97 protein-coding genes, 1 tRNA gene, 1 other RNA gene, 2 pseudogenes and 1 riboswitch (2 of these 102 cut by a window edge) are annotated in these 115343 nt (G+C 65.6%); of the genes and pseudogenes, 49 read left to right on the top strand and 52 right to left on the bottom strand.

What is annotated here, in order from left to right; all coding sequences use genetic code 11:
- From KHN93_RS15245 to KHN93_RS21800, 6 genes and pseudogenes are all read right to left on the bottom strand, one after another.
- On the bottom strand, positions 1-2417 hold the 5' portion of the coding sequence (locus KHN93_RS15245) for a family 20 glycosylhydrolase (protein ID WP_425600153.1). The gene continues 70 nt to the left of window position 1, outside the view; only the first 2417 of its 2487 coding nucleotides appear in the window; it begins with the start codon at positions 2415-2417; the stop codon falls past the left edge of the window.
- Positions 2418-2664: 247 nt separating this feature from the next.
- Positions 2665-3720: a glycosyl hydrolase family 18 protein gene (locus tag KHN93_RS15240; RefSeq protein WP_016903894.1), complete on the bottom strand. Its 1056-nt coding sequence runs from the start codon at positions 3718-3720 to the stop codon at positions 2665-2667.
- A gap of 14 nt (positions 3721-3734) precedes the next feature.
- Positions 3735-5417, bottom strand: a complete 1683-nt coding sequence (locus KHN93_RS15235; protein WP_211920602.1) for an alpha-L-fucosidase — start codon at positions 5415-5417, stop codon at positions 3735-3737.
- A gap of 207 nt (positions 5418-5624) precedes the next feature.
- Positions 5625-7532: a TonB-dependent receptor gene (locus KHN93_RS15230; protein WP_244812125.1), complete on the bottom strand. Its 1908-nt coding sequence runs from the start codon at positions 7530-7532 to the stop codon at positions 5625-5627.
- A gap of 20 nt (positions 7533-7552) precedes the next feature.
- A tRNA-Val gene (locus KHN93_RS15225) sits at positions 7553-7692 on the bottom strand.
- A 167-nt stretch (positions 7693-7859) separates the two neighbouring features.
- Positions 7860-8252: pseudogene (locus tag KHN93_RS21800) on the bottom strand (TonB-dependent receptor plug domain-containing protein); the annotation flags it as partial.
- Between the two features lie 787 nt (positions 8253-9039).
- On the opposite strand from KHN93_RS21800, the gene KHN93_RS15215 reads away from it, so the two are divergent.
- The gene (locus tag KHN93_RS15215) at positions 9040-10038 is read left to right on the top strand and encodes a glucokinase family protein (protein WP_181098296.1); all 999 of its coding nucleotides are present in this window, start codon (positions 9040-9042) and stop codon (positions 10036-10038) included.
- Positions 10039-10336: 298 nt separating this feature from the next.
- On the opposite strand, the gene KHN93_RS15210 is transcribed toward KHN93_RS15215, so the two are convergent.
- A complete protein-coding gene (locus KHN93_RS15210; protein WP_211920600.1) occupies positions 10337-11071 on the bottom strand; it encodes a 16S rRNA (uracil(1498)-N(3))-methyltransferase in 735 nt (244 codons plus the stop codon).
- Positions 11062-12480 (bottom strand): adenosylmethionine--8-amino-7-oxononanoate transaminase, encoded by a 1419-nt coding sequence (bioA, locus tag KHN93_RS15205; protein WP_211920598.1) that lies wholly within the window; start codon positions 12478-12480, stop codon positions 11062-11064. The genes KHN93_RS15210 and bioA overlap by 10 nt, the downstream gene beginning before the upstream one ends.
- A 41-nt stretch (positions 12481-12521) precedes the next feature.
- Here bioA and nudE point away from each other — a divergent pair, with 41 nt between their 5' ends.
- The 8 genes from nudE (at position 12522) to gcvH (ending at position 18738) form a co-directional block, all read left to right on the top strand.
- Positions 12522-13070: an ADP compounds hydrolase NudE gene (gene nudE / locus KHN93_RS15200; protein WP_016905001.1), complete on the top strand. Its 549-nt coding sequence runs from the start codon at positions 12522-12524 to the stop codon at positions 13068-13070.
- On the top strand, positions 13067-13867 hold the full coding sequence (gene cysQ, locus KHN93_RS15195) for a 3'(2'),5'-bisphosphate nucleotidase CysQ (RefSeq protein ID WP_024939266.1): 801 nt from the start codon (positions 13067-13069) through the stop codon (positions 13865-13867). The genes nudE and cysQ overlap by 4 nt, the downstream gene beginning before the upstream one ends.
- Before the next feature lie 177 nt (positions 13868-14044).
- Positions 14045-15001 (top strand): nucleoside triphosphate pyrophosphohydrolase, encoded by a 957-nt coding sequence (gene mazG / locus KHN93_RS15190; RefSeq protein WP_104569674.1) that lies wholly within the window; start codon positions 14045-14047, stop codon positions 14999-15001.
- The gene (locus tag KHN93_RS15185; protein WP_211920596.1) at positions 14998-15333 is read left to right on the top strand and encodes a YnfA family protein; all 336 of its coding nucleotides are present in this window, start codon (positions 14998-15000) and stop codon (positions 15331-15333) included. Before mazG ends, KHN93_RS15185 begins: the two co-directional genes overlap by 4 nt.
- A gap of 215 nt (positions 15334-15548) precedes the next feature.
- Complete coding sequence (locus KHN93_RS15180) at positions 15549-16514, top strand: SPFH domain-containing protein (RefSeq protein WP_039813436.1); 966 nt, start codon at positions 15549-15551, stop codon at positions 16512-16514.
- Positions 16515-16517: 3 nt separating this feature from the next.
- On the top strand, positions 16518-16952 hold the full coding sequence (locus KHN93_RS15175) for an NfeD family protein (RefSeq protein ID WP_039526063.1): 435 nt from the start codon (positions 16518-16520) through the stop codon (positions 16950-16952).
- A gap of 165 nt (positions 16953-17117) precedes the next feature.
- Entirely contained in the window at positions 17118-18227 is a 1110-nt protein-coding gene (gcvT, locus tag KHN93_RS15170; protein WP_211920594.1) for a glycine cleavage system aminomethyltransferase GcvT, read from the top strand.
- A gap of 115 nt (positions 18228-18342) precedes the next feature.
- Entirely contained in the window at positions 18343-18738 is a 396-nt protein-coding gene (gene gcvH / locus KHN93_RS15165; RefSeq protein WP_016902771.1) for a glycine cleavage system protein GcvH, read from the top strand.
- Between the two features lie 499 nt (positions 18739-19237).
- Here gcvH and KHN93_RS15160 read toward each other — a convergent pair whose 3' ends face one another.
- Positions 19238-19537, bottom strand: a complete 300-nt coding sequence (locus tag KHN93_RS15160; protein ID WP_211920592.1) for a hypothetical protein — start codon at positions 19535-19537, stop codon at positions 19238-19240.
- 214 nt (positions 19538-19751) lie between these two features.
- Here KHN93_RS15160 and KHN93_RS15155 point away from each other — a divergent pair, with 214 nt between their 5' ends.
- Positions 19752-20231: a hypothetical protein gene (locus KHN93_RS15155; RefSeq protein ID WP_039519650.1), complete on the top strand. Its 480-nt coding sequence runs from the start codon at positions 19752-19754 to the stop codon at positions 20229-20231.
- A gap of 590 nt (positions 20232-20821) precedes the next feature.
- Here the strand turns inward: KHN93_RS15155 and KHN93_RS15150 are convergent.
- Positions 20822-22201 (bottom strand): serine hydrolase domain-containing protein, encoded by a 1380-nt coding sequence (locus tag KHN93_RS15150; protein ID WP_486684694.1) that lies wholly within the window; start codon positions 22199-22201, stop codon positions 20822-20824.
- A 333-nt stretch (positions 22202-22534) separates the two neighbouring features.
- Here KHN93_RS15150 and KHN93_RS15145 point away from each other — a divergent pair, with 333 nt between their 5' ends.
- The gene (locus KHN93_RS15145) at positions 22535-23896 is read left to right on the top strand and encodes an NTP/NDP exchange transporter (protein ID WP_211920588.1); all 1362 of its coding nucleotides are present in this window, start codon (positions 22535-22537) and stop codon (positions 23894-23896) included.
- A gap of 941 nt (positions 23897-24837) precedes the next feature.
- Positions 24838-25191: a DUF1304 domain-containing protein gene (locus KHN93_RS15140; protein ID WP_104559818.1), complete on the top strand. Its 354-nt coding sequence runs from the start codon at positions 24838-24840 to the stop codon at positions 25189-25191.
- A gap of 247 nt (positions 25192-25438) precedes the next feature.
- Here the strand turns inward: KHN93_RS15140 and KHN93_RS15135 are convergent, their stop codons facing one another.
- Positions 25439-27913, bottom strand: coding sequence for an acyl-CoA dehydrogenase (locus KHN93_RS15135; protein WP_211920586.1), 2475 nt, complete (start codon positions 27911-27913; stop codon positions 25439-25441).
- Positions 27910-28833, bottom strand: a complete 924-nt coding sequence (locus KHN93_RS15130) for an alpha/beta fold hydrolase (protein ID WP_211920584.1) — start codon at positions 28831-28833, stop codon at positions 27910-27912. Before KHN93_RS15130 ends, KHN93_RS15135 begins: the two co-directional genes overlap by 4 nt.
- A 137-nt stretch (positions 28834-28970) precedes the next feature.
- Between KHN93_RS15130 and KHN93_RS15125 the strand changes: the two genes are divergently transcribed.
- Complete coding sequence (locus tag KHN93_RS15125; RefSeq protein ID WP_016902764.1) at positions 28971-29579, top strand: TetR/AcrR family transcriptional regulator; 609 nt, start codon at positions 28971-28973, stop codon at positions 29577-29579.
- A 106-nt stretch (positions 29580-29685) separates the two neighbouring features.
- On the opposite strand, the gene KHN93_RS15120 is transcribed toward KHN93_RS15125, so the two are convergent.
- The 3 genes from KHN93_RS15120 to hslO all read right to left on the bottom strand — a co-directional run bounded on the left by KHN93_RS15120 (position 29686) and on the right by hslO (position 34657).
- The gene (locus tag KHN93_RS15120) at positions 29686-32535 is read right to left on the bottom strand and encodes a TonB-dependent receptor domain-containing protein (RefSeq protein WP_016902763.1); all 2850 of its coding nucleotides are present in this window, start codon (positions 32533-32535) and stop codon (positions 29686-29688) included.
- 242 nt (positions 32536-32777) lie between these two features.
- Entirely contained in the window at positions 32778-33614 is an 837-nt protein-coding gene (locus tag KHN93_RS15115) for an XOO1806 family protein (protein ID WP_039529771.1), read from the bottom strand.
- A 152-nt stretch (positions 33615-33766) separates the two neighbouring features.
- Positions 33767-34657 (bottom strand): Hsp33 family molecular chaperone HslO, encoded by an 891-nt coding sequence (gene hslO / locus KHN93_RS15110; protein ID WP_104559815.1) that lies wholly within the window; start codon positions 34655-34657, stop codon positions 33767-33769.
- 74 nt (positions 34658-34731) lie between these two features.
- On the opposite strand from hslO, the gene mtgA reads away from it, so the two are divergent.
- From mtgA to KHN93_RS15095, 3 genes are read left to right on the top strand one after another with little or no spacing between them, the layout of a single operon-like run.
- Positions 34732-35472, top strand: a complete 741-nt coding sequence (mtgA, locus tag KHN93_RS15105) for a monofunctional biosynthetic peptidoglycan transglycosylase (protein ID WP_104553724.1) — start codon at positions 34732-34734, stop codon at positions 35470-35472.
- Positions 35415-36521 carry a glycosyltransferase family 2 protein gene (locus tag KHN93_RS15100; protein ID WP_425512702.1) on the top strand — a complete coding sequence of 369 codons (1107 nt, stop codon included), beginning with the start codon at positions 35415-35417 and terminating at the stop codon, positions 36519-36521. The genes mtgA and KHN93_RS15100 overlap by 58 nt, the downstream gene beginning before the upstream one ends.
- On the top strand, positions 36481-36909 hold the full coding sequence (locus KHN93_RS15095; protein WP_104559814.1) for a CBS domain-containing protein: 429 nt from the start codon (positions 36481-36483) through the stop codon (positions 36907-36909). The genes KHN93_RS15100 and KHN93_RS15095 overlap by 41 nt, the downstream gene beginning before the upstream one ends.
- Positions 36910-37348: 439 nt before the next feature.
- Here KHN93_RS15095 and KHN93_RS15090 read toward each other — a convergent pair whose 3' ends face one another.
- The 4 genes from KHN93_RS15090 to KHN93_RS15075 form a co-directional block, all read right to left on the bottom strand.
- Positions 37349-39313: an AsmA family protein gene (locus tag KHN93_RS15090; protein WP_425600152.1), complete on the bottom strand. Its 1965-nt coding sequence runs from the start codon at positions 39311-39313 to the stop codon at positions 37349-37351.
- Positions 39314-39362: 49 nt separating this feature from the next.
- Positions 39363-40007 (bottom strand): PAQR family membrane homeostasis protein TrhA, encoded by a 645-nt coding sequence (gene trhA / locus KHN93_RS15085; protein ID WP_016902756.1) that lies wholly within the window; start codon positions 40005-40007, stop codon positions 39363-39365.
- Positions 40008-40082: 75 nt separating this feature from the next.
- A complete protein-coding gene (locus tag KHN93_RS15080) occupies positions 40083-41687 on the bottom strand; it encodes a peptide chain release factor 3 (RefSeq protein WP_039519673.1) in 1605 nt (534 codons plus the stop codon).
- A 135-nt stretch (positions 41688-41822) separates the two neighbouring features.
- Positions 41823-42743: a M23 family metallopeptidase gene (locus KHN93_RS15075; protein ID WP_211920582.1), complete on the bottom strand. Its 921-nt coding sequence runs from the start codon at positions 42741-42743 to the stop codon at positions 41823-41825.
- A gap of 128 nt (positions 42744-42871) precedes the next feature.
- A riboswitch (SAM riboswitch) is annotated at positions 42872-42992 on the top strand.
- 71 nt (positions 42993-43063) lie between these two features.
- On the opposite strand from KHN93_RS15075, the gene metX reads away from it, so the two are divergent.
- Genes metX through KHN93_RS15060 form a run of 3 tightly spaced genes read left to right on the top strand, consistent with a single transcriptional unit; the run spans position 43064 to position 46394 of the window.
- Positions 43064-44095 (top strand): homoserine O-succinyltransferase MetX, encoded by a 1032-nt coding sequence (gene metX / locus KHN93_RS15070; protein ID WP_104553894.1) that lies wholly within the window; start codon positions 43064-43066, stop codon positions 44093-44095.
- The gene (locus tag KHN93_RS15065; RefSeq protein WP_016902752.1) at positions 44092-45309 is read left to right on the top strand and encodes an O-succinylhomoserine (thiol)-lyase; all 1218 of its coding nucleotides are present in this window, start codon (positions 44092-44094) and stop codon (positions 45307-45309) included. Before metX ends, KHN93_RS15065 begins: the two co-directional genes overlap by 4 nt.
- Positions 45306-46394 carry a homoserine dehydrogenase family protein gene (locus tag KHN93_RS15060; protein WP_211920580.1) on the top strand — a complete coding sequence of 363 codons (1089 nt, stop codon included), beginning with the start codon at positions 45306-45308 and terminating at the stop codon, positions 46392-46394. The genes KHN93_RS15065 and KHN93_RS15060 overlap by 4 nt, the downstream gene beginning before the upstream one ends.
- A gap of 198 nt (positions 46395-46592) precedes the next feature.
- On the opposite strand, the gene KHN93_RS15055 is transcribed toward KHN93_RS15060, so the two are convergent.
- Positions 46593-47588, bottom strand: a complete 996-nt coding sequence (locus tag KHN93_RS15055; RefSeq protein WP_211920578.1) for an alpha/beta fold hydrolase — start codon at positions 47586-47588, stop codon at positions 46593-46595.
- A gap of 171 nt (positions 47589-47759) precedes the next feature.
- Positions 47760-49142 (bottom strand): L-serine ammonia-lyase, encoded by a 1383-nt coding sequence (locus KHN93_RS15050; protein ID WP_024939240.1) that lies wholly within the window; start codon positions 49140-49142, stop codon positions 47760-47762.
- An 85-nt stretch (positions 49143-49227) separates the two neighbouring features.
- Here KHN93_RS15050 and KHN93_RS15045 point away from each other — a divergent pair, with 85 nt between their 5' ends.
- On the top strand, positions 49228-49461 hold the full coding sequence (locus tag KHN93_RS15045; protein ID WP_211920576.1) for a glutaredoxin family protein: 234 nt from the start codon (positions 49228-49230) through the stop codon (positions 49459-49461).
- A 503-nt stretch (positions 49462-49964) separates the two neighbouring features.
- On the opposite strand, the gene KHN93_RS15040 is transcribed toward KHN93_RS15045, so the two are convergent.
- From KHN93_RS15040 to KHN93_RS15025, 4 genes are all read right to left on the bottom strand, one after another.
- Positions 49965-50597, bottom strand: coding sequence for a cold shock domain-containing protein (locus KHN93_RS15040; RefSeq protein ID WP_342344381.1), 633 nt, complete (start codon positions 50595-50597; stop codon positions 49965-49967).
- A gap of 150 nt (positions 50598-50747) precedes the next feature.
- Entirely contained in the window at positions 50748-51317 is a 570-nt protein-coding gene (locus tag KHN93_RS15035; RefSeq protein WP_039526101.1) for a YceI family protein, read from the bottom strand.
- A gap of 11 nt (positions 51318-51328) precedes the next feature.
- Entirely contained in the window at positions 51329-51892 is a 564-nt protein-coding gene (locus KHN93_RS15030; RefSeq protein WP_047126974.1) for a cytochrome b, read from the bottom strand.
- Between the two features lie 2 nt (positions 51893-51894).
- Positions 51895-52551 (bottom strand): YceI family protein, encoded by a 657-nt coding sequence (locus KHN93_RS15025; protein WP_104559810.1) that lies wholly within the window; start codon positions 52549-52551, stop codon positions 51895-51897.
- Positions 52552-52647: 96 nt separating this feature from the next.
- On the opposite strand from KHN93_RS15025, the gene KHN93_RS15020 reads away from it, so the two are divergent.
- Entirely contained in the window at positions 52648-56205 is a 3558-nt protein-coding gene (locus KHN93_RS15020; protein WP_211920572.1) for a hybrid sensor histidine kinase/response regulator, read from the top strand.
- 237 nt (positions 56206-56442) lie between these two features.
- Positions 56443-59985, top strand: coding sequence for a hybrid sensor histidine kinase/response regulator (locus tag KHN93_RS15015; protein ID WP_244812252.1), 3543 nt, complete (start codon positions 56443-56445; stop codon positions 59983-59985).
- Positions 59986-60042: 57 nt separating this feature from the next.
- Here the strand turns inward: KHN93_RS15015 and mdtD are convergent, their stop codons facing one another.
- The 5 genes from mdtD to KHN93_RS14990 form a co-directional block, all read right to left on the bottom strand.
- The gene (gene mdtD / locus KHN93_RS15010; protein ID WP_211920568.1) at positions 60043-61464 is read right to left on the bottom strand and encodes a multidrug transporter subunit MdtD; all 1422 of its coding nucleotides are present in this window, start codon (positions 61462-61464) and stop codon (positions 60043-60045) included.
- 208 nt (positions 61465-61672) lie between these two features.
- A complete protein-coding gene (gene hemE, locus KHN93_RS15005; RefSeq protein WP_039519712.1) occupies positions 61673-62737 on the bottom strand; it encodes a uroporphyrinogen decarboxylase in 1065 nt (354 codons plus the stop codon).
- A gap of 8 nt (positions 62738-62745) precedes the next feature.
- Complete coding sequence (locus KHN93_RS15000; RefSeq protein WP_006449079.1) at positions 62746-62997, bottom strand: WGR domain-containing protein; 252 nt, start codon at positions 62995-62997, stop codon at positions 62746-62748.
- A gap of 196 nt (positions 62998-63193) precedes the next feature.
- Positions 63194-64306 (bottom strand): 3-dehydroquinate synthase, encoded by a 1113-nt coding sequence (gene aroB / locus KHN93_RS14995; RefSeq protein WP_211920566.1) that lies wholly within the window; start codon positions 64304-64306, stop codon positions 63194-63196.
- Positions 64303-64845, bottom strand: a complete 543-nt coding sequence (locus KHN93_RS14990) for a shikimate kinase (RefSeq protein WP_102253688.1) — start codon at positions 64843-64845, stop codon at positions 64303-64305. Before KHN93_RS14990 ends, aroB begins: the two co-directional genes overlap by 4 nt.
- 344 nt (positions 64846-65189) lie before the next feature.
- Here KHN93_RS14990 and pdxH point away from each other — a divergent pair, with 344 nt between their 5' ends.
- From pdxH to KHN93_RS14945, 9 genes are all read left to right on the top strand, one after another.
- Entirely contained in the window at positions 65190-65789 is a 600-nt protein-coding gene (gene pdxH / locus KHN93_RS14985; RefSeq protein ID WP_102253689.1) for a pyridoxamine 5'-phosphate oxidase, read from the top strand.
- The gene (gene aac(6'), locus KHN93_RS14980) at positions 65786-66241 is read left to right on the top strand and encodes an aminoglycoside 6'-N-acetyltransferase (RefSeq protein WP_211920564.1); all 456 of its coding nucleotides are present in this window, start codon (positions 65786-65788) and stop codon (positions 66239-66241) included. Before pdxH ends, aac(6') begins: the two co-directional genes overlap by 4 nt.
- Before the next feature lie 132 nt (positions 66242-66373).
- The gene (locus KHN93_RS14975) at positions 66374-66790 is read left to right on the top strand and encodes a YjfI family protein (RefSeq protein WP_005995044.1); all 417 of its coding nucleotides are present in this window, start codon (positions 66374-66376) and stop codon (positions 66788-66790) included.
- Positions 66791-66802: 12 nt separating this feature from the next.
- Complete coding sequence (locus tag KHN93_RS14970; RefSeq protein ID WP_039515231.1) at positions 66803-67573, top strand: PspA/IM30 family protein; 771 nt, start codon at positions 66803-66805, stop codon at positions 67571-67573.
- A 25-nt stretch (positions 67574-67598) separates the two neighbouring features.
- Complete coding sequence (locus KHN93_RS14965) at positions 67599-68681, top strand: potassium channel family protein (protein ID WP_211920562.1); 1083 nt, start codon at positions 67599-67601, stop codon at positions 68679-68681.
- Entirely contained in the window at positions 68678-69355 is a 678-nt protein-coding gene (locus tag KHN93_RS14960) for a YjfK family protein (protein ID WP_039519725.1), read from the top strand. The genes KHN93_RS14965 and KHN93_RS14960 overlap by 4 nt, the downstream gene beginning before the upstream one ends.
- Before the next feature lie 37 nt (positions 69356-69392).
- Positions 69393-69797, top strand: a complete 405-nt coding sequence (locus tag KHN93_RS14955; RefSeq protein ID WP_047126964.1) for a DUF350 domain-containing protein — start codon at positions 69393-69395, stop codon at positions 69795-69797.
- A 12-nt stretch (positions 69798-69809) separates the two neighbouring features.
- Entirely contained in the window at positions 69810-70385 is a 576-nt protein-coding gene (locus KHN93_RS14950; RefSeq protein WP_211920560.1) for a DUF1190 domain-containing protein, read from the top strand.
- A gap of 1 nt (position 70386) precedes the next feature.
- Positions 70387-71553, top strand: coding sequence for a glutathionylspermidine synthase family protein (locus tag KHN93_RS14945; RefSeq protein WP_211920558.1), 1167 nt, complete (start codon positions 70387-70389; stop codon positions 71551-71553).
- A gap of 551 nt (positions 71554-72104) precedes the next feature.
- Here the strand turns inward: KHN93_RS14945 and KHN93_RS14940 are convergent.
- Positions 72105-73475, bottom strand: a complete 1371-nt coding sequence (locus KHN93_RS14940; protein ID WP_104559801.1) for an MFS transporter — start codon at positions 73473-73475, stop codon at positions 72105-72107.
- A gap of 100 nt (positions 73476-73575) precedes the next feature.
- Here KHN93_RS14940 and soxR point away from each other — a divergent pair, with 100 nt between their 5' ends.
- The 6 genes from soxR (at position 73576) to KHN93_RS14910 (ending at position 84119) form a co-directional block, all read left to right on the top strand.
- Complete coding sequence (gene soxR / locus KHN93_RS14935) at positions 73576-74022, top strand: redox-sensitive transcriptional activator SoxR (protein ID WP_104559968.1); 447 nt, start codon at positions 73576-73578, stop codon at positions 74020-74022.
- Between the two features lie 204 nt (positions 74023-74226).
- Entirely contained in the window at positions 74227-76218 is a 1992-nt protein-coding gene (locus KHN93_RS14930; RefSeq protein ID WP_104559800.1) for a M1 family metallopeptidase, read from the top strand.
- 793 nt (positions 76219-77011) lie between these two features.
- Positions 77012-80167, top strand: a complete 3156-nt coding sequence (locus KHN93_RS14925; RefSeq protein ID WP_181105577.1) for a TonB-dependent receptor — start codon at positions 77012-77014, stop codon at positions 80165-80167.
- A 455-nt stretch (positions 80168-80622) separates the two neighbouring features.
- Positions 80623-81384 carry a SapC family protein gene (locus KHN93_RS14920; protein WP_102253713.1) on the top strand — a complete coding sequence of 254 codons (762 nt, stop codon included), beginning with the start codon at positions 80623-80625 and terminating at the stop codon, positions 81382-81384.
- Between the two features lie 4 nt (positions 81385-81388).
- Complete coding sequence (locus KHN93_RS14915; protein WP_102253695.1) at positions 81389-82426, top strand: cupin-like domain-containing protein; 1038 nt, start codon at positions 81389-81391, stop codon at positions 82424-82426.
- Between the two features lie 175 nt (positions 82427-82601).
- Complete coding sequence (locus KHN93_RS14910; protein WP_211920556.1) at positions 82602-84119, top strand: tryptophan halogenase family protein; 1518 nt, start codon at positions 82602-82604, stop codon at positions 84117-84119.
- Positions 84120-84591: 472 nt separating this feature from the next.
- Here KHN93_RS14910 and KHN93_RS14905 read toward each other — a convergent pair whose 3' ends face one another.
- From KHN93_RS14905 to KHN93_RS14890, 4 genes are all read right to left on the bottom strand, one after another.
- Complete coding sequence (locus KHN93_RS14905) at positions 84592-85599, bottom strand: MBL fold metallo-hydrolase (protein ID WP_166764687.1); 1008 nt, start codon at positions 85597-85599, stop codon at positions 84592-84594.
- Between the two features lie 248 nt (positions 85600-85847).
- On the bottom strand, positions 85848-86252 hold the full coding sequence (locus tag KHN93_RS14900; RefSeq protein ID WP_127159726.1) for a hypothetical protein: 405 nt from the start codon (positions 86250-86252) through the stop codon (positions 85848-85850).
- A gap of 227 nt (positions 86253-86479) precedes the next feature.
- Positions 86480-87877, bottom strand: a complete 1398-nt coding sequence (locus KHN93_RS14895; RefSeq protein ID WP_039526151.1) for a trypsin-like serine peptidase — start codon at positions 87875-87877, stop codon at positions 86480-86482.
- A gap of 465 nt (positions 87878-88342) precedes the next feature.
- Positions 88343-89728, bottom strand: coding sequence for an APC family permease (locus KHN93_RS14890; protein ID WP_211920554.1), 1386 nt, complete (start codon positions 89726-89728; stop codon positions 88343-88345).
- Between the two features lie 195 nt (positions 89729-89923).
- On the opposite strand from KHN93_RS14890, the gene KHN93_RS14885 reads away from it, so the two are divergent.
- The 8 genes from KHN93_RS14885 to cydB all read left to right on the top strand — a co-directional run bounded on the left by KHN93_RS14885 (position 89924) and on the right by cydB (position 99845).
- Positions 89924-90688 (top strand): LuxR family transcriptional regulator, encoded by a 765-nt coding sequence (locus KHN93_RS14885; RefSeq protein WP_039515206.1) that lies wholly within the window; start codon positions 89924-89926, stop codon positions 90686-90688.
- Positions 90689-90947: 259 nt separating this feature from the next.
- Complete coding sequence (locus tag KHN93_RS14880; protein ID WP_211920552.1) at positions 90948-91889, top strand: proline iminopeptidase-family hydrolase; 942 nt, start codon at positions 90948-90950, stop codon at positions 91887-91889.
- A gap of 827 nt (positions 91890-92716) precedes the next feature.
- A complete protein-coding gene (locus KHN93_RS14875; protein ID WP_039526156.1) occupies positions 92717-93778 on the top strand; it encodes a pectate lyase family protein in 1062 nt (353 codons plus the stop codon).
- Positions 93779-94035: 257 nt separating this feature from the next.
- On the top strand, positions 94036-95424 hold the full coding sequence (locus KHN93_RS14870; RefSeq protein WP_211920550.1) for an amino acid permease: 1389 nt from the start codon (positions 94036-94038) through the stop codon (positions 95422-95424).
- 286 nt (positions 95425-95710) lie between these two features.
- Positions 95711-96940 carry a dipeptidase gene (locus KHN93_RS14865; protein WP_211920548.1) on the top strand — a complete coding sequence of 410 codons (1230 nt, stop codon included), beginning with the start codon at positions 95711-95713 and terminating at the stop codon, positions 96938-96940.
- Between the two features lie 229 nt (positions 96941-97169).
- A non-coding RNA gene (locus KHN93_RS14860) (sX9 sRNA) lies at positions 97170-97246 on the top strand.
- 185 nt (positions 97247-97431) lie between these two features.
- Entirely contained in the window at positions 97432-98829 is a 1398-nt protein-coding gene (locus tag KHN93_RS14855; protein WP_039813363.1) for a cytochrome ubiquinol oxidase subunit I, read from the top strand.
- On the top strand, positions 98829-99845 hold the full coding sequence (gene cydB, locus KHN93_RS14850; RefSeq protein ID WP_039515200.1) for a cytochrome d ubiquinol oxidase subunit II: 1017 nt from the start codon (positions 98829-98831) through the stop codon (positions 99843-99845). Before KHN93_RS14855 ends, cydB begins: the two co-directional genes overlap by 1 nt.
- Positions 99846-99882: 37 nt before the next feature.
- Here the strand turns inward: cydB and KHN93_RS14845 are convergent, their stop codons facing one another.
- The 5 genes from KHN93_RS14845 to KHN93_RS14825 form a co-directional block, all read right to left on the bottom strand.
- Positions 99883-100722, bottom strand: coding sequence for a carboxylesterase family protein (locus KHN93_RS14845; RefSeq protein ID WP_051747449.1), 840 nt, complete (start codon positions 100720-100722; stop codon positions 99883-99885).
- Positions 100723-100829: 107 nt separating this feature from the next.
- On the bottom strand, positions 100830-102191 hold the full coding sequence (gene mgtE / locus KHN93_RS14840; protein ID WP_016904202.1) for a magnesium transporter: 1362 nt from the start codon (positions 102189-102191) through the stop codon (positions 100830-100832).
- Between the two features lie 143 nt (positions 102192-102334).
- On the bottom strand, positions 102335-104065 hold the full coding sequence (ptsP, locus tag KHN93_RS14835; RefSeq protein WP_039519774.1) for a phosphoenolpyruvate--protein phosphotransferase: 1731 nt from the start codon (positions 104063-104065) through the stop codon (positions 102335-102337).
- 58 nt (positions 104066-104123) lie between these two features.
- A complete protein-coding gene (locus KHN93_RS14830; RefSeq protein ID WP_016904613.1) occupies positions 104124-104393 on the bottom strand; it encodes an HPr family phosphocarrier protein in 270 nt (89 codons plus the stop codon).
- Positions 104386-104709 (bottom strand): PTS sugar transporter subunit IIA, encoded by a 324-nt coding sequence (locus KHN93_RS14825; RefSeq protein ID WP_369920304.1) that lies wholly within the window; start codon positions 104707-104709, stop codon positions 104386-104388. Before KHN93_RS14825 ends, KHN93_RS14830 begins: the two co-directional genes overlap by 8 nt.
- Between KHN93_RS14825 and KHN93_RS21795 the strand changes: the two are divergent.
- A pseudogene (locus KHN93_RS21795) lies at positions 104599-104850 on the top strand (GNAT family N-acetyltransferase); the annotation flags it as partial. The gene KHN93_RS14825 and the pseudogene KHN93_RS21795 sit on opposite strands and share 111 nt — an antisense overlap.
- Before the next feature lie 149 nt (positions 104851-104999).
- On the opposite strand, the gene KHN93_RS14820 reads toward KHN93_RS21795, so the two are convergent.
- From KHN93_RS14820 to KHN93_RS14770, 11 genes are all read right to left on the bottom strand, one after another.
- A complete protein-coding gene (locus KHN93_RS14820; RefSeq protein WP_211920546.1) occupies positions 105000-105140 on the bottom strand; it encodes a hypothetical protein in 141 nt (46 codons plus the stop codon).
- 162 nt (positions 105141-105302) lie between these two features.
- On the bottom strand, positions 105303-106175 hold the full coding sequence (gene rapZ / locus KHN93_RS14815; RefSeq protein WP_016904611.1) for an RNase adapter RapZ: 873 nt from the start codon (positions 106173-106175) through the stop codon (positions 105303-105305).
- On the bottom strand, positions 106172-107122 hold the full coding sequence (gene hprK / locus KHN93_RS14810) for an HPr(Ser) kinase/phosphatase (RefSeq protein ID WP_016904610.1): 951 nt from the start codon (positions 107120-107122) through the stop codon (positions 106172-106174). Before hprK ends, rapZ begins: the two co-directional genes overlap by 4 nt.
- Positions 107119-107577: a PTS sugar transporter subunit IIA gene (locus KHN93_RS14805; protein ID WP_104559789.1), complete on the bottom strand. Its 459-nt coding sequence runs from the start codon at positions 107575-107577 to the stop codon at positions 107119-107121. Before KHN93_RS14805 ends, hprK begins: the two co-directional genes overlap by 4 nt.
- Positions 107578-107598: 21 nt before the next feature.
- Positions 107599-107916, bottom strand: coding sequence for a ribosome hibernation-promoting factor, HPF/YfiA family (gene hpf, locus KHN93_RS14800; RefSeq protein WP_016904608.1), 318 nt, complete (start codon positions 107914-107916; stop codon positions 107599-107601).
- 87 nt (positions 107917-108003) lie between these two features.
- Complete coding sequence (locus tag KHN93_RS14795) at positions 108004-109443, bottom strand: RNA polymerase factor sigma-54 (RefSeq protein ID WP_211920544.1); 1440 nt, start codon at positions 109441-109443, stop codon at positions 108004-108006.
- A 40-nt stretch (positions 109444-109483) separates the two neighbouring features.
- Complete coding sequence (gene lptB / locus KHN93_RS14790; RefSeq protein ID WP_104559787.1) at positions 109484-110203, bottom strand: LPS export ABC transporter ATP-binding protein; 720 nt, start codon at positions 110201-110203, stop codon at positions 109484-109486.
- On the bottom strand, positions 110203-110763 hold the full coding sequence (lptA, locus tag KHN93_RS14785; protein ID WP_104559786.1) for a lipopolysaccharide transport periplasmic protein LptA: 561 nt from the start codon (positions 110761-110763) through the stop codon (positions 110203-110205). The genes lptB and lptA overlap by 1 nt, the downstream gene beginning before the upstream one ends.
- Entirely contained in the window at positions 110741-111316 is a 576-nt protein-coding gene (lptC, locus tag KHN93_RS14780) for an LPS export ABC transporter periplasmic protein LptC (protein WP_039526175.1), read from the bottom strand. Before lptC ends, lptA begins: the two co-directional genes overlap by 23 nt.
- Positions 111313-111861 carry a KdsC family phosphatase gene (locus KHN93_RS14775; protein ID WP_024938741.1) on the bottom strand — a complete coding sequence of 183 codons (549 nt, stop codon included), beginning with the start codon at positions 111859-111861 and terminating at the stop codon, positions 111313-111315. The genes lptC and KHN93_RS14775 overlap by 4 nt, the downstream gene beginning before the upstream one ends.
- A gap of 49 nt (positions 111862-111910) precedes the next feature.
- Entirely contained in the window at positions 111911-112912 is a 1002-nt protein-coding gene (locus KHN93_RS14770; RefSeq protein ID WP_104559785.1) for a KpsF/GutQ family sugar-phosphate isomerase, read from the bottom strand.
- A gap of 53 nt (positions 112913-112965) precedes the next feature.
- On the opposite strand from KHN93_RS14770, the gene KHN93_RS14765 reads away from it, so the two are divergent.
- From KHN93_RS14765 to KHN93_RS14755, 3 genes are all read left to right on the top strand, one after another.
- Entirely contained in the window at positions 112966-113193 is a 228-nt protein-coding gene (locus KHN93_RS14765; RefSeq protein WP_016905061.1) for a BolA family protein, read from the top strand.
- Between the two features lie 119 nt (positions 113194-113312).
- Positions 113313-114587, top strand: coding sequence for a UDP-N-acetylglucosamine 1-carboxyvinyltransferase (murA, locus tag KHN93_RS14760; protein WP_104559784.1), 1275 nt, complete (start codon positions 113313-113315; stop codon positions 114585-114587).
- Entirely contained in the window at positions 114584-114907 is a 324-nt protein-coding gene (locus KHN93_RS14755) for a hypothetical protein (RefSeq protein ID WP_104559783.1), read from the top strand. Before murA ends, KHN93_RS14755 begins: the two co-directional genes overlap by 4 nt.
- 212 nt (positions 114908-115119) lie before the next feature.
- On the opposite strand, the gene KHN93_RS14750 is transcribed toward KHN93_RS14755, so the two are convergent.
- Positions 115120-115343, bottom strand: the end of a protein-coding gene (locus KHN93_RS14750; RefSeq protein WP_016904621.1) for a DUF3108 domain-containing protein. It continues 460 nt past the right edge of the window; the window shows 224 of its 684 coding nt (coding positions 461-684); its start codon lies beyond the right edge, outside the window; it ends in the stop codon at positions 115120-115122.

Genomic DNA, 115343 nt, shown 5'->3' with positions numbered 1-115343 from the left:
GGGCCGCGAACCGGCGCGGTGAAGCGCAGGCATAGATCGTGGATGCCGGTGCGTGCAGGCAGTGCGGTTTCCAGCGTGAATTGTTCGCCCAGCGTGGCGCTGTTGGGCAATTGCACGCTGGCGATCAGCTCGCCCTCGCAGCCCAGGCGTACTTCCAGCTCACCGCGGCGCGTCTTGGCGGGGTACTGCACCACCTTGGATTGTTCGTGGGCCAGGCCGAAATTGTTCGGCAGTCGTGCGGCCTCGATCCGGATCGCGCCGACGCCATCCAGGCGCGCCTGCGGATAAAGCCGGCAGGCATGGAACAGGTCGACGTTGTAGACCGGCGTGTCGGCAGCGGTCAGTTCCGGCAGCAGCGGCAGGCGCAGGCCGAGCGCCCCGGTGTCCACGCAATCGCGCAGGCCCTGGGTGTCCACGCGCAACAACCCGGCACGATCGAAAGTACGGCTGCGTGTGGCCGCCAGCGCGGTGCCGCCGGCATCGAAGGCGGTGGCCTTGACCGTGGTCGGCAGCTGGATCGTAAACGGCGCCGCATAACGTGGCGATGCCGGCGTGGGATCGCTGCCGTCGACGGTGTAGTGCAGCGTGCCCGCACCGGCCTGGGTGCCGAGTGTCACCTTGGCCGGGCCACCGGCCAGCACCGGGTTGGGGCCGCTTTCCAGTGTGATATCGGCGGCGAAGGCGCCGTCGCTGTAGTCGATGCCCAGCGCTTTGTAGCGCTGCAGCTGCGCCGGCAGGCGCGCCAGGAAATCCTTCCAGTTGCGGGCAGCCACCGGCGACCAGGTCACTTCGGCGATGGCGGATAGACGCGGGAACAGCGCGTGATCCACATGCCAGCGCGAGGGAATGTATTCGGACCACAACGCGCCTTGCGCGCCGAGTACATGCTTGGCCTGCTCGGCGGTCAGTGTGTCGGGCACCGGGTCGAAGGCGTAGACCTTTGACAACGGCAGAACGGTCAGGCGGCCGTTGGGTTCGTCGCTGCGCGTGGTCTGCAGGTTGTCCAGGTACAGCCAGTCACCTGGCGCAAGCACCACATCGTGGCCTTGCCTGGCGGCGGTCACCGCACCGTCGGTGCCACGCCACGACATCACCGAGGCGCTGGCCGGCACGCCGCCTTCGAGGATTTCGTCCCAGCCGATCATGCGCCGGCCGTGCTGGGTGAGATAGGCCGCAAGCTGTTCGTTGAACCAGCCTTGCATCGCGTGCGCATCCTTGACGCCCAGCTTGCGCATCTGCGCGCGCACCGCGGGCGAGGCTTCCCACTGATCCTTGACCGCCTCGTCGCCACCGATATGGATATATGCCGACGGGAACAAGGTCAGCACCTCGTCCAGCACGTTGGTGATGAAGCTCAGGCTGCGTTCGCTGGTGTTGAACAGGTACGGGTTGACGCCCCAGTCCACGCCCACTTGCGTGCGCTGGCCGGGCACGCCGACTTCTTCCGGATACGCGGCCACCGCGGCCTGCGCATGCCCGGGCATGTCCAGCTCGGGCAGCACGGTGATATGCAGGCGCGCGGCGTAAGCGACGATCTCGCTTATCTGCTCCTGCGTGTAAAAGCCGCCATAGCGCTCGGGCGTGCCGTGCTGGCCGGCACCCGGCGGGGTGCGCCAGGCACCGACCTCGGTGAGTTTGGGGTAACGCTTGATCTCGATGCGCCAGCCCTGGTCGTCGGTGAGATGCCAGTGCAGCACATTGAGCTTGTGCGCGGCCATCGCGTCCAGCACATGCTTGACCGTGTCCACGTCGTGGAAGTGGCGGGCCACATCCAGATGCTGGCCGCGCCAGCCAAAGCGCGGCCAGTCGCGGATCGCCACCGCCGGTACGGCGACATCGCCCTTGCGCGCATCCGGCGTCATCAATTGCCAGGCGCTGATCGCGCCATAGAACAGGCCAGCGCCATCGCGCGCGGTGATGCGGATGCCATTGTCGTCCACATCCAGGCTATAGCCTTCCTTGTGTGCCACCGGCGCCTGCGGGGTGCGCTCCAGGCGGATGCTGTGCGGCGAGGCGCTGGTTTCGGTGCGCACTTCCAGGGTCAGGCCACGGGTGCGTTGCAACAGGCTGGCCAGCGACTCGGCGCTGCGGCGCACTTCGGCGTTACCGGTGGGAATGGAGATCACCGTGCCGGTGCCGACGCGGAAACTGCCGGTGCCGCGCCTGGCTTCGGCCGGGGCGGGAATCAGGGGCAGCGGTGCGGTGGTCGCAGGCAGTGTTGCGGTATTGCCGGGGTTGGCTGCGGGTGCGGTCGCTGCATCGCGTTGGCCGCAGCCCGCCAGCACCATCGCCGTCAGCGCCATCGCAAGCAGGCACGAGGAGCGTCGGTGCGATGACAGCAGGCGCGATGACAGGCTGCGCGGCGACGGCGGCCCGGATAACGGTGAGCTCAGGCTCGGTGCGGAGTTCGACATCATGCAATCACATCCCGGTATGGCGGGGGAGATACGGCAGCCACGCACAGTAGCAAAGCCGTGCCGGATGGCGCAGGGACTGGCGCACGCTTCGTCGGGGTGCGCGGTGTGTGGTGTCGCGCAGCGCCCGCGCTCCGCATGGCGTGTTGCAGAACGGGCGCGGGCAGTGCACGCATCGGCTTGCAGTGGATGCATTCCGATGTGAACACCGACCGCGCCCGTCCTGTCGTGCAGCAGTGCGATGACGCGGTCAGCGCTGCGCGGTCGGCAACTCGTCCCACACCTTCGGGTCTTCGGCGCCCAGCACCCAGCAGCTGAAACCTTCCAGGCCGTACTGCTTCACCAGGTCGTAGCGTGCCTTGAAGCTGCGCGCATCCGGGCGGAACACCCACTCGCGCATGTCGTCGCGGTAGAAGTAGAACCACGATTCCTGCTCGACCGGATCCCATTGCACGGTGGCGTTCTGCTCGATCGCCAGCGGGAACGATTCGTCGGCATCGATGTAGGTGGCGGAGATGTTCGACGCCTCGGTGCCGTCTTCCTTGACCGGATTACCGGTGTACCAGCGGTAGCCGTAGGTGGCGATGCCGAGCGAGAGCTTGTCCTTCGGCACCTGGGTGATCGCGTAGTCCAGGTGCTTCTTCATCCACACCATGCCGTCGACCGGGCCCGGCGTGGTCCAGCGGGTGTGCTGGTCGTAGGTCATGATGCTGACCAGATCCACGGCCTGGCCCAGCGCCTTGAGGTCGTACGCGCCGCGCCAGTATTCCCACATCCACTTGGAGAACTGGCCGCCTTCGGCATGGCCCGGGGCATTGGGCACCACCGCCACCGACATTTTGAAGCCGGCCTTGTGCAGCGCATCGGCGGTCTGCTTGACCATCAGCGTGTAGGCGTCGCGGTCGGTCCAGGCGATGTTCTCGAAATCGAACTGGAAGCCGTAGTACTTGTGCTGCTTGCCGTGGATCAGCAGCGATTCGATCATGCGCTTCTTGGCGGCTTCGTCGTGCATCAGCTTGTGGAAGCCGTCGCGCCCGGTGGTCATCGACAGGATCGGCATTACCCGCAGGTTCTTCTGCTTGGCGATGTCGTACAGGTACATGTTGGGTGTGCCGTTGACCAGGCCGTTCTGGTCGACGCCATACCAGGTCGGCACCACCACGTCGATCTTGTCGACATTGGCCAGGAACGAGTTGGTCGATTTCTGCGTGTTCATCAGATAGAACAACGCCGTGGGGGTTTTGGCCAGGGCCGGCGCGCACACCAGCGCCAGCGCCAGCAGGATCCAGGTCAATCGCTTGCTCATGAAAACAGCATCCGTCAGGGAGTGGAGGAAGAAGAAAGCTCGATGCGCAGCACGTAGGCGTGCTCGCCGAGCGGCTTGGCCGGCAGGCGCAGATGCAGGCCGTCGGCCTGCTGCTCGAACGGCACCTTCTTGCCGTTGGCCAGCAGCGTCACGCCGCGCACGCCGTCGGCCGGTGTCAGCGAGCGGATCACCGCCTTGCCGCCGGCCGGCCAGCCGAGTTCGATCGCATACAGCGCGCCATCACGCGTGGTGAAGCGGAAATCCTCGGCGGTGTAGGGCTTGGTCTTGACGTCCTGGAAGGTGCCGCCGACCACCTCGGTCGGGCCTTCGCCATACACGCGCCACGGCTTGCTGTCGTAGATCGCGCCGCCGTTGGTCTTGAGCCACTTGCCGATCGCCAGCAGGATGCCGCGCTCGGTATCCGGGATCGAGCCATCGGCACGCGGGCCGATGTTGAGCATCAGGTTGCCGTTCTTGGCCACCACATCGGCCAGCATGTGGATGATGAATGTCGGCGACTTGTAGGTGTCGTTTTCGATGTAGCCCCACGACGCATTGCTCACCGAAGTGTCGGTCTGCCAATGGGTGGGATGGATGCCGGTGAGCTGGCCGCGCTCGATGTCCAGCGTGCCGGCCCCTTCCGGAAACGCGCCCAGCTTGTAGTTCACCACCACGCCGCGATCGGCTTCGGTGCGCGCCGCGCCCTGGTTGTAGTAGTAGGCCAGCATGGTCGGCAGGCTGCTGCGGAAGGTGGGGTGGGCAATCCACCAGTCGAAATAGATCAGGTCCGGCTGATAGGTGTCGATCAGCTCGGTGGTACGCGCCAGCCAGTCGTCCAGCCAGGCCTGCGACACCGGCGTCCAGTCGTTGGCCACATCGGCATCGTCCTTGCCCGGCAGGCGCACCTGCGCCGGGCCGTACAGCGCGGCATAGCGCGGGTCGTTGACGTCCGAATCGAACTTGCGCCCACCATCGAAGAACCAGTTGTGCTCGGCGCGGTGCGAGGACAGCCCGAAGTGCAACCCCTGCGCGCGGATCGACTTGGACAACTCGCCCAGCAGATCGCGTTTGGGTCCCATCTTCACCGCGGTCCAGTCCGACAACCGGGAGTCGTACAGCGCAAAGCCGTCATGGTGCTCGGCCACCGGCACCACATAGCGCGCGCCGGATTCGCGGAACAGCTTGGCCCAGCCATTCGGATCGAACTTGGGCGCGGTGAACTTGGGAATCAGGTCCTTGTAGCCGGAGCTCGCCTGCGGTCCGTAGGTCGCCACGTGATGGGCGAATTCCTTGGAGTCCTCCAGGTACATGTTGCGCGAATACCACTCGCTGCCGAACGCCGGCACCGAGAACACGCCCCAGTGGATGAAGATGCCGAACTTGGCGTTGTCGTACCACGCCGGCGATTGATAGGCCTTGAGTGCAGCCCAGTCGGGGCGGAACGGACCCTTGCGTGCGCCGGCTTCGGCTTCGCGCACCAGGCGCTCGCGTTCGGGGGCGTACTTGGCGGAGGCGCTGAGCCACTGCTGGTCGATCTGTTCCGGGCTGAGCGTGGTGGCGGTGGGCGCGGTGGGCGATTGCGCGCTGAGCGTGGCAGCAGGCAACGCGAGCAGCAGACCGAGCGCGAGCATTCGCGTTCTGGGTGCAGCTCCGGCGTGGCGGCGGGATGGAGCCGCGGGGCGGCTATCGGTCGTCATGGGAACTGCACTCCTTCAAGCGAGACATGTCGGTTGCAGCGCAGCCGGCACGTGGATGGCAAAAGCGGGCCTGGCCATGCTCCCTCAACCGCGAAGGGGCGTGGCCAGTACCACTCCTTGGTACAACATCGAGCGGTGCGCTGCATGCAACGCACAGCTCAAAAAAAACGCGCCACCGTGGAGGGTCGGTGGCGCGCCGGTGCTACATCAGAACTTGAAGTTCAACTGGGCCTGATAACCGCGGCCGTTCTTGTAGAACGCCGTTGGCGTATCGCGCGTGTTGCTGAAGAGACGGTAGGTCGAATCCAGCAGGTTGGTCGCGCCAAAGGTGATGCCCATGTAATCGGTGATCTGATACGAGGCGGTCAGGTCCAGCTGCTTGTAGCTGTCTGCAAAATCTTCCGACGACAACCGGCCGATCTGGGTGAAGTACTTCGAGCGGTAGCTGTAGTTCACACGCACCGTCCAGTCGCCGTGCTCCCAGTACGGGATCACGTTGTATGTATCGCGCGACAGGTACGGCAGGTTCAGACCGGAACTGGAATCGGATTCGGCAAACGTGTAGTTGGCCTGCAAGCCAAAGCCCAGGCCGAAGGTCTGCTGGTAGTTGACCGCCACACCCTTGACCTTGGCGTCGGAGACGTTGATCGGCGATGTCACCAGATACAAGCCAGCAACGCCGCTAACCGGATCTGTGAGCTGACGGACGCTCGTGGTGTTGACGATGTAGGAGCTGATGTCGCGATAGAACACTTCACCCGATAGCATGCTGGAAGGTGCGAAATACCACTCGGCCGCCAGATCGTAGTTGGTGGATTCGTAAGGCTTCAGATCCGGATTGCCACCACCGGCGGTCAGGTTGCCATTGTTGCTATTGATGGTGAAGGTGCCTGCGAGGTCGCCATACCGCGGACGCGCAATGACCTTGGCTGCTGAGAAGCGCAGCACGGCGTCGTCGGTGATGTCGTAGGCGATGTTGAAGCTCGGCAGCGCCTTGCGGTAGTCGTTGGTCTCGGCTACGCGCGAGTAGTTGGTGCCGCCATCGGCACTCTGCCAGTACAGCGATTTGTCGGTGGTATCGACCAAGCGTACGCCTACATTACCGCGCCACTTGCCAGTTTCGTAATTCAATTGAGTGTAGAAATTCTGCGTGATCTCCTTCACATCAAAGGACGAGCCGAAGTCGGTGCGGAACGGTCCTTGCGGCTGCGATAGCAGATAGCTGCGCACGGCGCCCAGATTTGCAGTGGACCAGGTTGTCAGGTCGCCACTGGCCCCCAGCCCGTCGTACAGGCTACTCGGCGTGCTACCAGGACTGAACTGAGTCAGCGAAACAGGATCCGTGGTGTTGATGCGATTGCTGCGTGCTGCCACACCATTGTTGTGGTTGATGTACTTGTAGCCGAACTGCAGCTTGGTGAACGGACCCCATTCCAGGTCGCGTGCCGCGTCCCACTGGAAATACTTCTCTTCGTCAGTGCTCTGTTGATAAAGGATGCCGCCGGCCTGTATGGCGGTTTGATCCTGTGAGCCTGCAGCAAGTCCGGCCGGAGAGCCCGGCAGCGTCCAGTTTGCGACACCGCCATTGTCATAGTTCACGGCCGTGCTGTTGCCGTTGTAGGCAAAGTTATAGCCGCCATCCTGCAACAAGAACTTCATCAGGTATTCGGGGTTCTTGCCGCCGGTGGCCTTGGTGTCGCCGACCTGGGTGGTGAACACCCACTTTTCACCCGACCAGTCATGACGCAGGTTAAGGCTCTTGGTGGTGACGGTGCTCTCGCGGTAATTTGCGTCCAGCTGCGCGTACGGCTGCGCCAACCCGCCGTCAGAAACCGTAGCGGAGGTGATCACGCCGTTTTGCACATTAGCCTGCGTCACCAGCCTCAGGTTATTGATGCTGTCTCCAGAACCGTCAGCGGCCGGCGATCCACACGCAGGACACATGTAACGCGACTGGCTGAAGTTGTTGTACTTGCCCTTGATGTACAGGCCGGTCAGGTTGAATTCGTTCTGCTCGTTCGGCTTCCACTGCAACGCACCCTGTAGGCCGCTGCGTTCGCGGGTCTGCTGGAAGAATGCGCTGTTGATGCCGGCCGGCACACGGGCGGTGGCCACATCGCTGCCGTCGCCGGTGATGGTGGCGCTGGCGGGAATGTTGGCGCCGGTGGTGTAGCCGAAGTATTCGATACCCGCGCGTGCCAGGTCCTGCTTGTCATGCGTGGCGGAGATCAACGCACCGAAGGTTTCGTCGTCGTTCTTCCAGCTCCACAGCGCCGAACCGCGCGGATTGCCTTCTTCCGAACGGTCGTTGTAGTTGTAGCCGACCGAGCCGCGGATGGTGTTCTTGGGCAGGTCCAGCGGCTTGCGGGTGTGCACGATCACGGTGCCGCCGATCGAGCCTTCGTCGATGCGCGCTTCCGGGGTCTTGTAGACCTCCATCAAGCCGATGATTTCCGGCGACAGCAGGGTGTAGTTGAAGGTACGGCCGCTGGTGTCGGTCGGGTTGCCGCCCCAATCGCCCGAGGCGATGGTCTGGCCGTTGAGCAGCACGCGGTTCAAGGCCGGGTCGGTGCCGTTGATGCTGACCTTTTCGCCTTCGCCGAACTGGCGATCGACGCTGATGCCCGGCAGGTGCGACAGCGATTCGGCAGCATTGATGTCCGGGAACTTGCCGATGTCTTCGGCGCTGATCGCATCGACGATCGAGTTGGCCGAGCGCTTGACTGACTGGCTCTTCTCCAGCGATGCGCGATAGCCGGTGACGGTGATGGTGTCCAGCTCGGTGGTCGCCGACGGCGTGGCGGCAGGAGCCTGTTGTTCTTGTCCGGCAGCCATTGCAGAGCCGGAGCAGTACAGAGCGGCGGTAATACAGAGTGCTAACGTCGTGGTGCGGCTGTGCATGGCTAAACCTCGTTGGTTAGTGCTGTGAGCGCGCCGCCTCTGGAAGGCGTCACGCGCTCGGCGTGGCCGGCAAAACAACACGCCCTGACCGATCGCGGTGATCGCACTGGCACGCGTCGCAAGAGGCGGGCCCGGGTGATTGATTCGCGTGGTAGAGGAGGTGTCCCCCGTGTGGTGAAGCGGTAGAGCGAATGCGACTTCAGTGAGTCGAACATCGGGTGATGTCCCGCTCACGAATCTGGAATGCACCGGCGAGGGAGTAGCCCGTTCCTGAGTACCGAACAGTCCATGGCCCCTCCTGCCAGAACCCCGATTTGGATCGAGTCTCGCGTAGCGTTGACAGCGTTGTCAACACATCGTCACAGATCTCTGAAGCGGCTGCGATTGCGCTGCAATGCAGCATTTGTTGGTGATGCCGCGCATTGCGCCGACGCGGCTGCGCAACGCATCAAGAGTGGCGCCATGTCGCGATCAGCTGTTTCTATGGGGAATTACACATATGCAGATGGCTGGCCCTGATTTGTGCTGAAATCGCTGTCATGGATGCGGATTTTTAGTGGATGATGAAATTGGCGGCATCCTGTTTAAATCGTGATCGCCACGGTTGCGTTACAAAGCGATTACTGACAACGTTGTCTACCCCGTTACCGTTCGTCGGACAACGGGCATGACGCCAGCCCGCGGCCACTTATCAGGAGAATGCGTGAGCGCAAGCAGTCCAATGGAAGCGGTGGCCTTTCCGCGCCCCGACACCTTCGTTGCCGCAGACGTGGGGGGGACGCATGTGCGTCTGGCGCTGGTGTGCGAAGGCGTCGACCCACGCCAACCGGTCACGGTGCTGGACTATCGCAAGTACCGGTGCGCCGACTACCCGGGCCTGGCCGAGATCATGGCCGCGTTCTTTGCGGAGCTGGGCTGCGCACCGGTGCAGCGCGGCGTCATCGCCAGCGCCGGGTATGCGCTGGAAGACGGCAGCGTGATCACCGCCAACTTGCCGTGGGTGCTGGCGCCCGAGCAGATCCGCCGCCAGCTCGGCATGCAGGCACTGCATCTGGTCAACGATTTCGAAGCGGTGGCGCATGCGGCCAATTACATGGCTGGCAATCAGGTCCTGCAGTTGTCCGGCCCGCCGCAGGGCGCGCCGGGTCCGGCGCTGATTCTGGGCCCGGGCACCGGCCTGGGCGCGGCGTTGTGGATTCCCAACGGCGCCAACCCGGTGGTGTTGCCGACCGAGGCCGGCCACGCCGCGCTTGCCGCCGCCAGCGATCTGGAAGTGGCCTTGCTGCAGGAGCTGCGCCGCACTCGCACGCATGTGGCCACCGAGCACCTGCTTTCCGGCCCGGGCCTGTTGAATCTCTATACCGCACTGGCCGCGCTGCGGGGCGTGCCGGCGCTGCACGCCAGCCCGGCCGATGTCACCGCCGCCGCGCTTGCTGGCGAGGACGTGCTGGCACGCGACGCGCTGCAGGCGTTTTGCGGCTTCATGGGTAGCGTGGTCGGCGACATGATGCTGCTCTATGGCGTGCGCAGCGGTGTCTATCTGGCGGGTGGATTCCTGCCGCAGATCGCCGCATTCGTGGCCGCAAGCGATTTCGTCGCACGTCTGCTCGACAAGGGCGCATTGCGTCCGGCGCTGGAGCAGGTGCCGGTCAGCATCGTCGAGCACGGCCAGCTCGGTGTGATCGGCGCGGCCAGCTGGTTCCTGCAGCACGGCCGCTGAGCCTCGCGCATCGCCAGGTGCAGCAGTCCGGCTGCGCCAAACCGATCAACTCCACATCTTCCGTAGGAGCGCACCCGGGCGCGACGGGGCGTTCCCGATAACGCTAGGTCGCGCCCAGGTGCGCTCCTACGAGTCGGCGCGCGTCTAGGGCCGGGACGCTGTGGACGGAGCCATCAACATGCAGCGGACGACGCAACGCCGGGCAACTCCACATCCCCGTAGGAGCGCACCCGGGCGCGACGAGGCATTCCCGATAACGCCAGGTCGCGCCCAGGTGCGCTCCTACGATGTCATGGCGCTATAAGTCCCCGAACCGCGACTGCAGCGCCGCAATTGCCGCCAGGCCCGCGGTTTCGGTGCGCAGAATGCGCGGCCCCAGTTGCAGGCCGCTGAAACCGGCATCGGCGAGGGTGGCGCGATCGCGCGGCGACCAGCCGCCTTCCGGGCCGATCGCCACGATTACACGCGGTTGCGCGCCGAGCGCCAGGCTGCCCAGGCGATGCTCGCCGTGCGGGTCCAGCGTCAGCCGTAGCGCCTGCGGATCGCTGGCCTGCGCCGCGTCCTGCAGGCCGTGCGGCGCAGCGACCGTGGGAATGCGCGCACGCCCGGACTGCTCACAGGCCGACACCACCACGCTGCGCCAATGCGCCAGGCGTTTTTCCATGCGCGCCGCATCCAGCTTGACCTCGGTGCGCTCGGCGTTGACCGGCACGACCTCCGTCACTCCCAGCTCGGTGGCCTTCTGCAGGATCAGATCCATCTTCTCGCCGCGCGCGATGCCCTGGATCAGGGTGATCGACAACGGCGACTCGTTGCGCAGCGGCTCGGCACGTTCCACCAGTGCGCGCGCCTCGCGTTTGCCGGCCAGGGTGATGCGCGCGTGGTAGTCGCTGCCATCGCCGTTGAACAGCACGCAGGCATCGCCCTCGCGCAGTCGCAGCACACGCAGCAGGTGATTGGCCGACTCTTCGGGCAGCGTCACCTCCTGGTCGCAGTGCAGCGGCAGTGCGACATGGGAGCGGGTCAGGCGCATGCAACGGCCTCCTCGATGGCGTGGCGGGTGGTCGCAGCCAGCAGCGCAAGTTGCGCGTCGTCCACGCAATACGGCGGCATCCAGTACAGCACGTCGCCGAGCGGTCGCAGCACCACGCCCTTGTCGAGTGCGGCGCGATAGGCCTTCAGACCCACCCGCGCCGCAGACGGAAATGGCGTGCGCTTGTCGCCGCCCTGCGTGAGTTCGAACGCCACGATCATGCCGGCCTGGCGCACGTCGGCCACCGCGCGGTGTTCGCCGATCTGCGCAGCCAGCGTGGTCATGTGCGCGGCGGTACGCTGGTTGCGCGCAATGACATCGTCGTCTGCAAAGATCTGCAGCGTTGCCAGCGCGGCGGCGCATGCCAGCGGATTGCCGGTGTAGCTATGCGAATGCAGGAACGCACGTTCGCGCGAGTCGTCCAGGAACGCGTCGTACAACTGCTGCGTGGCCAGCACCGCCGACAGCGGCAGGAATCCGCCGGTCAGCCCCTTGGACAGGCACAACAGGTCGGGCATGATCCCGGCCTGTTCGCAGGCGAACAGGCTGCCGGTGCGGCCGAAGCCGGTGGCGATCTCGTCGGCGATCAGGAACGCGCCATGCGCGTCGCACAGTTCGCGTGCGCGGCGCAGGTAGGCCGGGTGATACATGCGCATGCCGCCTGCGCACTGCACGCGCGGCTCCAGGATCAGCGCGCAGATTTCGCCGGGCGATTGTTCGAACACCGCCTGCAACGCATCGGCCGCCTGCAGTGCGTAGTCTTCCGCGCTCTGTCCGGGCTCGGCCAGGTAGGCATCGGGCGAGGGCGCAAAGATCGACTCCAGCAGCAACGGCGCATACACGCGCCGATACAGCGGAATGTCGCCGACCGACAGCGCGCCGATGGTCTCGCCGTGGTAGCCGTTTTCCAGCGCGACGAAACGCGTGCGGCGGTGCTCGCCGCGGTTATGGAAGTAGTGGAAGGCCATCTTCAAGGCCACTTCCACGCCGGCCGAGCCATTGTCGGCATAGAACACCTTGGACAACGGCGCGCGGCCGGCCTGGCGCGGCGCGATCGCCAACAGGCGCTCGGCCAGCTGCACGGCGGGCGCATGGGTGAAGCCGGCCAGCATCACCTGCTCCAGTTCGCCAGCCTGGCGCGCGATGGCGGCACCGATGCGCGGTTCGCTATGGCCGAACAGGTTGGTCCACCAACTGCTGACCGCATCCAGGTAGTGGCGACCGTCGTGGCCGATCAGCCACGCACCATCGCCACGCGCGATCGGCACCAGCGGAAGTGTGTGCGGGTGCTCGCGCATCTGCGTGCAGGGGTGCCACAGCACCTCAAGATCGCGTTGCCGCCAATGTTCGTCAGCTTGAGAGGCTGCCGGGTCTGCTAGGATTTCGGGCTCATGAACATGTCGATGCATACGCCTATTCTATCGGTCGGCTCCGCCGCTGCGTGCTACGCATGAGTCCGCGCCTGCCAACCATCCACAAGATCACCGATCTGGGTGACGGGCCGTTCCGTCGCCAGCAGCTGGATCTGGAATTTTCCAACGGCGAGCGTCGCCTTTACGAGCGCCAGCTCAGCCAGGGCCACGGCGCGGTGGTGGTGGTACCGATGCTCGACGCGCAGACCGTGCTGCTGGTGCGCGAGTACGCTGCCGGCGTGCATCGCTACGAGCTGGGCCTGGTCAAGGGCCGCATCGATGCCGGCGAGACGCCGGAGCAGGCCGCCGACCGCGAGCTCAAGGAAGAAGCCGGTTACGGCGCGCGCCAGGTGCAGGTGCTGCGTGCGATGACGCTCGCTCCTACTTATATGAGTCACCAATCCTGGTTGGTGCTGGCACGCGACCTCTATCCCGAGCGCCTGGTGGGCGACGAGCCGGAAGAGATGGAGGTGGTGCCCTGGCCGATCGCCCGTCTGGACGAATTGATGCTGCGCGAAGATTTTTCCGAAGGCCGTTCGCTGGCCGCCTTGTTCATTGCGCGCGAGTGGCTGGAGCGCAACCCATGATCCGCATCCCGATGGAACTGCGCGAAACCGTGATCGCCATCGCCCGCGAGGCGGGGGCGGCGATCATGGATGTCTATGCGCAGGATTTCGCGGTGCAGATCAAGGACGACGCCAGCCCGCTGACCCAGGCCGACCTTGCCGCCAACCGTGTCATCGTCGAAGGCTTGCGCCGGGTCACCCCGGACGTGCCGGTGCTGTCGGAAGAATCCGCGCACGTGGCCTGGGAAGACCGCCAGTTCTGGACCAGCTACTGGCTGGTCGACCCGCTCGACGGCACCCGCGAATTCGTCAAGCGCAACGGCGAGTTCAGCGTCAACATCGCACTGATCCATATGGGCGCACCGGTGCTCGGCGTGGTGCAGGCGCCGGTCGATGGCCGGGTCTGGTACGCCGCACGGGGCGAGAACGCCTACCGCCGCGATGGCGACCGCGACGAGATGCTGCACACGCGCACGCCGGCGGCCACGCCGCTGCGGGTCGCCGCCAGTCGCTCGCATCGCGACGCGCGCACCGCCGCCGCGCTGGAGCGTATGGGTGAGATCGATGTGGTTGCGCAAGGCTCGTCGTTGAAGTTCTGCCGCATCGCCGAAGGCGACCTGGACGTGTATCCGCGCTTCGGCCCCACCTCCGAGTGGGATACCGCAGCCGGCCAGTGCGTGCTGCACGCCGCCGGCGGCGTGCTGCTGGCCGGCGGCACTGGCAAACCGTTCCGTTACAACCGCCGCGACACCTTGCTCAATGGAGATTTCATCGCGCTGGGCGATCCCAATCTGCCGTGGCGCAGCTGGCTGGTGTGAGCACGGCCGACCGCCGCTTGCGCGCTCGCCGAGTGAATCCGGTGGCTGCGCGCAATCCCGATGCAGTCATGTCCAGCGCGGTCCCTGCCCATCGCGCGCCGCCAGGTGATGCTGTGCGTGTGTGCGGCACCGTCTGGTCACGCCATTCAAATGCACAACACCTGCTAGGAACACACCATGTCTCAGTCCCCGCCGACCGGCGACCTCCAGCGCCTGCTGCAGCTGATGGCGCGCCTGCGCGATCGTGAGCACGGCTGTCCGTGGGATGTGGAGCAGACCTTCGCCAGCATCGCGCCGTACACCATCGAAGAAGCCTACGAAGTCGCCGACGCCATCGATCGCAATGACCTGCCGGCTCTGCGCGACGAGCTGGGCGACCTTCTCCTGCAGGTGGTCTTCCATGCGCAGATGGCCGCCGAGCAGGGCGCGTTCGGATTCGCCGACGTGGTCGCCACGCTCAGCGACAAGCTGGTGCGTCGCCACCCGCATGTGTTTGCCGAGCAACGTGCCGACGATGCGCAGGCGGTGAGCGCCAACTGGGAGCAGATCAAGCGCGACGAACGTCGCGCGGCCGGCCATCAGGACGACTCCGCGCTCGCTGGCATCGCACGCGGCCTGCCGGAATGGCAACGCTCCACCAAGCTGCAGGCGCGTGCGGCGCGAGTCGGCTTCGATTGGCCCGGCCCGGCGCCGGTGCTGGAAAAGCTGCAGGAAGAAATCGAGGAACTGCGCGTGGAGTTCGCGCGCGGCCCGGTCGCCGACAACCAGGCGCGGCTGGAAGACGAGCTCGGTGATGTGTTGTTCGTCTGCGCCAACCTGGCGCGCCACGCCAGGGTCGACGTGGGTGCGGCGCTGCGCCATGCCAATCTCAAGTTTGAGCGCCGCTTTCGTGCGATGGAAGCGCAGGCACAGGCGGACGGCACCTCCCTGGCCGCGCTGTCGCTGCAGCAGCAGGAGGAGTTGTGGCAACAGGTCAAGCGCGGCGAACGCGGCGGTGATCCTGCTGCTCCCGATCAAGCTGCCGCGACGCCTGTCACTGACGCGCCCGCGGCCGGTGATCAGGCGCGCGACACTGCGGAGCTGCAGCAGGCCGACGTTGGCAAGCAAGGCGTCGACAAGCCAGGCCGCGCATGAATGCTGCACCGACCACGCTGTTGCTGTTCGCGGCCACTGCCGTCGCCGAGCTGGTCGGCTGCTACCTGCCTTATCTGTGGCTGCGCAAGGGCGGCAGCATCTGGTTGCTGCTGCCGACGGCGCTGAGCCTGGCCGTCTTCGTCTGGTTGTTGAGCTTGCATCCCGATGCCAGCGGCCGCGTGTATGCCGCCTATGGCGGGGTCTATATCGCCAGTGCGCTGCTGTGGCTGTGGTGGGTGGACGGGGTGACGCCGACGCGTTGGGATCTGCTGGGCGCAGTCTGCTGCCTGCTCGGCATGGCGATCATCATGTTCTCGCCGCGCGGCGCCTGAGCGCGCCTTCGCGGCAACGTCTGCGCTTTGCAAAGCGCGGTCGCCTGCGCGTTGCGGCGAGCTGCGTAACGCCGACACACCGCCAGAGGTAGTCAGCCACAGCGCCGCATGCAGGGTCGTGACCGCCGTCGCCGAAGCTAGGGCGCGCAGTGGGGACAGGTGGCGCTAGGGCATACTCAAGTTAAGGATCGACTCGTCATCGCAAGGGGCTGCTCATGTTTCCGACTTCTTTCTTGGCCATCGCCGTTCTGGTCGCTGGCGTCATCGTGTTGTTCAAGACCGTGCGCATGGTGCCGCAGGGCTTTCAGTGGACGGTGGAGCGCTTCGGCCGCTACACCCACACCATGAGTCCGGGTCTGCACTTTCTGGTGCCGGTGGTCTACGGCGTGGGGCGCAAGATCAACATGATGGAGCAGGTGCTCGATGTCCCCAGCCAGGACGTCATCACCAAGGACAACGCGGTGGTGCGCGTGGATGGCGTGGTGTTCTTCCAGGTGCTCGATGCCGCCAAGGCCGCCTATGAGGTTTCCAACCTGGAGATCGCCTCGATCGCGCTGGTGCAGACCAACATCCGCACCGTGATCGGCTCGATGGATCTGGACGAATCGCTGAGCCAGCGCGAGACGATCAATGCGCAGCTGCTCAGCGTGGTCGACCAGGCCACCAATCCCTGGGGCATCAAGGTCACCCGCATCGAGATCCGCGACATCCAGCCGCCGCGCGACCTGATCGACTCGATGGCGCGGCAGATGAAGGCCGAGCGCGAGAAGCGCGCGCAGATCCTCGAGGCCGAGGGCTCGCGCCAGTCGGAAATCCTGCGCGCCGAAGGCGAGAAGCAGGCCGCCGTGCTCGAGGCCGAAGGCCGCAAGGAAGCCGCCTTCCGCGACGCCGAGGCGCGCGAGCGTCTGGCCGAGGCCGAGGCCAAGGCCACCCAGATGGTCTCCGATGCGATCGCCAATGGCAGCGTGCAGGCGATCAACTATTTCGTCGCGCAGAAGTATGTGGAGGCGTTCAAGGCGCTGGCCACCGCGCCCAATCAGAAGTTCGTGCTGATGCCGATGGAATCCAGCGGCGTCATCGGCTCGATCGCCGGCATCGCCGAGCTGGCAAAGGAAGCGCTGAACAAACCCGAGGCGAGCCATGTGCGCGTGCCGCCGATGCCCCCGCGCGTGGGAGGCTGAGCCATGCGTTGGGACGTGGTGGCCTGGGCGGTGCTGGCGTTGCTGTTGATTGCTGCCGAGACGCTGGTGCCCGGCGCGTTCCTGCTGTGGATGGGCATTGCCGCCGCAGCGGTGTGCGTGCTGGTGCTCGCGTTGCCGGGCATGTCGCTGCTGCTGCAGATCGTTGCCTTCGTGCTGCTGAGTTTCGTCTCGGTGCAGGTGTATCGCAGCTGGTTTCGCGGCAAGGGCCGGCAGAGCGATCGGCCCCTGCTCAACCGACGTGCCGAGCAGTTGATCGGCCGTTGCGTGGTGCTCGACCAGGCAATCCACGAGGGACGCGGCCGTGCCAAGGTCGACGACGCGTTCTGGGTGGTCAGCGGCCCGGACCTTCCGGCCGGCACGCCCGTGCGCATCGTCGGTGTCGATGGCATGACCTTGCAGGTGCAGGCGGCCGGTTGATCGGGCAGGGCACGCGCGTCGTGCCCATGCAGCGATGCTGCAGCGCGGCGCGATAGGGCGCGGCCAGGTCCAGCGGTCGGCGACGCGCTGCCGCATCGCCTGCGCCGTTTCCCCCAAGCACGGCCGGGCGGCGATAATGGTCCTCTTTCCCTTGGACCGGTGCGCATGACCCAGAAGACCATCCTCAACGACATCCATCGTGCGCTCGGCGCCAAGATGGTCGACTTCGGCGGTTGGGACATGCCGATCCATTACGGCTCCCAGCTGGACGAGCACCACCAGGTGCGTCGCGACGCCGGCATGTTCGATGTCAGCCACATGACTGTGGTCGACCTGCACGGTCCGCGCGTGCGCGAGTTCCTGCGCTACCTGCTGGCCAACTCGGTGGACAAGCTCAAGGTCTCCGGCAAGGCGCTGTACACCTGCATGCTCAACCCGCAGGGCGGGGTGATCGACGATCTGATCGTCTACTTCCTGCGCGAGGACTTCTTCCGCCTGGTGGTCAACGCCGCCACCCGCGAAAAGGACCTGCAGTGGATCGGCGAACAGGCCGCAGCTTTCCAGGTGCGCGTGGAAGAGCGCGGCGACTTTGCGATGATCGCCGTGCAAGGCCCCAACGCGCGCGCCAAGGTGATCGAACTGGTGGATCCGGCCGATACCGCAGCGGCGAGCAAGCTCGGCCGTTTCGCTGCGCTGCAGACGCGTTCGCGCGATGGTGTGGAGCTGTTCCTTGCGCGCACCGGCTACACCGGCGAAGACGGTTTCGAAATCGTGTTGCCGCAGGAGGCAGCAGTGGCGTTCTGGAGCGCGCTGCTCGCGCAGGGCGTCAAGCCGGCCGGCCTGGGCGCACGCGACACCTTGCGCCTGGAGGCCGGCATGAATCTCTACGGCCAGGACATGGACGACACTGTCAGTCCGTACGAGGCCGCGCTGGCCTGGACGATCGCCCTGGACGACGGCCGCGACTTCATCGGTCGCGCCGTGCTCGAGTCGCAAAAGGCGCAGGGCGCACCGCGTCAGCTGATCGGTGTGGTGATGGATGAGAAGGGCGTGCTGCGGCATGGCCAGACCGTGCTCAGCGCCAGCGGCGAAGGCGAGATCCTGTCCGGCACCTTCTCGCCCACGCTCGGCAAGGCGATCGCGTTTGCGCGCGTGCCGGCCGGCAGCATCGACGCGCTGCGCGTGGACATCCGTGGCAAGCAGGTGCCATTGCGCGCGGTGAAGTTTCCGTTCGTGCGCGACGGCCAGGCGCAGCCCGGCGTCCTTGGCGAATGAGTCAGACCTCTGCCGGGCGTGCAAACGTCCGGCAGCCACGCGCGTGCACCTGTCTTGTCGTGCGGTCTAAACTAGCCACCTGTCCCCAACCCATCAGTTTCCCCGGAGCACACCCATGAGCGAGATCCCTGGCGACCTCAAGTTCCTCAAATCCCACGAGTGGGCCCGCGTCGAAAGCAGCGGCCGCGTGACCGTCGGCATCTCCGACCACGCGCAGGGCTTGCTGGGCGACTTGGTCTACGTCGAACTGCCCGGCGTCGGCGACACCGTGCAGGTCGGCAACGGCGCGGCGGTGGTGGAGTCGGTCAAGGCCGCCTCTGACGTCTACAGCCCTGTCAGCGGCACCGTCGTCGAGGTCAACAGCGCACTCAGCGACAAGCCGGAGACCATCAACGAAGACGCCTACGGCGAAGGCTGGATCTTCGTGGTCGAACTCGACGACAAGGAAGAGCTCAACGACCTGCTGTCGCCGGACGACTACGCCGAGCTGCTGGAAGACGAAGCGCACTGAGCGCGCCTCGCCCGTCGCACACCCGGATGGCCGCTCATTGGAGCGGCCATTTTTTTTGCCTGCGTGGCGGTGGCCGCGCGTCGATCCCGCCTGCCGATGACATGCGTCCTGCCGATCTGCGCGCGCCCGACCGGTGCCGGCTGTCGCTCGCAGTCGAAGCCTTTGCCGATGTTCGACGACCGTGCACTCGCCAGCGGCATGCGCGCGCGACATCGTCGAACGCGACGCGACTGTCGCGGCGTCGGATTTCTGGCGTGAGCCGGTCGTGAGGAGATGGCGTGCAGCCGGTGAAAAATGTTTGCAGCATCGCCTGCATCCAACCTCGCACACGGTGCGCAACGCATGCCGTTGGCAGCGCATGCGGATGCACGCAAGGGTCGAAAACCGCGCAATAAGTTTGCGCATTTTTGCTTGTGCGAGGCCTCAGGCAAGCTTGGTCGATAAAAAATTTTCAGCTGGCGGACAGGCGGCGCGCGCTGTGGCGAGCTGGCGTGCGCTGCTACGTCGCTGCAGTGGGCAACAGCGCGCATGTCTGCATCGCAAAAAAAAAACAGCACAAAAGAAGTGCTTTTTTGAAAACGTCGTTGCGCCGCTGCATGCCAAGGGCAGCGACGCGCGCCATCGCACGGCGTCTTTGGACCCGCTCGACGGGGCGCATCGCGACGAGGCGTTGAAAAAAAAATGCAAAAGAGTGTTGACAGTAAAAAAAAGCGTGATTAGGTTTCGCCCAGCAGACGTTGCTGCGAAAGAGAGTGAGCAGAATCGACATCAAGCCGACACGCTTGTTCCCGATGTCCACCGAAGCGCTATCCACGGTGGAGTTGGGTCCGCTTCTCTCCGAAAAAGCAGCAGTCGCTCCGATCACGCACCCGCGTCGCTGTTCGATGCGGGTGTTTCTGTATCCGTCCCGTCGCGCATTACCTGCGGACGGTTCCCGACGACGGCATGCCGTTGCGGGGTTTGCTTCAACTGGGCGTTTCACCTCCATAGTTCACTGACGAGGAGCCAATTACATGGCCACTGCAAAAGCTGCGAAAAAGAAACCCACTGCCAAGAAGGCAGTGAAGAAGACTGCCGCCAAGAAGGCAGTCAAGAAGGTCGCCAAAAAGGCAACCGCCAAGAAGGCAGTGAAGAAGACTGCTGCCAAGAAGGCCGTCAAGAAGACTGCAAAGAAGGCAACCGCCAAGAAGGCAGTGAAGAAGACTGCAAAGAAGGCAACCAAGAAGACTGCCGCCAAGAAGGCAGTGAAGAAGACTGCGAAGAAGGCGACCAAGAAGACTGCCGCCAAGAAGGCCGTCAAGAAGACCGCCAAGAAGGCAGTAAAGAAGACCGCGAAGAAGGCAGTTGCCAAGAAGGCGACCAAGAAGTCCGCGACCAAGAAGACTGCCGCCAAGAAGCCTGCTGTGAAGAAGGTCGCCAAGAAGAAGCCGGCCGTTCGCAAGAAGAAGGCCGCTCCGGTCGCGCTGCCCGCAACCCCGGCGCCGCTGATCTGATCCGCACTACCCGATCGCCGTAAACATCGAGCTCTCTCCCCGACGCCCAGCGGGGAGGGAGCTTTTTTATTGGTGGGCCCAGGGCGTCCGTGATCGAGGAAGTCCCGGTCGCACGCAGGCAGCCAAAGCTATCGCCGCCGGATGCGTTGCGCTGTGCGTGACGGGATGTCAGGCCGGGACGTTGTGGCTATCGCCGCACTATCGTCGCTTGCCACCCGCCATTCGTTTTCGCCGGTCCAACCCTGTTGGTGGGCTGGGCCGCTACGCCGCCCGCCCAAACTGGCCATCCTCTGTCCCGATCGTTAGTGCCGCCATCGATTGGCGTAGCGGTGCAATGTGTTGGTCGTGCCAAGCGAGGGGGATGCATTGGGCCGCATCATGAGGCGGGCCATCCGTCCGCTGTTCGGTCAGGTCTTACGCACGCACTTGGCAAGCTGACTCAGACCTACGCTTGCCATGATCGTCATCGCATGGCCATGGAGCAATGCCCGGCTTCCCGGCTACCGATGTCGACGCGCCCGATTCTCTGCAGGCCAGAAACGACACAGGCGGCCGAAGCCGCCTGTGTGCGAGGTCGCCGCAACGCCAACTCAGCGCGGCGATGCCACCGACTTGCCCGACGAGGCACCCTTGCCGGCAGGGTCGGGGCGCTCGGCCAGCATGTTCTCGCTGCCGAAGTCGCCATCCACATCGATATCCAGCCAACGCTTGGCGGGCAGACCCAGCGCACGATCCAGGATGGTCGGCAGCATGCCGGAGGGCAGGCCGCTCTCGCCGTTCCACATGATCGCGATGCCGAGATCACGTTCGGGCAGCAACGCGACCAGGCCGCGATAGCCTTGCACTGCGCCGGCATGGAAGACGACCTGATGGCCGGCGTAGTCGAACACGCGCCAGCCCAGCGCGTAGCTGGCAGCGTCCACACGCTCGTGGCGCCAGCCCGAGCGCATCTCCCCAGGCGTGGAGATCAGCGGCGCGTGCAGCGTCGCCAGCAGCGGCGCAGGCAGCACGTCGGTGCGGTGGCCTGTGTGCGCAAGCAGCCACTGCGCCATGTCGCTGGCGCTGGCGTTGACGCCAGCAGCGGGGGCCAGACGGTAGTAGGTCGGCTTGGGCGTCAGCGACACCCAGCCATTGCGGCTGCGCACGTGCGGGCGTGCCCAGCGCGGGCTGGCCTGGATACCGGCCAGACCCATGCTCGCATCGTTCATGCCCAGCGGCTTGAAGATGCGGCGCTCCACCGACTGCTCGTAGAAGCTGCCCGACGCAGCAAACACCACATCGCCGACCAGGCTGAAGGCGACGTTCTGGTACGCATAGCAATCGCCGGGTGCGCAGCGCAGCGGCGCGGCGGCAAGCTTGTGGCTGAGCGAGTAATAGTCGACGTTGGATTCGATATCATTGTCGTAGGCATTACGGGTCAGCCCGACGCGGTGGCTGAGCACCTCGGCGACGGTGAGCTGCCGGGTGGCGACGTTATTGCTGAGCTGGAAGCCGGGCACGTAGTCCACCACCTTGCTGTCCCAACGCAGCACGCCGTCGTTGACCAGCAACCCGGTCATGGTGCCGGCGAAGGCCTTGGACAGCGATGCCAGACGGAACACGGTATGCGCGTCGACCGGCTGCGGGTGATTGACGTCGGTGACGCCATAGCCGCGCGCGCTCAGCACCTTGCCGCCCTGCACGATCGCCATCGCCATGCCGGGCAGGCGATTGCCGTAGGTCAGCTGGTTGGCCATCGATTCGAACGCAGCCACATCGAACCCGGCGGCCGGGGCCAGCACCTGGCTGGCCGGGAGCGACGCACGGTATTGCAGCGGAGCGGTGGGCGACTGCACGAAGGTAGCCGGCTGCAGCGCAGAAGCAGCCGGCGCAGGTGTCTGCGCGGTGGAAGAGAGGGCCAGAGGCAATAACGCCCCGAGCAGCCCGATTGCCAACGGTCGGAACCGTCGGCGCCTGCGCATTTGAGTCATGGTTGTCCCGCCTGTTCCACTGCCTCCGGCGATTCTAGCGCCGCGCTTCGCAATAGCACAAACTGCCGGAAGATGAATGGGCATCATATTGATCCTATTGATGATTTTAGGTTCATAAATCGACCTGCGCGGGGCCTTTCCAGCGCCACCCGGAGCCTGTGCAGAGACAGCTGCAAGCAGCGTGCCGTAGCCGCACGCAATCGATATGGTGCGTGCCGCCCGCTGCTGCTGGTGATGCAGCGCGGCATCGGCTAACTTGCGCGCTTGTTTTGCGGGTGTTGCCGCTGCCATGTCCCTGCTGTCGCGCCCGTTGATGCGAGCGAGCCTTACCCGATGACCAGCCCCTCTCCGCCGCGCTCTGCGGCTGGCCGTCTGAGCGCGGCATTGCGCAGTTCGCCGCCGCTGGCGTGGTCGTTCCTGTATTTCTTCTGCCTGCTCAGCGGCTACTACGTGCTGCGCCCGGTGCGCGAGGCGATGAGCGCGTCGGCGGATGTGGAAGCGATCTTCCCCACCGGCATGACCGCCTTCTTCGCCGCGCATGGCGTGCCGCTTAAAGACTTCACCCTGCAGGTGCTGTTTACCTGCACCTTCCTGATCATGGTGTTGCTGCAGCCGGTCTACGGCGCGCTGGTCAGCCGCTACCCGCGCCGGGTGTTCCTGCCGGCGGTGTATGGCTTCTTCATCGCGACCCTGTTGCTGTTCTACGTGTTGTTCGACAGCGGCGTGCCCGGGCGCGGCATGGCGTTCTTCCTGTGGGTGACCGTCTTCAACCTGTTTGCGGTGGCGGTGTTCTGGAGCTTCATGGCCGACGTCTTCAGCAATGCCGAAGCGCGCAATTACTACGGTTACATCGGTGCGGCCGGCACGCTGGGCGCGTTTCTCGGCCCGATCCTCACCCGCACGCTGGTCGAGCGCATCGGCATCGCGCATCTGATGCTGGTGTCGGCCGGGTTCCTGACCGTGTGCGTGGTCTGCGTGCTGCGTCTGCGCCTGTGGGCGGTTGCGCGCGAGCAGGAGCGACAGCTGGGCTCCGGCGAGGTGCCAATGGGCGGCGATGTGCTGGGCGGGCTCAAGCTGATCGTGCGCGAGCCGTTGCTGCGCTGGCTGGCCTTCATGGTGCTGTTCGGCGTGGGCGTCGGCACCTTGCTCTACAACGAGCAGGCAGCGCTGGTACGTCGTCTCTACACGGACGCAGCGGCGGCCACCGCCTATTACGCCAGCATCGACCTGGCGATCAACGCGCTTACCCTGGTGTTGCAGCTGCTGGTGACGCGCGCGCTGCTGTCGCGTTTCGGCATCGCTCCGGCGCTGCTGATTCCGGGCGTAGCGATCACGCTGGGCTACGCCGTGCTGACGGCCTCGCCGCTGCCGATGATGCTTGCGATCGTGCAGGTGATCACCCGCTCCAGCGAGTTCGCACTGGCCAAGCCGGCGCGCGAGACCTTGTACACGCGGGTGGATCGGGAATGGCGTTACAAGGCCGGCGCGGCGATCGACACGGTGATCTACCGCGGTGGCGATCTCACCTTTGTCTGGGTGCACAAGCTGGTGTCGGCATTCGGCTCCAGCGCAGTGTTCGGCGTCGGTCTGCTGGTGGCATCGGGCATGATCCTGGGCGCGTTCGGCCTGCTGCGCGAGGCGCGCAAACTGCCCGCAGAGCGCGATGCGGAGACTGGCAATCAGGTCTCCGACTAGGAGCGGTCAACAAGTGGCCTGGTTGCAGGGCCCTTGCCCGCCCACCCTCGCGGGACATGCCGCAAGTACGTCCTTGTAGGCTCTTACGCGGCATCCGTGCCGCGTAAGGTCCCGCGACGGTGGGCGGGCAAGGATCTGTCGAGCTAGTCGGTGTGCATGGTGTTCAACAAAACAGCCGCAGCCGGTGAGGTGTCCTCGCCGCGCCTTCTACGCTGTGAGCTTGCTGCAGGGCCCTTGCCCGCCCACCCTCGCGGGACACGCCGCAAGTACGTCTTTGTAGGCTCTTACGCGGCATCCATGCCGCGTGAGGTCCCGCGACGGTGAGCGGGCAAGGACCGGTCGAGCTAGTGGTTGTGCAGGTGTTCAACAAAACAGCCGCAGTCGGTGCCGTGTCCGCGCCGCGCCTTCTACGCTGCGAGCTTGCTGCGGGGCCCTTGCCCGCCCACCATCGCAGGACACGCCGCAAGTACGTCCTTGTAGGCTCTTACGCGGCATCCATGCCGCGTAAGGTCCCGCGACGATGAGCGGGAAAGGACCTGTCGAGATGATCGGTGTGCATAGACAAGCAGGGCATGAACGGCGTGTCCCGCAACCGGAGAGGGCACTGCGTGCTCGACTGAATGAGCTTTTGACCTTGGCGTTGGGCTGCACCTAAGCGATGCCGCTGTTTGAACTCGCCGCGTTTGCCTTTGGGCGAGTGTGGCGAGCAGATAGATCAGGTGTGGAGCGCTTGATCTGCAATTTGGCTGCAACACCTGTGCCCGCCCACCAACCATCGCAGGACACCCCGCCGATGTCCGCAATCGCGACGCTCCGATCGTGCCTGCAGGTCCTGCACATCTCCCATCTCTCGCCGGAGCGTCGGGTTCCATCGCCTGCTCTGAACAGCAGGGCCGCAATCACCGCTATGCTGACCGCCACATCCATCACGCCGATCTGCCATGTCCCTGTTCGCCATCGTTGCCGGCCTGTGCGTCGCTCTGTTGCACGTCTACATCCTGGTCTTGGAGATGGTGCTGTGGACGCGGCCGCTGGGCCTGAAGACCTTCCGCAATACCCTCGAGAAGGCGCAGGCCACGCGCGTGCTGGCGGCCAATCAGGGCCTGTACAACGGTTTCCTGGCGGCGGGCCTGTTCTGGGGCGCGTTGCAGGCCCGCACAGATGTACTGAGCTTCTTTCTGGGCTGTGTCGTCGTGGCAGGTTGCTACGGCGCCTACAGCGTCAACCGCCGCATCTTTTTCGTGCAGGCCTTGCCCGCGTTGATTGCCCTGGCGTTGCTGTGGTTGCCACGCTGAGGCGGTGTGCTCGCTGTCTGTAGGAGCGGGCCTGCCCGCGATGAGGCGTTACCGGTAGAGCTTCATCGCGGGCAAGCCCGCTCCTACCAGGCGGTCCACCGGGATTGCAGTTGCTGGGAACTGATTGGAGACGCTGACGGCAGGCAGTGCAGTTGCGAAATGCTCGGTCTCCACAGTAGCCAATCTCCACAAACGACAACGGCGGGCCGAAGCCCGCCGCTGTCTACTTGTCACCTCGGCCTGAGACTTACGCCGCTTCGCGCGGACGCTGGGCCTGCGGCCTGTCGTAGTAGCTGGCCGCGCGCAGCTCGTGCGGGTCGAAGTCGTCGACGGCGATGGTGTCCATCATGATCTCGCGCAACTCTTCCAGCTGCCTGCGCTCGTCGATGGTGATCACGCCTTCTGCCACGGCTTCGTCCAGCTGGGCGGTGAAGTCCAGCGCTTCGATGCCCTTGGTCTTGAGCGCCTTGAGGAACTTGCGCTCCACCGGCTCGGCCAGCACGGCCTTGGCCAGGTAGCTGGCGATACGTCCGCCCGGATTGTTGGCGCACGGGGTCAGGAACACGCCCTGGCCCAGACGGTCGCGCGCTTCGTTCGGCGTCATCAGGATCGATGCCACGCGATGTCCCAGGCGGTCGCCCGGTGCCTCGGCACGACGGCCCAGCGGGAAGATCAGCACCCACATCAACCAGCCCACCGGACGGATCGGGAAGTTGCGCAGCGCCGCGGACAGTGCGGTTTCGATCTTGTGCACGCTGTCATGGAACGCCCAGGCCAGCAGCGGCTGATCGGTCGCCGGCGCGCCTTCGTCGTGATAGCGCTTGAGCATCGCGCTGGTCAGGTAGATATGGCTCAGCACATCGCCCAGACGGCCGGACAGCGATTCCTTGAACTTGAGCTTGCCGCCGAGCATCAGCATCGACACGTCGGCCATCAGCGCCAGGTTGGCGGAATAACGATCCAGCTTGCGGAAGAAGCGCCGCGTATACGCATCGCCCGGCGCTGCACCGATGCGCGCACCGGTCAAACCGAACCAGAACGAGCGTACTGCGTTGGAGATGCCGAAGCGGATATGCCCGAACAGGCTCTGGTCGAACTCTTCCAGGCCACGACGCGTATCCGGATCCTGCGCCGCCTGCATTTCCTTCATCACCCACGGATGGCACAGGATTGCGCCCTGGCCGAAGATCAGCAGGCTGCGGGTCATGATGTTGGCGCCTTCAACAGTCACGCCGATCGGTGCCGCCTGCCAGGCACGGCCGGCAAAGTTGCGCGGCCCCAGGATGATGCCCTTGCCGCCGATCACATCCATCATGTCGCTGACCACTTCGCGGCCCATGGTGGTGCAGTGATACTTGGCGATCGCCGACGGCACCGATGGCACATCGCCACGGTCCACTGCCGCAGCGGTGGCCTGCGACAACGCACTGATCGCATACGCCTTGCCGCCGATCCGCGCGAGCGCTTCTTCCACGCCCTCGAAGCGGCCGATCGACAGGCCGAACTGCTTGCGAATACGCGCATATGCGCCGGTGACCACGGCGGCATACTTGCCACCGCCGCTGGCCGTGGAGGGCAGGGTGATCGAGCGGCCCACCGCCAGGCATTCGTTGAGCATGTTCCAGCCCTTGCCGACCATCTCCACGCCACCAATCAGCTGGCTCAGCGGGATGAACACTTCCTCGCCATGGATCGGGCCATTCTGGAACGGCGAATTGAGCGGGAAATGGCGACGGCCGATTTCCACGCCAGGGGTCTCGCGCGGCAGCAGCGCCAGGGTGATGCCGATGTCCTTCTTGTCGCCGATCAGCCCATCCGGATCGTAGGCGCGGAACGCAAGGCCGATCAGCGAGGCCACCGGCGCCAGGGTGATGTAGCGCTTGTCGAAGGTGAGCTTGACGCCGAGCACGTTGGCGCCATTCCACTCGCCCTTGCAGACGATGCCGTAGTCGGGGATCGAGGTCGCATCCGAACCGGCGAACGGGCCGGTCAGACCGAAACAAGGCACCTCGGCACCGACCGCCAGACGCGGCAGGTAGTAATCCTTCTGTTCCGGCGTGCCGTAATGCAGCAGCAGCTCACCCGGCCCGAGCGAATTCGGCACGCCGACGGTGGAGCTGACCACGCTTGAGATCGAGGACAGCTTCTGGATCACCTTGTGATGCGCCAGCGCGCTGAAGCCCAGGCCGCCGTACTGCTTGGGAATGATCATGCCGAAGAACTTGTTCTTCTTGATGTACTCCCACAACTCCGGCGGCAGATCGGCGTGGACGTGGGTGATCTCCCAGTCGTTGACCATCTTGCACAGCTCTTCGACCGGGCCGTCCAGGAAGGCCTGCTCTTCGGCACTCAGTTGCGGCTTGGGATAGTTCAGCAGCTTCTGCCAATCCGGGTCGCCGGTGAACAGCTCGCCTTCAAAGCCCACCGAGCCGGTTTCCAGCGCGATGCGTTCGGTTTGTGATAGCGGCGGCAGCACCTTGCGGAAGAAGCCCATCAGCGGCGTGGTCAGCAGCGGCTTGCGCAGGAACGGCAACAGCACCGGCGCGGAAACCAGCACCACCAGCACGGCAGCGACAATGGTTGCGGTGAGATTGGCATCCAGCAACCAGCAGGCCACCAGCACACAGGCGCTCAGCGCGACCCAGGTGGCAAGGCGCATGCGGTGATAGGCAGCGATGCCCGCCGCCAGGATGACGAGGAGGAACGGTGCAACGATGCTCATGGTCTTGCTCCAGTGACATGCTCGGTAATGTTGGACGCTGCGATGGTGCCAACCGGGGGCAGTGCGTCCAGATAATGCAACACGGTTGCGGTAAACGTGGTGTTGTCGTCGCCGGCCAGCATGTGCGTGGCATCGGGCAGATGCACATGCTGCGCATGCGGGACGATCGACAGGAATTCGTTGATATTGTCCGGCGTGACCAGTTCGCTACGCCCGCCGCTGATCAGCAGCATCGGGCAACGCACCCGCGCGGCGGCGTCCAGCAAGGTCTGCTGCTGTGCGTGCGGATCCTGTCCTGCCAGTTCATCGACCAGCCGCGGATCCCAGTGCCAGTGCCAGCGCCCGTCTGCGCGCTGCCTCAGCAAGGCCTGCAACTGCTCGGCCGTCTTGCGCGGGCGCTGCGGCAAATAAGCGGCAATCGCATCGGCGGCGGCATCCAGCGATGCGAAGCCATCCGGATGTGCGGTCATGAAACGCAGGATGCGCTCCACGCCCGCGGTATCCCAGCGCGGCGTGATGTCGACCAGCACGATCGCGCGAAACAGGCCTGGCCAGCGCGCCTCGGCAAGCAGGCCGAACAAGCCGCCCATCGATGCGGCAACCAGCACCGGCGGCTCGGCCTGCTCGCCGGCCAGCACGATCAAGTCATCGGTGAACTGCGTGGCCGAGTAGGGCAGGTCCGCGTCGTTGAAACCGGAATCGCCATGACCGCGGGCATCGTAGGCCAGCGTCCGGTATCCGGCGTCGGCCAGTCGGGCCGCAGTGCTTTCCCATGCATGCCGGGTTTGTCCAAACCCGTGCGCCAGCAGCACCGTCGGCGCGTGGTGCGTGCCCCGCACCGACACCGCAAGCGATGTCTCGCCAGCGTCGATGCGCGTGGGGGACGCACGATGGGCGAGGCTAGGAGAAGAGGTGACCATACCTCATGGTATGGACCTGCCTGGGTCGCTGTCAATACTCCTTGGTATGGACGGTTAAGCCATTGAATCGTGGCAGTTGTGTGTCCTTTTTGTGATGCATACTGCAACTGACTCAAGCGTATGGTTAAATCGCGGCAATGAATGACATCACCGACCCAAGCCTCACCACGCCCCGCGCCACGTCCGGTCGCGGCAACCGCCTCAGCGCGGACGATTGGGCGCAGGCCGCACTGGACCTGATCGCAGAACAAGGGGTGGGCGCCGTCGCGGTGGAGCCACTGGCACGCCGGCTCGGCGTGACCAAGGGCAGCTTCTACTGGCATTTCCCCTCGCGCGATGCGTTGCTGCAGGCAGCCCTGGAGCGCTGGGAGATCTTCGAACAGAAGGAAGTATTCGGCAGCCTGGAAGACGTCCCTGACCCCAGCGCACGCCTGCGCGCGCTGTTCCAACTGGTCGCGCACGAAGTCAAACCGCACGTCATCTACAGCGAACTGCTCAAGGCACTCGACCACCCGGCCGTGCGCCCGGTCATCGACCGCGTCTCGCAGCGCCGTCTCGACTACCTGATCGCCTCGTTCCGCCAGGCCGGCCTGAGCCGCACCGACGCCCAACACCGCGCCCGCCTGGCCTACGCCGCCTACGTTGGCTTCCTGCAGCTCTCGCTGCAACTGCAGCAACCCAAGCAAGCTCGCGAAGACTTCGAAGCCTACGTCGAGCATGTGATCCAAACCTTGATTCCTGGCTAGGTCTCAGGCGCCCGGGATGGATTGATTCCTGATCATTAGGCAAAGAAAAACCGCGACTCCTGCGAGTCGCGGTTTTTTGGTTACGTATTACTTAAGCGGACGAATATCAGAACTTCTGGGTGTAACGCATGTAGTAGAAGCGACCCGGGATTTCGTACTGCGGGTCAAAGCTATTGGCAAACGCCGTGGCAGCCTGCGGCGGATCGCGGTCAAAGGCATTATTCACGCCAACAGTAACGCGCGCGTTCCACGGTGCCTTCCAGTACGCGGCCAGATCGGTGTAAGTCACGCTGGGGACATGATTACGCGGCGCTGCACCTGCAGCGGTCACACGATCCGGATCCGAACACAGCAGCGCCACGTTCGCCGGAGTCGCCACGTTGGCGCCGGTGCAGTTTTCGACCTGCGAGCTGTAGTAGCGCATGGATGCCGAGCCGCCGACATCGCCCAATTCCCAATTGAGCATCAGGTTGGAGCGGATGCGCCAGTTGTTGTCCTGTGCCGAGCCGCCACGATACAAACCAACGCGGTTTTCGGGATCCTGCAGCGGCTTCTCGACCACGAACTTGCTCATATAGGTCGAGTCCCACACCAGGCTGAAGCTGCCCCATGCGGTGTCCGGCAAACGATAGCCTACGGTCAAGTCGTAACCTTCAGCCTCGATTTTCGCAATGTTGTTCGGCACTGCCAGCAGATTCGACACTTCGCCAGTAGGTTCGCGCTGAATCAGCGAGCAAGCATTGGCGATGCCTGCCAGATAGCAGCTGTCTAGGGTTTCCTGCACGGTCTGCGTGTCGATCGCATCTTCGATCTCGATGTTCCACCAGTCCAGCGAGATATCCAGGCCAGTGACCCAGCTCGGGCTGAACACAAAGCCCAAGGTCTTGGACGTCGACGTTTCCGGCTGCAGGTTGGGGTTGCCGCCAGTAGCGGTACGCACCTGCGGGTTGGCCTGAGCGTAAGCTGGCACTGCGCCGCACGAACCCGGACGCGTTCCGTTGACGGAACCATCGCTGAAGGAGCCTGCGCAAGGATCACGCACGTCTTCGAAGGTATCGCTTACGCCCTGGAACAGCTCGTTGATCGACGGTGCGCGGAAGCCCTGCGACCAGTTACCACGGATCATCAAATCGGTGATCGGCTTCCAGCGGAAACCAAACTTGCTGTTGGTGGTGTCGCCGAAGTTGCTGTAGTCCGAATAACGCGTGGCCAGACTGAAGTCCAGCAACTGTGCGCCCGGCAGGTCAGCCAGCAGCGGCACGGCGAGTTCGAGGTAGGCTTCGTCCAGCTTGTAGCCGCCATTGGTCGCGGTACGTGCGTTGCCAGTGGTGTCACCGGAGTTGATCAGCGCGTCCGGATCGTCAAAGCCCGACTCTTCACGGTGTTCAGCACCAAAGGAGAATGCAAATGCACCTCCCTGCAGGTCGAACAGCTCGCCGCCGATGTTGCCGAAATAGGTCTTCTGCTCGTACCCATAGAGGTCATGTGCATTGAAGCCAGCGTAACCCAGCATTTCCGGGGTCAACGAGCCCGGGCCGCTCAACATGTTCATCGGCACGCAGCCGTCGATCGTGCTGGCAGCGGTACCGCAGCGTGCTACACCGCCAGCGTCGACAAACGACGGGCCAAGCGCGTTACGCAGTGCAGAAATATTGAACAGGCCGGTGGTGCGATCGGTCTGGTCATTCTTGCCGTAGAACATCCCGGCTTCCCAGCTGAAGAAACGCTGGCCAACTTCGAAATCACCCTCGAATGCGCCGCTAAACCCGAACGTCTTGACGTTCTGGGTGAAGATGCGACCGCCGGTCTCTTCGGCGCGGTACTGGATGTAGTCGATATCGCGGCCGGTGTTGTTGTAGATGTTGTTTGCCGAAATAACGATATCTGCGCCGTTGGTGCCGGGCGCGGAGCGACCAAGAACGACCGGCATCGGTGCCAGGATCTGGCTCGACTCGCGCTCGTTGTAGGTCACCGTGGTCTTGAAGCGCACATTGTCCGTGATCGACAGGCCAGCGTCGGCGAATACCGACTTGCGCTCCTGCGGGGTCACCAGATAGTTAGCCGGCGCAAAGTTGTAGCTGTCGGCTGCAGTGTAGTTGCGCGAGGTCGTACCACCGTTATTGGTGATGGAGAACCCAGGCGTTCCGTTGAAGCGCGTTGCGCCAAAGGTGGGTGTGCCAGTGGCGCTGGTGCCGGTCGGCCCGAAGATGCCGAAGCGACCGCCAGGAATCGTGGTGCTGTTGCCGGTGCCGGCAACGGCGCCGAACACCGGGACCGACGAGATTTCGCGATCACCTGCCCAGACTGGCTCTTCTTTGACGTAGCCAACGCCCAATGTGGCGTGCCAACGATCGCCGGTCGAGCCGATGGTGAAGTCGTAGGACTCGCGGCTGCCGTCGCCCTTGTCGTACTGGCCGAAATAAGCATTCGCTTCGGCGCCATCGAAGTTCTGGCGCAGAATGATGTTGACCACGCCAGAGATGGCGTCGGAGCCGTAAATCGTGGAGGCGCCGTCCTTCAGGACTTCGATGCGCTCGACGGCAGCAGTCGGAATCGTGTTGAGGTCGACTGCGCCGCCCAGGCCGGTGCCGCCGACCCAACGACGACCGTTAACCAGCACCAGGGTGCGGTTGGAACCGAGGTTACGGAGGTTGACGCGGGTTTCGCCGTTGCCGCCATTGTTGACGTTGCTGTTAAGCGCCGAACCACCCGAGCTGATGTTCTGGATCACGTCGCCGATCGAGGTCAGACCCTGCGATTCGATCTGCTGGCGGCTCATGGTGAAGACTGGCTGCGACGTTTCAACGTCGGCGCGCTTGATGCGCGAACCGGTCACTTCGATCTTGTCGAGGTTGGTGGTGCCGGCTTCCTGCGCGACGGCGGTACCGGTACCGGCCACGCCCACGACAAGCGCGAGGACAACTGCATCGCGCAGCTTGTTGGACTTGCAATTCATTAGCTCTCTCTCCAAGTGATCTTGGGTACTGCCAAGGGTTGTTTGCCTGTCGGGGGGTCCGAAAGAAGCGGATCCAAAACGTCAGGGTGAACCGATGGTATATGCGTTATGCGAGAAATTAAAGTCCCGTTAACGAAAAAGAAGAAAGACGTGAAAGGTGGCCTCGGGCGCGGGCCCAGAACGAAAAACGCCACCGGCTGAAAACCGGTGGCGTCCTATCAAATTACTGTCGAATCAATGACTTAGAGGTCTTGCTCGTACCGAACGTAGGGAATCGTACCGTCGCTGTTGCTCTCGTTGCTCGGCGCAAACGGGTTCTTGCCGCGGGAGATGACGTTCTCTGCGCCGACCGTCAGCTGGCCACTCCAGGGGGTGCGCCAGGTCAGGCCCAGGCCCAGGCCTTCCCACTTTTCCGGCTGGCCGGGGACGTCGACGACGCGGCCGATGACGTTGGCGCTGAAGGCGCCATAGCCGCCGCCGACGCTCAAGGTCTTGCTGTCCCACTGGTCGGCAATCGCCGGCGAAACGTCGGCAAGCGGCACCAGGCGGGCGCGCGCATAGGTGCCACCGATCGAGACGAAACCTTCGCGGCCGATGTTCTTCTGCCCGAACACGGTCAGGTCGTTCTGTTCGACGCGGGTCAGCGGTGCCTTGCCGGCGCCGATCAACCAGGCCGGCAGGGTGTCGCGGCCGGTGCCGGCAGTGACGCCAGCGCGGGTGCCAGCGCGGTTGAAGCCCAGGGTCGCCGAGACGCGGCGCGATGCAGCGGCGCTGTCTTCTTCGTCATCGCCGATGCCTGCGAGCAGGCAGTGGCTGGCGAGTCCGTTGATGTTGGTGCCGCGGCTGCTGTTGCAGATCAGGCCCAGCGAATCGCCGGACGTCAGGCCGAAGGCTGCGTCCAGCGAGTTGCGACCGAAGTGCCAGCGTGCGCCGGCCTTCTGCTCGCCGGTGGGCTCCAGGTACAGAAAGGCTTCGACCTTGCCGCTGCCCTTGTTCCACACCGGCAGGATGGTGCTCTCACGCAACTGCTGGGACGCCGACTGCGCATGCACACCCGTGGCTGCCGCGAGGGCAACCAGCAAAGCGAGCGGAAGGCGAAGAAGGTGGCGCATACCAGAGTTCAGACCCAGGGGCAGTTGTTAAGTTCCCGAGAGCGGGCAATGAGAATGCTAGGGCGTTTATGATTATTTAACAAGTGGCCGCGTTCCCCAGAACGCGGCGTCAACGCTATCTATTGCAACCTTTCCGGCGCGTCCAGCGACGGCTGCGCCTCGCTGAAAAGTACGTCCAGCGCGGTCAACGGAAAGTGATACTCACGCCCGCAGAACTCGCAACGGACCTCGACCTCGCCGGTCGCCTCGGCAGCGGCGCGGGCTTCGTCTTCGCCCAGGGAATGCAGCATCGAGGCGACCCGCTCGCGCGAGCAGGAGCAGCCGAAGCTGAGCGGCTTGCTGCCCAGCAATTGGGTGTCTTCCTCGTGGAACAACCGGTGCAGCAGGTCCTCGCTGGCGACCGACAGCAATTCCGGTGCGCCCAGGGTGTCGAACAACGCGCCGATGCGGGTCCAGCCATCGGTGTCGCCCTCGTCGCCGGGCAGCTTTTGCAGCAACAGGCCGGCGGCCTGGTCCGGGCCCGCGGCCAGCAGCAGGCGGGTCGGCAGCTGCTCGGACTGGTGGAAATAGGTCTCGAAGGCCTCGGCCAGATCCGGCGCCTGCATGCCGACCAGGCTCTGGTAGCGCTGCGGTTCGCGCGGGTCTAGGCCGGGGTTCTCGATGGTGATCGCCAGCAGCGCGGCCTCGCCCAGTTCGCGCAGGTCGGTGGGTGCATCGGCGCCGTCGGCCAGCTGCACGATGCCGCGCAAGGTGCCGGCCGCAGTGCATTCGGCAAACAGGGTGCGCAGCGTCTGGTTGCCGCGCAGTTGCACCGACAGGCGCCCGTCGACCTTGGTGTGGCCGGTGAACAGGGCGGCGGCCACCGCCGCCTCACCAAGCAACTGGCGCGCGGCGGGCGGGTAGTCGGCGGCTCCCTGGATATCGTGCCAGGCCTGGGTCAGGCGGACATGGACGCCGCGCACGCCGGCAGCAGGCAGCAGGAAATGGGAAAGCTGATCGTGATCGGTCATGGGAACATCGGACGTAAGGGACGCCGGTTGCCGGATAATGCAACGAGCATCGGGATGAAAGGTCGTAGCGAACAATGGGGACGGATGCATTGGATGGCAAGCAGGTGGCGCCACCGCGGCGCGCGCGGCGCTGGCTACGTTGGCTGTTGGCAGCACCGCTGCTGTTTGCCGCCGCGAGCGTGCTGCAGGTGCTGGTGCTGCGGGTGGTCGATCCGCCGATCAGCAGCATGATGGTGGGGCGCTATCTGGAAGCCTGGGGCGAAGGCGACTGGGATTTTTCGCTGCACCAGCAATGGCGCGACTACGACAGGATCGCCGCCAGCCTGCCGATTTCGGTGGTGGCTGCGGAGGATCAGCAGTTCCCGGTGCATCACGGCTTCGATCTGCAGGCGATCGAAAAGGCGCGCGATCACAATGCGCGCGGTGGACGCGTGCGCGGGGCCAGCACGATCAGTCAGCAGGTCGCCAAGAACGTGTTCCTGTGGCAGGGCCGCAGTTGGGTACGCAAGGGCCTGGAGGCCTGGTACACGGTACTGATCGAGTTGCTGTGGCCGAAGCAGCGCATTCTGGAGATGTATCTCAACGTGGCCGAGTTCGGTGACGGGGTGTATGGCGCGCAGGCCGCTGCCCGGCAATTCTGGGGCAAGGATGCGGCTGGGTTGTCACCGACCGAGTCGGCGCGCCTGGCGGCGGTGCTGCCCTCGCCACGCCGTTATGACGCGCGTCGGCCCGGCGCCTATGTGCAACGGCGGACGGCATGGATCCAGCGGCAGGCACGCCAGCTGGGTGGCCCTGCGTATCTGCAGGCGCCGTGAGCGTGCAGACGTCCGGGCCCGCACAATTGCCGGTGGCAGCAGACCGCCTCACGGTGGTGATTGCAGCCTACAACGAGGAGACCAGCATTCCACTGCTGCATCCGCGCCTGTGCGCAGTGCTGGCGGGTCTGAGTGGCGTGCAGACGCATGTGCTGTATGTCGACGATGGCAGCAGCGATGGCACCTGGAGCGTGTTGCAGGCACTTGCCGATGCTGACGCACAAGTGAGTGCGGTGCGGCTGTCGCGTAACTTCGGCAAGGAAGTGGCCATTTCTGCAGGCCTGGACCATGTGCTGCCCGGCGCGGTGGTGCTGCTCGATGCCGATGGACAGGACCCGCCGGAGTTGATCCCCGAGTTCGTCGCACTATGGCGTGCCGGTTACGACAACATCTTCGGCACGCGGATTTTCCGCGAGGGCGAGAGCTGGCTGAAGCGCAGTGCGGCGCATGCGTTCTACCGGGTGATCCGGCAGTTGTCGCGCACACCGATTCCGGCCGATACCGGGGATTTCAGGCTGTTGTCGCCGCGGGTGGTGGAAGCCTTGCAGCAGCTGCGCGAGCGCCACCGTTTCATGAAGGGGCTGTTTGGTTGGGTCGGGTTTCGCCAGGTGGCATTGCCGTACCGGCGCGCGGCGCGGCTGTCGGGGCGCAGCAAATTCACGGTGTGGCGGCTGTGGAACTTCGCGCTGGATGGCATCACCAGTTTTTCCACCGTGCCGCTGCGCGTGGCGACCTATCTGGGCTTGCTCACCGCGCTGGTGGCATTCCTGTTCGGTGGCTGGGTGGTGATCAAGGCGGCGCTGATGGGCGACCCGGTGGCCGGCTGGCCGACCATGATGTCGGTGATCCTGTTCCTTGGCGGTATCCAGCTGATCGCCCTGGGTCTGATCGGCGAATACCTGGGCCGCCTGTATGACGAGGCCAAGCAGCGTCCGCTCTACCTGGTCGATACCCACCGCGGCGCGGTGGGAGTAGTCTGCGACCACCAGACCAAGCGCGGAGCGGGCCATGCAGACCGTACGACAGCTGTTGGGGACCAAACAGGTTGAGGTATTCGCGGTAGCGGCAGACGCTGCAGTGATCGAGGCGATCCGGCTGATGGCCGAGAAGGGCATCGGCGCGGTGTTGGTGATGGACGGGCCACGCCTGGTCGGCATCGTGTCCGAGCGCGATTACGCGCGCAAGGTGGTGCTGCGCGATCGCGCCTCATCGACCACCAGCGTTTCCGAAATCATGAGTACCCAGGTGGTGACAGTGTCGCCGTCGGACACGGTGGAGCGCTGCATGCAGTTGATGACCGATGGACGCTTCCGGCATTTGCCGGTGGTCGACAACGGCCGCGTGCAGGGCGTGATTTCCATCGGCGATCTGGTCAAGGCGGTGATCGAGAACCAGCAGCGCGATATCGATCAGTTGCAGCGTTACATCGCCAGCTAGGGCGGTGCCGGCTACGTTCCCTGCGTCTTGTCTTGAGCCACGCTGTTGCTCGATATAGCTGCGTGTGCCTGTTGCGGGCGGATAGCTCAGCTGTAGAGCGTTTGATCTGCGGCCTGGTCGCAAGGCCCTTGCCCGCCCACCATCGCAGGACACGCCGCAAGTACGTCCTTGTAGGCTCTTACGCGGCATTCATGCCGCGTAAGGTCCCGCGACGGTGGACGGGCAAGGACCAGTCGAGAGGGTCGGTCTGCATGGTGCAAGCAGTGCAGGCCGTGCGGTCGTTTGAGGACTGCGGTCTGATCAGCTCCTCTCGATCCGTGCCATCACTGCAGTTTTGGGGTCACTGCATCCGTCAATGCACTTGCATGCGATCGACACCTTGCCACCATCGCTACAGCATTGGACAGGTCTGCTGGTCGCCCAAAGTCGTGTAGTGCACTTACTTTGCGAACTTGCCGCCGCAATCGCTGTCCTTGCCGGGGCCCGGTTCGAAGGTTGCAAGCAACGCGGCGGGTGGAGCGATCATGCCCAGGCCGACCGCAAGCGCGCCGCGCAGACCCAATGCCTTGAAGTCGGGATGGAAGGTCGGGTCCTTGAAGCTGCCACCGATTCGCAATGGCGAGCGCAGGCTCAGGATGCTGCGGTCTTTCGGGCGTGGGCGCAGCAGCAGATCCAGCGTTTCGTCCTTCAAGCTGATGCTGCCTTCGCCAATGATGATGGTGTCGGTGCTGTCGAACGCCAACGCACGCGATTGCATCAGGCCGTCCTGTACGCCGAAGTCGCCGAAGATGCAGCGCACTGGAATCTGGCGGTCCTTGGTGACCAGATACTTGAGCGACTCGGCGATATCCAGCCCGGCCAGTTCCATGATCAGATTGCCGACATGGCCGCGGCCCATGCCCATGCCGATCGTGCCGTCGGCGGTACCGAGCATCGCGCCGATCGAGTTGCCGCGGCCACGCAGGTCGAATTCGCCACCGATGGCACCCGAGGCCTGCTTGGCAAGCGCGGTATCGGGGAAGAGCTGATCCAGCCGAATGCCACGAAGCCCTGCCTTGAGTTGCGTGGTGATCACTTCGTTGCGGGCATCCATGCGAATGGTGGAGCGGATATCGCCACCGGCAACGCCGAAGTTCAGCGGGTCCAGCTGCAGCAAGCCGTCCTTCAATGTCAGCGAGGCATCCATGTCGTCCAGCGGCCACGACGGCGCATTGATACGCTGTGCGCGCCAGCGTACCTGCGCGTCCATCGCGCGTAGCTTCGACAAGTCGTAAGGGGTGCTGGGCAGCACGCGCGCGCTGGCTGCGAGCTGTGCGGCCTGTTTTTTCTGTTCGGCATTTGCCGACTCGTTTGCGCCAGTCTTCGGTGGTGCGCCGACGAACCCTGCCAGGTCATCGAAGTCCAGGCGTTTGGACGCCAGATCGGCACGCAGGAACGGACGCTTGTTACGCAGGTCCACTTCTGCAGTGCCCGACAGATCGCTGTCGCCGGCGGTACCGGTGAACTTTTCGTAGCGCCAGAGCTGGCCGTTGCGGCGCAGATGACCGTCTAGCTTGTACGGCGGCGTCGACGGCATGGCCACGCCGGTCAGCGGATACAGATCCTGCATGTCCTGGCCGCTGAGCGCCATCTGCAGATCGAAGACCTGGAACTGGAACGGGTTGGTCAAGGTGCCGCGCACGTGCGTGCGGGTGGCGCCGGCGCTGCCGCGCAGATCGATACGGAACGGATGCTCGCTCTGGCTCAGCTCCAGCGGCGAGGCAGTATTGCCCTTGAGCGTAAAGGGATAGCCCTTCCAGCGGCCCTTGCCGTCGATGCCGATCGGCGCTGCACGTTGGTCGCTGCTCGGTGGTGCAAGGCTGTTGATCGCCACATCCACGTTAGAGCGATTGGCTGCATCGATGTACTGCAGGCGCCCGTTGTTAACCAGCAGGCGGCCAAGGCGCGGCATCGTGCCGTCGCCATCGTCCTGATCGAATACCCAGTTGCCGGGATGGGTGTCGTCGCCGGCTTCCAGCAAGACGGTTGGGTGATCCAGACGAATTTCCGGCAGACGCACCTTGCCGCGCAAGAGCGGCCACAACTCGACATCGATCTCGGCCGAATTGAGCTCGGCCATCGGCCCGCGCTTGGACCATGCTGCGTTGGCCAAACTCAGCCGATTGCCGCGCACAGTGGTCGTGCGGCCCAGCTTCACGTCCAGATAGCCGAGATGGAATTCGCGACCGGTCTTGGCGCTGACTAGGCGTTCGACCGGACCGCGCAGCCAGTTCCACTGGAACAGCAGCACGAAGATCACCACGGCGGCGGCGACGATGGCAAGCCCAACCGGCCAGCGTCGACGACGTGGCGTGGGGGAAGGTGGTGCAGCTGAGGTATCGGTCACGTTGTTCACGCGGGCCATGGTTGGCGATGCCTCGTGCACGGCGCGCGAACGCGCCGAAGATCGCGTCTCACATCACTTGCGCAATCACCGCAACGAAGTGGCAAGCGCTGCCCGCCAGCACGAACAGATGCCAGATCGCGTGGAAATAGCGCTGGGTGTCGCGTTGGTAGAAATACGTGCCCAAGGTATAGAAGAGTCCGCCAGCCAGTAGCCAGCACAGAGACCAGGTATCGACCGAGCGCAGCAACGGCTGGATCGCTACGACGATCAGCCAACCCATCGCCAAGTACAGCACCGTCGACAGCAGGCGGAAACGACCGGTGAAAAACAGTTTGAAGACCACTCCGGCCGCGGCGATCGTCCAGATCGCGGCGAACAATCCCCAGCCCCAGGAGTCGCGCAGATTGATCAGCGTAAACGGGGTGTAGGTGCCGGCGATCAACAGATAGATCGCGCAGTGATCGAGCACTTGCAGGCGCGCCTTGGCGCCCGGATGCGGGATGGCATGAAACAGCGTGGAGGCGACGTACAGCAGCACCAGGGTGGCGCTGAACACGATGGAGGTGGCCAGTTGCCAGCCGTCGCCATAGATGGCGGCCAGCGTGATCAGCACCGAGCCACCGGCCAATGCGGCAATGGCACCCAGGCCGTGGGTCACGGCGCTGGCTATCTCGTCGCGCAGGTCGGTCGAGGGGGAGGCGTCTGCGTTCATGCCAAAAAGGTACCGCAATTGCGAGCAATTCGCATCGCCAGCAAGTGCGGTCGCAGGCGCCGGTTCAAGCCGCGGTCAATCGATCGCCTTGGCATGCGCATGTTCGCGCGTGGCAGAGAAGCGCACATCCGGCGCGCGTTCCTGCGCCAGCTGCAGATTCACACGCGTCGGTGCGAGATACACCAGCTGGCCGGCCGCGTCGATGCCCAGGTTGCCGGCGTTTTTCTCGCGGAACTCCTCCAGCTTCTTGGCGTTGTCGCAATGCACCCAGCGTGCGGTGGTGACGCTGACCGGCTCGAAGATCGCGTCCACGCCGTATTCGTCCTTGAGCCGGTAGGCCACCACGTCGAACTGCAGCACGCCCACCGCGCCGAGGATCAGATCGTTGCTCATCAACGGGCGGAAGAACTGCGTGGCGCCTTCTTCGGACAGCTGAGCCAGGCCCTTTTGCAGCTGCTTGAGCTTGAGCGGGTCGCGCAGGCGCGCACGCCGGAAAAGCTCCGGTGCGAAGTTGGGAATGCCGGTGAACGACAGCGCTTCGCCTTCGGTGAAGGTGTCGCCGATGGAGATGGTGCCGTGGTTGTGGATACCGATCACGTCGCCCGGCCAGGCTTCGGCGGCGATCTCGCGGTCGGAGGCCATGAAGGTCAGCGCGTTGGCCAGCTTGACGTCCTTGCCGCTGCGCACGTGTAGTGCCTTCATGCCGGCGGTGAACTTGCCCGAGCACACGCGCATGAAGGCCACGCGGTCGCGATGCTGCGGGTCCATGTTGGCCTGGATCTTGAAGACGAAGCCGCTGAGCTTGGCTTCGGTCGCCTCGACCCGGCGGCCGGTGGTATCGCGCGCCTGCGGCGGCGGTGCGTGCTCGATGAAGAAATCCAGCAGCGGTTGCACGCCGAAGTTGTTGACGCCCGAGCCGAAGAACACCGGGGTCTGCTGGCCGGCGCGGTAGGCCTGCAGGTCGAACGGATTGCTGGCGCCCTGCACCAGTTCCAGTTCGTCGCGCAGCTCGGCCAGCATCTGCGCGCCGATCTTTTCTGCCAGGCCGGGCGCATCCAGCGACGGGAAGATGGTCGAATCCTGGCGGGTGAAGTTGCGGCCCTGTTCGTACAGGTGCACCTCGCCGGTGATCAGGTGCACCACGCCCTTCAGGCGCTGGCCCATGCCGATCGGCCAGGTGACTGGGGCGCACTGGATGCCGAGCACGGTTTCGACTTCATCCAGCAGATCGATCGGGTTCTTGCCCTCGCGATCGAGCTTGTTGATGAAGGTCATGATGGGGGTGTCGCGCAGGCGGCAGACTTCCATCAGCTTGATGGTGCGTTCTTCCACGCCCTTGGCGACGTCGATGACCATCAGCGCCGAGTCCACCGCGGTCAGCACCCGATAGGTGTCCTCGCCGAAGTCGGCGTGGCCGGGGGTATCGAGCAGATTGACGATCTTGCCTTCGTACGGGAACTGCATCACCGAGGAGGTGACCGAGATGCCGCGCTCCTTTTCCAGCGCCATCCAGTCCGAGGTGGCGTGACGGGCGGCCTTGCGGCCCTTCACCGAGCCGGCCATCTGGATCGCACCGCCGAACAGCAGCAGCTTTTCGGTCAGGGTGGTCTTGCCCGCATCGGGGTGGGAAATGATGGCGAAGGTGCGGCGGCGCGCGGCTTCGTTGGAGACGTCGGACATGGGCTGAGCGCGCCCGGTCGGACGCCTGCGGAAACTGAGGAAGCCGATGATTATAGCGGCTTCGCTGCGGCTGGCCTCTGTAGCGCTGGTCTGGGGCTCTCCGGTCGGCAGGTTGGCGCTCCCGGGCGCCGCCACTCACGGTGCCGGCGAGGGGAACTGCAACTCGCCCTGCGGGCCCAGCATTCGGAACGGCAACGAGATCAGGCGCATGTTCGCATCGCGCTGGAGCGCGAAATGCAGGTGCGGGGCCGTGCTGAAGCCGGTACTGCCCGAGGCGCCCAGGCGTTCGCCGGTGCGCACCACCTGGCCCGGGCGTACCGCCACGCCAGCGGGCGCCAGGTGGGCATAGATGGCCATGCTGCCGTCGGCGTGCAGCACCCGCACCAGGTTGCCGGCGCCGGCGGCCTGGTCATGCGGGCCGCCTTCGATGACATCGCGCCGCACCTCCATGACCGTGCCCTCGCGCGCCGCCAGCACAGCCGTGCCCTGCGGCAGCGCGAAGTCCACCGCGTACCAGTTGGGCGCATCGGTATGGCTGAAAGCCCCACCAAAGCCCTGGTCCACTTGGATCGGCGCATCGCGAAACGGGAGCTGGTAACGCACTTGCTGCTGCGGGCGAGCCTGCGGATCGCCGGGCACCACGTCGAGCTTGAGTCCAAGCCCACCCAGGCTGCGCTGGTTGCTGGCCGGATATAGCCGGGCGAGCAGGCGGCGCTCATGCGCAGCCAGTTGCACCGTCAGTGGCAACTGCGGCACGGCGCGGTAATCCTCGCTGGGCGGTGCGCTCAGCTGCACCTGCGCGGGCCCGGCCAGCGGGTTGCTGACCCAGGCCAGGTAGGCCGGTGCCTGCCACTCCAACTGCAGCGACGGGCCGGTGCCGGAAGATGCGGGCGCCGTCTGTGCCGCTGCGATTGTTGGCGAGCTCGCAGCCGTGTTTGCTGCACCGGGCCAATGCCAGCGTTGCTGCGCGTTGGTGGGTGCGGCACATGCCAGAACCGCGAGCAAGAAAGGCCAGGCGAGGGCGGGCAAGGCGTTGCGAGACACGTGGTGGGGCACGCGATCGGCTCGAACGAAGGGGCCTCAAGTATGCGGTCCATCACAGGCTGCAGTGGTATCGGATGAAAATATATCTTTCCATCCGCATGAAGAGATTGACATCGCAAAAAAGCGGTGGCATCTTAGCCTCACCATCGAGACCGGCGGAGGGACAGGCCCTTTGATGCCGGGGCAGCCAGCGGAGCGCGCAAGCGCCCGCGTTTGGTGCCAAATCCTGCGGGGACCTCCGCGTCCGCCGAAAGATGGTTCGAATCGTGCCTTGCGCACGTCGAACGCGAGCTCCCGCGAAGCTCGATGGCCGATCCACCCCGGATACCGCCATGAGCCTCGTGAATACAGCATCGCCGACACCGACCGAATACGCCGATCCACCCGCCGCCACCGATGACGGCTCGATTGCCGTGCGCGGCGAGCTCGTCATTGCCTTGCCGATGCGCCATGCCGGCATGCGCGAGCTGCGGCTGCGCTATGAGCTGGTCGGCGCAGCCAATGCGCCGGTGGTATTCGTGGCCGGCGGGATTTCCGCGCATCGCCATCTGGCCGCCAGCGACCTGTTCCCCGAGAAGGGCTGGGTGGATGGCCTGGTGGGTGCCGGCCGCGCGCTGGATCCTGCATCGCGCCGCCTGCTGGCGTTCGATTTTCTCGGTGCCGACGGCACGCTGGATGCGCCGATCGACACCGCCGACCAGGCCGATGCGATCGCCGCCTTGCTGGATGCGCTGGGTATCGCGCGTTTGCACGGCTTTGTCGGCTACTCATACGGCGCATTGGTCGGCTTGCAATTCGCGACCCGCCATGCCGCCCGCGTCGGTACCTTGGTTGCGGTCAGTGGCGCGCATCGCGCTCATCCCTATGCCGCCGCCTGGCGTGCATTGCAGCGCCGCGCGGTGGCGCTGGGCCAGCTGCAATGTGCCGAAAACCATGGACTGGCGCTGGCGCGGCAGTTCGCCATGCTCAGCTACCGCACCCCGGAAGAATTCAGCGAGCGCTTCGACGCGCCGCCGGAAGTGATCAATGGCCGCGTGCGCGTGGCCGCCGAAGACTACCTGGATGCCGCCGGTGCGCAGTACGTCGCGCGCACGCCGGTGACCGCCTACCTGCGACTGTCCGAATCCATCGACCTGCACCGCATCGACCCGGCGCAGGTGCGCGTGCCCACAATCGTCGTTGCGGTGGAGGGCGACCGCCTGGTGCCGCTGGCCGACCTGGTCAGCCTGGTCGAAGGGTTGGGGCCGCGCGGCAGTCTGCGCGTGCTGCGCTCGCCGTATGGCCACGACGCCTTCCTGAAAGAAATCGATCGCATCGACGCGATCCTCGCCACTGCCCTTCGCATCACCGGAGAAACCGCATGAGCTTTCGTGACCCCGCCGACGCCCCCTGTACCGCCGCCACCGCCGCCGTCCGCGCCGGCATCGATCGCGACACTGCCTATGGTGCGGTGACGCCGCCGATCGTACTGTCGTCGAACTTCTCCTTCGATGGTTTCGGCAACAAGCGCCAGTACGACTACACGCGCAGCGGCAATCCGACCCGCGATCTGCTCGGCGAAGCGCTGGCCGAGCTGGAAGGCGGTGCGGGCGGGGTGATCACCTCCACCGGCATGGGCGCGATCAATCTGGTGCTCAATGCGTTGCTGCAGCCGGGCGATACCCTGGTGGTGCCGCACGATGCCTACGGCGGCAGCTGGCGCCTGTTCAACGCGCTGGCCAAGAAGGGCCACTTTGCGCTGATCACCGCCGACCTCACCGACCCGCGTTCGCTGGCCGATGCTTTGGCGCAGTCACCCAAGCTGGTGCTGATCGAGACCCCGTCCAACCCTTTGTTGCGCATCACCGATCTGCGCTTTGTCATCGAGGCGGCGAAGAAGGCTGGCGCGTTGACCGTGGTGGACAACACCTTCCTGTCGCCGGCGTTGCAGAAGCCGCTTGAGTTCGGGGCGGACCTGGTGCTGCACTCCACCACCAAGTACATCAACGGTCACAGTGATGTGGTGGGCGGTGCGGTGGTCGCGCGCGATGCCGAGCTGCATCAGCAACTGGTGTGGTGGGCCAATGCGCTGGGCCTGACCGGTTCGCCGTTCGATGCCTTCCTCACTTTGCGCGGTCTGCGCACGCTGGATGCGCGCCTGCGCGTGCATCAGGAAAACGCCGACGCGATTGCCGAGCTGCTGGACGGGCATGCGGTGGTCAACCAGGTGTATTTCCCCGGTCTGGCTGCGCACCCGGGTCATGCACTGGCTGCGCGCCAGCAGAAGGGCTTTGGCGCGATGATGAGTTTCGAGCTCGACGGTGGCGAGGCTGCGGTGCGCGCGTTTGTCGATGGTCTGCGTTATTTCACCCTGGCCGAGTCGCTGGGCGGTGTGGAAAGCCTGATTGCACATCCGGCCTCGATGACGCATGCGGCGATGACCGCCGAAGCCCGCGCTGCCGCAGGGATTTCCGATGGCCTGCTGCGGCTGTCGATCGGTATCGAATCGGCAGAAGACCTGTTGATCGACCTGCGCGCCGGCCTGGCGCGTGCCGAAGCGACGCTGACCAGCGCAAGCCGCAAACAGGTCGACGCGTGAGCACTGTGCTGCCTGTTTCGCGCCGCGCTTCGGCGGCAGCGGTGACGCCGACACCACGGCTGGCCTTGCTCGGCACCGGGACGGTGGGGCGCGCATTCGTGGCGCGCTACACCGCGCTGCAGGAGCGCCAGCTGCAGTTGCCGCGCTTCGACTGGTTGGCCAATTCGCGTATTGCCCACGATTGCGGCACCAGCGCCGCACAGGCCCTGCACCAGGCCAATGCCGCCCCGCGGGGCCAGGCCGTGCTGCAGCCGTGGGCGGAAACCACGGCGTTACGTGCCGGCGATGTGCTGGTGGATGCGACCGCCAGCGAGGTCGTTGCCGACTGGCATGCGGAATGGCTGCTGCGTGGCGTACACGTGGTCACTGCCAACAAGCTAGGCCAGGGCACCGCGTTGTCGCGCGCGCAGGCCTTGCACGCGGCGCGTCACGCCAGCGGTGCGCACTACGGCGACAGCGCCACCGTGGGGGCGGGGCTGCCGGTGCTGAGCAGCGTGCGCGCGCTGGTGGCGGGCGGCGACCATATCCATTCGATCGAAGGGGTGTTGTCCGGATCGCTGGCGTGGCTGTTTCATCGCTACGACGGTACCGGCGCATTTTCCGATTGCGTGCGTGAGGCGATGGCGGCCGGCTATACCGAGCCGGATCCGCGCATCGATCTGTCGGGCGAGGACGTGCGGCGCAAGTTGCTGATCCTGGCGCGCGCGGCGGGCTGGCAGCTGGAGGCCGAACAGGTGCATGTGGAATCGCTGGTGCCCGCAAGCATTGCGCGGCTGTCGCTCGACGCCTTGGATGCGCAGTTGGGCGCGCTGGATGCGGTGGTCGGCGCGCGCTGGCAGCAGGCACGTGCCGCGGGGCGTTGCCTGCGCTTTGTCGGCCGTGTGGACGCACATGGTGCCAGCGTCGGCTTGCGCGAGTTGGCGCTGGATCACCCGCTGGCCGGCGGCGCCGGTACCGATAACCGTGTCGCCATCAGCAGCGATCGCTATCGTCAGCAGCCATTGCTGATCCAGGGGCCGGGCGCGGGTGCCGAAGTGACGGCGGCGGCGTTGCTGGATGATGTGTTGCGGATTGTGGCTGGGTAGCTGGTTAAGGACGTGGCGAAGCGCCGGCTCTGCTTGAGCGCGGCTGTGGTGCGCGTGCAATCGATTACATCATGGACTGCACGGATGGCCTGTTGTCCGCTCTGCACGTTGCAAACGCATCCAACTGCAGCTCGCTTGTCCGCAAGCTGCAGCTTTCGAAGACGCGTTGGTCATGCCAGTGCGCTGCCGTCGTGCTGCTTACGGCGCAATCGCCTTCAGTAACGCGGCATTGAACCGTGTCGGGTCCTGCACCTGCGGCGAATGTCCGAGGTCGGCGAATTCGACGAGCTTCGCGTTCGGAATCGCCTCGGCCGCACGCTTGCCCAGCTTGGTGTAATCGCCGACACGTGCCTTGACCTCCGGCGGTGCGGTGTCCTTGCCGATCGCGGTGCGGTCCTTGAGGCCAATGAACAGCGTGGTCGGCACGCTGAGTTTGGGCAGTTCGTAGACCACCGGTTGGTTGAACACCATGTCGTAGGTCAGCGCCTGGTTCCAGGCAACCGCCTGCCTGCCGTTGCCCAGCGACATGCCGGCCTGCATGCGCGCCCAGCGTTCGAACTCTGGCTTCCACTGGCCGGCGTAGTAGACCTCCATCTGATACTTCTTGATGCGCTCGAAGCTGATCTTCAGTTCGTTGTCGTACCAGGCGTCGACGCTACGCCACGGAATGCCTTCGGCCTTCCAATCTTCCAGGCCGATCGGGTCGACCAAGGCCAGGTGCTCGGTGGCCTGCGGATACATCAGCGCGTAACGGATGGCGAGCATGCCGCCCATCGAATGGCCGACTACTACAGCACGTTCGATGCCCAATTTTTTCAGCAGCGCCTGGGTGTTGTCGGCCAATTGCGCGAAGGAAAACTGATAGGCGGCCGGCTTGCTGGACTTGCAGAAGCCCACCTGGTCAGGCGCAACGACGCGGTAGCCGGCGGTGCTCAACGCGGCAATGGTCTGTTCCCAGGTGGCGGCGCAGAAGTTCTTGCCATGCAGCAACACGGCGGTGTGCCCGTTGGGTTTGCCGGTGGGCGCGACATCCAGGTACGCCATTTCCAGCGGCTGCCGTTGCGAGGTGAGCGCAAAGGTCTTGACCGGATGGGGGTAGTCGAAGCCTTCCAGGCGCGGGCCGTAGCTGGTTTCCTGTGCCATCAATGGGCCGCAGGCCAGGGCCAGGGCGAGAGTGCAGGCAAGCTGTCGCATCGCGATCTCCGTCGGAATCCAGCGTCAGACGGTACATGGCGGCATGTGGTGGGGACGTACAGCGCTGGCATGCGACTGCATCGGCGGGCGCTGCCGTTGGACGCATCGCCCAGTTTGGCGATGCCTGGAGTGTGACTGCAATACAGGGCGCGGCCCGGGACCGCGCCCGGCTCAGCACTCGATAACGTTGACCGCCAGGCCGCCGCGGCTGGTTTCCTTGTACTTGTCCTGCATATCGCGGCCGGTGTCGCGCATGGTCTTGATGACCTTGTCCAGCGACACCTTGTGCTTGCCGTCGCCGCGCATGGCCATGCGGCTGGCGTTGATCGCCTTGACCGCGCCCATTGCATTGCGTTCGATGCAGGGGATCTGCACCAGGCCGCCGATCGGGTCGCAGGTCAGGCCCAGGTTGTGTTCCATGCCGATTTCCGCGGCGTTTTCGATCTGCCCGGGATTGCCGCCCAGCGCGGCGACCAGGCCGCCGGCGGCCATCGAACAGGCCACGCCCACTTCGCCCTGGCAGCCGACCTCGGCGCCGGAAATGGAGGCATTTTCCTTGTAGAGGATGCCGATGGCCGCAGCGGTGAGCAGGAAGTCGAAGATGCGCTGCTCGGATGCACCGGGGCAGAAGCGGTCGAAGTAATGCAGCACTGCCGGGATGATGCCGGCCGCGCCGTTGGTGGGTGCAGTGACCACACGACCACCAGCCGCGTTTTCCTCGTTGACGGCCAGTGCGTAGAGATTGACCCAGTCCAGTGTGGTCAGCGGATCGCGCATCGCCGCTTCCGGTTTGGACGACAGTTCGCGATACAACGCCGGCGCGCGCCGCGAGACGTTCAGGCCGCCCGGCAGCGTGCCTTCCTGGCGGATGCCGCGCTCCACGCAGGACTGCATTGCCGCCCACAGCTCGCGCAGACCAGCGCGAATCTCGTCCTCGCTGCGCCAGCTCTTTTCGTTTTCGAACATCAGCGCGGCGATGCTCAGGCCGCTGCGTGCGCATTGCGCGAGCAGTTCGTCGCCGCTGAGGAAGGGGTAGGGCAGCGGCGTTTCGTCGGCCACGATGCGGTCGTCGGCGGCATCGTCCTGGTTGACCACGAAGCCGCCGCCGACCGAGTAGTAGTCGCGCGTGGCGATCACCGCTTCATCGGCATCGTAGGCGGTAAAGCGCATGCCGTTGGTGTGGTAGGGCAGCTTCTGCCGCTTGTTCATCGGCAGGTCGCGTTTTTCGTCGAAGGCGATGACGTGCTGGCCCATCAGGCTGATGCGCTTGCTGGTGCGGATGCGCTCCAGCGTGGCCGGGATGATGTCCGGGTCGATCAGGTTGGGGCGGTGGCCTTCCAGGCCGAGCAGCACGGCCTTGTCGGTGCCGTGGCCGCGGCCGGTCAGGGCCAGCGAGCCAAAGACCTCGGCGCGGATACGCACCACATCCTGCAGGCGGCCGGCATCCAGCAGCCAACGATGCACAAAGCGCTCGGCCGCGCGCATCGGCCCCACGGTGTGGGAGGAACTCGGACCGATGCCGATCTTGAACAGGTCGAACGTGCTGACAGCCATGCTTGCCGGAGAGGTGAGCGTAAAGGCGGCTATTCTAGTCGCTCGGCGCTTGCGGCACGGCTGCAGCGCAGCATGGGAGCTCCCGATGGCCTTGATCCTGTACCAGCGCGACGATTGCCACCTGTGCGACCAGGCCGTGGAAGTGCTGGCGCAGGCACGCGCAGGCGAGTTCGGCAGTGTCTTCATCGACGGCGATGCGGCGCTTGAGGCCGCTTATGGGGAGCGCGTGCCGGTGCTGCGCGATGCGCACGGGCGCGAGCTGGGCTGGCCATTCGACAGCCGGCGGTTGCGCGAGTGGTTGAATGCCGGCACGCGATGAAGCGGCGTGTTCGCCTCCGGTACGCGCCGTATTTTGGATCTGGAGTGGCTGAAAACGACGTCGTGCCGGTCTGGTACAGATAATCTGGGTCTTCGCTGCAAGGCGGCTGACCTGCTGCTTGGCTGCAGGGCCCTTGCCCGCCCACCCTCGCGGAACACGCCGCAAGTACGTCCATGTAGGCTCTTACGCGGCATCCATGCCGCGTAAGGGCCCGCGACGGTGGGCGGACAAGGACCCGTCGAGCTGGTCGGTGTGTATGGTTTTCAACAGAGCAATCGGCAAACTTTCTGGTGCGGTGTCCTCGCCGATTGCGGGACCGTGTGGCGGCATGGATGCCGCCACCGAGCCCCCAGGGGCGTGGTCACGGCGTGTCCCGCAAGCGGTGAGGGCACCGCGCCTTCGACCGACTCAGCGTTTGACCTCGGCTTTTGACTGCATCCAACAAGATGGGGCTAACAAACGAATCGTGTCGGCCGCCCGTTCAAGGTGTCAGCCGTATTGATTCAATGGCACCACTGCTGCTCGCAGGGCACGCTATCGTGGTCGCCGTCCATCGTTGTGTCGGGGCAGTTGCGCAGCACCCAGGTGGCATCGTCGCAGGAGGTCATCTGCGAGCAGTGTTTGCGCCCGCCGCAGCTGTCGTGCGGTGTGGGTGCGGTTGTGGCCGACGTTCTGCCTGCCGCTGCAGTTGCCGTTAGTGCGGGCGAGCTCTGGAGCGCTGCGCGGTCTGGCTGCGTCCTGTTTGCCGGTGCCCGTGCTGGAGCTGTTGACGCAGTTTCAGTAGGCGCAGAGCCTGGCATCAGCGCGTCCCGATTGAGATACGCATAGCCGCCAGCACCTGTCACAAGCAGCAGCAACATGACCTTGCCCAGCCCGAGCGAGCGATGGGGCAATGGTGATTGCGCTGCCGCATGCTGCCGGCGTGCGCCAGGTCCGGCTGCATGCTGGCCGCCGCGCATCACGCGCACTGCCTGCCGTCGTCCATCCTTGCCCGGTTCGATCTCGAAGGAAATCAGCTCGCCGATGCGTGGTGCGTCCGCGCTGCGTGGAAACGCTGAAATGTGCACGAACAAATCATCACCCGGTTGCGCCGGCGTGATGAAGCCGAAGCCGCGATCGGTATTCCAGCGGGTCAAGGTTCCATGTGTGCGCATCGGCGGCGTCCCTTGGATGGATGCCGAGTCTAGCTGTCGCGCGGTGTCATCCGACCGCCAGGCACAAAAAAACGGCGGACCCGACGAGGTAGTCCGCCGTTCAATGGCCGCGTCCGGTTGCGGCCGGTGGCGTTACTTCGCCTTGAACACGACCTTGGTGCTGATCGCGGTTTCGTTGGGAATGGTCTTGGTATCGGCCCAGTCGCCGCCGCCGACGCCGAAGTCCAGGCGCTTGACCAGCGCCTTGCCGGCCAGCACCGGCTGCGCGCCGGGTGTCCAAGTGAAGGTCAGCGTGACCGGCTTGCTGACGCCGCGCAGTTCCAGCGTGCCGTCGGCCGCGTACTGGTTGCCGCCGAGTGCGCGGAACTTGTCGGCGCGGTAGCGCGCGGTGGCGAACTTGGCGACATTGAAGAAGTCCGGCCCCTGCAGGGTCGAGTCACGGTCGTTGTTGCCGCTGATGGCACTGGCCAGCGGGATGCGCACATCGAGCTTGGCGCCGGCAAGATTGGCCGGGTCGAAACTCAGCGTGGTGTCGAAACCGGGGAACTTGCCGGTAAACACTTCACCGTCGTACTTGCTGGCAAACACTAGCGACGAGCCGGGCGCCTGCACATAGTCGGCAGCGAGGACCGGGGCGGTGGCGAACGTGGCCACCAGGGAGGCGGCGACCAGCAGGGGAGAGGCGAACAACCTGGACGACATGGGGGAATCCTTTAGGGTTTGGAAGAGAGCCAACCGCGCGGCAACATCCGCACCAAGGTGGCGTCACGCTGGAACAGATGGTGGTAGAGCGCAGCGCCGGCATGCGCCAGCACCACGGCAATCAACAGCCAGAAGCCCCACTCGTGGATGAAGTGCGCAACCGCACGCAATTGTTCGTCCGGCGGGCTGAGCTTGGGCACGGCAAACAGGCCAAACCAGCGGAACGGGCGCAGGCCGCTGGTGGAGTCGTACAACCAGCCCGACAGCGGCATCGCAAAGATCATCGCGTACAGCAGCCAGTGGGTCAGCCCGGCGATGCGTTCCTGCCAACGCGGGGTGCCGGTCACCGGTGGCGGCGCGCCCGCATAAAGGCGCCAGCCCAGCCGGACGATCACCAGTGCCAACACGGTCAGGCCCACCGATTTGTGTGCGGTGTAGACCCAGAAGTATTTCGGCGTCTTGGGCAATTCGCCCATGGTCAGGCCGACGATGCCGAGCACCAGGATCAGTAAAGCGATCAGCCAGTGCAGGGTCTGGCTGACACCGCCCCAGCGTTCGACGTTCTTCAGGGTCATGCTCAGGATTCCGGGCTGGGCGCGGCGTCAGGGGCGGTGGGTGCGTTTTGGGGTTGCGGCGCGTCGTCGTCGGCGCGGCCTTCGCGCACGGCTTCGGCTTCGATGCGCAGCTCCACCGTATCGCCGATCATCGATTTCCACGCGTCGATACCGAACTCCGCACGGCTCAGCGTGGCGGTGGCGGAGAACCCGGCAGTGCGGCGGAACGGCGGCAATGGATGGCGCTTGAGCGCATTGAGGGTGACGTCCAGGGTGACCGGGCGGGTGACCCCGTGCAGGGTCAGATTGCCGGTGACCTTGGCGTGGTTTTCGCCGCTGGCTTCCACCTGCGTGGAGACGAAATGCGCGTCGGGAAAGCGCTCGGCGTCGAGTAGGTTGCGTGCCAGGGTGGCCTCGTTCCACTTGGCATCGCCCAGGTCGGCGCGGCGCAGCGGCACGGTCACGTCCAGCCGTGCCGAGGCCCAGTCGTCCGGGTCGAACACCAGCGTGCCGCTAGTTCCGGAAACGGTGCCCAACGCCTTGGAAAAGCCGGCATGTTCGACCGCAAACAGCACCCGCGTGTGCACCGGATCCAGCGCGTAACGCACCGGCGCGGCGGTCGCGGCAAGGCTGGTCACGACCAGGGCGGGAAGCAGCAACAGGCGGGCGAGGGTTGTCATGGTCGGATTCTAGACATATCCCGCTGCACCGCGCTTGGCTTGCACTCGCAACGATCCGTTGCGAGCATGCGGGCTGGACGTGGAAAGGATGCCCACATGCGTTACCTGTTGTTCGTGCTGCTTGCCGCCCTGACTGTGTGTCCGGCATTGGCAGGCGTGCCGGCGATTCCGCGCTTCCGCATTGTCGGCGCTGCCGAGGGGCTGCCCTCGACCATGATCACCGCCATCGCGCAGGACCGCGCCGGCTATCTGTGGATGACCACCACCGACGGGTTGGTCAGGTACGACGGCGCAGAGTTCAAGGTCTGGCGGAACAACCCGACCGATCGCTACTCGCTGCGCAGCAATATCTTGCAGGCGCTGTATATCGACCGTCAGGATCGGATCTGGCTGGCCTTGGGCGGCGCAGGCGTGGCGATGCTCAGTGCCGACCGGCGCAAGCTGACCGCGTATCTTCCCGACGATGTGCCCGAGCTGGCGCTGGGGGACGTGTATGCCATCGCCGGGCGCGGCGACGAGGTCTGGTTTGGATTGTCCAACGGCAGTGTCTTGCGTCTGGATGCCGCGGGGAAATTCACCTCCTTCGACCTGGCGAAGATGGAGGAGCCGCTGCCGGCAAGTCCGGTGTATGCGCTAGCGCTGGACGATCGCGATCGGATGTGGATCGGCACGCTGGGCGGGCTGGCGTATTACGACGGCCTGGCATTGCACCGGGTGCGGCCGGATGGCGACGGCAGCGGCATCACCGCCTTGCAGTGGGTGGGCCAGCGGCTGTGGGCTTCGATGGACACCGGGCTGCGTTACATGGACGCGTCCGGTGCCTGGCATACGCCTTCCTGGGCACCGATGTTCGCCACCGGCAACCGCGCCTGGACCGTGGCCGACGCCGGCGATGGCGAGTTCTGGCTGGGCACCGAACAGGGGCTGTGGCATACCCGTCCCGATCATCCGCCGACACCGGTCAACAACGGCGATGCACCGCTGGTCTCCAACCGCCACGTGACGACCATCTGGCGCAGTCCGCACGGTGGGATCTGGGTGCCCCTGCATGGGCGCGGGCTGGCCTACCTGCGCGAAGACTGGCGCCGCACTGCCGCCTTCAGACAGATCAACGACCAGGGCAAGGGCATCGCATGCAGTCTTGCGCCAGCCAACCGATCGGGTGGGCTTTGGCAGTTCGACAGCAGTGGGCGGTTGCTGCGTTACGACACGTCCACCGGGGCGCTTGTGCAGACCGGCATCCAGCATCCCGACCTGCGCGATCTGCAGGTTGCGACGACCCTGGAGGACAGTCGGGGGCAGCTCTGGCTCGGCAATGGGGAGCACCAGTTGTCGCGGCTGGATCTGGGCACAGGCGCTCTCGAGCATTTCAGCGGCGACGGGCCTGCCGAGGCGGTCATCTGGTTGGGCGAATCTGGCGACGGCACGCTGTGGAGCGCTTACGAGCAAGTGATCCAGCGGCGAAATCCGGTGACCGGGCGCGTGCTGGAGACGATTTCCCAGGCCGACCCACATGGCTTGAAAGAGGTGATTCCCAGTCAGCTGAGCGTGGCACCGGATGGCAACCTGTGGCTGAGCGCCGTCGGCGGCATGTATGTCTGGCAGTCCGAGTCACATCGGTTCGTCGCAGTGCCCGGCCTGCAGATCGATCCGATCCAGCGCTTCGTCTTCGAGGATCAAAGCCACCTGTGGCTTTACCGCGCCGGCAGCATGGAGCGTTGGCAGAAAGACGGTACCGCGTGGAAGCGGGTGCGCCGGATTCTTGCCGCCGAAGGGTTTCCGGCGATGGATGCCTATGGTCTCGAACGCGATGAGCTTGGACGCGTATGGATGTCCGGGCCGCGTGGCCTGTGGCGCATCGATGCACGTACGCCGCGCGCCAAGATCCGCAGTTTTAGTGCGCGCGACGGATTGACCAGCCAGGAGTTCAGCCGCCGCTGTCTGCTGATGGCGCGCGATGGGGTGCTGGTCGGTGGGACTGCAGATGGCTACACGCTGCTGATCGATACCAAGGCGCCGGATGTGCCGTCATTCACACCGCAGATGCGTCTGGAGGCGGTAAGCGTCCAGCGTGCCGACCGCCGTCAGGCGTTGCCGATCCTCGGTGGCTTTTCGCTCGCGCCGAATGACCGCCAGTTGCGCATCAACATGCGGCTGCTCTCGTTCGTCGATCCGATGGCCAATCGTTACCGTACCCGGCTGTCGGGGTTCGATACCGAATGGATGGAGCACGGTGCGGCAGGAATGCGCGAATTCTCCTCGCTGCCGCCGGGCAACTATGTCCTGCAGATGCAGGGGATCGACCCCTTGGGCAATGCATCGCAGGTGCAGTCGCTGCGCTTTTCGGTCACTCCACCGTGGTGGCGCAGCGATGCCGGCATTGCGCTGATCTGCATGCTCGCCGTGCTGCTCGCTGGCCTGCTCGCCGCCGCCTACCGCCGCCGTGTGCGCATGCGCGCGCAATGGCAGCTGGCCCAGCACAAACGCGAGCTGGCCGAACAGGCATCGTTGGCCAAGACGCGCTTTCTTGCGACCCTGGGGCACGAAGTGCGGACGCCGATGACCGGTGTGCTGGGCATGAGCGAGTTGCTGCTGCAGACGCCGTTGGATGGCCGTCAGCAGGGTTATGCCAGCGCGATCCAGTTGGCCGGCAAGCATCTGCTGCGGCTGGTCAACGATGCATTGGATCTGGCGCGGATCGAGGCCGGCAAGCTGCCGCTGGATTACCGCGACTTCGATCTGCGTCAATTGATCGGCCAGGTGGCCGAGCTGGTGCGCCCGAGCGCCGAGCAGAAGCAACTGGCCTTTGCGTGCGAGCTGGATGACGCGCTGCCGCCTGCATTGCATGGCGATGCCAGCCGGGTGCAACAGATCCTGCTCAACCTGTTGTTCAATGCGGTCAAGTTCACCGAGCGTGGCAGCGTCAGCCTGCGTGTGGCGGTGGTGCCGCAAAGCCACAAGCAAGGCATCCGGATCGAAGTGTGCGACACCGGCCCGGGCATGAGTGCAGAACAGCGCGGGCGCCTGTTCCAGCGCTTCGAGCAGGCCGAAGGCGCCGTGACGCTGGCCCGGCATGGTGGCAGCGGCCTGGGCCTGGCGATCTGCCGCGAACTGGCAGCGGCGATGGGCGGTGCGGTGACGGTCAGCAGCGAACTGGGGCAGGGGGCGTGTTTTGTCGTCGAGCTGCCGCTGCGCTGGGTGAGTGCGCTCCCTGCGGTGCCCGCGCCTGCACGGGCAAGCTCGTCCCATGCACAGGCGCCATTGCAGTTGCTGCTGATCGAGGACGACCCGACCGTGGCGCAGGTGATCATTGGCCTGCTGCAGACGCGTGGTCATCGGGTCACCCATGTCCTGCACGGTCTGGCGGCGTTGGCCGAGGTGAGTACGCGCAGCTTCGATGCGGGGCTGTGCGATCTGGACCTGCCGGGCATCGACGGCGCGGCGCTGGTCGCGCAGTTGCGTGCGCGCGGCGTGCGCTTTCCGATCGTTGCGGTCACCGCACGTGCCGATGCTGACGCAGAACCGCAGGCGATGGCCGCCGGCTGCAATGGCTTCCTGCGCAAGCCGGTCACCGGAGAGTTGCTGGCACAGGCACTGGCAGGTGTGCTGGCCGCCGCCGCCGCCGATGCGGATGACGTCCCGGCCGTCGACTAAGCTGTCGTCGCTTGCCCCCGTCGTACGGTTGCCGCCTGGCGCGGATGCAACAGCGGTGAACCAGATCGAGACCCCGTGCATGCGCCGGTTCGGGCCGTAAAGTGGAAACGGACGAGCGACGCGGTAGGCCCGCTCGGGCTTGCTCGCACCGCGTGCGGCCCGCACTATGCGGCGACTTGTCGTGAAACCTGTCCAGTGCGCCTTTTTTTGTGTTTTTCCTATTGGTTGATCGCGGCAGTGTCGCTGGGGCTGTGCGCCACGGTGCCACCTGCACGGGCGGCCACGCACGCGCTGCTCACGCCGGTGCCCAGCCAGGTCACGGTCGCCGACGGGCTGCCCTCGGACACCGTCAGTGAGCTTGCCGAAGACCAGCAGGGCTATCTGTGGATCGCCAGCGATGACGGCCTGGCCAGATTCGATGGCCGCAATTACCGCATCTGGCGGATGGAAGAAGGGCTGACCAGCAACGCGATTTGGACCATCTGCGTCGATCGTGACAATCGGGTGTGGATGGGGTTCGAGAACGGCGGGGCCGGGTTTCTGGAGGCCAAGACGCGCACATTCAGGCGGCTGGAAAACCCGCAGTTTCCGGAGCTGCGCGAAATCACGGTGTGGGCGCTGGCAAACACCCCGAACGGCGATGTCTGGCTTGGTACTGCTGCCCACGGGCTATATCGGCGACGTCCCGATGGCAGCATGCAGCGATTTTCCAACGTGCCCAGCGACCCGACCAGCCTGCCGTCCGACAGCGTGATCGGGTTCGAGGTCGCGCCCGACGGAACATTGTGGATCGGGACCCATGGCGGGCTCGCGCGCTGGGACGGTGCGCATTTTCAACGGGTGCGGTTGCCTGGAACCACGCAGGCGGTCAATCGCCTGCAAATGGAACACAGCGGCAACACCTTGTGGGTGTCGGATGTGGTCGGCGATGCGTTTCGTGTGGGCGCCGATGGCCAGGCGCGGCCCCAGCCATGGCAGAAAGCCGTGAGCAAGCGGCGGGTCATGGGGGTGTTGCTGCACGATCGCAGCGGGCGCTATTGGCTGGACACCGACAGCGGCCTGGGCCTGTCCACCGCAGGAACCGAGATCAGCAGTGTCCCGGTCTACAGCCTGTCGGCGCACGGCCTGGTCAGGCGCAACTGGATTGCAGCCTACGAAGATCGGGAGGGCGGGCTGTGGTTTGCGGCGCTCGAAGGCGGCCTGTGGCACCTGCCTCCGCATTGGGACACCTTTGCGGTACTGGCCCACCACGGCGATGACTCACAGTCGCTGGCCAATCCGTCCGTGCTGGCGACGGCGTCTTCGGCTGCGGGCGGTGTCTGGCTGGCTGGTTCGCGGCATGTGCTGGAGTATCTCGATGCGGCAACCGGCCAACTGCAGAAGCATCTGGCTCAGATCGATGCCCGTCCGCCCGACTCCATGCTTGAAAGCCGGGGTGGGTTGGTCTGGATCGGCGTCGAAGGAAAATTGGTCCGGTACGACCCGCAGACCCGGCAAGTCAAACGCTGGCAGTTGCGTGAGGATGTCGAACCCGATCCGGACGGTGCTGCGGACCGACCGGGCTGGATGGCAGAGGACGCGCAGGGCCGCCTGTGGGTGACGGTACTGGAATATGGCCTGCAAATCCGCAATCAGGAGGGCCAACTGCTGCGGACCATCGTCAATGGCAGTCATGGACTGGAGGTGTTGACCATCCTGGACCTACGCCTTGGCCCGGATGGTCAGATATGGCTGAGCAATAACGCCGGTCTACGGCGCTGGGACCCCGCTGCCGACCGATTTGTCCCCGTCGAGGGCACGCCGTCCCTGCCGACGTATCTGTTCCGGCTGGGAGAGGGGGGCGTGGTCTGGACCGGGTTGGCCGGCGAGATCCGGCGGTATCTGTGGGATGGAAAGCGGCTCAAGCACCTGGACACGGTCGGAAAGGAGCAGGAGTTTCCGATGGTGGCGCCCAACGGCCTGGTGGTCGATGCCAGGGGCGTGGCCTGGGTGTCCAGTCAACGCGGCCTGATCCGGATCGATCCCGGCAGCAGGTTGGTGCGCGTGTACGGGGTGCATGATGGGCTCCCCAACCAGCAGTTGCTGATCAACACCCTGGTGCAGGCCGGCAGCGGGCGGATTGTTGCTGCATCGCCCGACGGCGTGGTGGTGTTCGATCCGGCCACGATGCGCCCCAGCACGCGCAGGCCGCCGTTGATCATCGAACGCGTGGGCTTGCGGCGCGGGGAGCGTGGTCTGGATATCACCGGACAGGAGCCGCTGACGATGCAGGACGGCGACCGCGATCTGCATATCGTCGCGCGCCTGCTCAGCCTGGCCGATTCCGAATCCAACAGTTACCGCTTTCGTTTGAGTGGCTACGATCCGGACTGGATCGATGTCGGTCCCAGCGGCGAGCGGCAGTTTTCGCGGCTGCCCGCGGGGCATTACACGCTGGAAGTGCAGGGGCGCACCGCCGATGGCATCTGGTCGGCCAGCCAGACGCTACGTTTTCAGGTGCTGCCGCCGTGGTGGCTGGCGCCGTGGGGACTGGTGTTTCTGGGCCTGCTCGCGCTCTGCGTCATCGCCGCGGCGGTGTTGTTGTATCGCCGCCGCCTGCGGCGTTTGAACGCCTGGCAGCTGGCGGTGCACAAGCAGGAGCTGGCCGAGCAGGCGTCGTTGGCCAAGACGCGCTTCCTGGCCACACTCGGCCACGAGGTGCGTACCCCGATGACCGGCGTGCTGGGCATGAGCGAACTGTTGCTCAAGACCTCGCTGGACAATAAACAACGCAGCTATACCGAATCAATCCGTCGTGCCGGCGCGCATCTGCTGCGCCTGGTCAACGATGCGCTGGACCTGGCGCGGATCGAATCCGGCCGCCTGGAACTGGATCTGGAGCCGTTCTCGGTACGCCAGCTGGTGGCCGAGGTGGAAGGCCTGATGGCGCCACTGGCACAGGAGCGCGGCCTGCGTTTCAGCCTGGAAATCGGGCTGCTTGGCGACATCACCGCCAGCGGCGATGTCACCCGCATTCGCCAGATTCTGCTCAACCTGCTCAGCAATGCGATCAAGTTCACCGAGCGCGGTGTGGTCGGGCTCAAGCTGACCACGCTCGGGTCGTATCAGGGGCTGCGTTTCGAAGTGGCCGATACCGGCCCGGGCATCAACGCCGACCAGAAAGCGCGCCTGTTCCAGCGCTTCGAACAGGGCGACGGCGCCAAGACCACCTCGCGCTACGGCGGCAGCGGCCTGGGTCTGGCCATCTGCCAGGAACTGGCGATGGCGATGGGCGGGCATATCGAAGTGATCAGCCGGTTGGGCGCGGGCACGCGCTTCGTGGTCGATCTGCCGCTGCGCTGGGTCGCTTCCAACGCCACGCTCGGTGGCGAGGTGGCGCGCGCCGGGGGCACGGTCGCCCCGCAGCGCATTCTGCTGGTGGAAGACGACCCCACCATCGCCGAGGTCATCGTTGGCCTGCTGCGTTCGCAAGGTCACTCGGTGGTGCATGCGCCACACGGGCTGGCCGCGCTGACCGAAGCGGCCGACAACCCTTTCGATCTGGCCTTGCTCGATCTGGATCTTCCCGGGCTGGACGGCTTCGCCCTGGCGCGGCAGCTGCGCGTGTTCGGTTACGACATGCCGCTGGTCGCAGTGACCGCACGTTCGGACGAAGAGGCCGAACCCACCGCGCAGGAAGCTGGATTCGACAGCTTCCTGCGTAAGCCGCTTACCGGCGACATGCTGGCCGACACCATCGCCGAGGCATTGCGGCGCGAACGCCCGCGCGATGAGATCTAGAGCCGTGTGCCGCGGTTGACATCGCGCATAGCGCTGGTCGATGTCGCCGAGGTCGCGTCATTCGGCGACTTCTTCCACCTGCTTGGGATGCGGCCGCGTCTCGGCCAGCTGCCAGAAGATCAGCGTCGACGACAAGGTGATGCCACCGACGCACAAAAAGGTTGCATGGAGCGCTGCCGTGGCGCCGTGGCTGTCGCCCAGATGCGTGTTGAAGGCGGCCAACAAGCTGCCCGCCGCCGCCGCGCCGAAACCGGTCGCCAGCATCATCACCATCGATAGCAGGCTGTTACCGGGGCTGGCCTGCTCGCGATCGAGGTCGCGCAGGGTCACGGTGTTCATGACGGTGAACTGCAGCGAGTTCACCGCGCCAAAGCAGGCCAGCTGCACCAGCCGCAGCCATAGCGGCTGGCCCACATCGATCAAGGCAAAGCTGGCCATCGCTACGCCCACCAGCACGGTGTTGAGCATCAGCACACGGCGGTAGCCGAAGCGACCGACCAGCTTCACCGCGGCACGTTTGGCCGCCATGCCGGCCAACGCCACCGGCACCATCATCAGCCCGGCATTCATCGGGCTCATGCCCAGGCCGACCTGCAACAACAGCGGAATCAGGAACGGCATCGAGCCGCTGCCCACCCGCGCGAACAGGTTGCCCAGGATGCCGATGCGATAGCTGGCCACCTTGAACAAGGCCAGCGGAAACAACGCCGCCGGCGTGCTGGCCGCATGCAACCAATAACCGGCCAACGCGGCCAGCCCACCGATGGCCAGCAGCATGACGAAGGCATGGCGCAGGCCGAGCTCGGAAATGCCGTCCAGCGCCAGCGACAGTGCCACCATGCCGAACGCCAGCATCAGATAGCCGATCAGATCGAAGCGCTGGCGTGCATCGCCGTAGTGGTCGGGCATGATCTTCAGTGCGGCGATGAAACCGATCACGCCGATCGGCAGGTTGATCAGGAACACCCAGTGCCACGAGGCGACTTCCACCAGCCAGCCACCCAGCGTGGGGCCGATGAGTGGGCCGATCAATGCGGGAATCGCGATGAAGCTCATCGCGCGCAGGAAGTCGGCGCGCGCCACGGTCTTGAGCACTGCCAGCCGGCCCACCGGCAGCAGCATCGCCCCGCCAATGCCTTGCACCACGCGCGCCGCCACCAGCTGCGGCAGCTGCTGCGCGGCGGCGCACAGCAGCGAGCCCAACGTAAACACGATGATCGCCGCCAGGAAGGTACGCCGGGTGCCGAAGCGGTCCGCAATCCAGCCCGATGCAGGGATGAACATCGCTACCGCCAACGCGTAACTGAAGACCACCGACTGCATCTGCAGCGGGCTTTCATGCAGGCTGCGCGCCATCGACGGCAACGCCGTATTGACGATGGTCGCATCCAGCATCTGCATGAAGATCGCCAGCGACACCAGCCACAGCAGCGGCTTGATGGTGTCGTAGGCGCGCAAGGTGGGGACGGGCTGAGACATGGCGACCACTGTCGAGGAGACAGGGCATTATCCCCACGCCGATGTGCAGGAACTCAGAAAAACGTGCGCATTCGCGGCCCAGGCTTCAAGGCGTGTCCTGCGATCAGTCCATCACATCATGCGGGATGGACCATCGCCTAGCACCGCGCGTCATGCCGGATCTAGCGGCGACCAACCGCGCATCACGCGCGGCTGGTCGCGTGGCGCCTTAGCGCTTGCTCAGCGTCTGCACCGCTTCCACCAGCACGCCAACATGTTCCGGATCCATATCCGGCGACATGCCGTGGCCGAGGTTGAAGACATGGCCTTCGCGCGAGCCGCCGTTGCCCTGGGCGTAGCTGTCCAGGGTCTTGCCGACCTCGGCGCGGATCGCCTCGGGCGAGCCGTACAGGGTGGCCGGGTCCAGGTTGCCTTGCAGCGCGACGCGGCCGCCGGCGCGCTGGGCGGCGTCGGCCAGCGCGATGGTCCAGTCCACGCCTACCGCTTCGGCACCGCTGGCGGCAAGCTCGCTCACGTAAGCGCCGTTGCCCTTGCCGAACAACACCAGCGGGGTGCGTTCGGCGCCGTCGCCGCGTTCCAGCTCGCGCGCGATGCGGGTGAGGTAGGGCAGCGAGAATTCGCGGTACATCGCCGGCGACAACACGCCGCCCCAGGTGTCGAACACCTGCAACGCCTGCGCACCGGCCGCACGTTGTGCCGACAGGTAGGCGATCACCGCATCGGTAACGGTGCCGAGCAGGTGATGCAGCACCTCCGGTGCGTTGAACGCCATGGCCTTGATGCGCGCGTATTCCTTGCTGCCGCCGCCTTCGATCATGTAGCAGGCCAGCGTCCACGGGCTGCCGGAGAAGCCGATCAGCGGCACCGCGCCGTCCAGCTCACGGCGGATCAGGCGCACCGCATCCATCACGTAACGCAGCTCGGTTTCCATGTCCGGCACGCCCAGCCGATGGATTGCGGCGGCATCGCGCACCGGGTGGCGGAACTTGGGGCCTTCGCCTTCGACGAAATACAGCTCCAGGCCCATCGCATCGGGAATGGTCAGGATGTCGGAGAACAGGATCGCCGCGTCCAGCGGAAAGCGTTGCAGCGGCTGCAGTGTCACTTCGCAGGCGATCTCGGGATTCTTGGCCATGCCGAGGAAGCTGCCGGCGCGCGCACGGGTGGCGCGGTATTCCGGCAGATAGCGGCCGGCCTGGCGCATCAGCCACACAGGGGTGCGGTCCACGGGCTGACGGTTCAGTGCGCGCAACAGGCGATCATTCTTGAGCATGGTGTTCCTCAGCGCGGCGCGTCGGCGCCGCCGGTGATGAGTTGGAAGCCGCGTTTGAGGTGGGTGTCGCGCGCCTTGTCGAAGGCCCGGTCCGCTTCGTCCTGCAGCAGGTATTGGTCGCGTCGCAACTGCGAGCGTCCACCGATCTCGCCGCTTTCGCGCAGCAGCTCCCAGCCGCCGAACAAGTCCGGTTGCAGGGTCAGCTGGACGTAGCGGAGCGGCGCGTTGCCGCCAGGATCGTGTTGCAAGTGGATGCGCATGACGCCGATTGTAGCCGGGCGGTGCTGAAGGCTGGGGGCAATGGGCACGCCGGGTTGCTCCGCTTGCGAAGGGAGCGGCGGCATGCAGGGATCGCGTAGGAGCGCACCTGGGCGCGATGGGGATTTACCGGCAAGGCCCTGTTGCGCCCGGGGGCGCTCCTGCGAATGCGCCGGAGACAGTGAGTGATGGCGTTGCTCAGCCCGCCAGGATCTCCAGCACTGCCGCCTCGTCGACGTCGGGTACCACCTCGGCCTTGCCGATGCCGCGCCACAAGACCAGCCGCAGGCGGCCGGCGATGTTCTTCTTGTCCAGCCGCATGCGCCCCAGCAGGGCCTGCGGCGACAGGCCGGGCGGAATGTCGGTGGGCAGGTCGAAGTCATGCAGCAGCGCGCGCAGCGCTTCGGTGTCCCGCGCATCGCTCATGCCCAGCGCGGCCGACAGCCGCGCGGCCAGCACCATGCCCACCGCGACCGCTTCGCCATGGTTGAGGTTGTCGTTGCCGGGCGCGCCGTAGCCCTGTTCGGTCTCGATCGCATGGCCGAAGGTATGGCCCAGGTTGAGCAGGGCACGCTCGCCCTTTTCCAGCGGGTCGCGCGCCACGATGTCGGCCTTGTGCTCGCAGCTGCGCGCGATCGCCTGCGCCAGCGCGTCGGCATCACCCTCCAGCAGCGCCCTGCGTTCGGCATGCAGCCATTGGAAGAACAGCGGGTCGCGGATGGCGCCGTACTTGATCACCTCGGCCAGCCCGGCGCGCAGCTCGCGTGCGGGCAGGGTGTGCAAGGTGTGGGTATCGGCAATCACTGCGCGTGGCGGATGGAACGCGCCGACCAGGTTCTTGCCCTGCGGGATGTCCACCGCGGTCTTGCCGCCGACCGAGGAATCCACCATCGCCAGCAGGCTGGTGGGTAGTTGCACACAGTCCACCCCGCGCATCCAGCAGGCCGCCGCGAACCCGGCCAAGTCGCCGACCACGCCGCCGCCGAGTGCGAACACGCAGGCGTCGCGGGTGGCGCCCAGTTCGGCCAATGCCACGATCGCGGCGCCGAAATTGTCCAGCGTCTTGGAGGCTTCGCCGGCGGCGATCACCAGCTCGCCCAGTTGCAGGTCCGGGCGCGCCTGCAGCAGCGCCTTGCGCACGCCGGCGGCGTACTGCGGGGCCACCTGCGAGTCGCTGAGCAGCAATACGTGGCGGCCGCGCACATGGCTGGCCAGGCGTGCGCCGTCGGCCAGCAGGCCGGGCGCAATGGTGATGGTGTACGGCTGCGCACCGTCGACATCGACGCTGCGCGAGGAACGGGGAAGTGTCATGCGGGGGTACTCGACATGCGCCATTGCGCGGCCAGGCGCAGCACCAGCTGCGCGGTGGCCTCGGCGGGGGAGAAGTGATCGGTTTCCAGGCTGAGGTCGGCGACCTCCTGGTACAGCGGGGTGCGCTGCGCGGCCATCGCGTGCAGCACCTGCTCGCGGTCGGCGCGTTGCAACAACGGCCGGTTGCGGTCGCGCGCCAGCCGGGTCAGCTGTGCCGGCACGCTGACGTGCAGGTACACCACAAAGCCGCGCTCGCGGATGCGCTGGCGGTTGAGCGGATCCAGCACCGCGCCACCGCCGGTGGAAATCAGCTTGTTGTCCTGCTCCAGCAGCGTCTGCAGGGTCTGGACCTCGTGCTGCCGGAACCGCGCTTCGCCGTGCTGCTCGAAAATGGCCGGGATGCTGCTGCCGACCTGCTCGACGATGGCCTGGTCCACATCGACGAACTCCAGCCCGAAGCGCTCGGCCAGGCGGCGGCCGATGCAGCTTTTTCCGGCGCCCATCGGGCCGACCATCACGAGATTGGGAGCGGGGTTCATGCGCAGGGATCGTAGCATTCGGGCCCGCGCACCGGGCCGATCCGCATGGATTGAAACCATTCGTGCACGGCGCCCGTCGTCTGCGCGCAGCAGCATCGACACCCACGCTGCGCGGACAACGGCTGGGACGACCGCTGAAGATGGAGTGGCTGCACGCAACCGGTGGCGAGTGCTCGGCAGCCTGGTGGCAGTGATGCGAAGACGCCGAAGAGCATGCGCGCGACCTGCTTTCAGGCATCAGCCGCAGGTCCTGGCAGCGGCGCGGGCCTGTCGACCGCCGCGCATAGGCGAAGCAGGCCCGATGCGCCCACAATAGGCGTCAATCTTGCTGCCCTCGCACCGCCATGACCGATCTGTACGCAGAAGCCCTTGCCACCTTTACCGCGCTGTACGCCGAGGCGCAGGCCGGCGCCGAACTCGAAGCCAGCGCAATGACCGTGGCCACTGCCAACGTGGACGGCCGGCCGAGCGCGCGCACCGTGCTGCTCAAGGCCTTCGATGCGCGCGGGTTCGTGTTCTACACCCACCTGGACAGCGCGAAGGGCCGCGACCTGCAGACCCATCCGCAGGCCGCCCTGCTGTTCCTGTGGCGCAGCCTGCGCGAGGCCGGCATCCAGGTGCGCATCGAGGGCGGCGTGCAACTGGTCGGCGCGGAGGAATCGGATGCCTACTTCGCCTCGCGCCCGCGCATGAGCCAGATCGGCGCCTGGGCCTCGCTGCAGTCGCAGACGCTGGGCTCGCGCGAGGAGTTCGACGCGGCCATCGCCAAGGTCGAAGCCACCTTCGAAGGCCGCGAGGTGCCGCGCCCGGATGGCTGGGGCGGGTTCCGGGTGGTGCCGCAGGCATTCGAGTTCTGGTACGGCGCCAAGTTCCGCCTGCACGAGCGCTGGCGCTACGAGGCCGATGCGGCCAGCCACTGGAGCAAGCGGATGCTGTATCCGTGAGCACGCAGGCCGGCTGGCGGGTGCGCGTGGCGGTGGGCGCCGATGCGCAGGCCTTGCTGGCCCTGCGCCTGGCCTTGTGGCCCGATGCCGACGATGGCCTCGCCGAGCTGCAGGCCGCGCTGGCGCAGGCAGACGCCAGCCACCTGCTGGTGGTGGACGACGCAGATGCGGCGCTGGGGTTTGCCGAGGTGTCGGTGCGCCACGACTACGTCAATGGCACCGAGAGCACGCCGGTGGGCTTTCTGGAAGGCTGGTATGTGAGTCCGGCCTGGCGCGGCCGCGGGCTCGGTCGCGCGCTGGTGGCCGCGGCAGTGGAGTGGACGCGGGAGCGGGGCTGCGCGGAGCTAGCCTCCGATGCGCGGCTGGACGACAGCGGTGCCCAGGCGGCGCATGCGGCATGCGGCTTCGAGCCAACTGAACGGGTGGTCTACTACCGCCTGCAGCTGGCCTGACCGGCTGACTTCCGGCCCTTTCTGCCGGTCGCGGACAGTCTGTAGTATGTCCGCCCATTGCACGGCTGCTGCTGCATCACCGCAGCGGCATCTGCATCACCACCGCTGCATGACCAAAGGACAGGACATCGTATGACGCAGTACACCACTGTCGAATTGCACGGCCTGCTGGCCGAGCGCTATCGCGACCAGCCGATCGAGGTCGAACTGATCGACGGGCTGGAGCCGGCCATCAACCTCACCCTGGCCGACCACGGCGACATGCAGATCCAGGTCGCCGCCTCCGGCTCGCAGGTGTTTGTTTCCACGCTGCTGGCCAATGCCGACCAGGTCAGCGACCGCGCGGCGTTCAACGACGCCTGCCTACGCCTCAACCCGCTCAATCCCTTGTCCAACCTGGGCCTGGTGCAGGTCGACGGCAAGGATAGCTATGTGGTCTTTGGCGAACTGTCGGCGTCGTCCACGCTCGACCAGATCGACGAGGAAATCCAGACCCTGGCGGCCAATACGCTGGATGCCGCCGAATCTCTCAAGCCGTTCTTTTCCTAAAGGCGTGTTGTCATGAGTATCTTTTCAAAGCTGATCACGCTGCTGCGTGGCACTGCACACGAAACCGGCCAGAAGGCGGTCGACGCCAACGCGCTGCGCATCCTGGACCAGGAAATGCGCGATGCCGGCGCCCAGCTCACGCGCTCGCGCGAGGAGCTGACCAAGCTGATGGCGCAGAGCAAGCTCGCCCAGCAGAAGATCGACGCGCGCGCCGGCAAGATGGCCGAATACACGCGTTACATCGAAGGTGCGCTGGCCAAGAACGACGAGGCACTGGCGCACGACGTGGCGGTCAAGCTGGCGGCGCTGGAAAGCGAGGACGCCGGCGACAAGGCTTCCAAGAGCTCGCTGGACCAGTCGGTGGTGACGCTCAAGGCCACCATCCAGAAGACCGAGAACCAGCTGCGCGGCATGCGCCAGCAGATCGACACCGTCAAGGCCACCGACGCGGTGCAGAAGGCGCAGGCGGCGATTGCCGCGCGCCATTCCGGTGCCAGCAGCAAGATGGGCTCGGCACTGGAATCGCTGGAGCGGATCAAGGCGCGTCAGGCCGAAACCTCTGCACGCATCGAATCGGCCGAAGAGCTGGAGGCGTCCAGCGGCGACGGCGATCTGAACCGGCGTCTGGCCGCGGCCGGCCTGATGGAAGGCGAGTCCAACGCCGCCGCAGTGCTGGCACGCTTCAAGAAGCCGGCCCAGCTCGGCCACGACACCGCCGGCGGCAGCGCGCCGCTGATCGGCCAGGTGCGCGACGTGCAGCAGGTTCCGCGCAGCGACAGCTGATCCGCCGCACGGCACAGGACGCGCCATGATCATCGTCGGAAAGCTGTTGCGGATAGTGCGGCGCCACGTGCGCCGCGTCAGCTGGGGCATGGTGGCACTGGCATTGCTGGCGCACATGGGGCTGAGTTGGGTGTTGCTGCTGCTGGCCGGCGAGCAAAAGCTCGTTGGCCTGGACGCGTTTCCGTACTACTACATGACCACCGCCACCACCATCGGCTACGGCGACCTGTCGCCGGGTTCGGTGGCCGGTCGCTATATCGCCGCGTTCGTGCTGATGCCGGGCGCGGTGGCGCTGTTCGCCACGGTGCTGGCCAAGACCAGCGGCGTGCTCATCACCTTCTGGAGGCGCCACCACATGGGCAAGATGGCTTATGCCGATCTGCGCGGGCACACCATCCTGATCGGCTGGCAGGGCGCCGCGTCCACACGCTTGCTGGAGCTGTTGCTGTCCGACACCGCCACCGACGACGAAGGCGTGGTGTTGATTGCCGAGGGCGTGGCCGAGAACCCGATGCCCGACCATATGCGCTTCATCGCCGCCGAGTCCTACACGCATACCGAAGTGTACCTGCGTGCCGGCATCGCCGGTGCGGCGCGGGTGATCGTCAACCCGCCCTCGGACGACCAGACCCTGGCGGCGGTGTTCGCGCTGATGGCGCATGCGCCGCGTGCGCACGTCGTGGCGCACTTCGACTCGGGCAGCGCCGCGCGGCTGGTCAATTGCCACTATCCGGCGATCGAATGCACGCGGCCGATGACCGCCGAGATCCTGGCCCGCGCGGCGCAGGATCCGGGCAGCGCGGCGATCACGGCCGAACTGCTGTCGGTGGACGATGGCCCGACCCAGTTCAGCCTGGCGGTTCCTGCCGAGGTCGACCCGCTGGATTACCGCGGGCTGGCCGCCGATTTCGGCCAGCGCGGCGCCCTGTTGCTGGGCCTGCGCGCGCCCGATGGCGCGCTGCGCTTGAACCCGCCCGCACACACCGCTGTCCCGGCCGGTGCCATGCTGTATTACCTGGCCGAACAGCGCGTGCCGGTGCATGCCATTGCCTGGCAGGCTCTGCGCGCTGCGGCCGTGTCCCATTCCCCATCGCCACAAGGTGCATGACGATGAGTTTTTTCAGCAAGTTGTTCGGTCAACCACAGCCGCCGCCGTTGCCCACCTCCGGCACTGGCGCCATCGGTCACGCGCTGCCGCTGGGCTTGCGCGTGGGTGGGCAGCTGGAGATCGATACCACGTTGTACCGCATGGCACCGGAGGCCATGACCGCCGAGTTGCCGGGCGGGCATCAAGGCATTCCGTGCTACGGCCACGTCAATCTGGGCGATGGCTATGCCCTGCATCGTTTCTATCTGGACGACGACGCGTTCCTGCAGGTCACCACCGTTGGCGGCGATCTGGAGGCGATGAAGGCCTTCGTGTATTGCGAGACGGTCAATCCGCCAAGCAAGCAGGCGTTTCAGGAGTTCGTGATGCAGCATCCGCATCTGGGTGCGGCGCAGATCGAGTACGCCGGCAAGCGCTGGCAACGCGCCACGCAGTCCACCGACGGTGCCGCGCGCATCCCGCCGATTGCCTACGACGAGGTGCTGTACCGCTATCAGCCGCCGCGCCGCGATGGCGATCTGACCCACTACGCCATGCTCTACAGCCGCGATGTGCCGGAGCTGCAGCGCGAGGAATTCCTGCTGGTCACCGGCGAGGATTCCGGCCCCAACGAATTCTGCGTCACCTATGCGGTCGGCATCGATGTCACCGTCGCCGATCTGGATATCACCTGAGCGTGCGCGCTCGTCCTCCACTTACCCTGGTCCTGTCATGAACCCGATCAACCTGCAGAGTTTTCTTGCGTTTCTTTCCTACTTCGGCACCGGCCTGGGCGTGTTGATCGTGGCGGTGGTGCTGGTGACTCTGGTCACCCCGCACAAGGATTTCACCCTGCTGCGGCAGGGCAACGTGGCTGCGGCCACCGCCTTGGCCGGCAATCTGATCGGTGTGGCATTGCCGCTGCATTCGGCCATCACCCATTCGGTGAGCCTGGTCGATGCGCTGATCTGGGGCGCGGTCGCCTGCGGCATCCAGATCGTGGCGTATCTGCTGGCCAATCTGGTGGCCGGGCGCATCTCGCGGCAGATCACCGACAACGTCACCGCCGCCGGCATCTTCTCGGCCGGCGTGTCGATCGCGGTCGGGCTGATCAATGCCGCGGCGATCACGCCGTAACGGAGCGCAGGCATGAAGCGATCACGCAATCTCAAGCTCACCCTGATGGCCGCATTGCCGGCCGCCCTCGTCACCAGCTGCGGCTCCGAACCGGAAACCGGCGTGGTACTGCAGTCGGCCTCCGACTGCTACCAGATCAAGCAGGAACAGACCGACATCCAGCAGTGCCTCAAGGCCTACGACGAGGCGGTGACCAAGCACCAGCAGGCCGCGCCGCGCTTCAATACGCGCTACGAGTGCGACGAGCAGTTCGGCAGTTGCACGGCGGTGCAGACGGCGCAGGGCCAGCAGAGCTGGATCCCGCCGATGGGCGGGTTCCTGCTGGGCTATGCGTTGGGCAACATGACCGGTGGCGGCGGCTACCGCTATGGCGGCTCGATTCCGCTATACCGCGATTACCGCAGCGGTGGGTACTACAAGCCCAATGGTGATCTGGCCAGCAACCGCGTCGGCACCGTCCGCGGGCGCAGCGGCGCCATCGACATGCCGTCGCGGGCGATCACCGTGTCGCGTTCGGGTTTCGGCTCCAGTGCGGCGGCGCGCAGTTCGTTCGGCAGCGGCGGGCGCAGCTCCGGATTCGGCGGCTGACATGCAACGGATCGCAATTGCCGAGCGCCCGGACTGGCGCGAGCAGGCCGAGTCGCTCGGCTTCCATTTCCACACCATCGACGGCGAGCGCTATTGGGACGAAAGCGCGTACTACGCGTTTACGCTGCAGCAGATCGAAGACGACATCGAGGCGCCCACGCAGGAACTGCACGACATGGCGATGCAGTTGGTGGACGAGGTGGTGGGCTCGGAACAGCTGATGACGCAGCTGGCGATCCCGCCGTTCTACTGGGACTGGATCGCCACCTCGTGGAAGAACCGCGACCCGCATCTGTACGGCCGCATGGACCTGGCCTATGCCGGCAACGGCCCGGCCAAGCTGTATGAGCTCAACTACGACACGCCGACCTCGCTGTACGAATCGGCCTATTTCCAGTGGCTGTGGCTGGAACAGCAGATCGCCGCAGGTGCGCTGCCCAAGGGCACCGATCAATACAACCTGATCCAGGACCTGCTGTGCGAAACCCTGGGCGCGCTGGCGGTGGATGGCGCGATCGGTGCGCAGATGCATTTCTCCGCGGTGCGCGATTCGCTGGAAGACCGCGCCACGGTGCGCTACCTGCGCGACTGCGCGCATCAGGTGGGCATCAGCACCGAGGAAGTGGCCATCGAAGACATCGGCCTCAGCGCCGAGGGCTGGTTCACCGATGAGCAGGACCGGGTGATCCACACGCTGTTCAAGCTGTATCCGCTGGAATTCATGATGGAAGAGCGCTTTGGCCCGGCGTTGTGCGCCAACCGCGTGCGCCTGATTGAGCCAGCGTGGAAATCGGTGCTGAGCAACAAGGGCATCCTGCCGCTGTTGTGGGAGCGGCATCAGGGCCATCCCAATCTGCTGCCGGCGCGCTTTGCGCAAACCGGCGAAGCACCGACGGCAGGCTGGGTACGCAAGCCGCTGCTGTCGCGCGAGGGTGCCAATATTTCCCTGGTCAGCGCACAGGGCGATGCTGCGCAGACCGACGGCCCGTATGTGGACAGGCCGGCGATCCTGCAGGCGCATCATCCATTGCCGGTGTTCGATGGCCGGCACGCGCTGGTCGGCAGCTGGGTGGTGGCCGATCGTCCGGCCGGGCTGGGCATGCGCGACGACGATGGCCCGATCACCCGCGACACCTCGCGCTTCGTGCCGCACGTGATCGTGGACTGATGCAGCAGTGGGTGAGGCAGCGCCGCTGCGACGCGGCGCTGCCGTGTGGCGCGATCGCCCTTGCATGTGGTCGTGAGTAAAGCGCTGCTTCCGCATGGCCGGCTTGTACACAATGGCCGCGCTGCATGAGACAGCTGTCGTCCCGTATCGCCTGACACACGCTGCAGTGGCGCGCAAGCCCTGCGCTGCCTGCCGCGCAGCGCGGGTTTTCCACACCCCCTGTGGATGGAACTTGCACAAGGCTGTGGACAAGTGGGTGCAGGCCCCGGCCTGCAACGCTGTCAAGATGGGTGGCGAAAAAATGACCAGCGGCTCGTAGATGCATTTTTCCGGTCTCGATCGCAGCGATCTCGGCAGGATCGGCAAAGTCAGTTGCGCTGTGGGTGATGAGATGTGCCGGCCTGGGTTGCGTCATGCCAACGCGACTTGCCGAGCCTGCGAGTCGTGCAGACCTCGCACGCTGCATGCGATGCGGGCGATCCACAACGACTGAGCGCGACGCACCGGTGCTCGCGATCAGTGTTCTCTCATTTGCGCGCACCGCACACCCATCACACCCGCCGCGCCACCAACAAGCCCGCCACCGCCAGCAGCCATGCCAGGGCAAACACGCTCAGGTAGGCGGCCGCAGTCGCCGAGGCCAGCAGCGCGGCGAACAAGGCGCCGGCCAGCGCCAGCATGCCGGCCACCGCAATCGCCTCGCTCAACTGCAGTGCCGAACTGTTGGCACCTTGCTGCGCCGGCGGCGACAGCGACAACGTCAACACCGACAGGCTCGGATACAGCAGGCCCATGCCCAGGCCGGTCAGCGCCCAGCCGGCAATCGCCACCGGCACCGGGATGACCGGCCACACCGCCCCCGCGCTGATCACGATGCCCAGCGACATGAAGCACGCACCGGTCTTGAGCAGGCGTGGGCGCGACCAGCCGGCGCGGCTATGGCCCTGGTACCAGGAGCCACTGAACCAGCCCAGTGCGCCGACGCTCAGCGCCACGCCGGCCAGCAGTGGCGACAGGCCGCGCTCGCGCGACAGCAGCAACGGCAGGAACGCCTCGAAGCCGAAGAAGGCCGCCGCCGCGATGCCGCGCAGCGCGATCACGCTGGGCAGCCCGCGCGCAATTCGCAGCGTGCCGGCCGGCAACAGCTGCCAGGCGCAGCACACGGTAAGCAGCAATGCCGGCAGCATCGCCAGCAACGCGCTGGTGCCGTGCAGCTGTCCGCCCAGATACACGCCGAGCACGCCCAAGGCCGCACCCACCGCCCAGCGCAACGCGGAATCCGACGCGCCGGCTGTGTCGCTGGACCAGGTGCGCCCGCGGATCGCCGGCCACAGCATCAGCCCGGCCGGTATCGCCAGCAGCGGCACCGACAGGAACACCCAGCGCCAGCCGACGTGCTGCACGATCAATCCACTGATGCCCGGCCCGATCAACGAAGGCACCACCCAGCCGGCCGAAAACGCAGCAAACACGCGGGGCCGCAGGGCTTCCGGATACAGGCGCCCGACGATCACGTACAGCGCCACCGAATACGCGCCAGCCCCCAGGCCTTGCAGCAGGCGGCCGGCAATCAGTACCGGCATGCTCGGCGCCAGCCCTGCCACCAGCAGGCCGATCACGAAGCACAGCAGGCCGTAGGCCAGCGCCCCGCCGGGGCCACGCCGGTCGCTCCAGCGCCCGGCGGCGGTCATGCCGACCACGCTGGTCGCCAGGGTGCCGCCGAACGCCAGCGCATACAGCGGCAAGCCATTCAATTCGCGCGCGACGGTCGGCATGGCGGCGGCCACCGCCAGCGATTCGAAGGCATTGAGCGATACCAGTGCCACCATGCCCAGCGTTGCGGCGCGATACGGAGCGGCCAGGATGGAGCTGGGTCGGGTGTCGCCGGGTGAGCTGGCGGGCAGGGCGGTATCGGCGGGCATCGAGCATCCAGAGACTGAAGTGTGTAGAGCCATGACCATGGGGCTTGCACCGGTCATGGCCGCGCAGCATCCTGCCTCAACCAAGGTTGAGGTCAAGGCAATGCAGCGTGAGTTGTCCGTGGGCGAAGTGGCCAAGCGCAGTGGCGTGGCGGTGTCGGCTTTGCATTTTTACGAGCGCAAGGGCCTGATCCGCAGCCTGCGCACTGCCGGAAATCAACGCCGCTATGCGCGCGACGTGCTGCGGCGCATCGCCGTGATTCGCGTGGCGCAACGGCTCGGCGTGCCGTTGCAGCAGGTGCTGGATGCGTTCTCGGTGCTGCCGGACCAGCGCACGCCCACGCGTGCGGAATGGGCACGCATGTCGGCACGTTGGCGCGCGCAACTGGATGCGCGCATCGCCGAGCTGCAGGCCTTGCGCGACCAGCTCACCGACTGCATCGGCTGCGGCTGTCTGTCGCTGCGCCGCTGCCGGTTGAGCAATCCGGGCGATACGCTGGCCGAGGGTGGGGATGGCGCGTTGCGACTGTCGCAGCTTGCTGCCGACTGAGGTAACAAGCGCGGACTGTGCCGCCGCCGGGGCAGGGATGGCGTGATCGGCATCTGCAGGTCGCGCGCGGGCCGCGGCTGCTGCGCCCCGGGCAGCCTGTCACCGTCGAGAAGTTCGATGCCGCAACCGGGACCAATGGCAGTGCCGTGCCGGGCGAAGGCGACCGTAGGATGGGGGTCCCCCCACCGCCGCAGGACTTCACGCATGTTCCCCACCTTGCGCCGATCGCTCGCCGCTGCGCTGTCGCTGGCATGCATCACCTCGTCCGCGCATGCCGCGCCCGCCACCAGCGCCGCCGCGCCGGCAAGCGCCTTCGATCCGCTGGCCTTGTTCGCACCGCTGCAACTGCCCGACGCACCCAACGCCTACCGCAGCGGCAGCGGCGTCCCGGGCCCGCTGTTCTGGCAGAACCGTGCCGACTACAGCCTCAACGCCAGCATCGACCCGGCGACCCACACGCTCACCGGCGAGGCGGCGATCCACTACACCAACCGTAGCCCGGACACGCTGGACGTGCTGTGGCTGCAGCTGGACCAGAACATCTACCGCGCCGATGCGCGCGCTGCCGCCAGCCGCCCGTCGCGCCGCACCCAGTTCACCGACGGCATGCAGATCGCCAGTGTCGAGATCGACGATGGCGGGCGTCGCCAGCCTGCGCACTTCGTCGTCGACGACACCCGCATGCGGGTGGACCTGCCGCAGCCGTTGGCGGGGCAGGGCAAGGCGCTGACCGTGCATGTTCGCTACCGCTACACGATTCCGGGCACCTGGGGCGGGCGCACTGCGGTCAGTGCCAGCAAGCAGGGCGAGATCTACGAGATTGCACAGTGGTATCCGCGCATGGCCGTCTACGACGATCTGCGCGGCTGGGACACGCAGCCGTATCTGGGCTCGGAGTTCTATCTGGAGTACGGCGACTTCGACTATGCGGTGACCGTGCCGGAGGGCTTCCTGGTCGCTGGTTCCGGTGCGCTGACCAATCCGGCCGAGGTGCTCAGCCGCAGCGAGCAGCAACGCCTGCAGCAGGCACGCAGCAGCGATCGTACGGTGCTGATCCGCACGCCAGAGGAAGTGAGCGCGCGCGCTGCCAAACCTGCGGGAAACACCACGCGCACCTGGCGCTTCCATATGGATAACACCCGCGATGTGGCGTTTGCCGCCTCGCCTGCGTTCGTGTGGGATGCCGCGCGCATCAAGCTGCCAGGCGGCAAGCAGTCGCTGGCGATGTCGGTGTATCCGCTGGAGGGCGTGGGCGCGGACAAGTGGAACCGCTCCACCGAATACGTCAAGGGCGCGATCGAACATTTCTCGCAGTGGTACCCGTATCCGTGGCCGGCCGCGATCAACCTGGGCGGGTACGGTGCGGGCATGGAGTATCCGGGCATCGTCTTCGACGGCTTCGAAGACAGCGGCAAGGAGTTGTTCTGGATCACCGCGCACGAGATCGGACACACCTGGTTCCCGATGATCGTCGGCTCCAACGAGCGCCGCCACGCGTTCATGGACGAAGGCTTCAATACCTTCATCGACGTCTATGCATCCGATGCCTTCAACAAGGGCGAGTACGCACCCAAGCGCGATTCGGAATATGCGCCCAAGGGCGGCAACCCGGTCGACGAAATCCTGCCGCTGCTGGCCGATGCCGGCGCGCCGACATTGATGGACAACGCTGATTCCACCAGCGAGACCTACCGGCATTCGCTGACCTATTTCAAGGGCGCGTTGGGGCTGGTGTTGTTGCGCGAGCAGATCCTGGGGCCGGAACGCTTCGATCCGGCCTTTCGCAAGTACATCGCGACCTGGGCCTACAAGCACCCGACGCCGTCGGATTTCTTCCGGCTGATGGAAAGCGAGAGCGGCGAGAATCTGGCCTGGTGGTGGCGCGGCTGGTATCTCAACAACTGGCAGCTGGATATGGGCATCAGCGAGGCCCATTACGTCGATCACGATCCTGCCAAGGGCCTGCAACTCACGCTGCGCAGCAGCCAGAAACTGGTGATGCCGGTCACCGTGCGGGTGGACCTGGCCGACGGCAGCCATCTGGACCGCCGCGTGCCGGTGGAAACCTGGCTGCAGAACACCGCGCCCAAGCTGACGCTGCCGACCACGCAGAAAGTGCTGCATGTGACGCTGGATCCGGACCATGTGTTGCCCGATGCCCAGCGTGGCGACAACCAGGTCAAGACGATCGGCTAGCGGCTGCCGATGCAGGCATCTGCGCTGCAATGGCGTAGATGCTGCGGGTTTGCAGCATGAGCGTGTCACCGTCACCAACGGCGCAATCGATTGCAGCGATTGCGCCGTTTTTCGTTGCGCGGTGCAGTCCGATGTCGAAGATAGACGCGCAACGGTGTGCTCGCATCGGCGTCAACTACCACGTGGATGCGCCGCTCAGCACGTGGCCACTGAGAGCTGCCGCGTTGCAATCCCCGCGATGCCTTGCGCAACTGTTCCATGCGGTGTTCTCGGTGCTACGCGATGACGCGCGACTGCGCCACTGCAACGCATTTGCAGAGGTCACAAGCTGGTAACGCTTACAGCCACGCTGCGCCTGCATTCGTGCTGCGGACTCAAGCGCACGCGGTGTTTTGTGCCTGCGTGTGGCCTGGTGTGTTTGCTGCAACGCACGGTGACAAGCCCAGGCACGCATGACTAGGCTGCGCCGCGTGTTAGCGCTATCAGGTTTTGCATCGCCTGCTGACACGGGGTTGAGTGCAGAGGCGCGCGGCAGTGCACGTCTGCAGGCGTGCTGGTTGGGAAGGCAGTCGCAGGTGCTGTACAGGTCGAGCAGCAGGCCGCGTCTGTCCGGGACGTGGCGCGCGCACGGCTGGCATCAGGGGGATGCGCCGGCAGTCGAGGCGGCGGATCAGAGCAAGTGCTGTGTAGGGATGTATGTCGCGTGCCGTCCAGGCGCGTGGCCAGGCAAGCGCCGCGTCGCATTCCGCGACCACGGCCGTGGGTGTTGGATTCCAGACCCGAGGATAGATCGATGCGTCGTACGTTGAGCAAGTTCAAGTCGAAGGCCATGTTTACCTTCGTCGGTGGCATCCTGGTGATCAACCCCGCCTTTGCGCAGGACGTTGCCGCGCAGCAGTCGCCGCCGCAGTCCGGCGCACAAACCGCCACCACGCTGGATGCGGTCAATGTCACCGGCATCCGCAGCAGCCTGGATCAGTCAATGGGCATCAAGCGCGATGCTGCCGGCGTGGTGGATGCGATCAGCGCCGAAGACATCGGCAAATTTCCCGATACTAATCTGGCCGAGTCGCTGCAACGCATCACCGGCATCTCGATCGAGCGCCGCGATGGCGAAGGCGCGCAGGTCACCGCGCGCGGCTTCGGCCCGCAGTTCAATACCGTCACCCTCAACGGCCGCCTGATTCCCGGTGCCGATGCGTTCGGCGCGCCGGGCCAGACTCCGATCGGTGGTGTGGATGTGGGCACGCGTGCGTTCAATTTCGCCCAGCTCGCCTCCGAAGCCATCACCGGCATCGAGGTGTTCAAGACCAGCCGTGCCACCGCGCCCAGCGGCGGCATCGGCGCCACCATCAACATCCAGACCGACAAGCCGTTCAATCACGAAGGCGTGGTGGCCAATGCCGGCGCCAAGATGGTGTCGGATCGTTCGCAGCCGTTCGGCGATTCGCTCACTCCTGAAGTCTCCGGCATCTTCAGCTATACCAATCCCGACAAGACCTTCGGCATCGGCTTGAGCGGCAGTTACCAGAAGCGCCACGGCGGCTCGGTGCAGGCCACCGAAAATACCTGGAACATCCAGCGCTGGACCGGCACCGACCCGGCTCTGCGCCCGGATGCGGTGGTGACCAACGCGCCGGCGATCGGCCAGCTGTACGGCATGCCCAACGATCTGCGCTATGCCTTCGCCGACTTCCAGCGCGAGCGCACCAATGGCCAGGCGGTGATGCAGTTCGCGCCCAGCGACAGCCTGACCCTGACCCTGGACTACACCTATTCGTCCAACGAAATCCGCGAAGAGCGCGGCGAGCAGGGCATCTGGCTGCAGCGCGCCAACAGCTTCACCGATCTGACCTTCGACACCGGCCAGGCGGTGGCCACCCCGGTGTATCTGCGCGACGTGCCCAACGGCGCCAAGGACTTCGGCATGGAGCAGCAGCGCAACGAGCAGAAGTACACGCTCGGCTCGCTCGGCTTCAATGCCGACTGGCAGGTGAGCGACCGCTTCCAGCTGTCCTTCGATGCACACAACTCCAAGACCAAGAGCCTGCCCAACGACCCGGTCACCGGCGGCAGCGCCACGTACTTCAGTTTCGCCGGCACCAACAACTGCAGCAACGGCCCGTCCTGCGGCGGTCAATGGGGGCAGGAGCTGCGCTTCAACAATGGTCTGCCGATTGGCGCACGCACCTGGTATCCCACCGCGGCCGATTCCCTGGCCGGCACCAACGGCGTGCTCAACCCGGATTTCACCCCCGCCGAGCTCGGCTCGCAGGTCCTGCGCATCTTCTATCAATCGCAGGTCACCGAGATCAAGGAAGGCCGCATGGACGGCACCTTCGATTTCGAGGACGGGCGCTTCCAGTTCGGCGTGAGTACCGCCAATACCACCATGAACCGGCTCACCAGCGACACCAATTCCACGCTGGGCGACTGGGGCGTGGCCAACGCCGGCAACGAGCCCGGCATGCAGGCGCTGCTGCGGCCGGTGAGCATCACCGGCATGTTCAAGGACTTCAATGCCAATGGCGCCGCGCCCAATGCATGGCGCGGCGATGCCGATCAGCTGGCGCTGTGGGGTGGCAGCCAGTACGGCGCCACCACTCGCTACAACCCGCAATACAGCGCCGACAACCAGGTCGAAGAGAAGACCCGCGCCGCCTACGTGCAGTTGGAACTGAAGGGCGACATCTCCGGCATGACCACCAATACGCGGCTGGGCTTGCGCTACGAGCGCACCGATGTGGAATCCACCTCGCAGGTGGCAACGCCCACGGCGTTGTTGTGGCAGGCCAACAACGACTTTCAGCTGTTGCGCTCCACCGAGCAGCAGCCCTTCAGCGAGAAGACCAGCTACAACTACATCCTGCCCAATCTGGACTTCAGCATCGACATCTCCGATCAGCTGAAGGGGCGCGCCTCGTTCGGCCAGACCATCGCACGCGCGCCATACAACAACCTGATTGCCGGCCCGACCCCGAATACGCCCAATGGCTCGATCCTGATCAATCCCTCCAACCGCGCCGGCGGCAGCTCGCAGAACCCGCAACTGGATCCGCTGGAATCGGACAACCTCGATCTGGCGCTGGAGTGGTACTTCGCCGATGCCAGCTACGTGTCGGCCACGTTCTGGAACAAGCGCGTCAGCAACTTCATCGGCAACACGGTCTCGCGCGAATCCCTGTACGGGCTGAGCGATCCCACCTCCGGTCCTGACGCGCAGGCCGCGCTGGCCTTCCTGCAGAGCGGCGCCTGTGCGGCGCAGGTGGGCGCCTCCGGCAACGACGTCGCGGCGGCGTGCTCGGCCAACGACACCTCGCTGTTTGCGGCGATGGCGCTGCTGCGCAACGCCGCGGCCACCGGCGGGCTGGCCGCCTACAACGGCAGCTCCGCGCAGAGCCTGGCACTGGAGAACGCCTACGACATCGTCGGCAATGCCTCCGATCCGCTGTATCAGTTCGACGTGTCGCGCCCGGTCAACCAGAACAAGGCCAACATCCACGGCTGGGAGTTGGGCGGGCAGTACTTCTTCGACAGCACCGGCTTCGGCATCTATGCCAACTACACCATCGTCGAAGGCGATGTGGGCTTCGACAACACGGTGATCGATCGCGACCAGTTCGCGCTGCTCGGCCTCAGCGACACTGCCAACGTGATGCTGATGTACGAAAAATACGGCTGGAGCGCGCGCCTGGCCTGGAACTGGCGCGACGAGTACCTGATCGCCGCCAACCAGGACAATGCCAACCGCAATCCTTACTACGTCGAGGCGTACCAGCAGTGGGACCTGAGCGTCAGCTACAGCTTCAGCAAGCAGCTATCGGTGGGCTTTGAGGCGATCAACCTCACCGGCGAAGACGTGCGTTGGCATGGGCGCTCGGACAAGCAGATCATCCGCCTGATCGACCAGCAGCCGCGCTACACGCTGGGTGTGCGTTACGCGTTCTGACCCACCGGCTACGCTCACTTCCCTCCCGGTGAGCGCAGCCGGTGCCTGGTGGGGCAGGTGCCGACGTGCAGGCTGGTGCGGGCCCGTGGTGCGCTTCTTCTGAAGGCACCCGGGCAATCGTTCGGTGGCTGCGCAGAATGGCCGGGTCGAGTCGTCAGCCTGCGTGGCGCTGGTCTGGCGACCGCAACCGCAGGCTCGAGCTCGATGCCGCGACGCATTCGTGGATGCGGCCGGCACGCATTGCGGTTGCTTGCAAGCAAACGCCCGCCTGCTGGTGGCCGCTATGGCAGCGCAGCGACGCCGAGTGCCGCAGGCTTGTTCCCATGCTGCTGTGCCGCTTGCCGGCCTGGCGCTTTTTGGCAATGCTCGCCAACAGCGGGCGCGCCACCTGGCCGCGCGATCGACGCATTCCACGCAATGCGGTACTCCGTGGCGGAGCACCGTTGGAGTTTCAGATGACGCGATACGCAGTGCTCAACAATGTGGCGCATCAGGATCTGCGCGTCGTGCTGCGCTTCGGTGCCGAGTTCGGCGATGCGCTCGGCCTGGTGCCGGCATTCGTCACCGAATACGCCGAGCTGCAGCGCGAGTACCCGCTGTTCTTTCGCAAGAATCCGGCCACCGGCGGCTACCAGTCGGTGGCGCTGCTGGGCTTTGCACAGGACGAGAATCTGTTCCTGCAGGACGGCCGTTGGACTGCCAGCTATCTGCCCGGCATCGTCGCCAAGGGGCCGTTTCTGATCGGCTTCCAGGAGCAGCGTATCGATGGCGCCTTGGTGCAGGAGCCGGTGATCCACGTCGATCTGGAGCACCCGCGCATCAGCCGTCACGAAGGCGAGGCGGTATTTCTGCCGCAGGGCGGCCATAGCCCGTACCTGGAGCACATCATCGGTGTGTTGCGCGGCATCCGTGACGGTGTGGATGCCGGCCAGGCGATGGCGGCCGCGCTGGATGCGTTGGGGCTGATCCAGCCGGTGCAGCTGGATGTCACGCTGGATGCCACCCACGCCACCAAGCTGGAAGGCCTGTTCGCCATCGACCGCGAGCGGCTTGCCGCACTCGATGCGTCCTCGTTACAGCAACTGCATCGGGCCGGCTATCTGGAGGCTGCATTCCTGATGCTTGCTTCGCTGCACAACGTGCGTCGGCTGATGGCCGAGAAGCAGCGCCGCCTGCAGCAGGCGCACAGTGCGTCTGCGACTGCTGCGTTCGCCTGAGCGCATGACGACCGGCGCAGTCTTCTCCTCCCTCGCGGCCGTCGCCGAGCGCAGCGATTGCCACCCCGACGCACTACCGCTTGCCGCGTTGTGCGATGCCGCCGAGCCGGTGGTGCTGCGTGGCATTGCACGCGACTGGTCGCTGGTGCAGGCCGGGCTGCGCAGCCCCGAGGAGGCGATGGCGCTGCTGCGCGCGCACGACAGTGGGCGCCCCCTGCAGTATTCCCGTGGCGGCCCGGAAATCGCCGGCCGGCCGTTCTATACCGACGATTGCAGTGCGCTGAATTTCGAGGTGCAGCGCGGCAGCTTGAGCAGCCTGCTGGAAGCCATCGTGACGCATCGCGACGATCCGCAGCCGCCTACCTATTATCTGGCGTCGTTGCCTATTGACGACAATCTCCCGGGCTTGCGCGCAGGCAATGATCTGGATTTCGCCGCCAGCGGCATCGCGGTGCAGCCGAGTATCTGGATCGGCAATCGCGTCACTGCTTCCTGCCATTACGATGCGCCCAACAACCTGGCCTGCTGCGCGGTGGGGCAACGTCGCTTCACGCTGTTTCCGCCCGAGCAGGTGGCCAACCTGTATCCCGGCCCGCTGGATCCCACACCGGGTGGGCAGGTCGTGAGCATGGTGGATATCGCCAATCCGGATCTGCTGCGGTATCCACGCTTCGCCCAGGCGCTGGCGCAGGCACGCACCGCCGTGCTGGAGCCGGGCGATGCAGTGTTCATTCCCGGCATGTGGTGGCATCACGTGCAATCGCTGCAGCCCTTCAACGTGCTGGTCAACTACTGGTGGAGCAGCGTGCCCGCGCATCTGCCGGCGCCGATGCCCGCGCTGTATCACGCGCTGTGGGCCATCCGCGACCGCCCGGCAGCGGAGAAGGAAGCCTGGCGCGCCCTGTTCGACTACTACGTGTTCGGCCCTGCCGAGCGCGCGGGCGAGCACCTGCCCGAGCAGGCACGGCATGCGCTGGGCCCGATCGACCCCACGCTGGCGCGACAGCTGCGCGCGCTGTTGCTCGGCAGGCTCAACCGCTGATGCGCGCGATCGGCTCCAAGGCCACTGGCCGGACAACTGCGCAGCTGCCGGGCGGGCAGGGCCGATGTGCGGCATTGGCAGGTGCCACGCGCGCGCTCCGCTCCCTGCGGGCCACCCGCGTTGTCCAGACGATCGATCAAGACCTCACCCCGGATCCATCACCCAGGAGCGTGCAGTGAGCCAGGCCCCGATTCGCAAGGTCGTCATCGCCGGCGGCGGCACCGCTGGCTGGATCGCCGCCTGCGCACTGTCGCATCAATTCCGCGAGCTGCTGGAGATCACGCTGGTCGAGTCCGAGCAGATCGGTACCGTGGGGGTGGGCGAATCCACGGTGCCGCCGATCCGCAGCTTCCATCGTTTCCTGCAGATCGACGAGCAGGAATTCCTGCGCGCGGTGGCCGGCACCTTCAAGTTGTCGATCTCCTTCGAGCATTGGCGCCGCCAGGGCGAGCGCTATATTCATCCGTTCGGCATCACCGGGCAAAGCACGCTGGTGTGCGCCTTCCACCATCTCTGGCTGGAGAGCCAGCGCCGCGGCATGCCGGGCAGCTTTGGCGATTACTGCCTGGAAACCGTGGCTTCGCGCGTCGATCGTTTCGCCTTGCTGCGCGAGCCTGCGGTCAACTACGCCTATCACCTGGATGCCGCGCTATATGCCAGGTTCCTGCGCACGCGCAGCGAAGCCTGTGGCGTCAGGCGTATCGAGGGCAGGATCCAGCAGGTGACATTGCAGCCGGACAGTGGCGATGTCGCCAGCCTGCTGCTGGAAGACGGGCAGGTGCTCGAGGGCGACCTGTTCATCGATTGCAGCGGTTTTCGCGGCCTGCTGATCGAGCAGGCGTTGCACACCGGTTACGAAGACTGGAGCCATTGGTTGCCGTGCGATCGCGCCGTTGCGGTGCAGACCGAGGCGCTTGGCCCGCCGGTGCCGTACACCCGCGCCATCGCGCACGAAGCCGGGTGGCGCTGGCATATCCCGCTGCAGCATCGCGTCGGAAATGGTCTGGTCTTTTCCAGCAAACACCTGTCCGACGACGAAGCGCATGCCAAGTTGCTGCGCGATGTGGCCGCGCCTGCGCTGAAAGACCCCTGGCTGGTGCCGTTCCGCACCGGCCGCCGCCTCAAGGCCTGGAACAAAAACGTGGTGTCGCTGGGTCTGGCCAGCGGCTTTATCGAACCACTGGAATCCACCAGCATCCATCTCACCATTGCCGCGGTGGTGCGCCTGATCAGCTTGTTCCCGGCGGATGGCATTGCGCCCTCGCAGGTGCAACTGTTCAACGACATCAGCCGCGCCGAAATGGAACACGTGCGCGACTTCATCATCCTGCATTACCACGCCACCCAGCGCGAGGAACCGCTATGGCGGCAATGCCGCGCGATGGAGTTGCCCGAATCGCTGGCGCTGCGCCTGCGCGCCTGGCGCGAACGCGCACATGCCTGGCAAGCGGCCGATGAACTGTTCCGCGTCGACTCCTGGACCCACGTGCTGATGGGACAGGGCATCGTGCCCGAGCAGCATCATCCGCTGACGCGCGCGCTGTCCGATCGCGACCTGCGTCGCCTGCTCGACGGCATCGCCCAGCCGATCCGGCACGCGGTGGAGCAGATGCCGTCGCAGCAGGCGTTTATCGACGTGTATTGCAAGGCAGGTGCGGGCGTGTGGGGCCCGCGCAGTCCGGTGGTGACGTAGAGCGGCTGGCAAGGCTGGGGCGCCGCCGGTAGGCAGGCGCAGCCGCTGCCCACAACCGGCAAGGCGCCAGCACGTCCTGGCCCGGCTCGGCAACGCGATACGGGACGGGCGGCGTGCTCCGCGCAGTCGGCAAGGAAGGCCGGTACGGGCAGTCAGCACGGGCCAGACCAATGTAGGAGCGCGCTTGCGCGCGATTCGATTGAGCGTAACCGGAAACGCTCGTCGCGCCCTTCCACCCCCGGTTCCGAGCGCGCCGTCCACGCGCACCTGACGACTGCTTGCTACGGGTTGGCCGCTCTTGGACACACGGACCAGAGATGCAGTATCGCCTGCTGTGTCGTGCCCGCTCTGCACAATGTCTGGTGACTGCGCGCCGCTTGATAGCTGTTGGCGATCTCACCACCGGATACAGGTCGAATGCGCTGACGACAGTGCGCAGCCGGATCCATCGCTGCAGTGCCCGGCTGCTCCGCTACAACCGCATCAGATCCTTGCCGACCACAATCGGCCCGGCGTAGTGCTTGCGCGCGCCCTCGCTCCACATCGCATCGGTGATCGTGGGGTCGCCGCCAGGCACAAAGTGATTGAGCACCAGCATCCTTGCGTTGGCCGCTGAAGCGATCCTGCCCACTTCTTCGCTGGTGGAGTGGCTCTTGAGCAGATGGTCGAGCAAGGTCGGTGCGTTGTCGTTGGTCTTGAGCATCTTTTCCAGCGCGGGCAGGTACATCACCTCGTGCACCAGGATGTCGGTGTCCTTCGCGAATTCGGCCAGTGCAGGCAGGTAGCGCGTGTCGCCGGAGAACACCACCGTGCGGTCGCGCGCGGCGAAACGATAGGCGAACGCCGGCTTGAGCGTGTAGTGATCCACCAGCGTCGCGGTGACGGTGACCTGGTCGTTCTGCAGCACCGTGCCGGGCTGGTCGAACTCGTGCACATGGATCAGCTGCTTGAACGGCGGGCGGCCTTCTTCGCGGATGCGCGCATCGATGTCGATGGCATTCATCTCGACAAACGCATCCACCATCCTGGCGATACCGGGCGGGCCGTACAAATGCACCGGCGTCTGCAGTCCGCTGGCCCACGCCAGCCACACCACATTGAGCAGGTCGGCGTTGTGGTCGGAGTGGTGATGGGTGAGAAAGATGTCGCGCAGCGCAGGCAGGCGGATGCCGGCTTTCGCCAGTTGCTGTGCAACGCCATTGCCGCAGTCGATCAGGTAGGGCTGCCCGGCGATGACCAGCGCATTGGCGGCCGCGGCGCGCAGCGGTGATGGCGTGGGGCCGCCCTTGGTGCCGAGCAGCACCAGCACGCTGCCCTTGGCCGGGAAGGGCGCCGGTGACGCCGGGTCTGACGGCGCAGGGTCTTCCTTCGGTGCGCGCCGCAGTGCGGCACCGAGCTGGCTCGTCACGCTCAGCGTGGCCGCTGCCAGCGCGATGCGCAGCACCTGGCGACGGGAAGGGCGTGGCGAAGCGGCAGACATGACGGCTCCTGTCGAAGCGGGGGAGAGGATGTGCCAGACGGGGCGTGGCACTGCGCCAGACTATCGTGGGGCTGCCGGGTTTGCGAATGGATCACGTAAACCTCGGCACTGGCATGCCCGCGCCCGATGCAGCAGAGCTGCAACTGCGATGCACGCGGTGCGTGCACTGCCCGGTCCGATGGCCCGCCCCGAATCGGCTACGCCGACCCATCCGTTGCCTTCCAACGGCGGGCTTGCATCGATTGCCTTCAGAGTTCCCGTGCGATGAACGCGTTCAACGCAGGCGAACGATAAAACGCCATGCATTGCGCGAAGATCCTGTTGAACGGGCCGCGGCGGGCTTCGTCCTTCATCGGCACTTCGGCGCGATGGAAGTCCGCCGTCTGCTCGGCCACGAAACGATGCAGGCGGTCGGTGGCACCGGTCTTGGCATTGTCGAGCGCATAGGTCGTCAGCAGATACGAGCGATCGCGCAGCTGGTCGGCGGTGTATTTGCCGCTACGCTCATAGTTGTTGTCCAGGCACAGCTGCAGCGCGTAGGCCTTGACGTCGTCGCGATTGGCGGGCTTGCCGGCTGCATGGGCGGTGACCTGTAGCGACAAGGCCAGGAGTGCAGCTGCGGCGATGACACAAGGAGTGCGTTGAACGGGCATGCCGATCCAGGTGAAGGACGAGCTGCCAAGTCTGCATCATCCGGGCACTGCAGATGAAGTGCATGACGACTGACGCGCGTGACCGATGGGGTCCAAAGGTCAGCGCACAAAACATCAACCCGCACAGATCGATCCACACAGCACATCAAACAATCGACCACACTCCGTACAGGCCAGGCGCAGTCGCACGTGGCAGGCGATAAACGCCTGCCACGTGCATCACCCGCTTACGGGCCGAAGTAGGTGGAAATGCTGGAATACACGTCCGAGAAGCGCGAGTAGTAATCCGGATCGGTCTGCGCGGTGCAGAACGAGTAGCCGCCGTACAGGCCGCCGCGCAGCTGGTAGGCGCCACCGCTGGCGACGGTGAACAGGCCCGAGCCGGACGAGCCGCCCTCGGTGACGCCATCGTTCCAGACCACACGGTACAGCGGGCTCTTGCCGTCGATGCTGGTGCTCAGCCCATTGACGGTGCCCAGCGAATACTTCTTGACGTCACCGGACGGGTGGTGGATGCCGACGATCGAGGTGCCGGTCGCGCCGATCGCCGCGCTGTTCCATGCCGCATAGAACGCGCCGCTTGGCGGTGCGGTCTTCAGTTCCAGCAACGCGGTATCGCGCGTGGTATTGGCATGGCGCAGGAATGCACCGCCGGTCAAGGTGGTGGCCTGCGAGCTGGCGGTATTGCCGTTGCAGGTGGCCGCGTCGTAGAACCAGTAGGTCTGCAGCGTATTGGCGACCGTCTGCGTGCTGATGCAATGCGCTGCGGTCCAGAACAGGTTGCGCTTGGGCGAGTTGGTGTTGTTGAGCAGCGTGCCGGTGCACAGGAACGAGCCCTGGCTGGTGGTGAACACCATGCGCGCCACCGCCTTTGCGGCATTGGTGAAGCCGGCGGTGGGATTGGCGCGGCAGACGATATCGTTCTGGCAGGAATCGCTCTCGCCGATGGCAATGGTCATCATGTCGCGCGCGCTGGCGGTGGGGCTGATATCCAGGTGCGACAGCTGCGGGATGCTCAGGCTGAAGTTCTCCGGATACTGGCCGGCCGGCAGCGACAGTTCCACCAACAGATTCTCGCCGCTGACGGTGGGCGACCAGCCGATGCCGTCGCCGCTGGCGGCGAAGCTGGCACCGGATTGCTCGAATACCCGGCCATCGTCGCCGGCAAAGCGCAGCGTCACCTTGGACGGATCGCCCGGCGTGGCGCCGGCGCCACGCAGGATCAGCGACGCACGCAGCGAGGCCGCCTGCGCGGAGCCGACCTTCAAGGTCGCCACGCGTGAGCCGTCTTTGGCCATCTGCCAATCGAGCGTGGCCAGATTCACCAAAGGCTTGGCAACCGCGCGCGAAAACCCGATCTGCAAGGGCTGCCCATGTTTGACCTGTGCGATGCGACGCTCACGCACCCGACCGATCTCGGTGCTGGTGGGCGCAGTGAGTTGCACTACACGCGTGGGCAGGATGCCGCCACGCAGACTTGCCGACTGCAACGTCGCCGCGCCGAGCTTGGCCGCCTGCGGCGCGGTACTCACCGGCGCCGCATCCATTTCGGTCGGCGGCGTTGCCAGTGCAGCGCCGGAAACGGCGGAAAACAGCGCCAGGTACAAGGCATTCTTGCGATTCATGGGTAGTCCTTCTCGTCAGGGAACGACAGGCTGCGGCGGGGGCCATAGCCTGCGGGCGCCATCGTTGGCGCCGAACGAGACTAGCGAATGTTTAAAGCTGAATATGTGCTGAAAATCTCGTTCAGAGATTGGCAGTCGATAAAAAGATCATCGTGTTTTGCATGCAGCAGTCGACGTGTGCACGACTTGCCAGTGTCCTTGCGCATGCGCATGGCGCCGCATCCCAGGAATCGTCGTGCAACACGTACGCCGATCTACCTGCGGCAACTGCGATCGCAGAAAACGCCGGCAGCGCCGCCTTGATCAAGCTGTCAGGCGATGCAGGTAGATACGCTGCATGCGCGATGGCGAGCGCGCATGACCTTTGTGGGCTTTAACAAGGCGCGCTCTACGCCCCTGCAAGCAGGCATGTCGACGCACGCCGGCAGCCAGCAGCAACAAGGCTGCATATCGGCTCGCGACGGATTATTCCAGCGCGTCGCTGGCGCGGAAGTCGGTCGAGCGACCACTGGCTTTGAGAAACCCCAGCACTGCAAGCCCGACCACCATCCAGGCCGTGCCGCCGAGTTGCGCATGCTGGTCGGCATTGATCAGCACATAGGCCAGGATCACGATGCCGATCAACGGCGTGGCAACATGCAACAGCACGCTGCGGCCCTGTCCGCGGAAATGCCACAGCACCGCCACGTGCAACAGGATGAAGGCGGTCAGCGCGCCGACATTGCACAACGAGGACAGCAGCGCGATCTGGCCGACGAAGACTTCGCCCAGCACCATGCTCAAGCCCGCCACCAGCAGGATGGCGCGCTGCGGCACGCCAGTACGTGGATGGATGTAGCGCAGGAAGGCCGGCAGCTGGCGGTCGCGCGCCATGGCGAACAACAGGCGCGAGGTGGCGGCCTGCGCCACCAGCGAATTGGCGATCGCCGCACTGATCGCAACCGTGAGCGCAATGACGATCTGCAACCACGGCCCGGCGATCAGGCGCCCGATCTCGAAGAAGGCATCGTTGGAGGCCTGCGCGCTGGGATAGCGTTGCAGGGTGGGCTGCAGCAGCGCGGCCAGCCAGGTCTGCAGCACGAACAAGCCGGCCACCAGCAACAGCGCCAGCAGGGTCGCGCGCCCGACCACGCGATTGCCGCCACGGGCTTCTTCGGACAGTGTGGAGATCGCATCGAAGCCCAGGAACGACACCACCGCCACCGACAAGGCGCTGAAGATCAGCTGCGGCAAAAAGGCCTGCGGGTTGTAGAACGGACGCAGGTTCCAGTGCGCACCATTGACGCCACGCTGGATCGCCAGGCTGGCCAGCACCACGAACACCGCCAGCACCACCAGCTGCGCGTAGAGGAAGAAGCGATTGGCACGCGCGGTGGTTTCGATGCCGCGCAGGTTGACCAGCGTGTTGAGCACCACGAAGAAGGCGATCCACGCCGGCTGCGGCACCGCCGGCAACACGTTGTGCATGGCGTTGGCACCGACCACGTAGAGCAGGGTGGGCACCAGCAGATAATCGAGCAGGATCGCCCAGCCGGCCAGAAAGCCCATGCCGCTGCTCAGGCCACGTCCCACATACGTATACACCGAGCCGGCGACCGGAAACGCCTGCGACATCTGCTGGTAGCTCAACGCGGTGAACAGCATCGCCACGAAGCCGAGCAGGTAGGTCAGCGGCACCATCCCGGCGCTGATGTCGAACACGCCGCCGAAAATGGAGAACGGCGCGGTCGGCACCATGAACACCAGCCCGTAGATCAGCAGGTCCTTGAGCGTCAGCTGCCGCTTGAGCTCCTGGGTGTAGCCAAAGCGTTCCAGCGCGGCCGCGTCGTCGCGGCGGGAGGTGTCGGTCATGCAGGTGTCCGCTGAAAGGAATGCCGAGTCGCGACGCAGGCGCCGTGGGAGCGCCTGCACGTCGATGCTGCAGTGCAGCCATCCGACCGGCATTGTGACGATAATGTGGCCGCCAAGCCCATCCATTGGTAAAAGTGCTAGGTTTTCCCTGCTGGATGTCGTCCAGCGGCACACGTCGACACCGAAGGACCCACCATGTTCGACACTCTGGCCAGCCTGGGCCGCGACCTGCAGGCGCTGCACACGCTCAATGCCTGCCTGGACCGGGTGTTTTCCGACGTCTGTGGGCTGGGCTTCCAGTCCCTGGTCTACGACTACGCGCCGGTCCCGCTGAGTCTGGAAGGGGCATTGATCACCCCGTCGGTGTTCATGCAGCGCAATGCGCCGGGCGACATGCAGCACATCTGGTGCGAGCACGGCTATTACCAGCACGACCCGGTGCAGCAGCGTGCGACGCGCCGCACCACGCCATTCGTGTGGTCCTACCGCAGCGACGGGGAGATGGAGGGCGTGGAATACGTCGGCAGCCAGCATCGGCAGGTCACGCGTTATCTGTGCGATAGCGGTATGGGAACCGGTGTCACCGTGCCCCTGCACCTGCCGGGTGGCGCGTTCGCGACGTTCAGCGCTGCGGTCGATGCGGTGGCCGCCGAGGCGCCACGGCTGGCCGAAGCGCAGCTGTCGCCATTCCTGCTGCTGGCGCATACCTTCCAGGCACGCGCACAGGAGTTGCTCGATCCGCAGGAACGCCGCTGCCACCACATCGTGCTGACCCGCCGCGAGCGCGAGTGCCTGCAGTACTCGGCCAAGGGGCTGACAGCCAAGAGCATCGCCGCTGCGCTCAACCGTTCCACCGCCACGGTAAACCTGCATCTGAACTCGGCAGCGCGCAAGCTGGGTGCGCGCAATCGCGTCGAGGCCGTCGTGCGCGGCATGCATTATCGATTGCTGGAGCCGTAAGCGCGGCGGGTTCAGCGACTGCGACGGCAGGCCGCGATAGGCGATTTCCCTGCGGCGAGAAGTTGCGATCGGCAGGCGCAATCGCTGCCCTGATTGATGCCCGTCCTGGCGACCAAATACGCGTTCAGCTGGATCGCATCGCCCGCGCAGCCGGCCCCGAGCTTCGAAAGCGCCACGAACCTGGGAGTTTTGCCAGTTAACGCGCGGCGGTTGCCTCGCTAGGCTCGGCGCTCATTCTTGCCGTTAGCAGGCGCAGGTCATGCAGTCCACCGAGGGTTACGTCGAATTTCGTGGGTACCGGACCTGGTACCGCATCACCGGCGACCTGCGCAGCGACGCCTGCCCGCTGATCGTGCTGCACGGCGGCCCCGGCTGCACCCATGACTATGTGGACAGCTTCAAGGACCTGGCGGCCAATGGCCGCGCGGTGATCCATTACGACCAGCTCGGCAACGGCAAGTCCACCCATCTTCCCGATGCGGACCCCAGTTTCTGGACGGTGGGGCTGTTTCTGGACGAGTTGCAGACCTTGATCACGCAGTTGGGGCTGTCGCAATACGCGCTGCTGGGGCAGTCCTGGGGCGGGATGCTGGCGGCCGAGCATGCGGTGCGGCGGCCGGCCGGCCTGCGTGCGCTGGTGATCGCCAACTCCCCGGCATCGATGGGCTTGTGGCGCGCTGCAGCGCTGCGGCTACGTGCGCGCCTGCCCGAGGACATCCAGGCGGCGCTGGACGCGCACGAGGCGGCCGGCACCCTGGACGACCCGGCCTATCGCGCCGCAAGCCAGGTGTTCTACGCCCAGCACGTTTGCCGCGTGTTGCCCTGGCCTGCGGAAGTGGCGCGCACCTTCGCCGCCATCGATGCCGACCCGACCGTGTATCACGCGATGAATGGCCCGACCGAATTCCATGTGGTCGGCAGCCTGCGTAACTGGAGCATCATCGAGCGCCTGCACCGCATCAACGCGCCCACGCTGGTGCTGTCGGGCAAGTACGACGAGGCCACACCGGAAACGGTGGAGCCGTACGCACGTCTGATCCCGGACGCGCGGTGGCATGTGTTCGCCAATTCCAGCCATATGCCGCATGTGGAAGAACGCCCGGCGTGCATGCGCCTGGTCGGCAACTTCCTCGACGACCAGACGCCGTGGCCCGGCGAGCAGCTGGTGCATGCCTCCCTGCAGGCCAGCCGCGCTGTTTGAGCGGATGGTGTGGGGATGTATGTGAGTGCACGTGAAGCTGAGCGTGCCCGGCTGCGGTGCGCAGCTGCGACGCGTCGCGATTGAGCATGCGCTGCCTTGCTTGCGCATCGCATGCATCAGCTTGAGCAATGATTGAAGAGTCCTCCTGTTGATACACGCAGCTGTGCCTCAATCGCGTGTCACTGAGCCGACGCATCTAACGCGGATTGCCAGGCTACGGTCGAACACCACCTGAGACGTACCACGTGGTCGGACCGAAGCGGCCTGACAATGTCGAAAGAGGCTGGTCGTAGCGCCAGTGCTCGCCCACTGTCGCGATTGATCCAAAGGCGCAATCACGCATCGTCTTCTGCAACGCGGCATCAAATGCCGTGTAAACCACACAAGCCATGCAAATCGCATGTCTGCGATGGCGCTGCTGCTACGCACCAATGACGCTCACAACACACGTTCGTGTGCAGTGAACACTGCGCAGCATTTCGTGCTGCACTTCAATGCTTAGAAAACGCATCTGCCACTAGCAACTGCGGTCGAAAGCGCGCGTGAGTAAACCGGCATCGGCCTGCGTTTGCATGCATGAAAAACACATCTGCATAAGCACAAAAACACTGCGCACGCCGCAACGGTGTCCTGTCCCGGGTGTCTCTTGCTGTCCCTTTTGCATGTCCTGCAGGGAGAACACCGTGGTGCGTCAAAGTTTCAGTGATGGATAATTGTTTTATGTTTTAAATCGCGCGAAGAATGCGGCCCCCACGCACCGCTTTGCTGTTGTCGTCGCTCCGGCGCAGGCAGCACGCATCGCTTTTCCACACTTTGGGAGAGGCTGCATGATCATCAAGACATTCCAGGGCGCAGTTGCGCTTGCCCTGTCCGCCTGCGCTGCGGGCGCCATCGCCGGCCCGGTCGGGTACGGTGCAGGCACCACCGGCGGCGGCAACAAGACACCGGTCACTGTGACCACCTTCGAGGCGATGCAGGCTGCGATCGACAGTTATTCCGGCAGCGGCGGGTTGGTGCTCAACTACACCGGCAAGTTCGACTTCAGCAGCATCAAGGACGTCTGCGCGCAGTGGAAGTTGCCGGCCAAGACCGTGCAGATCAAGAACAAGAGCAACATCACCATCAAGGGGGCCAACGGCTCATCGGCCAACTTCGGACTATGGGTGGTGGGCAACTCCAGCAACGTCATCATCCAGAACATGACCATCGGCCTGCTGCAGGGTGGTGAAGATGCCGACTCGATTTCGCTGGAGGGCAATTCCAGCGGCTCGCCCTCCAAGATCTGGGTCGACCACAACACCGTGTTCGCCTCCTTGACCAAGTGCTCGGGCGCCGGCGATGCGTCTTTCGATGGCGGCATCGACATGAAGAAGGGCACCCATCACGTCACCGTGTCCTACAACCACGTCTACAACTACCAGAAGGTCGCGCTCAACGGATACAGCGACAGCGACACCAAGAATTCGGCCGCGCGCACCACCTATCACCACAACCGCTTCGAGAACGTCGAATCGCGTGTGCCGTTGCAACGGCGTGGGCTGAGCCACATCTACAACAACTACTTCAACAACGTCACCACCTCGGGCATCAACGTGCGCATGGGCGGGGTGGCCAAGATCGAGTCCAACTACTTCGAAAACATCAAGAACCCGGTGACCTCGCGCGACAGCAGCGAGATCGGCTACTGGGACCTGATCAACAACTACGTCGGTAGCGGCATCACCTGGGGTACCCCGGATGGCAGCAAGCCGTACGCCAACGCCACCAACTGGATCACCACCAAGGTGTTCCCCGAACCGCTGGGCTACACCTACAGCATTACCCCGGCCGCACAGGTCAAGGCCAAGGTGATCGCCACCGCCGGTGCGGGCACCAACCTGGCCGAGTAAGCGACAACAGCGTGCGGTCACATCGATCCCCGGCCTGTCCGGGGATTCTTGTCTGTGGGTGCAGCTGGTTCGTGCATCGTCGGTTTGCGGCCAAGCACGGCGGCCACCGCTGGTTGCACGTGGCAGTGAATCCCTGGCGGTGGATGCAGGCAGGCGTCCTCCAGTTTGATCGACCTCGCTCCGGCGCCGGCGTCAAGAGGCGCGGCAGGCGCCGCGACGCGGTATCGTGTCGCGATCCCATCCATGCAAGCCTGTCCATGCCGCTTCCAACCGATCCCGTTGCTGAGCACGCTCCGTCCGCCGCGCCTACCTTGCGCCACGCGCTGAAACCGCGGCAATTGATGATGATGGGCCTGGGCACGGCGATCGGCGCCGGGCTGTTCCTGGGCTCGGGCGTGGGGATCCACGCGGCGGGGCCGGCAGTGCTGGTGTCGTACCTGATCGCCGGAGCGCTGGTGATCATCGTGATGAACGCGCTGGGCGAAATGGCCGCGTCCAAGCCGGCCAGCGGTGCGTTTTCGGTGTATGCAGCCGACGCGATGGGCCCGACCGCCGGTGCGACGGTGGGCTGGTTGTGGTGGCTGCAGATCGTGGTGGTGATCGCCGCCGAAGCGGTCGGCGCGGCGGGCCTGCTCGCCTCGGTATGGCCGGCGTTGTCGGTGCCGTTGCTGGCGGTGGTGTTCATGGCCACCTTCACTGCGATCAATCTGCTCGGCGTGCGCAATTTCGGCGAGTTCGAATTCTGGTTCGCCATCCTCAAGGTCGTTGCGATCGTGGTGTTCCTGCTGATCGGTGTGGCCTTGCTGGCCGGCTGGTTGCCCGGCGTGGTGTCGCCGGGGCTGTCCAACTTCACCCAGAACGGCGGATTCGCGCCCAAGGGGCTGGCCGGCATCGGCTCGGCGTTGCTGGTGGTGGTGTTCGCCTTCGGCGGCACCGAAATCGTCGCAGTGGCCGCCGCGGAAACCGCCGACCCGGGCCGCAGCCTGGCACGCACGATTCGCACCGTGGCCTGGCGCATCCTGGTGTTTTACATCGGCTCGATCAGCGTGATCGTGGCGGTGGTGCCGTGGACCAGCGCGGCGCTCAGCTCGCCATTTGCCGCCGTGCTGGAGGTGGCGCGCATTCCCGGCGCGGCCACCGCCATCACCCTGGTCGCCGTGGTGGCCTTGCTGTCGGCGCTCAATGCCAATCTGTACGGCGCCTCGCGGATGATCTTTTCGCTGGCGCAGCGCGGCGAAGCGCCGCGGCTGCTTGGCAGGACCAGCGGCGAGCAGGTGCCGCTGGTGGCGGTGATCGCCAGCGTGCTGTTCGGGTTTGCCGCAGCCGCGCTGGAACTGTTGTACCCCAACAAGGTGTTGCCGATGCTGCTCAACATCGTCGGCGCCACCTGCCTGCTGGTGTGGACGATCTCGCTGCTGTCGCAGCTGATCCTGCGCGCACGCGCCGACCGTGCCGGCATCGCGTTGCCGTTCCGCATGCGGGGTTATCCGTTTCTGACCCTGCTGGCCCTGGGGATCCTGGCGGTGATCTTCGTACTGCTGGCGTCCTCGGCGGACACCCGCGCGCAGTTCCTGTCGATGGTCGGTCTGACTGTCTTCATCGCCGTGGTCAGCGAAGTGGCGCGACGCGTGCGTGCGCGGACATGAACGTGTAGGCCCACGTGGCTGAGTGCGCGATCGTCCAGTGGCGCAAACACGGCGGCAGTGCGCTGTTGCACACCGTCGAAGCGAGAACACGCAAGCAGTCTTGCGGTTTCCTTCCCCATCAGACAGGCGAGTGGCTGGATCTGCCGATCCAGCTCGGCTACTGTCATTCGGCCGATTCTGTTCGTTGCATCGGTTGGCTGGAAAACATCGGCGCGCCAGCGCGCGACGATGAAAATGCATCGCTTCATTCCTTGATTGTTTCAGCAGTCATCGCCGGGGTTCGTGCATGCATGCCGTTTCGTCCGAGAATTCTGCTGCCTTGCCTGCCGCCCGCACCCTGGAGGCGGTGCATGCGCTGGCCTATCCGGTCGACACGCATCTGGACTCGCTGTATCTATCGCGCCTGGGTGGCTTCGATTTCTGGAAGGGCGACTGGAAAGCGCAGCGACGCTCGCTGATCCTCTGGCTGATGTCCAAGACCTCGCCAAGAGGTCGCAACCAACCGCTGATGTACCACGTCAGCGGCCCGGACTTTCTGGCCGGCGGCTACGGCGCTGCCTGCTTCAGCGCCCACGCGTTGTGGGAGAACCTCTTCGGCGCGCCGTTTCTCGACCCCTGGAACAACTGGGTGGAGCATCAGCGCTATGTCGAGGAGATGGTGGCCGCGAGCAAGGGTCGGATGCGGCTGGCACGCAGCGCCGCCGAGCTGCGCGCGATTCGGGCCGAGGGTCTTTGCTGCGCCATCCTGTCGCTGGAGGGTGCGCATATGCTCGGCCCACGCGGAGCTCGCAGCCAGGCGCTGCGGCTGGAGCGCCTGGGCATCGCTGCCAGCGCCGGCGCCGCCTATGTGACGCTCAATCATTTCAGCCATACCGACATCTCCCAGGCCGGCTATGCGCCGCTCAATCCGTGGCGCGGGATCGAGGGCGCGGGGCTGTCGGAATTCGGCCGCAAGGTCGTGGAGCGCTGCATCGATGTCGGACTGCTGGTGGATCTTTCGCATACCTCTAGCCAGGGCGTCCTCGATGCCTGCGCCATCTGCGTCCGTCGCAACGTGCCGGCCTTCGCCTCGCATGCCGCCTCGCGCAGTGTCACCCGTGGCGCCGAGACGCGGCCGTCGCGTCATCTCGACCGCGGGCTCGACGACGCGGCGATCCGCGCCATCGTCCAGACCGGTGGCTGCATCAGCGTCATTCTGGCGCCGTACTTTCTGCAACATGCCTATCTGGCCGACGGCAAGCCGAACATGGATGCCGATCTCGCCTTTGTCGTCGGCTACTACGAAGCCTTTGCCCGACAGATCGCCGCCATGGGGATCGTCGAGGATCCGTGGAAGCACCTGAGTTTCGGCAGCGATTTCGATGGCGGCATTTCCAGCCTGCCGACCGGTATGCGCAGCGGCGCGGATCTGCCCAGGCTCACGCAGGCGATGCTGGATGCCGGCTGGCCCACGCAACGCATTGTCGATGTGTATAGCGGCAATTTCCTGCGGGTCTGGGAGCGGGTGCGGCCGTAGCGTTTTCCGGTGACCTGCGTGCGGATGCGGTGGGGCAGCGCGGCAAGCTTCCATCGCGTGCCGGTGTGCACCTGCGAGAGCCGGGTGCATCGCGGTGACCGGCCTGTGTGCAACGCGTCTGCGTGCGAGAAATGCGCGTTGCAGTGCACACCGGGTGTAGCATCGCCCAGAGGGCCAACAAAGTTACAACGCCAACGTCAGGCAGGTGCGGCCGGTGCTACGAATCGGCATGAGCCACGCCTGCGCTGCGGTTCCGGGCGCGCCGTCCGCACCCACCTGGCGACCGTTAGCTGCGGGTTGTGGGCCGCTGCTGGCTGCACAAGCGCGGCAATTTGCCGCAGATGCGACGCCGTGTCGCATCGGGAACGAGCACGACCGTCCTTATGATGATCCCGTAGCGCAGAGGTCGCGATCGACCGGCACTGGTGTTCGGCAATCGACCTGCAGCCTGTGCGCTGATGCTGCCCCATCTTTTTCCTGGAGGATTCTCCATGGATGCCTTGCTGTTATCGCGGATCCAGTTCGGATTCGTCATTGCATTCCACGTGCTGTTTCCCGCGTTCACCATCGGGCTGTCCAGCCTGCTGGCATTTCTCGAGTGGCGCTGGCTGCGCACCCGGCTGCCGGTGTGGCGCGAGCTGTATTTCTTTTGGCAGAAGATCTTCGCGGTGTCGTTCGGCATGGGCGTGGTCAGCGGCATCGTGATGGCCTTCCAGTTCGGGGCCAACTGGCCGGAGCTGAGCCGGATCGCCGGCAGCGTGATCGGCCCGTTGCTGAGCTACGAGGTGCTGACCGCGTTCTTCCTCGAAGCCAGTTTCCTGGGCGTGATGATGTTCGGCTGGGGGCGCATTTCCGAGCGCCTGCATTTCCTGGCGACCTGCATGGTGGCGCTGGGCACGCTGTTTTCCACGTTCTGGATCCTGTCGTCCAACAGCTGGCTGCAGACCCCAGCCGGCTATGAGGTGGTGGACGGCATCGTGCATCCGGTGGCGTGGCTGAAGATCATCTTCAACCCCTCGTTCCCGTATCGGCTTGCGCATATGGCGCTGGGCTCGTTCATCACCACCTGCTTTGTGGTCGGTGCGGTGGGGGCGTGGTATCTGCATCGCGGCGTGCACCGCGAGGCCGGGCTGCGCATGCTCAAGCTGGCGGTGGCCTTCGCGGCGATCACCGTGCCGCTGCAGATCTTCGTCGGCGACATGCATGGCTTGAACACGCTCAAGCACCAGCCGATGAAGATCGCGGCGATGGAAGCGCACTGGCATGACGAAGGCCAGGGCAAGGGGTTTCCGCTGGTGCTGTTCGCGCTGCCCAATGCGCAGGCCGAGCGCAACGATTACGAGGTGGCGATCCCGCGCCTGGGCAGCCTGATCCTGACCCACAGTGCGGAAGGCAGCATCGCGCCGCTGACCTCGGTGCCGGCGGCCGATCGCCCGCCGGTGACGCCGGTGTTCTTCGCCTTCCGCATCATGGTCGGGCTGGGCTCGTTGATGCTGCTGGTGGCCTGGGTCTCGGCGTTCGCCTGGTGGCGCGGCAAGTTGCTGCAGTGGCGCTGGCTGCTGGCGACCTGGCGCTGGATGTTGCCGAGCGGCTTCATCGCGCTGGTGTCGGGCTGGTTCGTCACCGAGATGGGGCGGCAGCCGTATGTGGTCTATGGCCTGTTGCGTACTGCCGATGCCGTGGGCCCGCAATCGACGCTGATGACCGCAATCTCGCTGGCGGTGTACGTGGTCGGCTATGCGTTCGTGTTCGGCTGGGGCATCTGGTACCTGGTCAAGATCGGCAAGATCGGCCCGACCCCGCATGACGCGCCGCAGCTGGACCACGGCGAACACACCCCGGCACGGCCGCTGTCGGCGGCCGACGAACCGATCGACGGAGCCGCATGATGGACATGAGCAGCGTATTGCCGGTGGCGTGGTTCGCGGTGATCGGCTTCGGGGTGCTGATGTACGTGGTGCTGGACGGCTTCGTGCTCGGCATCGGCATCCTGGCGCCGTTCCGCAAGGACGAAGCGCAGCTGGACCTGATGATGAATACCGCCGCGCCGATCTGGGACGGCAACGAGACCTGGCTGGTGCTGGGCGGGGCGGGGCTGCTGGCGGCGTTTCCCAAGGCGTATGCGGTGATCCTGTCGGCGCTGTATCTGCCGGTGTTGTTGATGGTGATGGCGCTGGTGTTCCGCGGGGTGGCGTTCGAGTTCCGCTTCAAGGCGCACCGCTCGCGGCGGCTGTGGAGCAATGCCTTCGCTGCCGGCTCGATCCTGGCCACGTTTGCGCAGGGCGTGATCCTGGGTGCGCTGGTGCAGGGCCTGCCGATCGAAAACGACCGCTATGTCGGCGGCATCTGGGGCTGGTTCAGTCCGTTCGCGATGCTGACCGGCGCGGCGCTGGTGTTCGGCTACGCGCTGCTCGGCAGCACCTGGCTGATCCTCAAGACCGAAGGCCATGTGCAGCAGCTCGCGCGGCAGTTGAGCCGGCCGCTGACCATCAGCGTGCTGATCTTCATCGGCCTGGTCAGCGCGTGGTTGCCGTCGCTGCAATCGCATGTGATGGACCGCTGGTTCAGCGGCGCGCATTACCTGTGGCTGATGCCGGTGCCGGTGCTGGTCGCCATCGTCGGCTTCGCGCTCTGGCGCTGCACCGAAGCGGGGCGGCCGGATACGCCGCCGTTCCTGCTGGCGATGGGCCTGTTCGTGCTCGGTTTCCTCGGCCTGGTGCTGGGCATGTGGCCGTATCTGGTGCCGCCGGTCTACACCATCTGGCAGGCCGCCGCGCCGCCGTCGTCGCAGCTGTTCGCGCTGATCGGTTTGGTGGTGCTGCTGCCGCTGATCCTGGGCTACACGGTGTGGTCGTACCGCGTGTTCCGCGGCAAGATCACCGCCGATACCGGCTATCACCACTGAGCGGGCGCAGACCGCATCGGCGCGATGCGCCGCCCGCTCAGCGCAGGCGTTGCTTGAACATCCACTCCCACATCGCCGGGTCTGCGTAGGTCGCATCCCAGGCATTGTGGTTGCCGTCCGGATATTCGCTGTAGCGCACGTTGGCGCCGATGCCCTTGGCGGCGCGGTACAGCGCACGGTCGTCGTGCGGTGGCACCGAGTCGTCCTTGGCGCCATGGAACATCCAGATCGGCACGTGCCTGAGCTGGGTGACCGCAGCGGTATACGGGTCGGCCTCCTTGGCCACCAGGCTGACGTAGAGCGTGCGACGCTCATCGCGCGGGGCCTTGAGCGCACCGCAGATCGGCACGATCGCGGCGAAGCGCTGCGGCTGCATCAGCCCGATTTCCCAGGCGCCATAGCCGCCCATCGAGATGCCGGTGAGATAGGTGCGCTGCGGGTCGGCACCGAATTCGGCGCTGGCCGCATCCAGTGCGGCGATCGCCATGCGTGCATTGATGCCCAGCCATTCCTCGTCGTCGGGCACCTGCGGCAGCACCACCAGCGCCGGGAACTCGGCAGTGTGTTCGCTCAGGTAAGGGCCGACGCCGACTTCTGCCTGATCGCGCCCGTTGTCGCCGCGTTCGCCCGAGCCATGCAGGAACAGCACGATGGGACGCGGTTGCGGCGCCTTGGAGGTCGGCACGAACACCTGATAGCGGTAGAGCCGTCCTTCCAGCTCCAGCGTGCGGGTGACGAAATGGCCGCGGCGCCCGTCGTGGTGGCGCTCAGCCATGCTGGAACAGCCGGCCAGCAGCAGCGCAAGAATCGCAAGAACAAGACAACGACGGATCACGCACACCCCCTGACCGATGACATACCCGCAGTATCGCCGCATGCAGCTGTGCTGGCATGTCGCATTGCGGCGATTTCTGTCGAATATTCATCTGATTGTCGCCGCAGTGTGCTCGGCGCAACGTTGATCGCCATGGCCCGACACGGCGACTACGGCAGCAGGATCAGCGTCGCCAGGCCGAGGAAGCTCAGGAACCCCATCACGTCGGTCAGCGTGGTCAGGATCACGCCACCGGCCAATGCCGGATCGAAGCCCAGCCGTTTCAGCGTCACCGGGACCAGCACTCCGCCGAATGCGGCGGTGAGCATGTTCAAGGTCAGCGCGGTGCCGATCACCAGCGACAGCATCGGCTGCTGGAACCAGGCCAGCACGATCAGGCCCAGGCCCACGCCCAGCACCAGGCCGTTGATCAGCGCGACGGTGAGTTCCTTCTTGAGCAGGGTCATCACGTTGGAAGAGCCGATCTGGCCCAGCGCCAGGCCGCGCACCATCAAGGCCAGCACCTGGGTGCCGGCGTTGCCGCCCATGCCGGCGACGATCGGCATCAACGCTGCCAGCGCCACCAGCTTCTCGATCGTGCCTTCGAAGCGGCTGACCACGCTGGACGCGAGGAATGCGGTGCACAGGTTGATGCCCAGCCAGATCAGGCGGCGGCGGAAGGCACGCCGCGCCGGGCTGAACATGTCCTCGTCCTCGTCCAGACCGGCCGCGCTCATGGCCTGGTGTTCGGCCTGTTCGCGGATGATGTCGACCACGTCGTCGATGGTGATGCGGCCGAGCAGGATGTTGTTGTCGTCCACCACCGGCGCGGAAATCCAGTCGTGGTCCGAGAAGCGCCGTGCCACCTCGTCGGAGCCATCGCCGACATCGATCGCCGGTTGTTCGTCGTCGATCAGGCGGTTGACCGGCGTGCTGTCCTCATGGGTGACCAGCGCGGCCAGCGACACCCGGCCCAGGTACTGGTGGCGCCGGCTCACCACGTACAGGTGATCGGTGTGGTCGGGCAGCTCGCCGCGCAGGCGCAGATAGCGCAGCACCACATCGACATTGACGTCGGCGCGCACCGTCACCACGTCCGGATTCATCAGGCGGCCGGCAGTGTCCTCCGGGTACGACAGCACCTGCTCGAGCCGCTCGCGGTTCTCGCGGTCCATCGACTTGAGCACTTCGTCGATGACGGTGTCGGGCAGGTCTTCGACCAGATTGGCCAGATCGTCGATGTCGAGGTCTTCGACTGCGGCGACGATCTCGTCGGTGTCCATGTCGGCCAGCAGGCTTTCGCGTACTTCATCGCCGACATGCAGCAGCACTTCGCCGTCGTCTTCCGGGTCGACCAGCCCCCACACCACTTCGCGCTTGCCGGGCGGCAGCGACTCCAGCAGGTTGCCGATCTCCGCCGGCGCCAGCGTATTGACCAGCCGGCGTACCGGGCCCAGGCGTCCGCTATCGAGCGCATCGGACAGCAGTCGCAGCTGGCGCGCGGTCTTGTCGTGACGGACGGCTTCGGCCATGCGCGGCTCCCTGGAAGAGTGGACACGTCCCGATGGAAGACGCGCTGCTGAGTCAGCACGGCATTATCGCTTGCGCACGGTGACGAAACATACAGTGCCGCTCGCAACGCGTTAGAACATCGCCTGCGCGATGACGCGATCGCTCAGCGCGCCAGGCCCTGCGCGACGGTGGCCAGCCACTTCTCGATGCCCTTGCGGTCGCGCGCGCGCAGCAGCTTGTCGCCCTGCACGCGCAACTCGCCCAGGTGGATGTCGCGCACCGCACGGCGCACTTCCAGCAGCGTGGCCGGATGCAGGCTGAACTCGGTGAGCCCCAGCGCCAGCAACATCGGCACGAAACGCGGGTCGCCCGCGATCTCGCCGCACACCGCCACCGGCTTGGCGTACGCGCGCCCGGTGGCGATCACCTGCGCGATCAGGCGCAGCACCGCCGGATGCAACGGCGAATACAGCTCGCCCAATGCCTCGTTGTTGCGATCCACCGCGAGCAGGTACTGCACCAGATCGTTGGTACCGATCGACAGGAAATCGATGTCGTCGATAAAGCAGTCCAGCGCCAGGGCCGCAGCCGGCACTTCGATCATCGCGCCCAGCGGAATGTGCTCGGCGATCTCGTGGCCTTGTTCGCGCAATTGCGCGGCCAGCTTCTTGATCTGCCGGCGCAGCAGCTGGACTTCCTCGCGGCCGCTGACCATCGGCACCAGGATGCGCACCGGCCCGTAGCCGGAGGCGCGCAGGATCGCGCGCAACTGCGCCTGCGCCACCGCAGGGCGGGCCAGCGACAACCGCACCCCGCGCAAGCCCAGCGCCGGGTTGTCCTCATCGCTCAAGGTCAGGCCGGTGCGGTCGGCCTTGTCGGCGCCCAGATCCAGGGTGCGGATGGTGACCGGTCGGCCGCTCATGCCCAGCACGGTGTCGCGATAGGTGTGGAACTGTTCTTCTTCGTCCGGCAGCTCGTTGCGCTGCAGGAACAGGAATTCGGTGCGATACAGGCCAAGGCCGCTGGCGCCGAGCGCGTGCGCCTTGGCCACGTCCTCCAGCGATTCGGCGTTGGCCAGCAGCGTGATATCGACGTTGTCGCGCGTGCGCGTGGGTTTGGAGCGCAGCCGTCCCAGTTCGCGCTGTTCCTTGGCCAGCGCGCGCAGGCGCTCGCGGTAGTCGCGCAGATGCTCGGGCTTGGGGTCGACGATCACCTGGCCGGAACCGGCATCGACGATCAACACATCGCCATCGTCGATCCGCTGGACCGCATCGCTCACCCCCACCACCAGCGGCAGGTGCAGGCTGCGCGCCAGGATCGCGCTGTGTGACAGCGCGCTGCCGGCGGTGGTGACGATGCCGACCACCCCTTGCGCCTGCAGCTGCGCCAGCTCCGACGGCGCCACGTTGTCGCAGACCAGGATCTCGCCGGCCACGCCCTTGAGGTCGGGCGCGCGCTTGTGCAAGAACGCATGGATGCGGCCGATGACGTGATCCAGGTCGTCCATGCGGCTCTTGAGGTAGGCGTCCTCCATGCCGTCGAACACCGCCGCCAGCCGGTCACGCTGCACGCGCAAGGCGTAGTCGGCGCTGTAGCGGTGGGTGCGGATCAACTCGTCCAGGCCTTGCAGCAGCTCCGGGTCGTCGAGCAGCAGCGCATGCAGTTCGAGGAATTCGCCGACCTCCCGCGCAAGCGCGCCATGCAGGCGGTCGCGCAGCTGCTGCATCTCGGTGCGTGCCGCCTCGATCGCCAGGTGCAGACGCTGCAGCTGGGTTTCCACCTGGCTGGCGGGCACGCGTTGCTCGGCCACTTCCAGCGTGTGGCTCTGGCGCACGCGCGCGCGTCCGAGTGCGTTGCCGCGCGAGGCGGCATGTCCACGCAAACGCAGGCTCATATGCGGCCCTGGCGCGGACGCGCCCTGTCGGTCAGCCCCGCACCGACGCGGCGCATGCTCAGCTGTCCTCGTCGAAACGACGCTCGAACAGGTCCACCAGTGCCTGCAGCGCTTGCGCTTCGTCTTCGCCATCCAGCCGCACCACCACGCTGGTGCCCTGGCCGGCGGCCAGCAGCATCACGCCCATGATGCTCTTGGCATTCACCTCGCGGCCCTTGGCCGCCAGGGTGGCGTTGCTGCGGTAGGACGACAGCGTCTGCACCAGCTTGGCGGTTGCCCGCGCATGCAGTCCGAGTCGGTTGGAAACTATGAGTTCGCGTTCAAGCATCGTCGATGATCGCTCCGTTGCGGGTGCCTGCCGCCGCGGTGGCGGGCAGCTCCTGCAATCCTTGTTCGGGGTAGTTCATCACCCGCAGCAGCATCGGCAGGCTGAGCGCGGACACCCGGCGAACCGGCGTGCCGAGCTTTGCCAACCGGCTGGCGAGATTGCTGGGGCTGGCGCCGTACAGGTCGGTCATGACCAGCACGCCGTCACCGCTGTCGACCCGTCGCATCGCCGACGAGGCCTGGGGCAACAAGGCGTCCAGGTCTGCATCGAGCGGCACATCGAACGCTTCGGTCTTCAGCGGCAACTGCCGCAACAGCCCCGTCGCCACGTTCAACAACGCCGCGCCGATGCCGGGATGAGTAATGAGGAGAATGCCACAGGCCATGCCGAAACGTTAACAGGTCGGCATGACCGCGCGATAGCGTTTGCCGGCACCGATGTGTTGCGAAATGAATAGCCGTTTAGGACCGCTGCAGCGTGTCGCGTGCACTGCATGCAGCAAGCGCGCCGCTGCCGGCGTGGCGATGATCGCGGCACCCGGAGTCTGCCAATGCGAACCGCATCACAAGCGAACGCTGCAGCGCGCACCTGGCAGGCAGTCCCCGATCAGAACGTGCAGACGAATGCACCGATCAAAAGTTTTTCCCGCAGACCCAATGCCTGCGTCAGGCCGAACAATGCGACCCGCATGAAAACAGAGAAGCAGTAATGCCAAAAAAAGACGAGCTGCAGCTCCCGATCAGCCATCAAGACTAAACATCCACAGCAAGCGCGGGGCAGGGGCCCGATGCAGAAGCCAACTCGCAAGGCCAAGCTTCAAAGCACAGATGTCATCGACCGTTCGCACATTCCAAGCCGCATGACACCGCTTTGACGATTCCCCAATCGCGATTCCCCAATCCCAGCCCTTCAGTCCTGCTCACGATGAAACGTCGCCACCTCCGGCCAGCCCTGCTCGCGCGCATGCCGCGCCATGCGTTCGGCCAGATACACCGAGCGGTGCTTGCCGCCGGTGCAGCCGAAGGCGATGGTCACGTAGCTGCGGGTGTCGTTGCGCAGCCGCGGCAGCCAGGTGTCGAGCAGGTCCACGATCTGCGCGCTGTAGCGCACCACGTCTGGTTCCTTGTCCAGATACTCGCGCACGCCGGCATCGCGGCCGGTCAGCGGGCGCAGTTCCGGGTCCCAATGCGGATTGGGCAGGACGCGCGCATCGAACACGAAGTCGGCCTCGGCCGGCACGCCGCGTTTGTAGGCGAACGATTCGAACAGCAGCGACAGCCGGTCGCTGCTGCCGAGCGCGAACTCGGTGACCACGCGGCGACGCAGCTGGTGCACGTTGAGCGCGCTGGTGTCGATGATGGCATCGGCCTGCGTGCGCAGCGGTTCGGTCAACTGCCGCTCGCGGGTGATCGCTTCCGGCAAGGCCAGGCCCAGATGGCTGAGCGGGTGGCGGCGGCGGGTATCGGCATAGCGCTTGATCAGCGCCTCGTCGCTGGCCTCGAAAAACAGCAGCCGCGCCTCGATCCCGTATTCCTGCGCGGCCTGGCGCCATTGCGCCAGCTGGGTCAGGTCGCTGCGGCTGCGCACATCGATGCCGACCGCCAGGCGCTGGTCGCCGAGCGGGTTGCCGCGCAGGCGGCTGCGCACGAAATCCGGCAGCAGCTCCACCGGCAGGTTGTCCGAACAGTAGTAGTCCAGATCCTCGAAGGTCTTCAACGCAACCGATTTGCCCGAGCCGGACAGCCCGCTCACGATCATCAACGTGGAGGGCGCGGTACTCATGGCGTGCGTCGCTCCAGCAGGTTGCTGTGGCGGGCGATGAACATCGCCGCCGGGTCGATGCCCTTGGTGCGCAGGATATGCAGGCGCGTGGCCGCTTCGGTCAGCACCGCCAGATTGCGCCCGGGCATCACCGGCAGGGTGATCAGCGGCACGTCCAGATCCAGCACGTGCCGGCTGCCGGAATCACCGGTCAGGCGTTCGTAGCCCGACGGGGTGGGCTCGGTCATCGGGCGGGTCAGGTGCACGATCAGGCGCAGGTACTTGTTCTTCTTCACCGCGGTGTCGCCGAACATGTCGCGCACGTTCAATACGCCCAGGCCGCGCACTTCCAGCAGGTCCTGCAGCAGTTCCGGGCAGGTACCGTCGAGTACGTCGGGGGCGATCTGGGTGAACTCGGGCGCGTCGTCGGCCACCAGCCGGTGACCGCGGCTGAGCAGCTCCAGCGCCAGCTCGCTCTTGCCCGAGCCCGCCTCGCCGGTGATCAGCACGCCGATCGAATAGATCTCCATGAACACGCCATGCAGCGTCACCCGCGGCGCCAGCGTGCGCGCCAGGTGGTAGGAGAGGTGATTGAGCAACTCGTGGCCGCGCTTGGGCGAGATCCACAGCGGCGTGTTGGATTCGTCGGCGGCCGCGCGCAGGTCTTCCGGGCAGGACTGGTTCTTGCTGATCGCCAGCGCCAGCGGCTGCACCTGGATGATCTTCTCGATGGTTTCCCAGCGTTGCCGCGCATCCAGCGAATCCAGCCAGGCCAGCTCTTCGGTGCCCAGGATCTGCACCTTGTTGGGATAGATCACGTTGAGATAGCCGGCCAGCGACGGGCGGCGTGCGTTGTTGCTGCCGGCCTCGATCTCGCGGTGCTCGCCTTTCTGGCCCGCCACCCAGCGCAGTGCCAGCTTGTCGCGTTGCTGGTCGAACAGTTCGCGTGCGGTGATGCTGGTATTCATGCGGCGCTGGCCTGTGCTGGCGGTGCGTCGGTGAGCAGCGCCATCAAGGCGTCGGCATTGGGGGCGTCGCGCAACTGCTGACGGAAGTCCGCGTCGGAAAACCGCTCGGCCAGTTCCGACAGCAGCATCAGATGCTGGTGGGTGTAGTGCGCAGGCACCGCCATTGCAAAGATCAGGTCCACCGGCTCGTCGCCACCGAAGGCCACCGGCGTGTCCAAGCGCAGCAATGCGCCACGCGGTTCGGTGAGGTTGGGGCAGCGCCCGTGCGGGATGGCAATGCCGTGGCCGATGGCGGTACTGCCCAGGGCCTCGCGTTCGCACAGGTTGGCGTAGAGCTCGTCGGCGCCGGCCTGGCGGCAGGACAGCAGGTCGGCGGCAGTATGCAGGACGGTGTCGCGATCGGCGGCCGGCGACACCACGGTGCGCACGGCCGCCATCAGATCGGTTAAAGGCATGAGGGCATCAAGCGGGAAGCGTCATGCGGGATTGTCGCGCACCTCGCGTGCATGGTGGTTACATTTCTTTTCCTTGTGCTTGAGCACAAGGCGGTCGAGCTTGTCGACTAGCAGGTCGATGGCCGCATACATGCTGGAGCCGCTGGCATCTGCGTGCAGGGTGCGACCGGGGAGGTTGACGGTGGCGACCACGTGATGGTCTGGCTTGCGAACGGCCAGCTGGGTTCGGACTTCACAGTGCTGGTCGAAATGGCGCTGCAGTCGCTGCAGCTTGCTTGCCACGTACTCCCGCAGCGCGGGGGTCACTTCAAGCTGGTGGCCATACGTCTCGATACGCATCGGATACCTCCATTGGTCGGTGGGCCAATGAACCTTTCCGGTGATTCGACTTGCCCGGCGCAGGCCGGCGTTGCGGTGGATGCAACGTCAGGCGATACGCACGCGTTCGTGGGAGGCGGAAATGTTCATGGCCTCACGATACTTCGCAACGGTGCGCCGCGCCACTGGTACGCCGGAAGTTTTCAGCAGATCGGCCAACTTGGCGTCGGACAGCGGTTTGCGCGGGTTTTCCGCCTCGATCAGGCGCCGGATCATGGCCTGGATGGCGGTGCTGGAAGCCTCGCCGCCGCTGTCGGTGTCGATGCCGGAGGCGAAGAACGAGCGCAGCGCGATGGTGCCGCGCGGGGTGCGCACGTATTTGCGCGCGATCGCGCGGGAAATGGTGGATTCGTGCAGGCCGAGCTCGCCGGCGATCTCGCGCAGAGTCAGCGGGCGCAGGGCCTGCGCGCCGAATTCCAGGAACCCGGCCTGGTGCTGCAGCAGGCAGCGCACCACCCGCAGCAGGGTCTCGCCGCGCGCCTCCAGGCTCTTGAGCAGCCAGCGCGCCTCCTGCAGCTGGCCACGCAGATAGCCGGCGTCGGACTCGCCGCAACTGCGGATCAGGTTCTCGTAGCCGCGGTGGATGGTGACCTTGGGCTGCGCGCGGCCGGCCAGCGAGGCCCGCCACACGCCACGCTGGCGCCAGATCACGCAGTCCGGCACCACGTAGGTGTCCTGCGACAGGTCGCCGATCTGCTTGCCCGGGCGCGGGTCCAGCGAGCGCACCAGCTGGACCGCCTGCTCGACATCGGCGCTGGAGCGCTTGAGTTCGTGCGCCAGGCCGGCCACGCCGCTGCGCGGCAGGCGCTCCAGCGGGCCGGCGACGATCTGCAGCGCCAGCTCGCGCCCCGGGGTGGCCGGGTCGAGTACGGCCAACTGCAGCGCCAGGCATTCGCCAAGAGTGCGCGCACCCACGCCGACCGGGTCGAAGCGCTGGATCTGGTGCAGCACTGTGAGTACTTCGGCCTCGTCCACCGCCGCACCGAGCGCCAGCGTTTCAAGAATCGCCGACAGCGGCTCGCGCAGGTAGCCGTCCTCATCCAGCGCATCGATCAGCAGCGCGCCGATCTGGCGGTCGCGCGGCGACAGCGGCGACAGGTGCAGTTGCCACAGCAGGTGGTCGGCCAGGGTTTCGGATTCGGCTACGCGCTCGGCGGCATCGCCGGACTCGTCGTCGTCGAAGCTGCCGCCGCTGCCCGAGCCGGTCCACTGCAGTTCGTCCTGTGACCAGTCGTCATCGCGTTCGGCCGGCGCCGGTTCCTCGCGCGGGGTGTCGTCGGTGGAGGCGGCCGACGACGCGTCCACCGGCAGCTCGTTTGCCGCATGCGCGGCCTCGTCGGCCCATTCCAGCAGCGGATTGGTCTCCACCGCTTCGGCGATTTCCAGTTCCAGCTCGGTGGTGGACATCTGCAATAGCTTGATCGCCTGACGCAACTGCGGCGTCATGACCAACTGCTGTCCTAGCGATGTCTGGAGCCGGGCTTTCATGCGGGCACTGACTGGAAGAATCGATGGCGCGGCGACGCGCTCAAAGGCGGAAAGTTTCCCCCAGATACACGCGACGGACGTCGGGATTGGCTAGCAGCGCATCTGGTGCCCCCTGCGCCAGCACGCCCCCCTCGGCGAGAATATACGCGCGGTCGCAGATTCCCAAGGTTTCGCGCACGTTGTGATCGGTGATCAACACGCCAATGCCGCGTTCCTTGAGGTGGATGATGATGCGCTGGATCTCGCCGACCGAAATCGGATCGACGCCGGCAAAGGGTTCGTCGAGCAGCATCATGCGCGGCTTGGCCGCCAGCGCCCGCGCGATCTCGCAACGCCGCCGCTCGCCGCCGGACAGGCTGGCGCCGAGCTGGTCGGCCACATGGGTGATCTGCAGCTCTTCCAGCAGCGAGACCAGCTCCTTCTCGCGGCCGGCGCTATCCAGCTCTTCGCGCAGCTCCAGCACCAGGCGGATGTTGTCGGCCACGGTGAGCTTGCGGAAGATCGATGGCTCCTGCGGCAGATAGCCGACACCGAGCTTGGCGCGGGCGTACATCGGTTCGGCGGTGAGGTCGCGGCCGTCCAGCTCGATACGCCCGGCATCGGCCTCGACCAGGCCGACGATCATGTAGAAGCAGGTGGTCTTGCCGGCACCGTTGGGGCCGAGCAGGCCGACCACTTCGCCGGCCTCGAGCGTGAGGCCGAATTCCTTGACCACTTCGCGTTGCTTGTACTTCTTGCGCAGACCTGTGGCGACCAGCATTACTTCTTCCCCTGCGGCTTGGCCGCGGGCTTGGCGGCCGGCGTCGCTGCAGGCGCTGTTGCTGCCGGCGCTGCGGTCTTGGGCTGGATGATCGTGCGCACGCGGCTGCCGTCGCCGCCGCTCTGCATGTTGCCGGTCTTGGTGTTGTAGACCATGCGCTGGCCGGCGTTGGTGCCCTTGGGCGAGTCGACCTTGTAGTTGCCGGTCAGCACGATGACTTCGTTGGCGACCTGGTACTCGATGTTGTCGGCCTGGCCGTTCATCATCGCGCCGTCGTCCATCTGCTGCTTCAGCGTGGCCTGCTTGCCGGTCAGCACGACGCGGTCGGTCTGGCCGTTCTTCTGGAAGATGTCGGCGGTGTCGGCGTGGATTTCCAGCGTGCCCTGGGTAATCACCACATTGCCGCTGAAGCGGCACTTGCCGCTGTCGTCGAGCATGTTGCAATCGTTGGCATTGGAGTCGATCGCCATCGGCTGATTGCGGTCGCTGGTCTTGGCCATCGCAAGGGCGGGCAGCAGCAGCGCGGCAAACGCCAGTTTAGCGGGCAGCATTCGGTTCATAGCGGGTCTTGACCTGGGAAAGGAGCTTGTACTGGCGTGATTTGAGATCGGCCTCGAAGCCGACCCCGCTCTGCATGATACCCGGCCGGCTCATGCTCACCGGGGCCGCGGTCTTGGCGAGGTTCTGCTTCGGGAACACGTCCAGGCTCTGGGTGCGGAATGTGGTCGGCGGGGTCGCGCCGCCGGTGGGGCTATCGCCCTCGACATCGCCGCGCAGGCGTAGCTCGTCGCCCGTGGGGCTGATCCAGCCGGTCTTGGAGCGCAGCGTCCACGGTTGATTGGTGTTGTCGGGCAGCAGGAACACCGGGGTGGTGACCTCGGAAGTGCGATCGGCGCGGTTGCGATGCATCTCCGGCGCGCGCAGCGTCATCGATTCCTTGCCGGTTTCCTTGTCCAGCGCAATCAGTTCGAAATCGCGAAGCACGTAGTCGGCGCGCGCATCGTCCGTCGCCGCGGCGACCGGCCGCGCGCGCTGCTGCCACGCCGACCAGCCGGAAATCACCGCAGCGGCAAACAGCGCCACGCCCAGGGTGGTGCGCCAGTTCCAGCTCATGCCGAGAACCTTTCGATGATGCCCTCGACCTGGCCCTGCGCGGCCAGCACCACATCGCAGACCTCGCGCGCGGCGCCTTCGCCGCCACGTGCCCGGGTATGCCACTGCACGCGCTCGGCGATCCACGGGTGCGCATTGGCCGGTGCCACCGGCAGGCCGACCGCCAGCAGGGCCGGCAGGTCCGGCAGGTCGTCGCCCATGAACAACACCTGGTCCAGCGACAGGCCGTGCTCCTGGCACAGGGCCAGCACTGCCAGGCGCTTGTTCTTGACCCCGATCTGCACGTGCAGGCCCAGATCCTGGCCGCGTTTCTCCGCCGACAGGCTGGCGCGCGCAGTGATCAGCGCGACATGGATGCCGGCATGGTCGAGCTGCTTGAGCCCCTGGCCGTCGAGCACATTGAACGACTTGCTCTCGTTGCCGGCATGGTCGTAATAAAGACGGCCGTCGGTCAGGGTGCCGTCGACGTCGAAACAGGCCAGGCGGATACGCGCGGCGCGGTCGGTGATGTCGGCGGGCAGGTGTTGCAGAGGGGAATAGGGCATCGGCACGAATCGGTGAGAACGGGGTTCCAACGGTAGAAAACTGAACCTGTTAAACCACTTTGGCGCGCAACAGGTCGTGAATGTTCAATGCGCCCACCGCCCGCTGCTGCGCGTCGACCACGATCAAACCATTGATCTTGTAATCCTCCATCAGCCGTGCGGCTTCGGCGGCCAGCTGGTCGGCGCCGATGGTGCGCGGGTTGCGCGTCATCACCTGGGCAATGCCGGCGCTGCGCACGTCGATGTCGCTGTCCAGCGCGCGGCGCAGATCGCCGTCGGTGAATAGGCCGATCAGGCGCCCGTCCGCGTCCACCACGGCAGTCATGCCCAGCCGCTTGCGGCTCATTTCCATCAGCGCCTCGGTCAGGCTGGCGTCCTCGCGCACGCGCGGCAGGTCATCGCCGCTGTGCATCACGTCGGTGATGTGCAGCAGCAGGCGCCGGCCCAGGCTGCCGGCCGGGTGCGAGCGCGCAAAATCGTCGGCGGTGAAGCCGCGCGCGTCCAGCAGCGCCACGGCCAGCGCGTCGCCCATCGCCAGCGAGGCGGTGGTGCTGGAGGTGGGCGCCAGATGCAGCGGGCAGGCTTCGGCCGACACGCTCACGTCCAGGTGCACGTCGGCGGCCTGCGCCAGCGAGGAGTTCGGGCGCCCGGTCATGGCGATGATCGGGTTGCCCTGGCGCTTGAGCACCGGCAGCAGCATGCGCACCTCGTCCGATTCGCCGGAGTAGGACAGCGCCAGCACGATGTCGGCCTCGGTGATCATGCCCAGGTCGCCGTGCCCGGCTTCGCCCGGATGCACGAAGAACGCCGGCGTGCCGGTGGAGGCCAGGGTGGCGGCGATCTTGCGCGCGATATGCCCGGACTTGCCCATGCCGGTGGCCACCACGCGCCCGCGCGAGGCCAGCACCAGCCGGCAGGCCGCGGCGAAGTCGCTGCCGATCCGCGCGCCCACGCTGGCCAGCGCCTCGCGCTCGATCTCCAGCACGCGCTGGCCGCTGGCGACCAGGCTGGCGTCGCTGACGGTGGCGGAGGGCAGGTGCGAGACGGCCATGCGGGACTCGGGTGAAGAGTAGAATGTGCGCACATTTTATGAGGAAACGCCCTTTGGACGCCGAAACCATCCGTAAACTCATCGAATCCGGCTTGCCCGAAGCCCGCGTCGACGTGCACGGCGACGACGGCGTGCACTTCGAGGCGACCGTGATCAGCCCCGCATTCGCCGGCAAGGCCCCGTTGGCGCGCCATCGCATGGTCTACGCGACCCTGGGCGAACTGATGGGCGGCGCGATCCACGCGCTGCAGCTCAAGACGCTGACGCCCGACGAAGGCTGAGCGTCAGTCGGGTCCTGGCCGGTCGGGCTGCGCCTGCGCCCCGACTGCCAGCGGCCCGGCCGGCTTCTGGCCACCCTTCCCATTCCCCCGACATCCCTTTTCGGATTTCCCAAGCTCCCATGGCAAAAATCGTAGTGACCGGCGGCCAAGCGCTGCACGGTGAGGTCAATATTTCCGGCGCCAAGAACGCGGTGCTGCCGATCCTGTGCGCGACCCTGCTGGCCGATGCGCCGGTGGAGATCAGCAACGTGCCGCATCTGCACGATGTGATCACCACGGTGAAACTGCTCAGCGAACTGGGCGCCGAGGTCACCATCGACGAAGGCACGCTGGCCAAGGGCCGCTCGATCCTGGTCGACCCGCGCTCGGTCACCCACCAAGTCGCGCCCTATGAACTGGTCAAGACCATGCGCGCCTCGATCCTGGTGCTCGGCCCGCTGCTGGCGCGCTACGGCACCGCCGAAGTGTCGCTGCCCGGCGGCTGCGCGATCGGCTCACGCCCGGTCGACCAGCACATCAAAGGCCTGCAGGCGCTGGGTGCGGAGATCAGCGTGGAGAACGGCTACATCAAGGCCAGCAGCAACGGGCGCCTGAAGGGCGGCCGCTACGTGTTCGACATGGTCAGCGTCACCGGCACCGAGAACGTGCTGATGGCCGCCGTGCTGGCCGAAGGCACCACCGTGCTGGAAAATGCGGCGATGGAGCCGGAAGTCACCGACCTGGCCGACTGCCTGATCGCACTCGGTGCGCAGATCGAAGGTGCCGGTACGCCGCGCATCGTGGTGCAGGGCGTGGAGCGTCTGGGCGGTGGGCACCATGCGGTGCTGCCGGATCGCATCGAGACCGGCACCTTCCTGGTCGCCGCGGCGATGACCGGCGGCAGCGTCAGCGTGCGCCGCGCCCGTCCGGACACCCTGGACGCGGTGCTGGACAAGCTCACCGAAGCCGGTGCCAGCATCACCACCACTGCCGACAGCATCACGCTGGACATGCACGGCAAGCGCCCGCGTGCGGTCAACCTGACCACCGCGCCGTACCCGGCGTTCCCCACCGACATGCAGGCGCAATTCATGGCGCTCAACTGTGTGGCCGACGGGGTGGGCGTGATCAACGAAACCATCTTCGAAAACCGCTTCATGCACGTCAACGAACTGCTGCGCCTGGGTGCGGACATCCAGGTCGAAGGCCATACCGCGATCGTGCGCGGCACCGAGCGCCTCAGCGGCGCGCCGGTGATGGCGACCGACCTGCGCGCGTCGGCATCGTTGATCCTGGCCGGCCTGGTGGCCGACGGCGACACCACCATCGATCGCATCTACCACCTGGACCGTGGCTACGAAAACATCGAGGAGAAGCTGGGGGCGCTGGGCGCGACCATCCGGCGCATCGCATGATCCTGCGCGGGCGCTTCACCACCCGGCGCAAGATCCTGCTCGGTGTGATCGTGCTGATCCTGGCGTGGCTGGCCTATGCCTGGTCAGTGGGCATGGCGATCACCCAGGGCGTCGAGTTCAAGGACATGGACTGGAACAACGACGGCACCGCCAGCCGCGACGAGATCGCGCAGTCGTTCTATGCAGTGGCGGTCAAGAAGACCGTCGAAGGCAAGCGCCATTGCGACCTGTTCTATTGGCGCAGCACCGGCGAGCAGATCCGCGTGGACTGCCGCACGGTGTTCTCCAGCGGCGGTGATAAGGCGGCGGGCAAGCCCTGAAAGTCGAGCGTTTCTGCGTGCTGCGCAGCGTCCGCCGCACGCCGATCGGAAGGAAGAAACCCGGCTCGCAGCCGGGCTTTTCATCGCTGTCGGAGGCCGGTTGCCTGTCGAGCAGGTCCCATGCTCTGGTAGGAGCGTGCCTGCGCGCGACGGGGCGTTACCGATAAAGCCCCGTCGCGCGCGGGCACGCTCCTACCAGGCGCGCCTGGCGCTTAGCGCAGGCCCTTGATGGTCAGATCCAGCGCGTCCTGGCCTTTTTCCTTCTGCAGCAGGCGCGCCGGCACCGGCAGGTCCTTGACCACCCACGCGATCAATTCCTTGTCGCCGTCCACGCGCGACACCTTGGTCGCCTGTTCCTGCTTGCCGTTGACGGTGATGGTTTCCTTGCCGACCACCTTGTAGCTCATCGGCTTGATCCGGCCTTCGTCGACCATGC

The organism is Xanthomonas arboricola pv. juglandis (assembly GCF_905367715.1).
In the GTDB taxonomy this organism is placed as follows: Bacteria; Pseudomonadota; Gammaproteobacteria; order Xanthomonadales; family Xanthomonadaceae; genus Xanthomonas; species Xanthomonas arboricola.
The sequence above is the reverse complement of the archived record's forward strand: the minus strand, read 5'-3'. Positions and strand labels throughout refer to the sequence as shown.

Excerpts from the sequence above, each read along its gene's own strand:
- KHN93_RS15135 (WP_211920586.1), bottom strand. The coding sequence starts at position 27,913 with ATGAGCATCGTTGCACCGTTCCTCCTCGTCATCCTGGCGGCGGGCATC.
- pdxH (WP_102253689.1), top strand. The coding sequence starts at position 65,190 with ATGACCGATCTGTACGCAGAAGCCCTTGCCACCTTTACCGCGCTGTAC.
- KHN93_RS14905 (WP_166764687.1), bottom strand. The coding sequence starts at position 85,599 with ATGTCTGCCGCTTCGCCACGCCCTTCCCGTCGCCAGGTGCTGCGCATC.
- cydB (WP_039515200.1), top strand. The coding sequence starts at position 98,829 with ATGGACATGAGCAGCGTATTGCCGGTGGCGTGGTTCGCGGTGATCGGC.
- KHN93_RS14940 (WP_104559801.1), bottom strand. The coding sequence starts at position 73,475 with ATGCCCGCCGATACCGCCCTGCCCGCCAGCTCACCCGGCGACACCCGA.
- KHN93_RS14805 (WP_104559789.1), bottom strand. The coding sequence starts at position 107,577 with ATGCCTTTAACCGATCTGATGGCGGCCGTGCGCACCGTGGTGTCGCCG.
- KHN93_RS14895 (WP_039526151.1), bottom strand. The coding sequence starts at position 87,877 with ATGAATCGCAAGAATGCCTTGTACCTGGCGCTGTTTTCCGCCGTTTCC.
- gcvT (WP_211920594.1), top strand. The coding sequence starts at position 17,118 with ATGACCCAGAAGACCATCCTCAACGACATCCATCGTGCGCTCGGCGCC.
- KHN93_RS14855 (WP_039813363.1), top strand. The coding sequence starts at position 97,432 with ATGGATGCCTTGCTGTTATCGCGGATCCAGTTCGGATTCGTCATTGCA.
- KHN93_RS14960 (WP_039519725.1), top strand. The coding sequence starts at position 68,678 with ATGACGATGAGTTTTTTCAGCAAGTTGTTCGGTCAACCACAGCCGCCG.
- KHN93_RS14930 (WP_104559800.1), top strand. The coding sequence starts at position 74,227 with ATGTTCCCCACCTTGCGCCGATCGCTCGCCGCTGCGCTGTCGCTGGCA.
- KHN93_RS14925 (WP_181105577.1), top strand. The coding sequence starts at position 77,012 with ATGCGTCGTACGTTGAGCAAGTTCAAGTCGAAGGCCATGTTTACCTTC.
- KHN93_RS14845 (WP_051747449.1), bottom strand. The coding sequence starts at position 100,722 with ATGCGGCGATACTGCGGGTATGTCATCGGTCAGGGGGTGTGCGTGATC.
- KHN93_RS15175 (WP_039526063.1), top strand. The coding sequence starts at position 16,518 with ATGCGTTGGGACGTGGTGGCCTGGGCGGTGCTGGCGTTGCTGTTGATT.
- KHN93_RS15090 (WP_425600152.1), bottom strand. The coding sequence starts at position 39,313 with ATGGCCCGCGTGAACAACGTGACCGATACCTCAGCTGCACCACCTTCC.
- KHN93_RS14770 (WP_104559785.1), bottom strand. The coding sequence starts at position 112,912 with ATGGCCGTCTCGCACCTGCCCTCCGCCACCGTCAGCGACGCCAGCCTG.
- KHN93_RS15000 (WP_006449079.1), bottom strand. The coding sequence starts at position 62,997 with ATGCGCATCCACTTGCAACACGATCCTGGCGGCAACGCGCCGCTCCGC.
- KHN93_RS15130 (WP_211920584.1), bottom strand. The coding sequence starts at position 28,833 with ATGGTCACCTCTTCTCCTAGCCTCGCCCATCGTGCGTCCCCCACGCGC.
- KHN93_RS15210 (WP_211920600.1), bottom strand. The coding sequence starts at position 11,071 with ATGCGCCTGACCCGCTCCCATGTCGCACTGCCGCTGCACTGCGACCAG.
- lptA (WP_104559786.1), bottom strand. The coding sequence starts at position 110,763 with ATGAACCGAATGCTGCCCGCTAAACTGGCGTTTGCCGCGCTGCTGCTG.
- KHN93_RS14875 (WP_039526156.1), top strand. The coding sequence starts at position 92,717 with ATGATCATCAAGACATTCCAGGGCGCAGTTGCGCTTGCCCTGTCCGCC.
- hemE (WP_039519712.1), bottom strand. The coding sequence starts at position 62,737 with ATGCTCAAGAATGATCGCCTGTTGCGCGCACTGAACCGTCAGCCCGTG.
- bioA (WP_211920598.1), bottom strand. The coding sequence starts at position 12,480 with ATGCATCGACATGTTCATGAGCCCGAAATCCTAGCAGACCCGGCAGCC.
- KHN93_RS15035 (WP_039526101.1), bottom strand. The coding sequence starts at position 51,317 with ATGTCGTCCAGGTTGTTCGCCTCTCCCCTGCTGGTCGCCGCCTCCCTG.
- cysQ (WP_024939266.1), top strand. The coding sequence starts at position 13,067 with ATGATCCGCATCCCGATGGAACTGCGCGAAACCGTGATCGCCATCGCC.
- gcvH (WP_016902771.1), top strand. The coding sequence starts at position 18,343 with ATGAGCGAGATCCCTGGCGACCTCAAGTTCCTCAAATCCCACGAGTGG.
- KHN93_RS15185 (WP_211920596.1), top strand. The coding sequence starts at position 14,998 with ATGAATGCTGCACCGACCACGCTGTTGCTGTTCGCGGCCACTGCCGTC.
- KHN93_RS15080 (WP_039519673.1), bottom strand. The coding sequence starts at position 41,687 with ATGTCCGACGTCTCCAACGAAGCCGCGCGCCGCCGCACCTTCGCCATC.
- KHN93_RS14870 (WP_211920550.1), top strand. The coding sequence starts at position 94,036 with ATGCCGCTTCCAACCGATCCCGTTGCTGAGCACGCTCCGTCCGCCGCG.
- KHN93_RS15100 (WP_425512702.1), top strand. The coding sequence starts at position 35,415 with ATGGATCCAGCGGCAGGCACGCCAGCTGGGTGGCCCTGCGTATCTGCA.
- lptC (WP_039526175.1), bottom strand. The coding sequence starts at position 111,316 with ATGAGCTGGAACTGGCGCACCACCCTGGGCGTGGCGCTGTTTGCCGCT.
- KHN93_RS14915 (WP_102253695.1), top strand. The coding sequence starts at position 81,389 with ATGACGACCGGCGCAGTCTTCTCCTCCCTCGCGGCCGTCGCCGAGCGC.
- KHN93_RS14890 (WP_211920554.1), bottom strand. The coding sequence starts at position 89,728 with ATGACCGACACCTCCCGCCGCGACGACGCGGCCGCGCTGGAACGCTTT.
- rapZ (WP_016904611.1), bottom strand. The coding sequence starts at position 106,175 with ATGAGTACCGCGCCCTCCACGTTGATGATCGTGAGCGGGCTGTCCGGC.
- KHN93_RS14795 (WP_211920544.1), bottom strand. The coding sequence starts at position 109,443 with ATGAAAGCCCGGCTCCAGACATCGCTAGGACAGCAGTTGGTCATGACG.
- KHN93_RS15240 (WP_016903894.1), bottom strand. The coding sequence starts at position 3,720 with ATGAGCAAGCGATTGACCTGGATCCTGCTGGCGCTGGCGCTGGTGTGC.
- KHN93_RS14775 (WP_024938741.1), bottom strand. The coding sequence starts at position 111,861 with ATGCCCTATTCCCCTCTGCAACACCTGCCCGCCGACATCACCGACCGC.
- KHN93_RS14830 (WP_016904613.1), bottom strand. The coding sequence starts at position 104,393 with ATGCTTGAACGCGAACTCATAGTTTCCAACCGACTCGGACTGCATGCG.
- aroB (WP_211920566.1), bottom strand. The coding sequence starts at position 64,306 with ATGACACTTCCCCGTTCCTCGCGCAGCGTCGATGTCGACGGTGCGCAG.
- KHN93_RS15235 (WP_211920602.1), bottom strand. The coding sequence starts at position 5,417 with ATGACGACCGATAGCCGCCCCGCGGCTCCATCCCGCCGCCACGCCGGA.
- KHN93_RS15020 (WP_211920572.1), top strand. The coding sequence starts at position 52,648 with ATGCGTTACCTGTTGTTCGTGCTGCTTGCCGCCCTGACTGTGTGTCCG.
- KHN93_RS15030 (WP_047126974.1), bottom strand. The coding sequence starts at position 51,892 with ATGACCCTGAAGAACGTCGAACGCTGGGGCGGTGTCAGCCAGACCCTG.
- hpf (WP_016904608.1), bottom strand. The coding sequence starts at position 107,916 with ATGCGTATCGAGACGTATGGCCACCAGCTTGAAGTGACCCCCGCGCTG.
- KHN93_RS14990 (WP_102253688.1), bottom strand. The coding sequence starts at position 64,845 with ATGAACCCCGCTCCCAATCTCGTGATGGTCGGCCCGATGGGCGCCGGA.
- KHN93_RS15155 (WP_039519650.1), top strand. The coding sequence starts at position 19,752 with ATGGCCACTGCAAAAGCTGCGAAAAAGAAACCCACTGCCAAGAAGGCA.
- KHN93_RS14880 (WP_211920552.1), top strand. The coding sequence starts at position 90,948 with ATGCAGTCCACCGAGGGTTACGTCGAATTTCGTGGGTACCGGACCTGG.
- ptsP (WP_039519774.1), bottom strand. The coding sequence starts at position 104,065 with ATGAGCCTGCGTTTGCGTGGACATGCCGCCTCGCGCGGCAACGCACTC.
- KHN93_RS14955 (WP_047126964.1), top strand. The coding sequence starts at position 69,393 with ATGAACCCGATCAACCTGCAGAGTTTTCTTGCGTTTCTTTCCTACTTC.
- mtgA (WP_104553724.1), top strand. The coding sequence starts at position 34,732 with ATGGGGACGGATGCATTGGATGGCAAGCAGGTGGCGCCACCGCGGCGC.
- KHN93_RS15145 (WP_211920588.1), top strand. The coding sequence starts at position 22,535 with ATGACCAGCCCCTCTCCGCCGCGCTCTGCGGCTGGCCGTCTGAGCGCG.
- KHN93_RS14970 (WP_039515231.1), top strand. The coding sequence starts at position 66,803 with ATGAGTATCTTTTCAAAGCTGATCACGCTGCTGCGTGGCACTGCACAC.
- murA (WP_104559784.1), top strand. The coding sequence starts at position 113,313 with ATGGCAAAAATCGTAGTGACCGGCGGCCAAGCGCTGCACGGTGAGGTC.
- KHN93_RS15065 (WP_016902752.1), top strand. The coding sequence starts at position 44,092 with ATGAGCTTTCGTGACCCCGCCGACGCCCCCTGTACCGCCGCCACCGCC.
- hslO (WP_104559815.1), bottom strand. The coding sequence starts at position 34,657 with ATGACCGATCACGATCAGCTTTCCCATTTCCTGCTGCCTGCTGCCGGC.
- KHN93_RS14950 (WP_211920560.1), top strand. The coding sequence starts at position 69,810 with ATGAAGCGATCACGCAATCTCAAGCTCACCCTGATGGCCGCATTGCCG.
- KHN93_RS14865 (WP_211920548.1), top strand. The coding sequence starts at position 95,711 with ATGCATGCCGTTTCGTCCGAGAATTCTGCTGCCTTGCCTGCCGCCCGC.
- KHN93_RS15215 (WP_181098296.1), top strand. The coding sequence starts at position 9,040 with ATGGAAGCGGTGGCCTTTCCGCGCCCCGACACCTTCGTTGCCGCAGAC.
- KHN93_RS15095 (WP_104559814.1), top strand. The coding sequence starts at position 36,481 with ATGCAGACCGTACGACAGCTGTTGGGGACCAAACAGGTTGAGGTATTC.
- KHN93_RS14820 (WP_211920546.1), bottom strand. The coding sequence starts at position 105,140 with ATGGCTGATCGGGAGCTGCAGCTCGTCTTTTTTTGGCATTACTGCTTC.
- KHN93_RS15150 (WP_486684694.1), bottom strand. The coding sequence starts at position 22,201 with ATGACTCAAATGCGCAGGCGCCGACGGTTCCGACCGTTGGCAATCGGG.
- hprK (WP_016904610.1), bottom strand. The coding sequence starts at position 107,122 with ATGAATACCAGCATCACCGCACGCGAACTGTTCGACCAGCAACGCGAC.
- mdtD (WP_211920568.1), bottom strand. The coding sequence starts at position 61,464 with ATGTCTCAGCCCGTCCCCACCTTGCGCGCCTACGACACCATCAAGCCG.
- mazG (WP_104569674.1), top strand. The coding sequence starts at position 14,045 with ATGTCTCAGTCCCCGCCGACCGGCGACCTCCAGCGCCTGCTGCAGCTG.
- lptB (WP_104559787.1), bottom strand. The coding sequence starts at position 110,203 with ATGCTGGTCGCCACAGGTCTGCGCAAGAAGTACAAGCAACGCGAAGTG.
- KHN93_RS14945 (WP_211920558.1), top strand. The coding sequence starts at position 70,387 with ATGCAACGGATCGCAATTGCCGAGCGCCCGGACTGGCGCGAGCAGGCC.
- KHN93_RS14975 (WP_005995044.1), top strand. The coding sequence starts at position 66,374 with ATGACGCAGTACACCACTGTCGAATTGCACGGCCTGCTGGCCGAGCGC.
- KHN93_RS15140 (WP_104559818.1), top strand. The coding sequence starts at position 24,838 with ATGTCCCTGTTCGCCATCGTTGCCGGCCTGTGCGTCGCTCTGTTGCAC.
- KHN93_RS15025 (WP_104559810.1), bottom strand. The coding sequence starts at position 52,551 with ATGACAACCCTCGCCCGCCTGTTGCTGCTTCCCGCCCTGGTCGTGACC.
- trhA (WP_016902756.1), bottom strand. The coding sequence starts at position 40,007 with ATGAACGCAGACGCCTCCCCCTCGACCGACCTGCGCGACGAGATAGCC.
- nudE (WP_016905001.1), top strand. The coding sequence starts at position 12,522 with ATGAGTCCGCGCCTGCCAACCATCCACAAGATCACCGATCTGGGTGAC.
- soxR (WP_104559968.1), top strand. The coding sequence starts at position 73,576 with ATGCAGCGTGAGTTGTCCGTGGGCGAAGTGGCCAAGCGCAGTGGCGTG.
- KHN93_RS14965 (WP_211920562.1), top strand. The coding sequence starts at position 67,599 with ATGATCATCGTCGGAAAGCTGTTGCGGATAGTGCGGCGCCACGTGCGC.
- KHN93_RS15180 (WP_039813436.1), top strand. The coding sequence starts at position 15,549 with ATGTTTCCGACTTCTTTCTTGGCCATCGCCGTTCTGGTCGCTGGCGTC.
- KHN93_RS15050 (WP_024939240.1), bottom strand. The coding sequence starts at position 49,142 with ATGGCTGTCAGCACGTTCGACCTGTTCAAGATCGGCATCGGTCCGAGT.
- KHN93_RS15125 (WP_016902764.1), top strand. The coding sequence starts at position 28,971 with ATGAATGACATCACCGACCCAAGCCTCACCACGCCCCGCGCCACGTCC.
- mgtE (WP_016904202.1), bottom strand. The coding sequence starts at position 102,191 with ATGGCCGAAGCCGTCCGTCACGACAAGACCGCGCGCCAGCTGCGACTG.
- KHN93_RS14755 (WP_104559783.1), top strand. The coding sequence starts at position 114,584 with ATGATCCTGCGCGGGCGCTTCACCACCCGGCGCAAGATCCTGCTCGGT.
- metX (WP_104553894.1), top strand. The coding sequence starts at position 43,064 with ATGAGCCTCGTGAATACAGCATCGCCGACACCGACCGAATACGCCGAT.
- KHN93_RS14920 (WP_102253713.1), top strand. The coding sequence starts at position 80,623 with ATGACGCGATACGCAGTGCTCAACAATGTGGCGCATCAGGATCTGCGC.
- KHN93_RS15055 (WP_211920578.1), bottom strand. The coding sequence starts at position 47,588 with ATGCGACAGCTTGCCTGCACTCTCGCCCTGGCCCTGGCCTGCGGCCCA.
- KHN93_RS15120 (WP_016902763.1), bottom strand. The coding sequence starts at position 32,535 with ATGAATTGCAAGTCCAACAAGCTGCGCGATGCAGTTGTCCTCGCGCTT.
- KHN93_RS14885 (WP_039515206.1), top strand. The coding sequence starts at position 89,924 with ATGTTCGACACTCTGGCCAGCCTGGGCCGCGACCTGCAGGCGCTGCAC.
- KHN93_RS15045 (WP_211920576.1), top strand. The coding sequence starts at position 49,228 with ATGGCCTTGATCCTGTACCAGCGCGACGATTGCCACCTGTGCGACCAG.
- KHN93_RS14900 (WP_127159726.1), bottom strand. The coding sequence starts at position 86,252 with ATGCCCGTTCAACGCACTCCTTGTGTCATCGCCGCAGCTGCACTCCTG.